At 66.1% G+C, this 113,041-nt stretch carries 108 protein-coding genes (1 of these 108 cut by a window edge); 61 read left to right on the plus strand and 47 right to left on the minus strand.

Going from position 1 to position 113,041, the window contains the following annotated elements:
- The 3 genes from WJU27_RS06255 to ybiB form a co-directional block, all read left to right on the plus strand.
- Window positions 1-17, plus strand: the 3' end of a protein-coding gene (locus WJU27_RS06255) for a protein kinase domain-containing protein (protein ID WP_341421467.1). It extends 1,657 nt beyond the left edge of the window; the window shows 17 of its 1,674 coding nt (coding positions 1,658-1,674); its start codon lies off the left edge, out of view; it ends in the stop codon at window positions 15-17.
- Between the two features lie 157 nt (window positions 18-174).
- Window positions 175-2,904 carry a nitrate reductase gene (locus WJU27_RS06260; protein WP_341421468.1) on the plus strand — a complete coding sequence of 910 codons (2,730 nt, stop codon included), beginning with the start codon at window positions 175-177 and terminating at the stop codon, window positions 2,902-2,904.
- A 33-nt stretch (window positions 2,905-2,937) separates the two neighbouring features.
- On the plus strand, window positions 2,938-3,927 hold the full coding sequence (gene ybiB, locus WJU27_RS06265) for a DNA-binding protein YbiB (RefSeq protein WP_020164446.1): 990 nt from the start codon (window positions 2,938-2,940) through the stop codon (window positions 3,925-3,927).
- Window positions 3,928-3,982: 55 nt separating this feature from the next.
- Here ybiB and WJU27_RS06270 read toward each other — a convergent pair whose 3' ends face one another.
- From WJU27_RS06270 to WJU27_RS06285, 4 genes are all read right to left on the minus strand, one after another.
- Entirely contained in the window at window positions 3,983-4,837 is an 855-nt protein-coding gene (locus WJU27_RS06270; RefSeq protein WP_341421469.1) for a dienelactone hydrolase family protein, read from the minus strand.
- 46 nt (window positions 4,838-4,883) lie between these two features.
- On the minus strand, window positions 4,884-5,471 hold the full coding sequence (locus WJU27_RS06275; protein WP_341421470.1) for a hypothetical protein: 588 nt from the start codon (window positions 5,469-5,471) through the stop codon (window positions 4,884-4,886).
- Window positions 5,472-5,502: 31 nt separating this feature from the next.
- Window positions 5,503-6,276, minus strand: coding sequence for a peroxide stress protein YaaA (gene yaaA / locus WJU27_RS06280; protein WP_341421471.1), 774 nt, complete (start codon window positions 6,274-6,276; stop codon window positions 5,503-5,505).
- 204 nt (window positions 6,277-6,480) lie between these two features.
- A complete protein-coding gene (locus tag WJU27_RS06285; protein WP_019918484.1) occupies window positions 6,481-6,759 on the minus strand; it encodes an HU family DNA-binding protein in 279 nt (92 codons plus the stop codon).
- A 220-nt stretch (window positions 6,760-6,979) separates the two neighbouring features.
- Between WJU27_RS06285 and WJU27_RS06290 the strand changes: the two genes are divergently transcribed.
- The 5 genes from WJU27_RS06290 to WJU27_RS06310 all read left to right on the plus strand — a co-directional run bounded on the left by WJU27_RS06290 (window position 6,980) and on the right by WJU27_RS06310 (window position 9,523).
- On the plus strand, window positions 6,980-7,588 hold the full coding sequence (locus WJU27_RS06290) for a septation protein A (RefSeq protein WP_020164442.1): 609 nt from the start codon (window positions 6,980-6,982) through the stop codon (window positions 7,586-7,588).
- 16 nt (window positions 7,589-7,604) lie between these two features.
- Complete coding sequence (locus WJU27_RS06295) at window positions 7,605-7,907, plus strand: YciI family protein (RefSeq protein WP_029143660.1); 303 nt, start codon at window positions 7,605-7,607, stop codon at window positions 7,905-7,907.
- Window positions 7,904-8,188 (plus strand): BolA family protein, encoded by a 285-nt coding sequence (locus WJU27_RS06300; protein WP_020164440.1) that lies wholly within the window; start codon window positions 7,904-7,906, stop codon window positions 8,186-8,188. Before WJU27_RS06295 ends, WJU27_RS06300 begins: the two co-directional genes overlap by 4 nt.
- Before the next feature lie 51 nt (window positions 8,189-8,239).
- On the plus strand, window positions 8,240-9,064 hold the full coding sequence (locus WJU27_RS06305) for a peptidylprolyl isomerase (RefSeq protein WP_020164439.1): 825 nt from the start codon (window positions 8,240-8,242) through the stop codon (window positions 9,062-9,064).
- 96 nt (window positions 9,065-9,160) lie between these two features.
- On the plus strand, window positions 9,161-9,523 hold the full coding sequence (locus tag WJU27_RS06310; RefSeq protein ID WP_341421472.1) for a hypothetical protein: 363 nt from the start codon (window positions 9,161-9,163) through the stop codon (window positions 9,521-9,523).
- A 39-nt stretch (window positions 9,524-9,562) separates the two neighbouring features.
- Here the strand turns inward: WJU27_RS06310 and WJU27_RS06315 are convergent, their stop codons facing one another.
- A complete protein-coding gene (locus WJU27_RS06315; RefSeq protein ID WP_020164437.1) occupies window positions 9,563-10,132 on the minus strand; it encodes a flavodoxin family protein in 570 nt (189 codons plus the stop codon).
- Window positions 10,129-10,860 (minus strand): pirin family protein, encoded by a 732-nt coding sequence (locus tag WJU27_RS06320; RefSeq protein ID WP_341421473.1) that lies wholly within the window; start codon window positions 10,858-10,860, stop codon window positions 10,129-10,131. The genes WJU27_RS06315 and WJU27_RS06320 overlap by 4 nt, the downstream gene beginning before the upstream one ends.
- A 94-nt stretch (window positions 10,861-10,954) precedes the next feature.
- On the opposite strand from WJU27_RS06320, the gene WJU27_RS06325 reads away from it, so the two are divergent.
- From WJU27_RS06325 to WJU27_RS06365, 9 genes are all read left to right on the plus strand, one after another.
- Window positions 10,955-11,926, plus strand: coding sequence for a LysR family transcriptional regulator (locus tag WJU27_RS06325; protein WP_304009248.1), 972 nt, complete (start codon window positions 10,955-10,957; stop codon window positions 11,924-11,926).
- Entirely contained in the window at window positions 11,923-12,879 is a 957-nt protein-coding gene (locus WJU27_RS06330; protein ID WP_341421474.1) for a CobW family GTP-binding protein, read from the plus strand. The genes WJU27_RS06325 and WJU27_RS06330 overlap by 4 nt, the downstream gene beginning before the upstream one ends.
- Window positions 12,880-12,935: 56 nt before the next feature.
- Entirely contained in the window at window positions 12,936-14,528 is a 1,593-nt protein-coding gene (locus WJU27_RS06335; RefSeq protein WP_341421475.1) for a protein adenylyltransferase SelO, read from the plus strand.
- Window positions 14,525-15,496, plus strand: a complete 972-nt coding sequence (locus tag WJU27_RS06340; RefSeq protein ID WP_341421476.1) for a succinylglutamate desuccinylase/aspartoacylase domain-containing protein — start codon at window positions 14,525-14,527, stop codon at window positions 15,494-15,496. Before WJU27_RS06335 ends, WJU27_RS06340 begins: the two co-directional genes overlap by 4 nt.
- Before the next feature lie 690 nt (window positions 15,497-16,186).
- Window positions 16,187-19,078 carry an adenosylcobalamin-dependent ribonucleoside-diphosphate reductase gene (locus WJU27_RS06345; protein ID WP_341421477.1) on the plus strand — a complete coding sequence of 964 codons (2,892 nt, stop codon included), beginning with the start codon at window positions 16,187-16,189 and terminating at the stop codon, window positions 19,076-19,078.
- 466 nt (window positions 19,079-19,544) lie between these two features.
- The gene (locus tag WJU27_RS06350) at window positions 19,545-21,449 is read left to right on the plus strand and encodes a hypothetical protein (RefSeq protein ID WP_341421478.1); all 1,905 of its coding nucleotides are present in this window, start codon (window positions 19,545-19,547) and stop codon (window positions 21,447-21,449) included.
- A 561-nt stretch (window positions 21,450-22,010) separates the two neighbouring features.
- On the plus strand, window positions 22,011-22,409 hold the full coding sequence (locus tag WJU27_RS06355; protein ID WP_341421479.1) for a hypothetical protein: 399 nt from the start codon (window positions 22,011-22,013) through the stop codon (window positions 22,407-22,409).
- Window positions 22,410-22,472: 63 nt separating this feature from the next.
- Entirely contained in the window at window positions 22,473-23,285 is an 813-nt protein-coding gene (locus tag WJU27_RS06360; RefSeq protein ID WP_341421480.1) for a suppressor of fused domain protein, read from the plus strand.
- Window positions 23,286-23,617: 332 nt separating this feature from the next.
- Window positions 23,618-24,082 carry a hypothetical protein gene (locus tag WJU27_RS06365; protein ID WP_341421481.1) on the plus strand — a complete coding sequence of 155 codons (465 nt, stop codon included), beginning with the start codon at window positions 23,618-23,620 and terminating at the stop codon, window positions 24,080-24,082.
- A 167-nt stretch (window positions 24,083-24,249) separates the two neighbouring features.
- Here the strand turns inward: WJU27_RS06365 and WJU27_RS06370 are convergent, their stop codons facing one another.
- Entirely contained in the window at window positions 24,250-25,068 is an 819-nt protein-coding gene (locus WJU27_RS06370; RefSeq protein ID WP_341421482.1) for a hypothetical protein, read from the minus strand.
- A 176-nt stretch (window positions 25,069-25,244) separates the two neighbouring features.
- Between WJU27_RS06370 and WJU27_RS06375 the strand changes: the two genes are divergently transcribed.
- Entirely contained in the window at window positions 25,245-26,369 is a 1,125-nt protein-coding gene (locus WJU27_RS06375) for a helix-turn-helix transcriptional regulator (RefSeq protein WP_341421483.1), read from the plus strand.
- A gap of 384 nt (window positions 26,370-26,753) precedes the next feature.
- Here WJU27_RS06375 and WJU27_RS06380 read toward each other — a convergent pair whose 3' ends face one another.
- Window positions 26,754-27,554 carry a DUF3014 domain-containing protein gene (locus WJU27_RS06380; protein WP_341421484.1) on the minus strand — a complete coding sequence of 267 codons (801 nt, stop codon included), beginning with the start codon at window positions 27,552-27,554 and terminating at the stop codon, window positions 26,754-26,756.
- 318 nt (window positions 27,555-27,872) lie between these two features.
- Between WJU27_RS06380 and WJU27_RS06385 the strand changes: the two genes are divergently transcribed.
- The gene (locus tag WJU27_RS06385; RefSeq protein WP_341421485.1) at window positions 27,873-29,396 is read left to right on the plus strand and encodes a GGDEF domain-containing protein; all 1,524 of its coding nucleotides are present in this window, start codon (window positions 27,873-27,875) and stop codon (window positions 29,394-29,396) included.
- A gap of 25 nt (window positions 29,397-29,421) precedes the next feature.
- Here the strand turns inward: WJU27_RS06385 and WJU27_RS06390 are convergent, their stop codons facing one another.
- From WJU27_RS06390 to WJU27_RS06420, 7 genes are all read right to left on the minus strand, one after another.
- Window positions 29,422-31,152 carry a GGDEF domain-containing protein gene (locus tag WJU27_RS06390; protein ID WP_020164421.1) on the minus strand — a complete coding sequence of 577 codons (1,731 nt, stop codon included), beginning with the start codon at window positions 31,150-31,152 and terminating at the stop codon, window positions 29,422-29,424.
- Window positions 31,153-31,373: 221 nt separating this feature from the next.
- Complete coding sequence (locus WJU27_RS06395) at window positions 31,374-31,571, minus strand: CsbD family protein (RefSeq protein WP_019918505.1); 198 nt, start codon at window positions 31,569-31,571, stop codon at window positions 31,374-31,376.
- A 72-nt stretch (window positions 31,572-31,643) separates the two neighbouring features.
- Complete coding sequence (locus tag WJU27_RS06400; RefSeq protein WP_020164420.1) at window positions 31,644-32,207, minus strand: ferritin-like domain-containing protein; 564 nt, start codon at window positions 32,205-32,207, stop codon at window positions 31,644-31,646.
- A gap of 32 nt (window positions 32,208-32,239) precedes the next feature.
- A complete protein-coding gene (locus tag WJU27_RS06405; RefSeq protein ID WP_020164419.1) occupies window positions 32,240-32,413 on the minus strand; it encodes a DUF1328 family protein in 174 nt (57 codons plus the stop codon).
- A gap of 177 nt (window positions 32,414-32,590) precedes the next feature.
- Entirely contained in the window at window positions 32,591-32,902 is a 312-nt protein-coding gene (locus tag WJU27_RS06410; RefSeq protein ID WP_296811046.1) for a DUF2149 domain-containing protein, read from the minus strand.
- Window positions 32,899-33,432 carry a MotA/TolQ/ExbB proton channel family protein gene (locus tag WJU27_RS06415; protein WP_341421486.1) on the minus strand — a complete coding sequence of 178 codons (534 nt, stop codon included), beginning with the start codon at window positions 33,430-33,432 and terminating at the stop codon, window positions 32,899-32,901. Before WJU27_RS06415 ends, WJU27_RS06410 begins: the two co-directional genes overlap by 4 nt.
- A gap of 34 nt (window positions 33,433-33,466) precedes the next feature.
- Window positions 33,467-34,444 carry a tetratricopeptide repeat protein gene (locus WJU27_RS06420; RefSeq protein ID WP_341421487.1) on the minus strand — a complete coding sequence of 326 codons (978 nt, stop codon included), beginning with the start codon at window positions 34,442-34,444 and terminating at the stop codon, window positions 33,467-33,469.
- A 174-nt stretch (window positions 34,445-34,618) separates the two neighbouring features.
- On the opposite strand from WJU27_RS06420, the gene WJU27_RS06425 reads away from it, so the two are divergent.
- Both WJU27_RS06425 and rnk read left to right on the plus strand, forming a co-directional pair.
- Window positions 34,619-34,936, plus strand: a complete 318-nt coding sequence (locus WJU27_RS06425; RefSeq protein WP_296811041.1) for a cupin domain-containing protein — start codon at window positions 34,619-34,621, stop codon at window positions 34,934-34,936.
- 367 nt (window positions 34,937-35,303) lie between these two features.
- Window positions 35,304-35,729, plus strand: coding sequence for a nucleoside diphosphate kinase regulator (rnk, locus tag WJU27_RS06430; RefSeq protein WP_020164414.1), 426 nt, complete (start codon window positions 35,304-35,306; stop codon window positions 35,727-35,729).
- Between the two features lie 36 nt (window positions 35,730-35,765).
- On the opposite strand, the gene WJU27_RS06435 is transcribed toward rnk, so the two are convergent.
- From WJU27_RS06435 to WJU27_RS06445, 3 genes are all read right to left on the minus strand, one after another.
- Window positions 35,766-36,797, minus strand: coding sequence for a CobW family GTP-binding protein (locus tag WJU27_RS06435; protein ID WP_341421488.1), 1,032 nt, complete (start codon window positions 36,795-36,797; stop codon window positions 35,766-35,768).
- Between the two features lie 371 nt (window positions 36,798-37,168).
- Window positions 37,169-37,363 carry a YbdD/YjiX family protein gene (locus WJU27_RS06440; RefSeq protein ID WP_008059558.1) on the minus strand — a complete coding sequence of 65 codons (195 nt, stop codon included), beginning with the start codon at window positions 37,361-37,363 and terminating at the stop codon, window positions 37,169-37,171.
- A 218-nt stretch (window positions 37,364-37,581) separates the two neighbouring features.
- Window positions 37,582-39,648, minus strand: coding sequence for a carbon starvation CstA family protein (locus WJU27_RS06445; protein ID WP_341421489.1), 2,067 nt, complete (start codon window positions 39,646-39,648; stop codon window positions 37,582-37,584).
- Between the two features lie 459 nt (window positions 39,649-40,107).
- On the opposite strand from WJU27_RS06445, the gene WJU27_RS06450 reads away from it, so the two are divergent.
- From WJU27_RS06450 to WJU27_RS06460, 3 genes are read left to right on the plus strand one after another with little or no spacing between them, the layout of a single operon-like run.
- The gene (locus WJU27_RS06450; protein WP_341421490.1) at window positions 40,108-41,457 is read left to right on the plus strand and encodes a cache domain-containing protein; all 1,350 of its coding nucleotides are present in this window, start codon (window positions 40,108-40,110) and stop codon (window positions 41,455-41,457) included.
- Between the two features lie 13 nt (window positions 41,458-41,470).
- Window positions 41,471-42,097 (plus strand): response regulator transcription factor, encoded by a 627-nt coding sequence (locus tag WJU27_RS06455; protein WP_341421491.1) that lies wholly within the window; start codon window positions 41,471-41,473, stop codon window positions 42,095-42,097.
- Between the two features lie 26 nt (window positions 42,098-42,123).
- Window positions 42,124-44,199 carry an FUSC family protein gene (locus WJU27_RS06460; RefSeq protein ID WP_341421492.1) on the plus strand — a complete coding sequence of 692 codons (2,076 nt, stop codon included), beginning with the start codon at window positions 42,124-42,126 and terminating at the stop codon, window positions 44,197-44,199.
- A gap of 330 nt (window positions 44,200-44,529) precedes the next feature.
- Here the strand turns inward: WJU27_RS06460 and WJU27_RS06465 are convergent, their stop codons facing one another.
- Both WJU27_RS06465 and WJU27_RS06470 read right to left on the minus strand, forming a co-directional pair.
- Window positions 44,530-45,420, minus strand: a complete 891-nt coding sequence (locus WJU27_RS06465; RefSeq protein WP_341421493.1) for a pyridoxamine 5'-phosphate oxidase family protein — start codon at window positions 45,418-45,420, stop codon at window positions 44,530-44,532.
- A 5-nt stretch (window positions 45,421-45,425) separates the two neighbouring features.
- Window positions 45,426-46,073 (minus strand): glutathione S-transferase family protein, encoded by a 648-nt coding sequence (locus tag WJU27_RS06470; protein WP_341421494.1) that lies wholly within the window; start codon window positions 46,071-46,073, stop codon window positions 45,426-45,428.
- A 126-nt stretch (window positions 46,074-46,199) separates the two neighbouring features.
- On the opposite strand from WJU27_RS06470, the gene WJU27_RS06475 reads away from it, so the two are divergent.
- The 4 genes from WJU27_RS06475 to WJU27_RS06490 all read left to right on the plus strand — a co-directional run bounded on the left by WJU27_RS06475 (window position 46,200) and on the right by WJU27_RS06490 (window position 51,566).
- Entirely contained in the window at window positions 46,200-47,111 is a 912-nt protein-coding gene (locus WJU27_RS06475; RefSeq protein ID WP_341421495.1) for a LysR family transcriptional regulator, read from the plus strand.
- Window positions 47,112-47,280: 169 nt separating this feature from the next.
- Complete coding sequence (gene ovoA / locus WJU27_RS06480; RefSeq protein WP_341421496.1) at window positions 47,281-49,410, plus strand: 5-histidylcysteine sulfoxide synthase; 2,130 nt, start codon at window positions 47,281-47,283, stop codon at window positions 49,408-49,410.
- Entirely contained in the window at window positions 49,392-50,579 is a 1,188-nt protein-coding gene (locus WJU27_RS06485) for a MalY/PatB family protein (protein ID WP_341421497.1), read from the plus strand. Before ovoA ends, WJU27_RS06485 begins: the two co-directional genes overlap by 19 nt.
- A gap of 81 nt (window positions 50,580-50,660) precedes the next feature.
- Window positions 50,661-51,566: a sterol desaturase family protein gene (locus tag WJU27_RS06490; RefSeq protein ID WP_341421498.1), complete on the plus strand. Its 906-nt coding sequence runs from the start codon at window positions 50,661-50,663 to the stop codon at window positions 51,564-51,566.
- 321 nt (window positions 51,567-51,887) lie between these two features.
- Here WJU27_RS06490 and WJU27_RS06495 read toward each other — a convergent pair whose 3' ends face one another.
- The 4 genes from WJU27_RS06495 to WJU27_RS06510 all read right to left on the minus strand — a co-directional run bounded on the left by WJU27_RS06495 (window position 51,888) and on the right by WJU27_RS06510 (window position 57,337).
- Complete coding sequence (locus WJU27_RS06495; protein ID WP_341421499.1) at window positions 51,888-53,015, minus strand: ABC transporter permease; 1,128 nt, start codon at window positions 53,013-53,015, stop codon at window positions 51,888-51,890.
- Window positions 53,015-55,738: a ribosome-associated ATPase/putative transporter RbbA gene (gene rbbA / locus WJU27_RS06500; RefSeq protein WP_341421500.1), complete on the minus strand. Its 2,724-nt coding sequence runs from the start codon at window positions 55,736-55,738 to the stop codon at window positions 53,015-53,017. Before rbbA ends, WJU27_RS06495 begins: the two co-directional genes overlap by 1 nt.
- Window positions 55,735-56,826 carry an HlyD family secretion protein gene (locus tag WJU27_RS06505; RefSeq protein ID WP_341421501.1) on the minus strand — a complete coding sequence of 364 codons (1,092 nt, stop codon included), beginning with the start codon at window positions 56,824-56,826 and terminating at the stop codon, window positions 55,735-55,737. The genes rbbA and WJU27_RS06505 overlap by 4 nt, the downstream gene beginning before the upstream one ends.
- 88 nt (window positions 56,827-56,914) lie before the next feature.
- On the minus strand, window positions 56,915-57,337 hold the full coding sequence (locus WJU27_RS06510) for a hypothetical protein (RefSeq protein WP_341421502.1): 423 nt from the start codon (window positions 57,335-57,337) through the stop codon (window positions 56,915-56,917).
- A 203-nt stretch (window positions 57,338-57,540) separates the two neighbouring features.
- Here WJU27_RS06510 and WJU27_RS06515 point away from each other — a divergent pair, with 203 nt between their 5' ends.
- From WJU27_RS06515 to WJU27_RS06540, 6 genes are all read left to right on the plus strand, one after another.
- Entirely contained in the window at window positions 57,541-57,846 is a 306-nt protein-coding gene (locus tag WJU27_RS06515; protein WP_341421503.1) for a DCL family protein, read from the plus strand.
- A 21-nt stretch (window positions 57,847-57,867) separates the two neighbouring features.
- On the plus strand, window positions 57,868-58,785 hold the full coding sequence (locus WJU27_RS06520) for a HamA C-terminal domain-containing protein (RefSeq protein WP_341421504.1): 918 nt from the start codon (window positions 57,868-57,870) through the stop codon (window positions 58,783-58,785).
- A gap of 3 nt (window positions 58,786-58,788) precedes the next feature.
- The gene (locus tag WJU27_RS06525; protein WP_341421505.1) at window positions 58,789-60,912 is read left to right on the plus strand and encodes a DEAD/DEAH box helicase; all 2,124 of its coding nucleotides are present in this window, start codon (window positions 58,789-58,791) and stop codon (window positions 60,910-60,912) included.
- A 95-nt stretch (window positions 60,913-61,007) separates the two neighbouring features.
- Window positions 61,008-61,316, plus strand: a complete 309-nt coding sequence (locus WJU27_RS06530) for a hypothetical protein (RefSeq protein WP_341421506.1) — start codon at window positions 61,008-61,010, stop codon at window positions 61,314-61,316.
- A gap of 327 nt (window positions 61,317-61,643) precedes the next feature.
- On the plus strand, window positions 61,644-61,967 hold the full coding sequence (locus tag WJU27_RS06535; RefSeq protein WP_341421507.1) for a helix-turn-helix domain-containing protein: 324 nt from the start codon (window positions 61,644-61,646) through the stop codon (window positions 61,965-61,967).
- The gene (locus tag WJU27_RS06540) at window positions 61,967-63,271 is read left to right on the plus strand and encodes a type II toxin-antitoxin system HipA family toxin (protein ID WP_341421508.1); all 1,305 of its coding nucleotides are present in this window, start codon (window positions 61,967-61,969) and stop codon (window positions 63,269-63,271) included. Before WJU27_RS06535 ends, WJU27_RS06540 begins: the two co-directional genes overlap by 1 nt.
- Window positions 63,272-63,453: 182 nt before the next feature.
- Here WJU27_RS06540 and WJU27_RS06545 read toward each other — a convergent pair whose 3' ends face one another.
- A complete protein-coding gene (locus tag WJU27_RS06545) occupies window positions 63,454-63,681 on the minus strand; it encodes a hypothetical protein (protein ID WP_341421509.1) in 228 nt (75 codons plus the stop codon).
- Window positions 63,682-63,713: 32 nt separating this feature from the next.
- On the opposite strand from WJU27_RS06545, the gene WJU27_RS06550 reads away from it, so the two are divergent.
- Both WJU27_RS06550 and WJU27_RS06555 read left to right on the plus strand, forming a co-directional pair.
- Window positions 63,714-63,947, plus strand: a complete 234-nt coding sequence (locus WJU27_RS06550) for a toxin-antitoxin system HicB family antitoxin (protein WP_341421510.1) — start codon at window positions 63,714-63,716, stop codon at window positions 63,945-63,947.
- Window positions 63,948-64,261: 314 nt separating this feature from the next.
- The gene (locus WJU27_RS06555) at window positions 64,262-66,484 is read left to right on the plus strand and encodes a heavy metal translocating P-type ATPase (RefSeq protein WP_341421511.1); all 2,223 of its coding nucleotides are present in this window, start codon (window positions 64,262-64,264) and stop codon (window positions 66,482-66,484) included.
- 11 nt (window positions 66,485-66,495) lie between these two features.
- Here WJU27_RS06555 and WJU27_RS06560 read toward each other — a convergent pair whose 3' ends face one another.
- From WJU27_RS06560 to pqqA (WJU27_RS06590), 7 genes are all read right to left on the minus strand, one after another.
- Window positions 66,496-67,176, minus strand: coding sequence for a response regulator transcription factor (locus WJU27_RS06560; RefSeq protein WP_341421512.1), 681 nt, complete (start codon window positions 67,174-67,176; stop codon window positions 66,496-66,498).
- Entirely contained in the window at window positions 67,173-68,807 is a 1,635-nt protein-coding gene (locus WJU27_RS06565; protein ID WP_341421513.1) for a phosphoethanolamine transferase, read from the minus strand. The genes WJU27_RS06560 and WJU27_RS06565 overlap by 4 nt, the downstream gene beginning before the upstream one ends.
- A 91-nt stretch (window positions 68,808-68,898) precedes the next feature.
- Window positions 68,899-72,045 carry an efflux RND transporter permease subunit gene (locus WJU27_RS06570; protein WP_341421514.1) on the minus strand — a complete coding sequence of 1,049 codons (3,147 nt, stop codon included), beginning with the start codon at window positions 72,043-72,045 and terminating at the stop codon, window positions 68,899-68,901.
- A 50-nt stretch (window positions 72,046-72,095) separates the two neighbouring features.
- Entirely contained in the window at window positions 72,096-73,337 is a 1,242-nt protein-coding gene (locus WJU27_RS06575) for an efflux RND transporter periplasmic adaptor subunit (RefSeq protein ID WP_341421515.1), read from the minus strand.
- Window positions 73,338-73,339: 2 nt separating this feature from the next.
- Window positions 73,340-74,674 (minus strand): TolC family protein, encoded by a 1,335-nt coding sequence (locus WJU27_RS06580; RefSeq protein ID WP_341421516.1) that lies wholly within the window; start codon window positions 74,672-74,674, stop codon window positions 73,340-73,342.
- A 153-nt stretch (window positions 74,675-74,827) separates the two neighbouring features.
- The gene (locus tag WJU27_RS06585) at window positions 74,828-75,202 is read right to left on the minus strand and encodes a hypothetical protein (RefSeq protein WP_341421517.1); all 375 of its coding nucleotides are present in this window, start codon (window positions 75,200-75,202) and stop codon (window positions 74,828-74,830) included.
- Window positions 75,203-75,322: 120 nt separating this feature from the next.
- Complete coding sequence (gene pqqA / locus WJU27_RS06590; protein WP_008060142.1) at window positions 75,323-75,397, minus strand: pyrroloquinoline quinone precursor peptide PqqA; 75 nt, start codon at window positions 75,395-75,397, stop codon at window positions 75,323-75,325.
- A 449-nt stretch (window positions 75,398-75,846) separates the two neighbouring features.
- Here pqqA (WJU27_RS06590) and ybaL point away from each other — a divergent pair, with 449 nt between their 5' ends.
- From ybaL to WJU27_RS06610, 4 genes are read left to right on the plus strand one after another with little or no spacing between them, the layout of a single operon-like run.
- Complete coding sequence (gene ybaL, locus WJU27_RS06595) at window positions 75,847-77,568, plus strand: YbaL family putative K(+) efflux transporter (RefSeq protein WP_020164395.1); 1,722 nt, start codon at window positions 75,847-75,849, stop codon at window positions 77,566-77,568.
- 8 nt (window positions 77,569-77,576) lie between these two features.
- Window positions 77,577-80,288 (plus strand): HAD-IC family P-type ATPase, encoded by a 2,712-nt coding sequence (locus tag WJU27_RS06600; protein WP_341421518.1) that lies wholly within the window; start codon window positions 77,577-77,579, stop codon window positions 80,286-80,288.
- A gap of 30 nt (window positions 80,289-80,318) precedes the next feature.
- Window positions 80,319-81,254, plus strand: a complete 936-nt coding sequence (locus WJU27_RS06605) for a universal stress protein (protein ID WP_341421519.1) — start codon at window positions 80,319-80,321, stop codon at window positions 81,252-81,254.
- Window positions 81,179-82,249: a calcium/sodium antiporter gene (locus WJU27_RS06610; RefSeq protein ID WP_341421520.1), complete on the plus strand. Its 1,071-nt coding sequence runs from the start codon at window positions 81,179-81,181 to the stop codon at window positions 82,247-82,249. Before WJU27_RS06605 ends, WJU27_RS06610 begins: the two co-directional genes overlap by 76 nt.
- A 45-nt stretch (window positions 82,250-82,294) precedes the next feature.
- Here the strand turns inward: WJU27_RS06610 and WJU27_RS06615 are convergent, their stop codons facing one another.
- From WJU27_RS06615 to WJU27_RS06625, 3 genes are all read right to left on the minus strand, one after another.
- The gene (locus WJU27_RS06615) at window positions 82,295-83,050 is read right to left on the minus strand and encodes an alpha/beta fold hydrolase (RefSeq protein WP_341421521.1); all 756 of its coding nucleotides are present in this window, start codon (window positions 83,048-83,050) and stop codon (window positions 82,295-82,297) included.
- 293 nt (window positions 83,051-83,343) lie between these two features.
- Window positions 83,344-83,514, minus strand: a complete 171-nt coding sequence (locus WJU27_RS06620) for a hypothetical protein (RefSeq protein ID WP_341421522.1) — start codon at window positions 83,512-83,514, stop codon at window positions 83,344-83,346.
- A gap of 57 nt (window positions 83,515-83,571) precedes the next feature.
- Entirely contained in the window at window positions 83,572-83,997 is a 426-nt protein-coding gene (locus tag WJU27_RS06625; protein WP_341421523.1) for an organic hydroperoxide resistance protein, read from the minus strand.
- A 123-nt stretch (window positions 83,998-84,120) separates the two neighbouring features.
- Here WJU27_RS06625 and WJU27_RS06630 point away from each other — a divergent pair, with 123 nt between their 5' ends.
- Both WJU27_RS06630 and yddG read left to right on the plus strand, forming a co-directional pair.
- Complete coding sequence (locus WJU27_RS06630) at window positions 84,121-84,942, plus strand: AraC family transcriptional regulator (RefSeq protein WP_341421524.1); 822 nt, start codon at window positions 84,121-84,123, stop codon at window positions 84,940-84,942.
- A 101-nt stretch (window positions 84,943-85,043) separates the two neighbouring features.
- Complete coding sequence (yddG, locus tag WJU27_RS06635) at window positions 85,044-85,940, plus strand: aromatic amino acid DMT transporter YddG (protein WP_341421525.1); 897 nt, start codon at window positions 85,044-85,046, stop codon at window positions 85,938-85,940.
- A 71-nt stretch (window positions 85,941-86,011) separates the two neighbouring features.
- Here the strand turns inward: yddG and pqqA (WJU27_RS06640) are convergent, their stop codons facing one another.
- Window positions 86,012-86,086, minus strand: coding sequence for a pyrroloquinoline quinone precursor peptide PqqA (gene pqqA, locus WJU27_RS06640; RefSeq protein WP_008060153.1), 75 nt, complete (start codon window positions 86,084-86,086; stop codon window positions 86,012-86,014).
- A gap of 107 nt (window positions 86,087-86,193) precedes the next feature.
- The gene (locus WJU27_RS06645; protein ID WP_020164387.1) at window positions 86,194-87,348 is read right to left on the minus strand and encodes an Eco57I restriction-modification methylase domain-containing protein; all 1,155 of its coding nucleotides are present in this window, start codon (window positions 87,346-87,348) and stop codon (window positions 86,194-86,196) included.
- Window positions 87,349-87,462: 114 nt separating this feature from the next.
- On the opposite strand from WJU27_RS06645, the gene pip reads away from it, so the two are divergent.
- The 4 genes from pip to WJU27_RS06665 all read left to right on the plus strand — a co-directional run bounded on the left by pip (window position 87,463) and on the right by WJU27_RS06665 (window position 91,619).
- Window positions 87,463-88,419, plus strand: a complete 957-nt coding sequence (pip, locus tag WJU27_RS06650; protein WP_341421526.1) for a prolyl aminopeptidase — start codon at window positions 87,463-87,465, stop codon at window positions 88,417-88,419.
- Complete coding sequence (locus WJU27_RS06655; protein ID WP_020164385.1) at window positions 88,416-89,762, plus strand: ATP-binding protein; 1,347 nt, start codon at window positions 88,416-88,418, stop codon at window positions 89,760-89,762. Before pip ends, WJU27_RS06655 begins: the two co-directional genes overlap by 4 nt.
- Before the next feature lie 14 nt (window positions 89,763-89,776).
- Window positions 89,777-90,415, plus strand: a complete 639-nt coding sequence (locus WJU27_RS06660; RefSeq protein WP_019918554.1) for a response regulator — start codon at window positions 89,777-89,779, stop codon at window positions 90,413-90,415.
- Window positions 90,416-90,818: 403 nt separating this feature from the next.
- Window positions 90,819-91,619 (plus strand): S1 family peptidase, encoded by an 801-nt coding sequence (locus WJU27_RS06665; RefSeq protein WP_029143649.1) that lies wholly within the window; start codon window positions 90,819-90,821, stop codon window positions 91,617-91,619.
- A 61-nt stretch (window positions 91,620-91,680) separates the two neighbouring features.
- On the opposite strand, the gene WJU27_RS06670 is transcribed toward WJU27_RS06665, so the two are convergent.
- From WJU27_RS06670 to WJU27_RS06705, 8 genes are all read right to left on the minus strand, one after another.
- Entirely contained in the window at window positions 91,681-93,897 is a 2,217-nt protein-coding gene (locus WJU27_RS06670; RefSeq protein WP_341421527.1) for a sodium-translocating pyrophosphatase, read from the minus strand.
- 173 nt (window positions 93,898-94,070) lie between these two features.
- Window positions 94,071-95,327, minus strand: coding sequence for a 6-phosphofructokinase (locus tag WJU27_RS06675; RefSeq protein WP_341421528.1), 1,257 nt, complete (start codon window positions 95,325-95,327; stop codon window positions 94,071-94,073).
- A gap of 5 nt (window positions 95,328-95,332) precedes the next feature.
- Window positions 95,333-95,986, minus strand: a complete 654-nt coding sequence (gene adk / locus WJU27_RS06680; RefSeq protein WP_008060165.1) for an adenylate kinase — start codon at window positions 95,984-95,986, stop codon at window positions 95,333-95,335.
- Window positions 95,987-96,108: 122 nt separating this feature from the next.
- Window positions 96,109-96,873: a 3-deoxy-manno-octulosonate cytidylyltransferase gene (kdsB, locus tag WJU27_RS06685; protein ID WP_341421529.1), complete on the minus strand. Its 765-nt coding sequence runs from the start codon at window positions 96,871-96,873 to the stop codon at window positions 96,109-96,111.
- A gap of 17 nt (window positions 96,874-96,890) precedes the next feature.
- Window positions 96,891-97,100, minus strand: coding sequence for a Trm112 family protein (locus WJU27_RS06690; protein WP_020164379.1), 210 nt, complete (start codon window positions 97,098-97,100; stop codon window positions 96,891-96,893).
- On the minus strand, window positions 97,081-98,088 hold the full coding sequence (gene lpxK / locus WJU27_RS06695; RefSeq protein WP_341421530.1) for a tetraacyldisaccharide 4'-kinase: 1,008 nt from the start codon (window positions 98,086-98,088) through the stop codon (window positions 97,081-97,083). Before lpxK ends, WJU27_RS06690 begins: the two co-directional genes overlap by 20 nt.
- On the minus strand, window positions 98,085-98,513 hold the full coding sequence (locus WJU27_RS06700; RefSeq protein ID WP_020164377.1) for an ExbD/TolR family protein: 429 nt from the start codon (window positions 98,511-98,513) through the stop codon (window positions 98,085-98,087). Before WJU27_RS06700 ends, lpxK begins: the two co-directional genes overlap by 4 nt.
- 9 nt (window positions 98,514-98,522) lie before the next feature.
- Complete coding sequence (locus WJU27_RS06705) at window positions 98,523-99,134, minus strand: MotA/TolQ/ExbB proton channel family protein (protein WP_024300488.1); 612 nt, start codon at window positions 99,132-99,134, stop codon at window positions 98,523-98,525.
- Between the two features lie 240 nt (window positions 99,135-99,374).
- Here WJU27_RS06705 and xseA point away from each other — a divergent pair, with 240 nt between their 5' ends.
- From xseA to WJU27_RS06725, 4 genes are all read left to right on the plus strand, one after another.
- Window positions 99,375-100,733, plus strand: coding sequence for an exodeoxyribonuclease VII large subunit (xseA, locus tag WJU27_RS06710; protein WP_341421531.1), 1,359 nt, complete (start codon window positions 99,375-99,377; stop codon window positions 100,731-100,733).
- A 75-nt stretch (window positions 100,734-100,808) separates the two neighbouring features.
- Window positions 100,809-101,396 (plus strand): superoxide dismutase, encoded by a 588-nt coding sequence (locus WJU27_RS06715; protein WP_341421532.1) that lies wholly within the window; start codon window positions 100,809-100,811, stop codon window positions 101,394-101,396.
- A 147-nt stretch (window positions 101,397-101,543) separates the two neighbouring features.
- Entirely contained in the window at window positions 101,544-101,933 is a 390-nt protein-coding gene (locus tag WJU27_RS06720) for a 4a-hydroxytetrahydrobiopterin dehydratase (RefSeq protein ID WP_341421533.1), read from the plus strand.
- A gap of 8 nt (window positions 101,934-101,941) precedes the next feature.
- The gene (locus WJU27_RS06725; RefSeq protein ID WP_341421534.1) at window positions 101,942-103,096 is read left to right on the plus strand and encodes a GNAT family N-acetyltransferase; all 1,155 of its coding nucleotides are present in this window, start codon (window positions 101,942-101,944) and stop codon (window positions 103,094-103,096) included.
- A gap of 7 nt (window positions 103,097-103,103) precedes the next feature.
- Here WJU27_RS06725 and ppa read toward each other — a convergent pair whose 3' ends face one another.
- The gene (gene ppa, locus WJU27_RS06730; protein WP_304003484.1) at window positions 103,104-103,652 is read right to left on the minus strand and encodes an inorganic diphosphatase; all 549 of its coding nucleotides are present in this window, start codon (window positions 103,650-103,652) and stop codon (window positions 103,104-103,106) included.
- 27 nt (window positions 103,653-103,679) lie between these two features.
- Entirely contained in the window at window positions 103,680-104,690 is a 1,011-nt protein-coding gene (dmeF, locus tag WJU27_RS06735; protein WP_341421535.1) for a CDF family Co(II)/Ni(II) efflux transporter DmeF, read from the minus strand.
- A 130-nt stretch (window positions 104,691-104,820) separates the two neighbouring features.
- Here dmeF and hemP point away from each other — a divergent pair, with 130 nt between their 5' ends.
- The 11 genes from hemP (at window position 104,821) to WJU27_RS06790 (ending at window position 112,709) form a co-directional block, all read left to right on the plus strand.
- On the plus strand, window positions 104,821-105,006 hold the full coding sequence (gene hemP / locus WJU27_RS06740) for a hemin uptake protein HemP (protein ID WP_157256670.1): 186 nt from the start codon (window positions 104,821-104,823) through the stop codon (window positions 105,004-105,006).
- Window positions 105,007-105,010: 4 nt separating this feature from the next.
- On the plus strand, window positions 105,011-105,226 hold the full coding sequence (locus tag WJU27_RS06745) for a (2Fe-2S)-binding protein (RefSeq protein WP_304003487.1): 216 nt from the start codon (window positions 105,011-105,013) through the stop codon (window positions 105,224-105,226).
- A gap of 95 nt (window positions 105,227-105,321) precedes the next feature.
- A complete protein-coding gene (bfr, locus tag WJU27_RS06750; RefSeq protein WP_019918572.1) occupies window positions 105,322-105,801 on the plus strand; it encodes a bacterioferritin in 480 nt (159 codons plus the stop codon).
- Window positions 105,802-105,887: 86 nt separating this feature from the next.
- Window positions 105,888-106,082, plus strand: coding sequence for a hypothetical protein (locus WJU27_RS06755; protein ID WP_341421536.1), 195 nt, complete (start codon window positions 105,888-105,890; stop codon window positions 106,080-106,082).
- Window positions 106,083-106,145: 63 nt separating this feature from the next.
- Window positions 106,146-106,952 (plus strand): energy transducer TonB, encoded by an 807-nt coding sequence (locus tag WJU27_RS06760; RefSeq protein ID WP_341421537.1) that lies wholly within the window; start codon window positions 106,146-106,148, stop codon window positions 106,950-106,952.
- A 76-nt stretch (window positions 106,953-107,028) separates the two neighbouring features.
- Window positions 107,029-107,799 carry a MotA/TolQ/ExbB proton channel family protein gene (locus tag WJU27_RS06765; protein WP_020164367.1) on the plus strand — a complete coding sequence of 257 codons (771 nt, stop codon included), beginning with the start codon at window positions 107,029-107,031 and terminating at the stop codon, window positions 107,797-107,799.
- A gap of 14 nt (window positions 107,800-107,813) precedes the next feature.
- Window positions 107,814-108,233, plus strand: coding sequence for an ExbD/TolR family protein (locus tag WJU27_RS06770; RefSeq protein WP_019918576.1), 420 nt, complete (start codon window positions 107,814-107,816; stop codon window positions 108,231-108,233).
- 247 nt (window positions 108,234-108,480) lie between these two features.
- Complete coding sequence (locus WJU27_RS06775) at window positions 108,481-108,726, plus strand: hypothetical protein (RefSeq protein WP_019918577.1); 246 nt, start codon at window positions 108,481-108,483, stop codon at window positions 108,724-108,726.
- Window positions 108,727-108,747: 21 nt separating this feature from the next.
- On the plus strand, window positions 108,748-109,362 hold the full coding sequence (gene rpsD, locus WJU27_RS06780) for a 30S ribosomal protein S4 (protein ID WP_019918578.1): 615 nt from the start codon (window positions 108,748-108,750) through the stop codon (window positions 109,360-109,362).
- A 200-nt stretch (window positions 109,363-109,562) separates the two neighbouring features.
- On the plus strand, window positions 109,563-110,315 hold the full coding sequence (locus WJU27_RS06785; protein ID WP_341421538.1) for a PEP-CTERM sorting domain-containing protein: 753 nt from the start codon (window positions 109,563-109,565) through the stop codon (window positions 110,313-110,315).
- Between the two features lie 78 nt (window positions 110,316-110,393).
- Complete coding sequence (locus tag WJU27_RS06790; RefSeq protein ID WP_341421539.1) at window positions 110,394-112,709, plus strand: TonB-dependent receptor domain-containing protein; 2,316 nt, start codon at window positions 110,394-110,396, stop codon at window positions 112,707-112,709.
- The last annotated feature ends 332 nt before the right edge of the window (window positions 112,710-113,041 follow it).

Here is a 113,041-nt window from a genome sequence, read left to right on the forward strand (position 1 = left end):
GCGTGCTGCTGCGCTGAGGACACCCGGCACCGGCAGCGCACCAGTCGCATGCATTCACAGGTCATTGCGCCCCGGCGCGGAGCGCCGACAGCCCGAACCGCACCGGTTCGCACGCGAATCGCCCCTCAGTAACGTGGCATACCCCTTGCTAAAAGTCTCGCGGAGACAAAGAACATGACCCAGAGCCAACACGAAACCCGCTCGACCTGCTGCTACTGCGGTGTCGGGTGCGGCGTGATCATCGAACACGACGGCAGCCGCATCACCGGCGTGAAGGGCGACCCCGACCACCCGGCCAACTTCGGCCGTCTGTGCACCAAGGGTTCGACCCTGCATCTGAGCGCCCGCCCGGACACGCGCGCGCTGCACCCGGAGCTGCGCACCGCGCGCGACCTGCCGCGCAGCCGCGTGAGCTGGGACGCCGCGCTGGCGCACGCCGCCGACCGCTTCGCCGCCATCATCGACGAACACGGTCCGGACGCGGTCGCCTTCTACATTTCCGGCCAGCTGCTCACCGAGGACTACTACGTCTTCAACAAGCTCGCCAAAGGGCTGATCGGCACCAATAACGTCGACACCAATTCGCGGCTGTGCATGAGTTCGGCGGTGTCGGCCTACAAGCAGACGCTGGGGGCCGACGCCCCGCCCTGCAGCTACGAGGACATCGACCACACCGACTGCCTGTTGATCGCCGGCGGCAACCCGGCCTACGCTCACCCCATCGTCTATCGCCGCATCGAGGACGCGCGTCGCGCCAACCCGGCGATGAAGATGATCGTGGTCGACCCGCGCCGTACCGACACCGCCTCCGACGCCGACCTGCACCTGCCGCTGCTGCCGGGCACCGACATCTGGCTGTACAACGCGATGCTGCACGTGCTGCTGTGGGAAGGTCACGCCGACGACACGTTCATCGCCGCGCATACCGAAGGCTTCGCCGAGTTGCGCAAGCACGTGCGCGACATCACGCCGGCGGTCGCCGCCGAGGTGTGCGGCCTGCGCGCCGAGGACATCGTCACTGCCGCCAAGTGGTTCGGCGAATCGAAGGCTGCGATGTCGATGTGGTGCCAGGGCCTGAACCAGTCGCATCACGGCACGCACAACGGAACCGCGCTGATCGCGCTGCACCTGGCGACCGGCCAGATCGGTCGCCCGGGCGCCGGCCCGTTCTCACTGACCGGCCAGCCCAATGCGATGGGCGGTCGCGAAGTGGGCGGCATGGCCAATCTGCTGTCGGCCCACCGTGACATGGCCAACGCCGAACACCGGGCCGAAGTCGCCGCGCTGTGGGGGCTGCCGGACGTGCCGGCGCAGCCCGGGCTGACCGCGGTCGAACTGTTCGACGCTGTGCGCGACGGCAAAGTGAAGGCGGTGTGGATCGCCTGTACCAACCCGGCGCACTCGATGCCGGATCAGGCGCGCATCATCGAAGCACTGAAGGCGGCCGAGTTCGTCGTCGTGCAGGACGCCTACCGCGGCACCGAAAGTGCCGCCTTCGCCGACCTGCTGCTGCCGGCCACCACCTGGGGCGAGAAGGAAGGCACGGTCACCAATTCCGAGCGGCGCATCACGCACGTCAATGCCGCGCTGCCTGCCGCCGGCGAGTCGCGCGCCGACTGGGTGATCGCACGCGACTTCGCGCGTGCGCTTGGCACCCGGCTGGGCCGAGACGCCGACGCGCTCTTCCCCTACGAGACGGTCGAGCAGGTATTTGCCGAACACGTCGAAAGCACGCGCGGTCGCGACCTCGACATCACGGGCCTGAGCTACGCGCTGCTCGACCGACTGGGTCCGCAGCAATGGCCCTTCCCGACCGGCGCCGAAAGCGGTACTGCCACCCTTTACACCGATCGCCGCTTCGCGACGGCAAACGGTCGCGCCCGCTTCGTCGTACCGTCGGCCGCGACCACCGCGGAGAAGATCGACGCCCGCTATCCGCTGCATCTGAATACCGGCCGCCTGCGCGACCAGTGGCACTGCATGAGCCGCACCGGCCAGGTGGCGCGCCTGTACAGCCACGTCGACGAACCGCGGGTCGAGGTGCACGCCGACGACCTCGCCCGTCGCGGACTGAAGGATGGCGATCTGGTGCGCATCAAGAGCCGCCGTGGCGAAATCGTGCTGCGTGCGTACGCGAGCAACGCCCAGCGCCCGGGCAGCACCTTCGTCGCCATGCACTGGGGTCGCAACGCGCTGTCGAACAGCGGTGCCAATGCGCTCACCGCCGGCCGCGTCGACCCGTATTCAAAGCAGCCCGAACTGAAGCATGCCGCCGTGCAGATGAGTCGCGCCGACCTGCCCTTCCAGGCGCTGCTGCTGCGCACCGAAACCAGCGACGACGTGGCACAGCAGCTCACGCTGACGCGGATGGAAGCGCTCGCCCCGCTGCTCGCCCGCTTCGCCTATGCCTCGCTGTCGATGGCCGGACGCGACCGCCCGGCGCTGGTGCTGCGCATCGCGCACGACCAGCCCATTCCCGAAGACTGGCTGGCCGAACTCGACCGCCTGTGCGGTCTCGACCACCCGGCCTGTCTGGCCTACCGCGACGCGCGGCGCGACATCACCAAACGCGCGCTGATCGAGGACGGGCTGCTGACCGGCATCCGCCTGACCGGCGAAACGGCGGCCGCCGCCTGGCTGCGCGAGGTGATGGTCGAGCGTCAGCCGACGGCGGAATTGCGCCGCTGGCTGTTCGCACCGCTGGCTACGCCACCGGTCGCCGCGAAGAGCCGTGGCCGCATCGTCTGCAACTGCCTCGATGTTGCGGAACCTGACATCGTCGAAGCGATCGCAGGCGGAGCAGACCTCGACACACTGCAGGCGACGCTGCGTTGCGGCACCTCCTGCGGCTCCTGCGTACCCGAACTGAAACGCATGCTCGACGCCCGACGGCAGGCGGCATGACAAGAAACTGAACTGGATGGAGCGCCGTACGCGATGCTGAGCCCACAGAGCCTGACTGAAATGCTGTCCGCGATCGGACGCGGCGACGATGCGCGCGATCTTGCCGAAACCGAGGCGCACGGTCTGTTCGCCGACATGCTGGACGGCCGCATTCCGGCGCTCGAACTGGGGGCGGTGCTGGCCAGCCTGCGCTGGAAGCACGAGTCGGCGGACGAGCTGGCGGGCTTCGCTCGCGCACTGAACGAGCGTGTCCCGACGCTGGAACTGCCGCCGCATCTGCCGCGCATGGTGGTGATCCCGAGCTACGCCCGGGCCGGCCGCGCGCCCAACCTGATGCCGCTGCTGGCGCTGATGCTGGCGCGGCTGGACGTGCCGGTGCTGGTGCATGGCCTGAGCGGCGGCAACGCGAGGCCGGGCAGTCTCGACGTACTGGAGCGGCTCGGCCACCTGCCGTGCAGCACCGTGGCCGAGGCGCTGAACACGCTGCACGCCGGGCACTGTGCCATCCTGCCGACCGAAGTGCTGAACCCGTCGCTGGACAGCTTGATCCGGCTGCGCGAGCGCATGGGCCACCGCAATACCGCGCACGTCGTCGCCAAGCTGCTCGATCCGGCGCCACTGCACAGCCTGCGTGTCATCTGCGTCGCCGATGCACAGCTGCTGTCACGTCTGCACGACATGTTCCTGCGTACGCCCGAAAGGGCGCTGCTGATGCGCGCGCCCGACGACGACTCCTTCGCCGATCCGCTGCGCCGGCCGCGCATCGAACTGTTCGAACGCGGCAGCGCGCGCATGCTGTTCGAGGCGGAAAGCGGCGCGCTGCCGCTGACCAATCCGCTGCCGCCGGGCGAGGACATCGATGGCACCGCCGACTGCATACGGGACATGCTCGAAGGTCATCGCGCGATTCCGCAGCCCCTGCTGAACCAGCTTGCCGCCTGCCTGTTCGGCAGCGGCGCGGCGCGCGATCTGACGCACGCCAAGGCCACCGTATCGCTCGGCCTCGCACACACCGCGCATTGAGGTCTCATTGAGGTCTGCACGAGCGGAAGCACGCGCCCTGCATGGGCGCGAACGCTTACTGACCGTTGGCCGCCATCCAGGCGAGACAGCGCTTCCAGGCGTCTGCCGCGTCACCGGCCCGATAGCTCGGGCGGTAATCGGCGTGGAAGGCGTGCGGCGCATCCGGGTAGAGCACGATGTCCGACTTGCGCGCTGCCGCTGACGACGACTTCTTCAGCGCCGCGCGCATGGCGTCGACATCGCTGTTCGGAATGCCCTGGTCCTGACCACCGTAGAGCCCGAGCACCGGTGCTTGAATGCTGTCGACCACGTCGAGCGGATGCAGCGGCGTCAGTTCGCTCGGCACCCCGTCGAGGCGACCGTACCAGGCGACGCCGGAGCGCAGCGCCGGCTGATGCGAGGCATAGAGCCAGGTGACGCGACCGCCCCAGCAGAAGCCGGTCGCGTGCAGGCGCTTCACGTCACCGCCCTGCTCGCGCGCCCAGTCGACGCAGGCATCCAGGTCGGCCATCACCTGAGCGTCGGCCACCTTGGACACGACGCGCTCGAGAATTTCCTGCACGCTGCCAAGCGCCGCCGGATCGCCGTGACGGAAGAACATTTCTGGCGCGACGGCCAGATAGCCTTCGTGCGCGAAGCGACGGCAGACATCGCGAATGTGTTCGTGCACACCGAAGATTTCCGACACCACCAGCACCACCGGCGGCTTGCCCGGCGTGTCCGGCCGGGCGCTGAACAGCGGCAGCGTGCGGCCGTCGCTGGCGCGCGTCGAGGACATGCCGGTCACCAGACCGCTGTCCGGCGTCGTGATCACCTGCTGTGCAATGACCGGTTGCACTGCCATGGCAAAGCCGGCTGCGCCAGCTCCAAGCAGGAAATCACGTCGGTGGGGATTGTCGGGCTGGGTCACGTCGGCACTCCTCTTGCGGTTCGGAAAGGGTTCAGCTTTCGCAGGTTCAGCGTTCGATGAAGCGCGGTTCGGGCGCCGGCGCATCGTGTGCGTAGGCGTCGAGCTGGCGCGCCAGTTCGACGCGTCCGGCAGCAGCTGCCTGCGGCACGTAATTGCGGAACAGCTCGGCAACCGCGGCGCGCTCGCCACCCTGGAACTTGTCGGCCATTGGCATCAGTCGCTCGATCGCCTGGATGCCTTCCGGCCACTTGCCCTGCGCGGCCAGCGCGATCGACAGTTCGGCCAGACGGCGCGCCAGCGGCAGGTCCGGCGTACTGCCGGCGCGCTGTTCTTCCAGTGCCAGCGTCTCGCGCAGCAGTTCCTCGGCGCCTTCCCAGTTGCCGAGCATGCGCTTGAGTTGCGCGTAGTTATATATGCGCTGCGAGCGCGCCTCGGACGGCACGTTCTTGAAATCCGGATGGACCAGCGCCTTGTAGCACAGCTCGTCGGCGAGGCCGATATTGTTGTCGGCCCTGGCGGCCAGGCACTCGCGGAACAGGCGGTCCGACTCGTTCTCCTGTGCCTGCGCGCCTCCTGCACAGGCCAGTGCGACGGCCAGCGCAAGCGCGCCACGGACGATGCGGAACTGCTTCATGGCTTGCTTCTCCTCGGTGTAGTTATGTGTCTCAGTCGAGACGTCTTCTGAATATCCACTCGGTGGCCGTCGACGCCGCGGCGTCGAGCGCATAGCCCTCGACCGCGAAATCGCGCAGCGCGTCGGCATCGTCGATCCGCTTCTCCGCCGCGTAACGTGCCATCAGGCCGCGCGCGCGTTTGGCGAAGAAACTGATCACCTTGTAGTTGCCGCCCTTCCAGTCCTGGAACACGGGCTGGATCACCTGCGCCTTCAGTACCTTGCGTCGCACGGACTTGAAGTACTCATCGCTGGCGAGGTTGACCAGCACCGGGTGCGCATCGTTCTCGAACAGCGCATTGAGCGCCTGCGCGGGCAGGTCACCCCAGAATGCATACAGATCCTTGCCGCGCGCGTTCGGCAGCCGGGTGCCCATTTCGAGCCGGTAGGGCAGCATCAGGTCGAGCGGACGCAGCACGCCATACAGGCCGGACAGGATGCGCACATGCTGCTGCAGCCAGTCGAGTGCCGGCGGCGGCAGGGTCGGTGCATCGAGCCCCTCGTAGACGTCGCCGTTGAAGGCGAGCACCGCCTGACGTCCCTGCGGCGCCGAGTAGTCGCGCGTCCAGTTGGCGTAGCGGGCGACGTTGAGCGCCGCCAGCGGGTCGGAGATCGACATCAGCGACGCGATGTCCGCCGGGCTCTTGCGGCGCAGGATGTCTATCAGTTCTGCGGAGTGGTCGAGGAAGTCCGGACGGGTGGACTTTGTCGTGGCGAGCGGCGATTCGTAGTCGAGTGACTTGGCGGGCGACAGGACGATGATCATGGGGCTGACTTGGCGAGCGATGAGACGTGGTGCGCGGATGGTAACGTGAGCCGACGACGCTGCGCAGCAGCGTGCGGACGCACAAAAAGAAAACGGGAGTGTCGTCACTCGACACTCCCGCTTTCCCTGGCCGCCCCGTCGGCGCGAACCGCCGGTACGCCATCCGCAGGCCCGATGAGGATGCCTGCGGAACGAATCCGTTGCTTACTTCTTGTTGATCGACTTCTTCAGCGCTGCGCCTGCAGTGAACTTGGCAGTCTTGGCGGCCGGAATCTTGATCGTTGCGCCGGTGCGCGGGTTGCGGCCGGTACGGGCAGCGCGCTTGCCGGTTGCGAAGGTACCGAAGCCCACGAGCGTGACCTTGCCGCCCTTCTTCAGTTCGGTGGTGACGGACTCGAGGAAACCATCGAGCATGCGGCCGGCGGCGGCCTTGGAAACATCGGCTTTCTTGGCGAGTGCTTCGATCAGTTCTGCTTTGTTCATCTAAGTCTCCTACTTGGTTGTACGCAAGGGCGCGCGGGAAAACCTGACGGGATGATAGTGAGGCCGGGCGCGCTTCACAAGCGGGTATGAGGACTTTCTTCATGAATTCTCGCGCCCTCCCGCAACATTTTCATCGCCAAGCCAGTTCCATGCCGGATTTCGGTGTTACCGGATGTGTGTGTTGGACACTGTTGCGAACGACCGGGCATAATCCGCGACCATGAAATTCCTGTTCGACCTGCTGCCGGTCCTGCTCTTCTTCGCAGCCTACAAGTTCGCTGGTGCGTCGCCCGAGGCCTCGCATGCGCTGGCGACCCAGCTGCTGGGCCAGGGCATCGTCGCCAGCCAGGCCCCAATACTTATCGCCACCGGTGTGGCCATCGTCGCGACCATAGGTCAGGTGCTGTGGCTGATGGCGCGCGGCCGCAAGGTCGATACCATGCTGTGGGTGAGTCTGGCCATCATCGTCGTGTTCGGCGGCGCCACGCTGTTCTTCCACGACGCGACCTTCATCAAGTGGAAGCCGACCGTGCTCTACTGGCTGTTCGCGCTGACGCTGACGGTTTCTGTTCTCTTCCTCAAGCGCAACCTGATCCGCGCACTGATGCAGGAACAGGTGGAACTGCCCGAACCCGTATGGTCGCGGCTCAACGCGTCGTGGATCGCCTTCTTCACCGTGATGGGTGTGCTCAACCTCTACGTGGCCTACAGCTACAGCGAGGAGGCGTGGGTGAACTTCAAGCTGTACGGCGGCATGGGTCTGATGTTCCTGTTCGTGCTCGCGCAGGGTTTCATGCTGTCGCGTCACATCGAAGAAAAGAATTCCTGATCCAATAGAGGACTGCATGTACTACGCATTGATGGGCGAAGACGTCCCCAACAGTCTTGAAAAACGGATGGCCGCCCGACCCGGCCACCTGGCCCGTCTGCAGGCACTGCAGGACGAAGGCCGGCTGCTGATCGCCGGCCCGCTGCCCGCCGTCGACGCCGTCGATCCGGGTGCTGCGGGCTACACCGGCAGCCTCATCGTCGCCGAGTTCGAATCGCTGGAAGCAGCGCAGGAGTGGGCGGAAGAAGACCCCTACACGGTCGAGGGCGTGTTCGCCCGGATGACCGTCAAGCCCTTCCGCAAGGTGTTCCCGGCGTGAGCGACGCCGCTGCACTCGAAGCGACGATACGCGAGCGCCTCGCAACGCTTGCGCCATCGGCGCTCGAACTGATCGACGAGTCGCACCTGCACGCCGGTCACGCCGGCGCACGTTCGGGCGGCCGGCACTATCGTCTGTCCATCGTGTCCGAGCAGTTCGACGGTCGGCGCACGATGGAACGTCACCGCATCATCTACGCTGCACTGGGCGACCTGATGCAGCGCGACATCCACGCCCTGTCCATCGTCGCACGCGCACCCGGCGAAAACGCCGCGCAGTGACGGACAGGCACAACGCAATCCGCAACCGGATTCCACCCGAAAGGTAAATCGATGAAACACACGCTTTCCGTCCTGACCCTCGCCGTGATGACCGCATTCGCCGCACCCGCCATGGCGCAGAAGGCCAAGGAGAAGGCTGCAGCGCCCGCCGCCGCGCCGGCTGAAGGCGTGCTCGCTACGGTCAATGGCAAGGCGATCCCGCAGGGCCGCGCCGACATCATGATCCGCAACCAGGTAGCCCAGGGCCAGCAGGACGGCGACCAGCTGCGCAACGCCGTGCGCGAGGAACTGATCCGCCGCGAAGTGCTGACCCAGGCCGCCGCCGCCAAGGGCATGGACAAGAACGCCGCGCTGATGCACCAGGCCGAACTGGCCAAGCAGGCAGTGCTGATCCAGGCCTATCTGCAGGATTACGTGCGCAGCCACCCGGTCACCGAAGACACGATCAAGGCCGAGTACGAGAAGATCAAGACCGGTCTGGGCAACAAGGAATACAAGGCGCGCCACATCCTGGTGAAGACCGAGGACAAGGCGAAGGAAATCATCGGCAAGCTGCAGGCCGGCGAGAAGTTCGAAGACCTGGCCAAGGATTCCGAAGATCCGGGTTCGAAGGACCGCGGCGGCGACCTCGGCTGGAGCGCGCCGGCGCAGTACGTGAAACCCTTCTCGGAAGCGCTGGTCAAGCTCGAGAAGGGCAAGTTCACGCCGCAACCGGTGCGCAGCGACTTCGGCTACCACATCATCAAGCTGGAAGACGTGCGCGACCTGAAGCTGCCGTCCTATGATGAAGCAAAGCCGCAGATCGCCCAGCGTCTGGAGCAGCAGACCATCGCCGCCCACGTGAACGAACTGCGTCAGAAGGCCGCGATCAAGTAATCACCCGGCGCCGCCCGCCTCACGGCGCGTCGCCTCAACCCCGCGTCCACCCGGCCGTAAATCCGGTCGGATGGACCGAGGAAGGAAGGACGCGACATGGGACAGCACGCACCCGAGCAGGGCCTGGAACCGGCGCACGAGCCGGAGTCGATACTGCGCCTGTGGTGGCGCTACATCTGGCCCTTCCTCTACTTCCGCGATTGCACGCGCGGTTCCTGGATGGAGCGCGTGCAGAGCTACCGTCACAACCGCTCGATGCGGCGCCACCTGCCCGGCTTCATCGTGAAGTGGCTGCTGTTCACCGCCTTCTGGTTCGCCTTCGGCATGATGTTCGACGAGTTTGCCGGCCTGGTGATTCCAGCCGCCTGCTGCTTCGTCACCGGCACCTGGACCGGCATCGTCGCCATCGTTCTCGCCGTGGCGTGGACCTGGCTGGAGCGCTTCCCCGAGCTGTACTGACCCTCGGGGAAACATCCTGCCTTCCCAGGCCCTGCCCGCTCAGCGTGCGGCCAGTCGCGCCGCCTGCTGCGCAACGCGTGCGCCGAACAGTCGCGCGGTCTTCAGATCGCCTTCGACCATTTCATCGACCGACGCATCCGACGGCGTAGCCGCCATCGCACCGGCGAAGGACGCCACGTAGTTGATGTCCTCGCGCGTCGCCGCCTTGCTGTTGCTCGGCATCAGGCCGGTGCCGACCCACAGCATGCTGTGCTGCATCGCCAGCGTCATGAAGTAATGCAACGTCGAGTGCTTGTCGCCGTTCATCGACGCCGAGTTGGTGAAGCCGGCAGCCAGCTTGTCCTTCCACTGCTGCGTGAACCACGGCTTCGAGGTCGCGTCGGCGAATTTCTTGAACTGCCACGACACGGTGCCCATATAGGTCGGGCTGCCGAACACGATGGCGTCTGCCGCCAGCAGCGTCGCCCAGGCCGACTCCGGAACATTGCCCTCGGCGTCGATTTCGATCTGCTGCACCTGCGCACTTTCGGCCGCGCCGTCGGCAACTGCCTGCGCCATGCGGCGGGTGTGGCCGTAGCCGCTGTGATAAACGATGGCAACTTGCGTCATGCTGATCTCCCTTCAGTAGTGGAATGACTGCCCAGATCGAACAGCAGCGCATGTGCAGCACGCCCCTGTTCAAGTACAACTTCGTCCTCGTGCTCGATGCGCAGCGCATCGCCAGTTTCGAGGCGCTGCCCGTTCACCGTCAGTTCGCCGTCGATCAGGTGCACATAGGCCTTGCGGCCGGCGGCGAGAGGGTGGGTGAGCGGCGCGTGACCGCTGTCGAGGCGGCTCGCGTACAGCGCAACGTCGGCGTGGATGGTGAGTGCGCCGTCGCGTCCCTCTGCATTCACCAGCGGCAGCAGACGACCCTGCCGCGCGCTGTCGGCGAAGTGCTGCTGTGCGTAGCCGGGGGCGATGCCGCGCGATTGCGGCAGCAGCCAGATCTGCAGCATGCGTACCGGTGTCGTCGCGGCGTGGTTGAACTCGCTGTGCTTGACGCCAGTGCCCGCGCTCATGCGCTGCACGTCGCCGGCGCGCAGCACGCCGGTATTGCCGAGTGAATCGCGGTGCGTCAGTTCGCCCGCCAGCACCACGGTGACGATTTCCATGTCGCGGTGCGGATGGGTGCCGAAACCGCCTGACGGCTCTATCGTGTCTTCCATCAGCGCGCGCAGCGTGCCGAAACCCATGTGTGCCGGGTCGTAGTAGTCGGCGAAGGAGAAACTGAAATGCGACTGGCCCCAGCCGTGGTCGTCGAAGCCGCGTTCGGAAGATTTGCGCAGACTGATCATTGCTCATCTCCTTGATGTGTTGGTCGATGAGTGCATTGTGGCGACGGGCCGATCGCCGATGTCGGCATGTCGCTGATATCATCATTCAAATTATTTGAACGACCACATCTCAACCACCGTGTCCGAACGCGACCATCCTCTGACACCCGAAGCGATCCGTCTGATCGCCACCATCGACGAAGCCGGCAGCTTCGCCGCCGCAGCGCGCGTGCTCGGCAAGGTGCCGTCGGCGCTGAGCTACAGCGTGCGCCAACTCGAAGATGCGCTCGACGTGCTGCTGTTCGACCGCGCCAGCCGGACTGCCGTGCTGACGCCGGCCGGTCGCGAGCTGCTGGTCGAAGGCCGGCGCCTGCTGCTGGAGATGGACGCCGTCGCCAGCCGCGTCAAGCGCGTCGCCAGCGGCTGGGAAGGCCAGCTGGCCATCGCCGCCAACGCGCTGATGTGCCCGCACACGCTGCTCGATCTGGTCGACGCCTTCTACGCCCAGCGCGACACCGCGCGCCTGCCGCCGCCGACGCGCATCCGTTTGCGTCAGGAGGTGCTGTCCGGCACCTGGGAAGCGCTGCTGTCGGGCGCGGCGGATCTGGCCATCGGCGTCGATGCCGACGACACGCGGGTCAGCGGCGTGCAGGTCGAAGCGCTCGGTGACATCCCCTTCGTATTCGTCGTGGCGCCGCACCACCCGCTGGCGCGCGTCGCCGAACCGCTGGACCCGGCGATGATCCGCATGCACCGCGCGGTCGCCATCGCCGACAGCGCGATGAAGCTGTCGCCGGTGTCGCGCAATCTGCTGCCCGGTCAGGACGTGCTCACGGTGCCGACGCTGGACATGAAGATAGACGCGCAGCTGCGCGGCCTCGGCTGCGGTTTCCTGCCGGAGGCGCGCGTGCGCGCCCACATCGAAGCCGGACGACTGGTGGCGAAAGCGACCGGCGAGGACAAGGTCGCCCGCTTCGCCATCGCCTGGCGCAGCGCCGGCCAGCGCGGCCGCGCACTCGACTGGTGGCTGCAGCAACTGGCCAGCCCGCGCACCCGCCGGGCCCTGCTCGAAGGCGTGCCGGCATGAGCGCGCAACGCCTGCCGGTGGTGCTGCTGACCGGCTTTCTCGGCGCCGGTAAGACCACGCTGCTGAACCGCCTGCTTGCGCGTGCCGACATGGCCGACACGCTGGTCATCGTGAACGAGTTCGGCGAGGCCTCGCTCGATCACCGGCTGGTCACGCACACCGCCGACCAGACCGTGGTCGAAATGGCCAGCGGCTGCGTCTGCTGCACGCTGCGTGGCGACCTCGCGCAGACGCTACGTGACGCGCACTGGCGCTTCGCACGCGCCGGCCGGCGCCAGTTCGAACGCATCGTGATCGAAACCACCGGCCTGGCCGATCCGGCGCCGGTACTGCGCACGCTGGCGGCCGATGCGCGCGTAGTCGAACGCTACCGGCTGAGCTGCACCCTCACCGTCGTCGATGCCACGCACGCGGCGGCGACACTGGCCATGCGCCCGGAAGCGGTGCGCCAGGTCGCCGCGGCCGACCGCCTGCTGATCAGCAAGACCGATCTCGCCGACGCCGACGCGGTCCCCACGCTGCGGCAGACGCTGGCCGCGCTGAACCCGTTCGCGCCGCAGCTCGACCTGCAGACCGCCAGCCTCGGGCCCGCGCTGTTCGACCCGCCCGCCGTCATGCGCTACCGCGCCGCGCCGCCGACCATCGCCGCGCCGCATGCCGTGCGGGCAGACAGCACCCTGATCGAGCAGCCGCTGCAGCGCGCGCAGATCGACGCCTGGCTGGGCGCCTGGCCGGACATCGCCGGCCCCGGCCTGTTGCGCATGAAGGCCCTGTTCGACGTCGCCGACGAGTCGCGCCCGCTGGTCGTGCAGGGCGTACAGCACGCGCTCTACCCGCCGACACTCCTGCCCGCCTGGCCCGACGCCGCTCGCGGCTCGACCGTGGTGTGCATCACCCAGGGCATAGCCGACACCCGTCTGCAGGCCTGGCTGTCCGCGCTTCATCACGATTGAACCCGCGCGCCGTCGCTTCGCTCACAATGCAGTCTTCCGCACGTACCACCGCATCCATGTCAGCCGCACACAAACGACTCGACGAGATCGAGTTCGACAACCTGTTCGTCCGCAGCCTGCCGGCGGATCCATCGGACCTCATCCGCTCCCGCCAGGTGCGCAACGCGTCGTATACCTTCACTCCGCCGACGCCGGTGGCCGCGCCCGAACTGCTGGCCTGGTCCGACGTGCTCGGCGCCCAGCTCGGCCTCGCACGCCCGGCGCGGGTCGACGCGGCGGTCGAGGCGCTGGCCGGCAACCGCGTGCTGCCCGGCATGCAGCCCTACTCCGCGCGCTACGGCGGCCACCAGTTCGGCAACTGGGCCGGCCAGCTCGGCGACGGCCGCGCCATCACGCTGGGCGAAATGTTCGACATCCACGGTCAGCGGCAAGAGCTGCAACTGAAGGGCGCCGGACCGACCCCCTACTCGCGCCGCGCCGATGGCCGCGCAGTACTGCGTTCGTCGGTGCGCGAATTCCTGTGCAGCGAAGCGATGTCCCACCTCGGCATTCCGACCACGCGCGCGCTGAGTCTGGTCGCCACCGGCGACCAGGTGGTGCGCGACATGTTCTACGACGGGCGTCCGGAGTACGAGCCCGGTGCCATCGTCTGCCGCGTCGCACCGAGCTTCGTGCGCTTCGGCCACTTCGAAATCCTGACTTCGGAGCAGGAACTGCCGCTGCTGCGCCAGCTCGCCGACTGGGTGATGACGCATCACTACCCCGGCATCACGTCGTACGCCGAGTGGTTCTCCGAAATCTGCCGCCGCACCGCAACGCTGATGGTCGAGTGGATGCGCGTCGGCTTCGTGCATGGCGTCATGAACACCGACAACATGTCCATCCTCGGCCTGACCATAGACTACGGCCCCTACGGCTGGCTCGAAGGCGTCGACATGATGTGGACGCCGAACACCACCGACGCCCAGGGCCGCCGCTACTGCTATGGCCGCCAGCCGCAGATCGGCTACTGGAACCTCACCCGTCTGGCCGCAGCGCTGGCGCCACTGATCGACGACCGCGACGCCATCGACGCCGCGCTCGAACGCTACGAACAGGCCTTCGCCGACGGCTGGACCGCGATGCTGGCCAACAAGCTCGGCCTGCCGCTGCCCGCGCCCGGCGACGACGCCGACCAGGACATGCGCAGCCGTCTGTTCCAGTTGCTGCAGCACGAAGAGTGCGACTTCACGATCTTCTTCCGCCGCCTGGCCGACGTGCCGCTCGCCGCCGCCGCGGCGGGCGACGCGGCAGCACTCGCGCCGCTGCACGAGGCCTTCTACAGCGGCGACGGACCGTCGCCCGAGCATGGCCGCGAGCTGCTCGGCTGGCTGCAGCAGTGGGCGCAGCGCATCAACGCAGGCGCCGAGCCGGATGCCGCGCGCATCGCCCGCATGAACGCGACCAATCCGAAGTACATCGTCCGCAACTGGCTCGCCCAGCGCGCGATCGACGATGCCACCGCCGGTGACACCGGCATGATCGAGCGCCTGCTGAAGATGATGCAGCGCCCCTACGACGAACAGCCGGAATTCGACGACCTCGCCGGCCGCCGCCCGGAATGGGCGCGCAACAAGCCCGGCTGTTCCGCACTGTCCTGCAGCTCATGAACCTGACCAGCCTGCGCACCCACTGCTTCCACGGCCTCGAAGCCGGCCCGAAACTGATCGTGCTCGGCGCCGTGCACGGCAACGAAACCTGCGGCACCCAGGGCATCGCCCGCGTCCTCGGCGAACTCGACCGCGGCGAACTGCGCATCCTGCGCGGCGCGGTCACCTTCGTGCCGGTCGCCAACCCGCTCGCCTATCTGCGCGGTCAGCGGGCGGGCGACCGCAACCTGAACCGCAATCTCGGCCCGAAGGACGCACCGCAGGACTACGAGGACCGCATCGCCAACGCACTGTGCCCGCTGCTGGCGGCGCACGAGGTGCTGCTCGACCTGCACTCCTTCCACACCGGCGGCGAGCCCTTCGCCATGCTCGGCCCGCAGGACAACACCGGCCCGCTCGAACCCTTCGCCCACGCCGCAGCCGAAGAGGCGATGGCGCTGCGCCTCGGTGCGCGTCGCCTGGTCGAAGGCTGGCTCGACACCTACGCCGCCGGCGTGCGCACCCGGCTCGCGCGCACCGCGCCGACCGAGCGTGCGCAACTGCTCAGCACCGACCCCGACTACGGCGTCGGCACCACCGAATACATGCGCCGCATGGGCGGCTACGCGATCACGCTCGAATGCGGCCAGCACGAAGACCCGGCCGCGCCCGATTTCGCCTGGCGGGCGATCCGCAACACGCTGGCCCACCTCGGCCTGACCGACGAAACACCGCCGCCGGCGCGCTCCGACTGCGAACTGCTGAAGCTGGTCGAAGTGATCGACCGTCTGCATGCCGGTGACACGTTCGCGCGCCCGTGGGCCAGCTTCGACCCGGTGTCCGCCGGCGACCTGATCGGCACGCGCGAGGACGGCAGCGAAGTACGCGCCCGACGCGACGGCTTCATCGTCTTCCCCAATCCCGCCGCCACGCCGGGCAACGAGTGGTTCTATTTCGCCCAGCGCAGCGAGCGCGTGCTGCACGGCTGACGCCGATTTCGTGGGAGCGAGCTTGCTCGCGATAGCAGCCTGAATCGAAGCCCGCGGACAGCAACGGCCGTGTCGCGGCCAAGGCCGCTCCCACAGAGGTCACTCCCACAGGAATCGCGCCCCATCGGCGGTCGGAGCCGGAGTTCTGTGGGAGGGGTCTTCTGACCCCGACAGCGGCTTGCATCGAAGCCTGCGGACAGCAAAGGCGGTATCGCGGCCAAGGCCGCTCCCACAAGGTCGCTCTCACAGGGATCGAGCCCGATCGGCGGTCGGAGCCGATGTTCTGTGGGAGGGGTCTTCTGACCCCGACAGCGGCCCGCATCGCAGCCTGCGGACAGCAGCGGCCGTGTCGCGGCCAAGGCCGCTCCCACAGAGGAGATGCGCCCGACCCAAGGCCTGAGCCGAAGCCAGGGTTCTGTGGGAGGGGTCTTCTGACCCCGACAGCAGCCTGCGCCGAAGCCAACGACCCGCCAAGTCCGCCCGTGGTCGGAGGTGATTACTGCCGGGCCTTTCCCCGCCCCCGCGCCCTCGCATTGTCATGGTGCACCGCAATCGCCCGCCGGGCCGTGGACATCGCAGCCAATGCCAGCAGGGGCGCGGACGACCGCCGGAACACGCCCCTGTCAAGGCTGTCCGACCTCGTATCAGCGGCCTAGAATCGAAAGATTCACGTCAGGGAGGAGCCCACACATGCAACAGATCGATCTTGTCCCACTGACCGAAGAGGAAAAAATCGCCTGCCTGCCGGAGCAGGAAATTTCAGGCGAAGTGCTGATCGAAAAGTACGCCAAGGGCGGCGAAACCACCGTCGCCGAAGTGCGCCGCCGCGTAGCGAAGGCACTGGCCCAGGCCGAGGCGGAAGACCGCCGCGCACACTGGGAAGCGAAATTCCTCGAAGCGCAGGACCGCGGCTTCGTGCCCGCCGGCCGCATCAGTTCGGCTGCCGGCACCAATCTCACCGCGACGCTGATCAACTGCTTCGTGCAGCCGGTCGGCGACTCGATCACCGAAATCGAAGACGAACGCCCCGGCATCTACACCGCGCTGGCACAGGCCGCTGAAACGATGCGCCGCGGTGGCGGCGTCGGCTACGACTTCTCCAGCATCCGTCCGGTCGGCGCCCGCGTGCGCGGCACGCAATCGCGCGCCTCCGGCCCGGTCAGCTACATGCGCGTGTTCGACCGCTCGTGCGAAACGGTGGAATCCGCCGGCAGCCGCCGCGGCGCCCAGATGGGCGTGCTGCGCTGCGATCACCCGGACATCGAACAGTTCATCCACGCCAAGGACGGCGGCGACCTGACCAATTTCAACGTGTCGGTCGGCGTGACCGACGTGTTCATGAAGGCGGTCGAAGCCGACACCACGGTCGACCTGGTGCACAAGGCCGAGCCGGCACCCGACCTGAAGGCAGCCGGCGCCTACCAGCGCGAGGACGGCCTGTGGGTCTATGCGAAGCCGCGCGCCCGTGATCTGTGGGACCAGATCATGCGCTCGACCTACGACCACGCCGAGCCGGGCATCCTCTTCCTCGACCGCATCAACCGCGACAACAACCTCTACTACTGCGAGCGCATCGAGGCGACCAACCCCTGCGCCGAACAGCCGCTGCCGCCCTACGGCTGCTGCGACCTCGGCTCGATCAATCTGGTGCGCTTCGTGAAGCGGCCCTTCTCCGAAGCGGCCGAATTCGACTTCGACGGCTTCCGCGAAGTGGTGGCGGTCGCCATCCGCATGCTGGACAACGTGCTCGACGTGACGCACTGGCCGCTGCAACAGCAGCATGACGAAGCGATGGCCAAGCGCCGCGTCGGCCTCGGCTTCACCGGCCTGGGCGACACCCTCATCATGCTGCGCCAGCGCTATGACTCGCAAGAAGCGCGGCTGATGGCCTCGCGCATTTCCGAAGTGATGCGCGACGCCGCCTACCTCGCCTCGGTCGAGCTGGCCAAGGAGCGCGGCAGCTTCCCGCTGTTCAACGCCGACATGTATCTGTCGGGCGGCAACTTCGCGTCGCGCCTGCCGGCCGAGGTGAAGGAGCAGATCCGCAAGCACGGCCTGCGCAATTCGCACCTGCTGTCGATCGCGCCCACCGGAACCATTTCGCTGGCCTTCGCCGACAACGCCAGCAACGGCATCGAACCGCCCTTCTCCTGGACCTACACGCGCAAGAAGCGCATGGCCGACGGCACGTTCAAGGAATACGCGGTCGAGGACTACGCCTGGCGCCTGTTCAAGCACCTCGGCGGCGACATGGAAAAACTGCCGCCCTGGTTCGTCACCGCGCTGGAAATTTCCGCCGCCGCCCACAAGGACATGGTGGCCGCGGTCGCGCCCTACATCGACACGTCGATTTCGAAGACGGTGAACGTGCCGGCCGACTACCCCTACGCCGACTTCGAGGACCTCTACCTCGCCGCGTGGAAGGCCGGCCTCAAAGGCCTGGCTACCTACCGCCCGAACAGCGTGCTCGGCAGCGTGCTGTCGGTCGACACGCCGAAGACGGAAGAGAAGAAGCAGCCGCACGACGTCGAACTGTCGGCGGTCGGCGCCAACCAGCGCCTGTCCATCGGCGCGCTCCCGGCGCCGGTGCTGTCCAGCCTGCGCTGGCCCGGCCGGCCGGACATGAGCGACGGCAACCCGAGCTGGACCTATATGCTGAAGACGCCGGGCGGCGAGTTCGCGCTGTTCGTCGGCCATACCGAAAACGAAGGTCCGGACGGCCGCATCCAGCCGCTGCCTTTCGAAGTGTGGGTCAATGGCGCCAACCAGCCGCGCGGCCTCGGCGCCGTCGCCAAGACGCTGTCGATGGACATGCGCGCCAACGATCCGGGCTGGCTCAAGCTCAAGCTCGACGTGCTGGCCAAGACCGTCGGCGACGCCAGCTTCGACCTGCCCTTCCCGCCGACCGGCGAACACCGCCGCATGCCGGGCGTGGTCGCCGCCTTCGCCAACGTCATCCGCTATCGCTGCGACAAGCTGGGCGCGCTCGACCGCGAAGCGCCGACACCAGTGCTCGACACGCTGTTCGCCGTGCAGGAGCCGAAGACCGGCACCGACGGCACGCTGAGCTGGACGGTGGACATCAGCAATCCGGCCACCGGTGAAGACTTCGTGCTCGGTCTGAAGGAAATCACCCTGCCCGGCGGCGAAACGCGGCCTTACTCGGTGTGGCTGTCCGGCAACTACCCGCGCGCGCTCGACGGCCTCACCCGCATCCTCGCGCTCGACATGCGCGTGATGGACCCGGCCTGGATAGGCATGAAGCTGCGCAAGCTCATCAGCTACCCGGAACCGCTGGGCGACTTCATGGCCTTCGTGCCCGGCACCCGCCGCCAGCAGAACTGGCCGTCGACCGTCGCCTACGTCGCCCGCCTCATCATCCACCGCTACGCGATGCTGGGCATTCTCGACGAGGACGGCTACCCGACGCGCGAAATGGGCATCCTCGAAGCCCCGCGCGGCGACGACGAACCCAAGCTCATGCAGGGTGCGCTGTGCAACGAATGCGGCAACCAGTCGGTGATACGGAAGGACGGTTGCGATTTCTGCACGGCCTGCGGGGCGGTGGGGAGTTGCGGCTGACGGCTGCGTCCGCGAGGGCAGACCGCTGAAAGGGAAAGGGCCTGTCGAAAGACAGGCCCTTTTTCTTTGCGTGTCGGGCGGCGCTCGAACCCACCTTCGCCGCGCAGGATTCTCGTCATCCCATCGGCCAAAAGTCTGATGCGCGGAAGGACGGAGGCATCGTGAGCTAACTTCCGCGTGATTCCTGTCGAGAGCACGCCGGTTCCGAGTTTTGTTCGTACCGCGAGTAAACGTGAAAGCACACGGAGAGGACTGATATGAAAAAAATCCGGTGACCAGTTTGTGCGTTTATCCGAACAGCGTACATTTTATCGGACGGAAACGTCCTCTACCTCACGCTCCAGCAACTGCAACCGGCGTCCTTCACTAGCACCTCCAAGCAATCTTCCCACCGAAGTTGCTCAACACAAACACGAATTACGACAAAGCCACGAGCGCCTCGCGCGAAGCACGATGGAGACAGAGAATGCGATTTCGAAGCCTGAAGCGCTGGAACATCAAGCCAGAACTCGACGGACTCCTCTTCTTCGCGCAGCGCATGGACGAGTTGCTATGGGACTTCACTCTCGATACGCACAAGCCTATGGCGCTAAATGCACCGTACCTGTGCAAGGAAGCCATCTCTCTTCTTGAAGACATTGAAGCCGAGCTAATCGAACCCGCCAACTTGAAACCTGTGTTGGACGAGTTAGTTTGGAGTGTGCAGCATGACCCGGTCGCGAAGAGCCTTTTGGACTTACCGATTGAGCACTACGTTCTTACGAGCGAAGGCGTAAAGCTGGCGGAGCAAAAGCTTCGACTTGATGTCCTTGGCCAAACACTTCAGCCCTTTAGATATCTGCACCGCGCTTTCGATCAGATAGCGGCCCAAGTCAAGGCAGTTGAGAAGAAGAAACTGGACTCTTCAATACGGACAATGGTTACCACGCTTATCAACATGGGCGTGAGCAAACAGAGTCTCCACAAGCGCTCCAATGACTTCTTCTTCGGCGCAGAAGGTGAACAGATCGACAAACCAGAGCAAATTGACTCTTTCTTGAAGTCGATCTATCCATACAGCCATGAATTCACAGTTTACTTCGTCGTGTCGAAGCTAATTGAAACCGTCAAGGACTCCCTCACTGCATTCAGAATTAGTCTCCTCGAAGAACTGCCAGATGAACTGAAATCGATTGCTGCCAAAAATAAGTTTGCAAAGGGAGAAGATGAGTCTTACGCAGAGGTAGGACCGTTTACAGGCCTCGACGTAGTATCAGCACAAGAGAAAGCCGCCAATCGACTGGACAATCTGAGCGACCTTTTCACGCTCTTCTACCACCAAAGAAAGATCAACTGGAGACCCCAGGCGATCGTGAAACAGTGCTGCTCAGACGGGCCAGTCTTCGTAACACTAACCAAAGGAGCGATGGAAAAACCGTTTGACCTACCTCCGGAAAAGGCTTCCAAAGAGCTAAATAGATTGCTGCGAAATTCTGCCACTCGGGGAACAAGCTTTGATCGTTTTAATCGAGTCGCAGACCTGCACGGAATATGCGTTTCCACAGACATTATCGAGAATCAGTTGGTCACGCTGTGGACATCGCTGGAGACGCTCATCCCATCACATACAGGCGTATCAAAGATCACAAACGTCCTGGAGGCGATGATTCCCTTTCTTATGGTTTCATATATAAAGCGTCTTGTACAAAGATTCAATCACGATCTTATAACTTGGCGTCGCTGGCGAGTGAAGCGGATCCTCAACAAGGTCCCGGATATCGACAGCCCGAATACTCTACACCGGACACTCGCCATGCTCGCAGTATCGACTAACGATGAAATTCGGTCGGAGTTATACGCTGAATTGAAAGACTTCCATCTACTCCGATTCCGAGCGTTTCAACTATCGGAGATCTTGAGCAGCACAGAAAAGCTCACTAATGCGTTGGCGTCTCACGAGAAGAAATTGCGATGGCAGATTCGAAGAATCTATCGAACGCGAAATCTGATTGTGCACTCTGGAAAGCGCCCCAGCTATATTCACAGCCTGATAGAGAATGGCCACGACTACTTAGACCAAATTATCTTTGACGTCATAAAGTTGTCATGTGGAGAGTATCGAACCTCGACACTTGAACAAGCTTTTGAACTCTCCAAAATCCGCCACAAAAAGTTCATGGACCAGCTTGCAAGCGTCACAACTTTTGACGCCCAGAATTGCGCGTTTCTTTGCGAGGAATTTGACACTCTGACCGATTACGTAAACGAGTCCTGGGGCGAGACTCAAGAGGGAGCCCCGAATTCACCGGCACTTCGTCTTGTCACGAGCCAACCTCATGGGTCGGCTCCTCAAGCAGCGAGTCCCGCTGCCATAGACAAAACACCGAACTAGAAAATAATTAGAAAACAAAGGACAGACCCAATGCCATTAAGTTAAGCCCGAGCCGGCGCCAACATGGACTAAGAACCGGGGGGGGGGGGGGGTATCGGGGTGTTGGATGGCTTGCCGATGATCTCTGGTCGCTAACTTAATGGCATTGGGGAGAGACCACGTTTTTAAAAATGTTTTATAGCGGGTCGTGATCTAGCCTCATTTTCCTAAAAATTAGCACGGAGCACCCAGCCTTCTTATTTCGTCGTGAGATCGCATTCCAGCCAGCCAAACGGTAGTTTGGAGACTACTATGAGCTACCTTTCAAATCTGTTAATTCTAATTTCCCTCTGCATATCTGCGTCGGCCCACGGGGCAAATGAACAACTCTCTATTTCAGGCGCAGGAGCAAGCAGTAGATTGAACTCCGAGAAATAGAAATAAATCACATCAACGACATGCTGAAAATAGGGAGCGGACCACATTTTTGGCAATCTGAATCTCTGATGGAGCGACATAATCATATGTCTGCCCCCTATTTCGACTCGCATATATTTCCGGATTTTCAACGTTAGTCCTCTCATGACGAACAGCGCCGAAACCGCCGCTCACTGGACAAAGTTCATTGCGAAATCTCCTGAGTTCGTCGCTGGCGAAGCGCTTCTCGCGCAATTCAACGCCGGGAAGATCACACGCCTTTGTGAGTGTGGTTGTAACAGTTTCAACATGGTGCTTGAGGAGGGAAGGCAAACCGCTCCAATCGTCCCACCTTCCGGGAGAGGTCACGTTGTCTTTCTCGCTGACTTCCCGGTAGAGCAGCCACCCGGTGCATCCCTTGAGTTCATCGTCTATGCGGATGCAAAGGGAAATTTCGATGGGCTCGACGTGCATCTGAACGGAAACACCGAACCCATTCCAGAGAAATTGGTTGTCTCCGAGGCCCCTTACCATGCGTATGGAATTCTGGCCCGAAAGGGCTGACCCTGAAGTCGTGCGGACCTGAGCGAAAAGCAGCGCAGTCCGCCCACTTCCACGCCAGCCATCATGAAATACCTCACCGTAGTGTTCTTGTTTGTGGCGACGCTCGCAGCAGCACCAACTGTCTATTCCGCCGACAGGAAAGGGACGATGTCGCACGACGAAGAGAGATCCGAATCCGGTAGTCCCATCTATCGCCACAAGCCACGCAGCCCGGAATGGACCACTCCACGGCACTCCGGAAAAAATCTGGAAGAGGTGGAAGCTCACGTCGAGAAGTACATCGGGAAGATTGAGTCCGTCTACCACGAAGTGCTGTCCGATCTGGTCCATCTTGATGTGCTGATCGTTCCTGCTACGGCGGAGCGTCCTTATCACGTGCTGGTGACCAGCGGTGTAAGCGACGAACCGATGAATGTTCCTGAGGGGATGCAGAAATTCCGTCGGGTCGAGCTTCTTATCGCTCTGCCGCGTGACTGGCCTCTCGACCAGGAATCGCTCAAGAACGAAGCGAACTACTGGCCGGTAAGGTGGCTGAAGATGATCGGGCGCCTGCCCCATGAGTACAAGACGTGGATCGGGTGGGGGCATTCGATTCCCAATGGCGACCCGCCGGAGCCCATCGCAAATACGGGTTTTGTCGGCGCAATGCTCACGCCACCGTATTCACTGCCCAAAGACTTCTTCCAGTTCCGGACAAAGTCCGGGGACACGATCTCGTTCTACGTGCTGACGCCGCTGTACAAGGAGGAAATGGACCTCAAGCTCAAGAAGGGGGCCGACATGCTAGAAGAGCGGTTTGAGAAGCGGGGAATCGGGTTTGTCCTTGATACGAAGCGGGCAAACGTTGCCAAAGCGAAGGGTTGGTTCGGAAAGTAATGGCAGCACCCCTCCAGCCGACGCCGTGTGGCTGGTCATTCCACATGAGAAGACGTGCCACGTTTTCATTCAAGAACTTTTCGAACACTGACTTAGAAAACCGTGATCTACCCCCGGTTTGGTTTTTCGAGAACGCCCGGCAGCGACGGGGATGGCCCTCAGGGAGCGACTATCAAACGGCGATCGCGGAACTGAAACGATGATGAACAACTTCGTACCGCCGAAGGCCGGCAGCAACCATCCGCCCTGCAACGGGGTATTTCTCGCGCATCGTTAGGCCTCACATGTCCAAAGAAGACGTAGTGCGACGCACGACATACGGTGCCGTGGCTGTGAGCGTGATGCTGTACTTGGCGAGTTTGAGTTTGCCCGCGGCAGTGATGGGGGCGTACCCTTTCGAGGTCAGACGTACGGTCGTATCCGGACTGGAATTCCTCGGGATCGGATGGCTGGGAGTGTATTTTCTGTGCGCGGCCTGGCTGGCAAATTTAGCGATCATCGTTGCGTGGATCTCACTCACGCTGGAGAAGGTAGCTTCTTCGCCGTGGTGGTCAGTTGGCTCACTCATCCTCATGCTAGATACCTTTCGCTTCAACGCTCTCTGTATTCCGGCTAACAAAGAGGGGGGCGGATGTCAGCGCATCTATGAGTACTCGTGGGGTTTCTACCTTTGGGTCGCCAGTGCTGTTGTGTTGACTGTTGCGAGCGTCTGGCGCCGCTTCGTGTCGCTTGAGGAGCGTCGCAGTGCATCGGACGACCAAAAGACTTCGAAGAGGCAGTCTGGTGAGGGTCTCTAACTGCATGTATTGACTCCCCGATAATCAAGACGGAGCGATAGTCTGGTTTCTCCGGATCGTGCTCTTGCAGTCGCATATCCGGCATCGGTAGTGGGTTTTGAGTGACTCCTGCCGACGTGGCATCTGCGCGGGCGCGCCACTCGATACAGCGGCACACACCGCGTCCGTCAGAACTTCGGCGCCGTCCCCTGCCCCTTCAGCTTCCGCACCGCCTCGGCCTTGAGCTGTTCCACCCACTCGGCCGATCTGCGGTTGCTGGCGACCATGCCGCCCTGATCGACCAGCCAGGCTTCGAAGTTCTGCACCGGTTCGCTGTTCCATTCGTAGCGCAGCACGATGCCGCAACGGGCGACGTCCGGCGTGGGGCCGAGGGCGTCGACCAGATGCGGCACGCGCTGGCGCGCGTACTGTTCCAGCACCTTGACCGCACCCGGCTGCAGCAGCGTGCCCATGGCGTTATTCCAAGGGATGCGCTGGCCCTTGCGGTCCTTGTCCACGCTGCACTGGGGTTTGCCGTCCTCGCTCCAGTGCACGACGGCGCGACCGCCGGCAACCGGCGGCGTGCGCGCGGCGTAAGGACCGTAGCGCGCAACCAGCGACGCCATCATCTGTTCGCTGCCCGGCGGCTGCGGCGCCGAACCGCGGCGCATGACGGCGATGACGCGCGGCTCGGCGGGCGGGCTGGCGAACCAGATGCCGATGCCGGAACCGGCCATCGTGACGCCGATCTGGTCGAGGAATTCCGGCGACTCCAGTGAATTCACGCCGTCGAAATAGGGGAAGGTGGCGAGGTTGCGCTTCAGCTTCGCGCTGGCGTCGAAGGCCTGTACGGCTTTGACGGCTTCGGCTTCGGTCATGCCGATGCGCACGCCGGCGATGTCGAGTTTTGCGGCGGGGGTGGTGGCGTTCTGCGCCAGTGCGGGTAAGGCGCCGACGATCAGCGCGCCGGCCAGTGCGAGGCGGGAAAGAACGGTTCCTGTCTGCATGGAAAAGCTCCTGTCATTCATTGTCGGTGGGCGCGTCGCCGCCGGTGCAGTCCCGGCTGCCGCGCGTGGGGCGAGAGGTTTCCCGTCGTATGCCGCCCGTACGCTATGGTAGAAATCCGCACGGGGCGCTTGCGCCCCCCAAACAGGGGAGAAACCCGCTCACGGAGGCGTCACCCATGTCCTCACCGGAACTTGCCGACGCCCGCCTGTCGGCGCTGATCGCGCACTACTACGACGCTGCGCTGGACAGCAGCCTGTGGCCGGGCACGGCAAAGCGTACCGCACAGGCGCTCGATTCGACCAGCACCGTCATCAAGCTGCACGGCGACGGCGCGCGCGTGGATCTGCTCGAATGCACCGACAATCTGGTGGTCGCGGAGCGCGACCGGGCCTGGGCCGAGGACTGGCATCGCCGCGACCTGTGGGTGGAACGCTCGGTCGCCCACGGTCTGTCGCGCGTCATCACCGACGAGGATCTGGTGACGCCCGAGGAACAGGCACGCAGCGGGTTCTACCAGGAATGGCTCCGTCATCTCGACATCCACCACATGCTGGGCGCGGTGTTCCATGCGGCCGATGGGGTCATCGGCGTGCTGGGTATCCATCGCACGCGCGAAGCCGGTGCGTATTCCGAAGTCGAGCGCAGCAAGGTCGCGCTGCTGCTGCCGCACCTGCAACGCGCGCTGCGCCTGGGTCGGCGCCTGTCGGCGCTGTCGCAGGCGCACGCCGCCGCGCTGCAGGCGCTCGACCGCGTCGATACCGGCGTGATGGTGGTCGATGAGCGCTGCCGCGTCGTGCTGTCCAGCGCGATGGCGGACGCGCTGTTGCGCGGGAACACCGAACTGGCCGTGCATGGCGGATGCCTCGTGCTGCAGCAACCGGCGCTGCGCGATGCGCTGTCGGCGCAGGTGCGCGCGGCGGTCAACGTCGCGCAGGGCGAGCCGGGCGATGCCGGGGCCGCGCTGTGCGTGCCGCGTGCAGGACGGCTGCCGCTCGTGCTCGAGATCGCGCCACTGCGGCCGACGACGTCAGCGTTCGGCGACCAGGGGCCGGCGGCGCTGGTGTTCATCCGCGACCCGGAAGCGCCGGCCGATCTGGACAGACTGCGCGCACTGTTCGACCTCACGCGGACCGAAGCCGCAGTCGCCGCCGCGCTGGCACAGGGGCGCTCGCTGGAAGGCATCGCGTCGGGGCTGGGCATCGGCCTGGCGACCGTCCGTTCCCACCTCAAGCGCATCCTGGCCAAGACCGGCACGCACCGTCAGGCCGAAGTCGTCGCCCTGCTCGCCCGCTGCGCCTGACCAGAGACGCTCGACCGCGGATCAGGCGCAACCCCTGTGAGAGCGGCCGTGGCCGCGACTCGGCCGTTGCATGCCGCTGGCGTCGGCACAGGCCGCTGTCGGGGTCAGAAGACCCCTCCCACAGAACCCCAGCCACAGGCTCCAGCCGTGGCTCGGACTCAACCCCTGTGGGAGCGGCCTTGGCCGCGACTCGGCCGACGCATGCCGCTGGCGTCGGCACAGGCCGCTGTCGGGGTCAGAAGACCCCTCCCACAGAACCCCAGCCACAGACTCCAGCCGTGGCCCGGACTCAAGCCCTGTGGGAGCGGCCATGGCCGCGACGGGGCCGTTGCAGACCTCCATCCCGGTCAGAAAACCGCTCCTGCTCGAAACGCATCCGCTCGGCTACCCACCCGGCGCCTGCTTCGTCACCGCCGCCCGTATCTCCCGCAGCTTCGCCTTCACCCGCGCCGCGTTGTCCGGCCCCATGCGCAGCATGATCTTCTGCCCTTCCGACAGCTTTTCCAGCTCCGGGTCGGCGAAGGTGTAGAGCACCTTGGGCTGGGCGAGGCGCAGGGGGCCGGCAAGTTCGGGCGCGGCCAACAGGTGGTCGATCACCTCGACCAGGCGATTGTTGAAGTAGCCGTCCGGGTAGCCCAGTTCGACGTAGCGCTGCTGGAACGCAGGGTAATTGCGCACATAGGCGTCGACGACGGCCGCGGTCGGTACGGTGTCGACCAGATGAATATATGTGCGGTAACGGGCGGCGTTGGATTCGTCCAGCACCAGGGTGTCGCCGCTGCCGGTGACGGTCATCGGGCCCGGAACCGGTTTCACCGGCATCAGGCGGCGCGCCACTTTCTCGCGCGGCAGGTTGTCCACGGTGACGACGATGCGCCGCACGATGTCGGTGCTGTTGAACAGGGTGTCGACCGAGGCGCCGAACAGCGCGCGCAGCGCGGCCAGCAGTTTCGCGTCCGGGTCCACCTCGGCGCCTGCGGCGTCGGCGACCTCCGGCGCGGCGATCGGGTAGTGCGGCGCCGGCTCGGGCGCAGGCGCCTGAGGTTCGGGTGCCGTTACGACGGGCGCCTCGATCGGGGCCGGCGCGTCGGCCGGCTCCGCCCGTTGCTGCAGCCAGTACAGATAGCCGCCCACGCCCGCCACGGCCAGCACCACTGCCGAAACTGCCGCCGTTGATTTCTTCATGTCGGTCTACTCCCCGGTTGCGGTCCAGCAGGATGGACAGGCACGCGGCGATGAATATCCGGCTAAAGCTTTTCGGGATGTGGCAGACCGCCCGCCAGCCGCGCCTTGGCAGGGACCGCAGGCCCTCCTTCGCACCAGCCAATTCACGACAATTCAATGACTTGGCGGCGAAGCCAGAACCGCTCGCTGGTGCTCCCCCCATTCGTCGCCGCCTCGCCCCCCCGCATCCTGACGGTGACTTTTCGTCGCATGTCTCGCCATCAGCCGGGTGTTCGGGCATGCTGGCGCGCCTTGAGCAACCGACGCCCCCGAGACGCTGTGGCCCTCATTGCTCCGCCTTCCGCTGCGGTTTCGTCGCGCCCCGACTGGCGCGTATTCCTGCTGCTGCCGCTGCTGCACTTCGCCAGCGTGAAGCTGACGATGTCGCTCGCGTTGTCGCCGGAGAACGAGGTCGTGGTGTGGCTGCCGAACGCGGTGCTGCTGGCCGCACTGCTGCACTGGCAGGGCGCGCGCGGTGGCTGGATGGCAGCGCTTGTGCTGGCTTCCGACATCTACGCGAACATCCCGGCCTTCCCGCCCTTGCAGGCAACGCTGGTCAGCCTGTGCAATCTGTCCGAGGTGGCCTTCACCTATCTATTGATGCGCCGGCTCGGCGTTTCACCGGGGCTGGAACGCATCCACGATTTCGGCCGCTTCCTGCTGGCCGGGCCGCTGCTCGGCTCGCTCGGCGCCTCGCTGCTGGCCGGTGTCGTGCTGCTGACGCTGGACCGGGTCAGCGCGCCCTACTCGACCCTGACGCTGCTGTGGTGGTTCGGCGACGCGCTCGGGCTGCTCATCTACACACCCTTGCTGCTGGCCTTCCTGCGCCCCGACCCGGAAGGCGCGCGCGGTGGCCTGGCGGGCATCGCGATGGTGGGGCTGACGCTGGCCTTCGCCGCCATGCTGTTCACCCAGCCGGTCAATGCCGGCGCCGCTTTCCACGTCGCGCTGACGCCGCACCTGCTGCTGCTGCCGCTGCTGTGGGTGGCGGTGCGCTGCGGCACGCGCTGCACCGCGCTGACGGTGGCGCTGATCGCGCTCGGGGCCGCATGGTCGGTCACCACCGGACACCAGCCCTTCGGCGCGGCCTCGCCGCACGACACGATACTGCGCGCGCAGGAGTACATCCTGACGCTGAGCATCATCGGCATGGGGCTGTCCATCCTGCTGCGCGAACAGCGCGCGCTGGCGCAGGACCTCGAGGACAAGGTGCGCGAGCGCACGGTCGAGCTCGAAGCGTCGAACCGCCGTCTGGCAGAGTTGAGCGCCACCGACAGCCTGACCGGCATCGCCAACCGCCGCCGCTTCGACGAAACGATGGAAGCCGAGTGGGCACGCGCGCGCCGCAGCGGCGAGCCACTCGCGCTGTGCCTGCTCGACGTCGACCTGTTCAAGCCCTACAACGATCACTACGGCCACCTCGCGGGCGACGACTGCCTGCGCCTGGTGGCCGAGGTGATCAACGCGCACGTGCGCCGCGCCAGCGATCTGGTGGCGCGCTACGGCGGCGAGGAATTCGCCTTCATCATTCCCGGTGTCGATGCCGACGGCGCGCTCGCCACGGCGCACGCCGTCTGCGCCGCGCTGCAGGCACGCGGCCAGCCGCACGTGCGCTCGCCCTTCGGCGTGCTGACGGCCAGCATCGGCGTGGCCGTCATGGTGCCGACCGACGACGACACGCCGGACCAGCTGGTGCGGCTGGCCGATCAGGCGCTGTACGAGGCCAAGCGCGCCGGCCGCAATCGCGTGGTGCAGGTGGCCAGCGAGGACGTCGAAACACTGCGTGCCGTGCACCGCCGCTGACGCGGCAACGAGCGAGCGGTCACGCTCAGGCGGTGGCGCACACCACGCGATTGCGCCCCTGCCGCTTGGCCCGGTACAGGCACTCGTCGGCACCGGCGATCGCGGCGTCGAGCGAATCGTCGTCCGGCCGGCAGGCGGCAACACCGAAACTGGCGGTGATGCGCAGTTCGCCGCCGTCATCGAGCGGAATGCGCAGCGCCTCGATCGCGCTGCGCAGGCGCTCAGCGTGCTGGATGGCGCTGGCGACGTCGGTGTGCGGCATCAGCACGACGAATTCCTCGCCGCCGTAGCGCGCCGCCACGTCGCCGCGCCGGCTCTGTTCGCCGCACAACCGCGCCACCTCGACCAGTACCGCGTCGCCCACGACGTGGCCGTAGCCGTCGTTCACCTGCTTGAAGTGGTCGATGTCGAACAGCGCCACCGCCACCGGGTAGCCATGGCGCTGCTGGTTCGGAATGTGGCGCTCGGCCAGCGTGAAGAAGCCACGCCGGTTCGGCAGCCCGGTCAGGAAGTCGGTGTTGGACTGATCGCGCAGCTGCTCGACCAGACGCTGGCGTTCGTCCTCCAGCGCGACGCGCGCGATGCTGTTGGCGCGCAGCACGCTGATCGCCTGCAGCACGTCGGCCACTTCGTCGCGATAGCGCGGACTGGGCACCGTGCGCTGCAGATTGCCCTGAGCGATCGCCACGAGCAGATCGGCGGTTTCTTCGAGCGGGCGCACCACGCGGTGATGCACCACCCACAGCGTGAGGCCGAGCAGGCCCAGCGTGAGCAGACCGCCGGCGCCGATCCAGACCAGCGCAGTGCGCGCCTCGGCGTGACCGCTGCGCGCCTGGTCGAGCGCTTCGTCCATCAGCACGTCGCGCAGCGCGACGATGGAATCCATGTCCGGCACGTAGCGCGCTGCGAAGCCGGCGGCGTCCATGCCGTACTGCGCGTCGTCCAGACCGTGGGCGGTCAGCGCCTCGACGAAGGGGATGGCAGATTCGAAGTAGCGCAGCTGCATCGTCGCGGTGGCGGTCTGTACCGGCACGCGGTCCGGTGCCGCTTCGGTGCGCTGTACCAGAAGCTTGCGCAGTTGCTCGACCCGGCCACGCAGCCGTTCGATCTCGACATGTTCGGCGTCGCGCAGCGGCTGGCGCGACGTCAACGCGACCGTGAACTGCGAGCCGAGCTGGCCGGCGTACTCGCGCAGGTCGGCAGCGATACGGGCGCCGATCAGCGCATCGGCGGCGCGCGGGTAGGCGGCGACCGCCTCGTTGGTCAGCCGTATCAGGGCCGGCGACAGATCGTCGATCACGGCGAACATCTTGCCGATCGCCTCGCTGATGTCGGCCGGGCTGCGACGCGCTCGCGGCAGCGCGGCGGTGCGGTCTATCGCTTCGCGCGCGTGGGCGAGCTGCAGCGCGGCGCGCGCAATCAGTGCGCGCACCTCGTTGCGCGGCGCCGAAGGCGTACCCACGGTGCGTTCCAGCACGGCGAAGGCGTCGTCGGTACGCGCCCGCGCCTGGGCCAGACGCTCGTGCTTCGCCGGGTCACCCGGCAGATCGTCGCCCAGCACGCCATTGGCCGGACCGCGCTCGCGCGACGCCATCTCGGCCGCGCGCAGCAGATGCCCGAGGTGTTCCATCGCCTCCAGGCCGCTGCGCGCCTGCGCGGCGCGCGACCACTCGACCACGACGATGCGCAGCGACAGGCCGAGGACGGCACCGGCGAGCAGGAGGCTGACCAGCCAGAAAAGACGGTGGAGGCGCATTCGGGAAGGAAAACCCCGCGCACGCAAGGCATGGCGCGGGGTATCGGGTCTGTTCTTGTTGTGCTTGTCGGAAAACGGGGATCGGGTGCCGGGCACCGCTACGGGTACCCGGAAGGGCGCCCAGTGTAGCCCGGTCGGACGCGCCTGCAACGACCTGGATCAAACTGTGTCGGCGCCACCCGAGCCGGCCGGCGTCGCCGAAGCGACGCCGGCCCGATCGGTCAGAGGCGCTTTTCCCACTCGCGAACCTGTCGTTCGGCTTCGTCCTTGGCGATGCCGTAGCGCTCCTGGATCTTTCCGGCGAGCTGTTCGCGGCGGCCGGCGATGACATCAAAGTCGTCGTCGGTGAGCTTGCCCCACTGCTCCTGCACCTTGCCCTTGATCTGCTTCCAGTTGCCTTCGATACGATCGGTATTCATGGCGATTCCTTTCATGGATGGATGGAAGTTCCGGCAGACACGACCTGCGTGCCCGCGGACGGGTTGGGTCGGTCACTGTTCGAGCAGACCGGCCAGTTCATCGGCGTGCTCTTCCTCGTCGAGCAGGATGTCTTCGAGCAGACGCCGGGTCGTCGGGTCCTTGTCGGCCACGAGCGCGATCATCTGGCGGTAGGCCTCTACCGCCACCCGCTCGGCCAGCAGATTGGCGCGCAGCATGGACTTCAGATCGAGCGCCGCGTCGTAGCCTGCGTGGCTGCGGTCGAGCAGCCCCTCGGGGCTGAAATCGGGCTCGCCACCGAGCTGCACGATGCGCGCGGCCAGACGGTCGGCGTGCGCCGCCTCCTCGTTGGCGTGCACCATGAATTCAGCGGCCACCGCCGGCGCGTTGAGACCGGTCGCGGTGAAGTGGTGGCGCTTGTAGCGCAGTACACAGACCAGCTCGGTGGCCAGTGCGCCGTTGAGCAGGCGCACGATGTCGGCCGCCCAGGGACCGATGGCGGGTGTGACCGCGCCATCATCGAGGTGCTGGTGCACACGCTGCAGTGCCGCGTGGTCCAGTTCGAGCGGACCGGCGGTATCCGGCCGGCCGGACGACGGAAGGCTTGCGAGGTTCATGAAGATCTCCTTTCCGGTTCGGTGCGCCGCGCTCAGTCGATGGCCTTCAGGCCGAGCAGACCGAGCACCAGCAGCACGATGAATACCGCGACGAACACGAAGAACAGGATCTTCGCGATGCCAGCCGCGCCGGCGGCGATGCCGGTGAAACCGAACAGGCCGGCGACGATGGATACGATCGCGAAAATGAGTGCCCACTTCAGCATGACGTTCTCCTTGGGTGAGGACAGTCGGTACCGGAGCGGAAGCATTGGCGCCGCCGCGGTATGACTGAATCATGGGCGAGCGGCGCCTGGAAGCGTATAGGTGATTGGGTAGCGCCCTGTAGGCGAATGCCCATGCGCTGTCGGAACGGTCCGACGCGGGCGGGAGATGTGTGGGGACTACTCCGGGACGTAGACGAGCGAGCCGTCTTCCATCCGGTAGGCGGTGCCGGCCTTCACGCCGCGGCCGGCGCCCGCCTCGCCTTCGCCGCGGAAGCGGCTGAGCTGGTCGCCCTTCCTGACGACGATTTCCATGTCCGGCTGGCCGGCGTTGCGGATCACCGTCAGGTCGCCGGCGGCGAACGGATTCAGCGGATGACGCGCCACGGCAATCAGCAGCGCGGCGATGATTACGAGGAACACGTCGATCAGATTGACCACCGACAGGATGGGATCGTCGTCCTCGGTATCGTCGAGCAGGCGCGTCCTCATCGCGCCACCTCCGCCTGCAGCATCGGCACACGGTGCTCGGCCACCGCGTCGCCGGCGCGCTCACGCTCGATGCGCAAAAGGTCGGCGGCATACCAGCGGCGACGCACCTGGGCGACCGCGTAGGTGATGGCCGAAGCGATCAGCGCCAGGATGACCGCCGAGAACGCAACACCGAGCCCGCTCGATACCGACGCCAGATCGCCGTCGCCGAGCGCGGCCAGCGCCGGACCCATCGGAATCATCGTGGCGACGAGGCCCAGCAGCGGCGCCACCCGGGTGGCGATGCGCACGCATTCCAGCCGCTGTGCCGCAATCACCTCGAGTTCGCCGCCGCCGATGCGCGGATCGGCGCGCACCACCTGGCGCAGTTCGAAGCCACCCGGGTGACCGCCGCGCCGCTGCAGCGCCTGCACGACGAAGGCGCCGAGCGCGAAGAAGGCGTACAGGAACAGCGCCGCGATGGCGAGCAGCACCGGCGTCAGAAAGAACTGGCTGACGCCGTAAAGCCCGCTTTCGATCGATGAGGTCATGTCCGCTCCATATATATATATATGCACAAGGGATTCAGGCGGCGCGGCGCAAGGGCTGCGGCCGCAGCTGTGGGACCGCGGCGGGTGCCGGCCGCGGACGCTGCCGCAGTCGGGCGAGCGCACCGGCGAAGAAAGCGGCCAGCAAGGGCAGCAGCCACAGACTGTCCGGCAAGGGTGGCGAAATCGGCTGCGTCGTCACCTCTACCAGTCGGCGACCGGCGGTGGGGGCCGGATCCGGCTGCGCCGGCGCAGAGGCTGCTGCCGCCGGTCCCGGCGCCACGGTATCGGTGCCGCCCAGGCGTCGTGCACGGACCGGCGCCGGCGCGGCTTCATCGACCCGGGCCACGGACAGCTGGAAGTCAGCGGCGGCCAGGTCGGCGCTGGCGTCGGCGGTCATCGGTGGCTCCGGCGCTTCGCCGACGCCGTGCCCGCTGCCGTCGCGCACCGCGGTGTGGTGCCCGGTGCGCAGGAATTCCTGCGCCGATTCGTCGCCCTCGGCCGCCGCCTCGCGGAACCAGCGCATCGCCTCCTCGACATTGCGCTCGACGCCGCGCCCCTGGTACAGCGCGGTGGCGTAATGCATCTTGCCCAGTGGCCCGTAGTAGGGATCGCCGCTGGTCGCCGCACGCAGCAGCATTTCGGTGGCCTTGACCGGGTCCTGCGGCACGCCCTGCCCGTTCTCGTACATCAGCGCTTTCCAGATCAGCGCGCCGGTGTAGCCGGCTGCGATGCACTTGTCGAACACCTTGTTCGCCGTCGCGTGGTCACCGCATTTCGACAGCAGATAGCCGGCCGCGCAGCTGACCGGCCCGGCCGGCTGCGACGCCACGTACTGCAGCGACAGTTCGCCCACCGCGTTGTCGAGGTCATCGGGTGAGGCCGGCTGCGCCGCGCCACCGCAGAAACGGTTGCCCTCGTCGGCACTCAGCGGTGGTACGGCAAGCTGCGCACAGAAAGCGACGAAGACGGGCAGCAGGCGACTGCATCTGCGCTGCCTGGGTGATGCATGCATACAGAGACTCCCGGAACGGACCGGGACAGAATCTAGGCTTCGCGACGCTCGGGGTCGTGCGCAATATCAATCCGGAATGACGGGCAAAGTCCACGGCGACGGTCGGCGCGCCCGGTCGCGCCGACGGCAACGAAACGCGGCACACTTGCGGAACACCTTCCGCGGATATCCGTCATGCTCATCAACAAGGCCGCAACCCGCAGCTGGGCCGCCACCGATTTTCCGGGCATCGAACGCAGCCTGTTCCGCAACACCGAGCACGGCGGCCGGGCTTCCTTCGTGCGGCTGGCGGCCGGCAGCCGCTTTCCGCGGCACACGCATCAGGGTGGCGAGGAGGTGGTGGTGATCGCCGGCCGGGTCGCCATCGGCGGCGTCGATCTGGACGCTGGCGACTACCTGCACACGGACGCCGGCGAGGAGCACGACGTCGTGGCGTTGAGCGACGCCGTCATCTTCGTGTCGTCGCAGAAACCCACGCCGCTGGTCGAGTGAGGTGTGCGGCTTGCAGGCAGCACGCTTCGATGCTACGGTCCGTCCCTTCGCATGATCCCACCCCTCGCCCGCTCCCGTGAACGCATTGCGCACCTCTGTCCAGCCGAATCCGACCGCAGCCCTGCTGCGCGCCGGCACTCGTCTGTCGTGCGCGGCGCTCGCGCACCGACTGCATGAGGTGAGCGCCTGCGAGGCTGACCCGGCGACCGTCTGCACCTGAAGCTGCACCAGACCGTCGCCGCCTGACGGGCGTGCGTGCCCGACTCCGGCCACTTCCGGCCACTTTCCCGAATTTCCGCCGCGCTGCGCACTGATGCGTCACGCGGCTGCTCGTCCTTGCGGCGGGCTTTGCAAGAGGACCGAACACATGAGCAACAAGCAGAACATCAAGCCCAACATCACGCTGACCGAACTGGACGCCGACCGCCTGGACGCGCTGCTGTCCACCCTGCCCGCGCGCAACATGCCCGGACGCGACGCACTGGCCGCCGAACTGCTGCGCGCCGACATCGTGCCCTCGCGTGAAGTGCCGCCGGACGTGGTGACCATGCACTCGACGGTGCGCTTCAGCATCGCGCCGGCCAACGAAACGCAGAGCCTGACGCTGGTGTTTCCGCGCGAAGTGGGCGACGGCAATGGCACGGTGTCGGTGCTGGCACCGGTCGGCAGCGCGCTGCTCGGACTGAGCGAAGGCGACGAGATCGACTGGCCGGGCCCGGCCGGCGGCACGCTGCGCGTGCGCATAGACAAGGTGGTGTACCAGCCCGAACGGGCCGGCGATTTCGCGCGATGAGCCGCACCGGCGCCCGCTTGGCGGGCGCCAGGCGCGTCAGGCCGCTTCGGCCGCCGGTGCGGCGATGGTGGCGAGAAAGCGGGCGCGCAATGCCTCTGCCGGCAGATGGCGGCCAATCAGCACGACGCGGCTCATGCGCGCGTCACCCGCCTCCCACGGCCGGCCGTAGTCGAAGCCGGCAATGCGGTGCACGCCCTGGAAGATGAGACGCCGGTTTTCGCCCGCGATCGACAGGATGCCCTTGTAGCGCAGCAGATCGACCGAGTGCTCGTTGATCAGCGCATCGACGAAGGCGGACACGCGCTCCAGGTCGAGCGGCGCCTCGCATTCGAGCAGCAGCGAGCCGACCGCGTCGTCCCAGGACTTGCGCGCCATGCCGGCGATGCCGGAAATCGCGCGCGGCGACACCGGGTGCCAGCCGCGCACCGGCAGCCCGCGTTCGTCCAGCGAAAAACCCTTGATCGAAAAGAGATCGCGCCAGCTCTCGTCCGCGCTGCCGGCGACGATGAGCGGTGCGCGCGCATTGACGCGCTGCAGCCGCGTACAGAGCTCGTACAGCGCTTCCGGCGTCACCAGATCGGCGTGCGAAATGAGCAGCCGGTCGGCGAAGGCGACCTGCGAGGCGGCGACGCGCTCGCGCCGGAACTGGCCGTCGAAATGCACCGCGTCGACCACGGTGACGACGCCGTCCAGCCGGTAGCGCTCGCGCAGCCGCGCGTCATTGAAAAAGGTCTGCACCACGGGCGCCGGGTCGGCCAGACCGGTGGTTTCGACGATGAGTCGGTCGAACGCCAGCTCGCCGGCGTCACGCTGCGCCAGCAGGCCGGCCAGCGCGTCACCCAGCTCGCCCTGCACGGTGCAGCAGATGCAGCCGTTCGAAAGCTCGACCACCGACACCGCGGCACGGTCGAGCAGCGCGCCGTCGATGCCGGCGGCGCCGAACTCGTTCTCGACCACGGCGATGCGCTGGCCGTGATTGGCGGCCAGCAGACGATTGAGCAGCGTCGTCTTGCCGGCGCCGAGGAAACCGGTCAGCAGGGTGACCGGGATGGATTCATGAGGGGTCATCGAGACTCTCTCCAAAAAAGATGCCGGGGAAGGCTTGCGCCGACCCCGGCCAATAGGAGGAGGGTGGTACATCGGTGAAAGCCGTCGTCGTCATGGACGCCGGCCTAGGGTCTGTTGCCATTGAATCGCGGGCCGCGCGCGATTCCCGATGCGTCCAGATCAAGGCGGGCCGACGCCGGCTGACTGGCCGTCAGGCCAGGAGGCCCAACGCGGAGCTGGGCGCATCGGGACTCGCGCCCTTCGGGTTTGCAGCGTGCGAGGCACGGACCGCGTTGCGCTCCTTGTCGAGACGGCCAGTCTCGACTTCGTCGCACGCCTTGCCCGTGCCTCGCGCGCTGCAAACGCGGTTCGTGATTCAATGGCAACAGACCCTAGCAACATTTACCGGAGGCGCCGCCGAAGCGCGCCTCCTGGCGTTCACGGAAAAATTCCTCATACGTCATGGGCGCCTGGTCCGGGTGCTTCATGCGCATGTGCTGGACATAGGTATCGTAGTCCGGCAACCCGACCATGAGGCGGGCAGCTTGCCCGAGGTATTCGCCCATGCGTGCGAGGTCCTTGAACATGGCGGTGCCCTCAGTGCATGCCCTGCCCGCCGCGCGCCTGCAGGATGGGCAGGTACGCGGCAGACACGACGACCCGCCCTTGTGGGGCAGACCATCGACCGGAGGACATGTTCATACGCATCACGGAAACGGAGCGCCGCGCCGCCCGCAGGGCCGCCCCAAGGGCAGGCGCAGCCCCCTTGGGGGGCAGCGAATGCAGTGAGCGTGGGGGTCTCATTTCAGGCCTTGACGGTCTCACCATGCACGCCGTGATGCGTCTCGCGCACCGTCGGATGCTCGTGGCGCAGCGCCTGCAACACCTTGCGGATGCCGAAGAAGGTGATCGACAGCACCACCAGCACGAACATCGACGCGAGCGCGGCATCGACGTAGTCGTTGAAGATGACCTGCTGCATCTGCTCGATGCTCTTGGCCGGCGCCAGCACTTCGCCGTTCTCGGCGGCGGCGCTGAACTTGGCGGCGTGAGCGAGGAAGCCGATCTTCGGGTTGTCGCTGAACACCTTCTGCCAGCCGGCTGTCAGCGTGCAGGCGAGCAGCCACACGGTCGGCAGCACGGTCACCCACATGTAGCGCTGCTTCTTCATCTTCACCAGCACGACGGTGGCCAGCACCAGCGCCACGGCCGCCAACATCTGGTTGGCGACGCCGAACAGCGGCCACAGCGTGTTGATGCCGCCCAGCGGATCGACCACGCCCTGGTACAGGAAGTAACCCCAGGCGGCGACGCACAGGCCGGTGGCGACCAGGTTGGGAATCAGCGCCTCGGTGCGCTTGAAGGCCGGTACGAAGGTACCCATCAGGTCCTGCAGCATGAAGCGGCCGGCGCGCGTACCCGCGTCAACCGCGGTCAGGATGAACAGCGCTTCGAACAGGATGGCGAAGTGGTACCAGAAGGCCATCATGCCCTGCCCGCCTATCACCTGGTGCAGGATGTGGGCCATGCCGACGGCCAGCGTCGGTGCGCCACCGGCGCGCGAAATGATGGTCGATTCGCCGACGTCGGCCGCGGTCTGCGTCAGCACTTCCGGCGTCACCACGAAGCCCCACTGCGAAATCACGGTGGCCGCTTCCTGCGCGGTCTTGCCGATCAGCGCCGCCGGGCTGTTCATCGCGAAGTAGACACCCGGGTCGATGACCGAAGCGGCGACCAGCGCCATGATGGCGACGAAGGACTCCATCAGCATGCCGCCGTAGCCGATCAGCGGTGCGTCGGTTTCGCGGTCGAGCAGCTTGGGCGTGGTGCCCGACGAGATCAGTGCGTGGAAGCCCGAAACGGCGCCGCAGGCGATGGTGATGAAGAGGAAGGGGAACAGGTTGCCCGACCACACCGGACCGCTGCCGTCGATGAACTTGGTGATCGCCGGCATCTGCAGTTGCGGTGCCACGATGAAGATGCCCAGTGCCAGACCGACGATGGTGCCGATCTTCAGGAAGGTGGACAGGTAGTCGCGCGGCGCCAGCAGCAGCCACACCGGCAGCACCGAGGCGACGAAGCCGTAACCGATCAGCATCCAGGTCAGTTCGGTGCCGTCGAAGGTGAACATCGGACCCCATATCGGATCGGCCGCGACCCAGCCGCCAACCACGATGGCCGCCATCAGCAGCAGGAAGCCGACGATGGAGATCTCGCCGATCCTGCCCGGACGGATGTAGCGCATGTACACGCCCATCAGAATGGCGATCGGGATGGTCGCCGCCACCGTGAAGGTGCCCCACGGCGAATGCGCCAGCGCCTTGACGACGATGAGCGCCAGCACCGCGAGAATGATGACCATGATCATGAAGGCGCCGAACAGCGCGATCACGCCCGGCACCTCGCCCAGTTCCGACTTGATCAGGTCGCCCAGCGAGCGGCCGTCGCGACGGGTCGAGATGAACAGCACGATGAAGTCCTGCACCGCGCCGGCGAACACGACGCCGGCCAGAATCCACAGCATGCCCGGCAGATAGCCCATCTGCGCCGCGAGCACCGGCCCGACCAGCGGTCCGGCGCCGGCGATGGCAGCGAAGTGATGGCCGAACAGGATGTTGCGGTTGGTCGGCACGTAGTCGAGGCCATCGTTCTTGGCCCAGGCCGGAGTGATGCGCTTGCCGTCGACTTCGAGCACGCGGTAGGCGATGAAGCGGGCGTAGAAGCGGTAGGCGATGAAATAGACCGAAATCGCCGCCAGCACGATCCACAGCGCGCTGATCGTTTCACCGCGCGACAGTGCGACCACGCCGAGCGATGCGGCGCCAAGCAGCGAGAAGGCCGCCCAGCCCAGTTTGGGAAGAAGGTTGTTCATGTGTCTCCTCTCGGGTGCGACCGGTGAACCCGGCCTGCCGACCGCCTCTTTGCGGCCTGCCCGGAGTATGGTTTTCATACAAGATCTGCCGCATCGGGGGCACTACGCAGGCGAGGCCCGTGAAAATACGTAGGGGAAATCCCGGGGGTGGGTGCGTTGTGTGAGCGGTTCTGCCGGGGGAGCGCTGTGTTTTGTGGCAGGGGTCTTGGCCCCGACGGCAGCCTGCATCGAAGCCTGCGGATTGCAGCGGCCGCATCGCGGCCAAGGCCGCTCCCACGGAGATCGCGCCCGACCTGCGGCCGGAGCCCGGGCCGGGGTTCTGTGGGAGGGGTCTTGACCCCGACAGCGGCGGTGATCGGTGAGACCGTCGCCCCTCTTCAGCGCCACTGCGGTATGAGCCCCCACATTTCAGGCGCGGCTCAGGCCTTATCATTCCGCTTCCGCCATCCGCCCTGCCCCATGCAACTACGCCTCAAATTCGTGCTGCTGGCCATCGTGCCGCTGCTGCTCGCCATAGCGGCGGTGGCGGCGGTGGTGAAGCTGCAGTCGCAGGCGCTGACCGATGCCGAGCACGCCATCGTCGAACCGGCACTGATGGATTCGCGTCGGCACGAACTGCAGAACTACGTGACGCTGGCGCTGGCCAGCATTGCCCACCTGACGGCGCGCGACGAACCTGCGGCACGCGACGAGGCGCTGCGCGTACTGCGCCAGCTGGAGTTCGGCAACGACGGCTACTTCTTCGTCTATGACCTGTCGGGCCAGGTGCTGATGCATCCGCGCCAGCCCGATCTGGTCGGGCAGAACCTGTGGGAACTGCGCGATCCGCAGGGCCGGCCGACCATACAGAACCTGCTTTCCCGCGCGCGCGACGGCGGCGGCTTCGTCGATTTCATCTGGCAGCGACCATCCACCGGCCGCATCGAGAACAAGCTGGGCTATGTCGCCACCGTGCCACAGTGGGGCTGGATGGTCGGCACCGGTCTTTACACGGACGACATCGTCGCCGCGCGCGAGCGGATCGACCGCCAGGCGCGCGTCGCCATACGCAATACGATGGGCGTGATCGCCGGCATTGCGGTGGTGGCGACGCTGCTGGTCGCACTGGCCGGGCTGGCGCTGAACGTGTCCGACCGCCGTGACGCCGAACTGAAAATGCGCGAACTCGCCCGCCAGGTCGTGCGTTCGCAGGAGAACGAGCGGGCGCGCGTGGCCGGCGAACTGCACGACGGTGTCAGCCAGAGCCTGGTGTCGGTCAAGTTCCTGCTCGAATCGGCGCAGGCACGGCTCGAACAGCCGGCCGCCGACGCGCTCGACTCGGCCCGCCGCACCCTCGCCCGCGGCGTGGCCGGCGTCGAGGAAGTGCTGGGCGATGTCCGGCGCATCTCGCACGGGCTGCGCCCGACCATGCTGGACACGCTCGGACTGGTGCCGGCGATGAAGCAGGTGGTGGACGAATTCGCGCAGCGCAGCGGCGTCGTGGTCGACATGCAGGCCGGCGCCGACATCGTCGCCCCCGGTGACGCCGGCACCGCGCTGTTCCGGCTGCTGCAGGAGGCGCTGAACAATATCGAGCGTCACGCGCGCGCCAGCCGGGTCGAACTGCGGCTCGGCCGCGAACCGGGCGCCATCGCGCTGAGCATCCGCGACGACGGCCGCGGCTTCGACGTCGAGGCGGTGTCGGCATCGCCGCAACGCGGGCTCGGGCTGAGCAGCATGCGCGAACGTGTGGAGGCGCTCGGTGGCCGCTTCGACCTTTCTTCCGGCGGCTCCGGTACCCTGCTGTCGGCCCGCCTGCCCGTAGCCTGACCCGATCCGCACGATGACCGCACCGCTCCGCCTGCTGCTTGTAGACGATCACCCGCTGGTGCGCGACGGCCTGCGCGCGCGGCTGGAAACCGTGGACCGCTTCGCCGTCGTCGCCGAAGCCGGCAACGCGGCCGAAGCGCTCGACGCGGTGCGCCTGCATGCGCCGGACTGCGTGCTGATGGACATTTCGATGCGCGACATCCACGGCATCGAGCTGACGCGCCGGCTGCACCGGAGCGTGCCCGACCTGAAGGTGATCATGCTCACCATGCACGACGAGCCGCAGTACGTGATCGAGGCCTTCCGCGCCGGCGCGCGCGGCTATGTGCTGAAGGACAGCCCGTCGGCCGAGATCATTGCGGCGATCGATGCGGTCTGTGCCGGCCAGCGCTGGTTCAGCGCACGCGTCGCCGACGCGCTGGTCAGCGCCAGCCTGCCGGAGACCGAGCTGACGCCGCGCGAGCGCGAAGTGCTGGACCTGATCGCCGACGGCCTCGGCAACAAGGAAATCGCGACCCGGCTCGATCTGTCCGTCCGCACGATTGAAAGCCACCGTATCAACATCAAGCGCAAGTTCGAACTGGACAGCAGCGCCGCGCTGATGAAGTTCGCGATGGAGCGCCGCCGCGAACGCGGCTGAACGCCGACCACTCTGCCCTCCGACTCATGCTGCGTCGCTTCGCCCACCGCATCACCCGCAACCCGCTGCTGGCGCGCCAGCTGCGCAACCATCACGCACTGAGCGGCTTCGGCTGCTCGCTCGGCGTCGCACTGGTGGCCCTGCTCGCCTGGGCGGTGGCCGACACGCGGACGGCCATTGCCATGGCCGCGGGCGCATTGGTAGTGAGCCTGACCGACATTCCCGCTCCGCGCCGCAACAAGCTGCCGCTGCTGCTCGCCAACCTGATTCAGATGCCGGTGGTCGCGCTGCTGGTGCTGGCCACCCATGACACGCTGCCCGTGTTCGCCGCTGCAATCCTGCTGATCGCCTTCGCCTCGGGCATGGCCACGGCCTGGGGCAAGCCCGGCCTGCCACTGGGCTACGGCATGATGATGACGATGGCTTTCACGATGGCCCAGCCGGATCTGCCGCCACGCGAACAGGCGGCGCATCTGGCGCTGCAGTTCGCCGGCGGCCTGTGCTATCTGCTGTACGCGCTGCTGATGGCGCGCCTGACCGACACCGCGATGCGCCGCCGCGCCGTCGTCGACGCACTGTACGCCTTCGCCGACTACGTCCGCGGCAAGGCGGCACTGTTCAACCCGGCCAACGACCTCGATGCGGTGTATGCCGAACTGGTACGCCGGCAGGCCGCGTTCGCCGAGCGGCTGCAGACCGCGCGCGATTTCGTGTTCGTCGACCGCTGCTCGCCAGAACAGCAGGCGCTGACCAACGGCCTGCTGGCGCTGATCGACGCCCACGAAGCGGTGCTGGCCAGCCAGGGCGACTACGCACCGCTGCGCGATGCCTTCGGCGATCACCGCGTCATGCGCCTGCTGGCGGCGATGACGCACGCGGCGGCCGACGACGTGCTGCGTCTCGCTCATGGTGGCCTGTCGGGCAGCCGTCCGGTGCTCGACGACACGCCCTATCGCAACACGCGCCCTGCGCTGGAGCGGGAGGTCGCCGCGCTGTCGGCCGATCCGGCGCTGGACCACAGCGCCGCCATCGCGGTACTCGAAGCCGGGCGACGCAAGCTGCTCGGCGCCATCGACGGCCTGCGTCGCGTCGATCGCGCGCTGCGCGAGCCGGCGCAGGTCGACGACGAGGACATGAGCCGCTTCCTGTCGCGCTCAAGTTTCACGCCACGTGCGCTGCGCGACGAGTTCAGGCTTGATTCGCCGGTACTGCGCTATGCGCTGCGGCTCACGCTGGCGATGGCCGCCGCCTTCGCGCTGTCGCGCTGGCTGCCCTGGGCCGGCCATGGCTACTGGATACTGCTGACGGTATCGCTGGTCATGCGCGCCAGCTTCAGCCAGACGCGCCAGCGCCAGACCGACCGCATGATAGGCAATGCGCTCGGCTGTCTGTTCGTCGCCGTGATCCTGCATCTGGTGTCGGCACCGGCGGTGCTGCTGGGCATCGTGTTCGTCTGCATCGGCATCGCGCACGCCTTCATCACCGTGCGCTACCGCGTCACCGTCACCGCCGCCTGCGTGATGGCGCTGCTGCAGCTGCACCTGATCGCGCCCGGCAGCTTCCACATTTCCGAACGCTTCTTCGACACCGTCGTCGGCGTCGCCGTCGCCTGGCTGTTCAGCCGCGTGCTGCCAAGCTGGGAGCGCGACAGCGTCACCGCACTGGCCGCCCGCCTGCTCGGCGCGCTGCGCGAATACGTCGAACTGGCGCTGACGCCCGACACGCGCGACATGCACTACCGGCTCGCTCGCCGCCACGTGCAGGAAGCGCTCGGCACGCTGTCGGACGCGGTCGTCCGCATGCGCGACGAACCGGCTTCGCAGCAGCAGCCGCTGGCGACCTTGAACGTACTCACCACGCGCGGCTATCTGCTGCTCGCCCACATCGCCGCGGCGCGCCGGCTGAGCGCGCGGCCGGATGCATCGAACGTCGAAGAGCGGCTCACCGCCGCGCGCCGCGAACTGGGCGCCCTGCTCGGCAGTGACGTGACGAGCGTGCCGTCGACACCGTCATCCGATCCCCTGTCGCGCCGCCTCGACGCTGCGCGCACCGATGCACAGGCAGTCGTGACCGCCGCCCGGACGCTGGGAGCCGCCACCTGACACGACCGGCGTCGTGCCTCCGCCGCCGTCGGGGTCAGAAGACCCCTCCCACAGAACCCGGACTCCGACCCGGATCGGGCACGCCTCCCTTGTGGGAGCGGCCTTGGCCGCGATGCGGCCTCTGCTGTCCGCCGGCTTCGATACCGGCCGCCGTCGGGGTCAGGAGACCTCTACACAGAACCCGGACTCCGACCCGGATCGGGCGCGATCCCTTGTGGGAGCGGCCTTGGCCGCGACGCTGCCTCTGCAGTCCGCCGGCCGCGATCCCGGCCGCCGTCGGGGTCAGAAGACCCCTCCCACAGAACCCGCCCGACCGTGACGGTGCTACGCCTAATCGGCGCTGGCCGACCACTCCAGCGGCAGGCCGCGTGGCACGCGCAGTGCACCACTTACGTTCAGACGGAGCAGCCGCTGCGCGCCCGGGTGGGCGGCGACTTCGTCACCGTCCCACACGATCTCGGCACGGGCGCTCACGTGCAGCAGGTCGCCGCTGTCGAAGTCGATGAACAGAAGACCGGCGCGCGGGTCGAGCAGCAGGTTGCCCAGCGTGTTGAAGAAGAAGTTGCCGGCGTAGTCGGGCAGCGTCAGCACGTCGCTGCGGTCGACCGACACGAAACCCGGCTCACCGCCGCGGTGCGACACATCGACGCCATCGGCATGCGCGCTGGCGATGAACAGCGTGTCGGCGGACGCGATCAGTGCGCGCGCCGCGTCGTCGAGAGCCGCGAGCGGCTGCGGCGCACCGGGCGCGCCCTCTTCGAAGTAGAACGCTTCACGCGTGCGGATGTACTGCGGACAGTTGCCGAAGCTCTGCTCCACCTCGACGTCGAAGCCGGTCTCGCTCATACGAGCGACGCGCCCGTTCATCCGGTTGCGCCGGCGTGTATGGGGCTGGATGCCGAGCAGCCCGAGCGCTGCACCGTCGCGCAGATGCCCCGCCAGCGGACTGCCGGCCGGCGGCCGGGCATCGACGTGCAAGGTGCGCGGATCGGGCGACCGCACGAAACCCGGCGGCCCGTGCAGCACCGACGCCCAGGGCTGGCCATCGGCGTCGACGCTGCCAGCGATCAGGAAGGGCAGCAGCGCGAAGAAGTCGCGGTGCTGCTCCGGCATGTGGTCACGGATGACGCGCGCGCCGATTTCGGCCATGCGCTGCTGCATGCCTGCACGCGCCTGCATCGCGCGCTCGCCATCGTGGAAGGGATCGCGTCCGGTTTCCATGGCGTTCAGGCGCGCAGGCCGACCTTGCTCACCGGCATCGCGACGAAGCCCGGCAGCGCTTCGACACGGGCGAGCCAGGCGCGCACGTTCGGATAGTCGTCGAGCGACACATTGCCTTCCGGCGCGTGTGCCACGTAGGTGTACACCGCGACGTCCGCCAGCGTCGGCGCGCTGCCGACCAGCCAGTCGCGGCCAGCCAGTTCGCCGTCCATCACGGCAAGCAGCCGATGCGCGCGGGCGATCACCTCCTGCGTGTCGAACTGGGCGCGGAACAGCGTCACCAGCCGTGCGGCGGCCGGGCCGAAGGCGACCAGGCCGGCCGCGACGGTGAGCCAGCGCTGCACCTCGGCCTGGCCTGCCGGGTCCTGCGGCAGCCAGCGGCCGGGGGCGTAGCGCTGTGCCAGATAGATCAGGATGGCGTTCGAATCGGCGATGACGGTGGCGCCGTCCTCGATCACCGGCACCTGACCGAAGCAGTTCTTCGCCAGGAAGGCGGGTTTCTTGTGTTCGCCGCCGGCCAGATCGACCTGGCGGAATTCATAGGGCAGGCCGAGCAGTTCGAGGAACAGTTCGACCCGGTGACTGTGGCCGGACAGCTTGAAGCCGTTCAGCACGATGGGGGCATCCGGTTGGTGCGTGGCGATCAGGGACATTGCAGGCTCCTCGGGTTGATTTTGCGGCGCCGGGTGGCGACGGAATGGAGTATCCGAAATCCGAATGGAGCAATAAATGAGCGAAATCGGATAACACTCATCCACTTGGCGCAGTAATATCGCGGCATGGACACACTCAGGGCCATGCGCACCTTCGTCGAAATCGCCGAACAGGGCAGCCTCACTGCGGCCGCACGGACACTCGACAGTTCGCTGCCGGCCGTCGTGCGCACGCTGGCGGCGCTGGAGGCACATCTGGGCGCACGCCTGATGAACCGGACGACGCGGCGGATCGCGCTGACCGACGAAGGCCGCAGCTATCTCGAAAGCTGCCGTCAGGTGCTGTCGGCGGTACAGGACGCCGAGGACGCGCTGAAGGAAGGCGCGTCCGAGCCGTCGGGGCCGATCACGCTGACCGCGCCGGTGCAGTTCGGCCAGATGTATGTCGCGCCGGCGGTCACCCGTTTCGCGCTGCGCCATCCGCGCGTGAAACTGCGCGTGCTGCTGCACGACCGCGTGGTCAATCTGCTTGAGGAAGGCATCGACGTCGGCGTACGCATCGGCGCGCTCGACGACTCCGGCCTGGTGGCCCAGCCGCTGGGTTCGATACGCCGCGTCGTCGTCGCAAGCCCGGCCCTGCTCGCCGAGCGCGGCGAACCGATGCATCCGGACGCGCTGCGTCACGCCCCCTGCGTGCGCTTTACCGGCGCTTCCAGCTTTGCATGGACCTTCAGGACGAACGGCCGCGCGCTGCAGGTGCCGGTCACCGGCAATCTCGAGTTCAACCACATCGCTCCGGCGGTGGACGCCTGCACGGCCGGCGCCGGCTTCGGGCTCTTCCTTTGCTATCAGGTGCGGCCGCAGCTCGAGCGCGGCGAACTGCGCGTCGTGCTGCGCGATTTCGAACCGCCGCCGCGGCCGGTGAACGTCATCTATCCGCACGCCCGCCTGCTGCCTGGCCGCACCCGGCTGCTGGTCGACTGGCTGAAGCGCGAACTGGGCAGTGACAGCGCCGCCTTCGCGCCGGAGCCGGCGTGACACGCGCACGCCGCGCCGGTCGCGGCACAATGTCTGAACTTACCGGCGCCGTACCGCGTCTCACGCGCGACGGCAGCCGGAAACGTCCGTTCACCGGGATGATCGCGCCATGATCCCAAGCCACCGGCCGCCCCTCCAACACCCGCATCCGCCGGAGTACAACAAGAGCATGCAAGCCCACCAGGACGTCCTCTTCCTGCGCACGCCGCGACTCGACGCGACCGATCCCGCCGCCATGCGCAGCACGCTGCGCGACTACTTCCACGCGACCTTCAGCCGCTACGAACAGCTGTTCGAAGTGCTCACCTGCGACGAGGCCTACTACCGCAAGCCGATCGCGCTGCGCCACCCGCTCATCTTCTATCTCGGCCACACCGCGACCTTCTTCGTGAACAAGCTGCTGCTGGCCGGGCTGATCCATGAGCGCATCAATCCGCGCTTCGAATCGATGTTCGCGGTCGGCGTCGATGAAATGAGCTGGGACGACCTCAACGAGGCGAACTACGACTGGCCGAGCGTGCAGGCGGTGCGCGACTACCGCAACGAAGTCCGGCGTCTGGTGGACCGGGTCATCAACGAGGCGCCGCTCACGCTGCCGGTGAATTGGAGCAACCCGTGGTGGAGCATCATCATGGGCATCGAACATGAGCGCATCCACCTCGAAACGTCGTCGGTACTGATCCGCCAGAGCCGGCTCGAATTCGTGCGCACCCATCCGGCCTGGGCGCCCTGTCGCGACAGCGGCGAAGCGCCGGTGAATACGACTGTTCCGGTGACGGCCGGCCTTGCGCGCATGGGCCGGCGCCGCAACGACCCGATCTACGGCTGGGACAACGAATACGAAACGCGCGAAGTCGCGGTGGCGGCGTTCGAAGCGAGCCGGCATATCGTCAGCAACCGCGAATTCCTCGAATTCATCGACGACGGCGGCTACCGCAACGACGCCTGGTGGGACGACGAAGGCAGGGGCTGGCGCGATTTCCGGCTGCAGGCCGGCATCGATCACCCGGAGTTCTGGCGGCGCAAGCCTGAGGGCTGGCAGCTGCGACTGATGCTGGAAGAAGTGCCGATGCCATGGAACTGGCCGGTCGAAACCAATTGCCACGAGGCGCGCGCCTTCTGCAAGTGGAAGGCGGCGAAGACCGGTCGCCCGGTACGGCTGCCGACCGAGGACGAGTGGTACCGCCTGTACGACGTCGCCGGCGTCGCCGAAGTGCCTGTGAATACCAAGGCGCCCGCCAATCTGCACCTCGATCACTGGGCGTCGTCCTGCCCAGTCGATCGTTTCGCCCACGGCGACTTCTTCGACGTGGTCGGCAATGTCTGGCAATGGACGGAGACGCCGATCTACCCCTTCGCCGGCTTCGACGTGCACCCGATCTACGACGATTTCTCGACGCCCACCTTCGACGCGCGCCACACCCTGATGAAGGGCGGCGCGTGGGTTTCCTGTGGCAACGAGGCAACGCGCGAATCGCGCTACGCCTTCCGTCGCCACTTCTTCCAGCATGCGGGGTTCCGATACGTGATCAGCGATGCACCGGCCAGCGCGCCGAACGTCTATTACGAAAGCGACCGGCAGCTGTCCGAGTACGCCGAATTCCACTACGGCGACGAGTACTTCGGCGTGCCCAACTTCCCGAAGGCGCTGGCGACCATCGCCATCGAGGCAATGGGTGATCGGCCTGCGCGGCGCGCGCTCGACCTGGGCTGCGCCACCGGTCGCGCCAGCTTCGAACTGGCCCGTCGCTTCGAACACGTGACCGGCGTCGACTTCTCGGCCCGCTTCATCAACGCCGGCGTGCACCTGGCCGAACAGGGCGAACTGCGCTACACGCTGGTCGATGAGGGCGAGCTGGTGTCTTACAAGACGCGCCGCCTGGCCGACATGGGGCTGGAGTCGGTGCGCGGCCGGGTCGAGTTCATGCAGGGCGACGCCTGCAATCTGAAGAGCGTACTGACCGGCTACGACCTCATCGTCGCTGCCAACCTGATCGACCGGCTGTACGACCCGAAGGCCTTCCTGTCGGCGGTGCACGAGCGGCTGAACATCGGCGGCCTGCTGATGATCACCTCGCCCTACACCTGGCTGGAGGAACACACGAAACGCGAGGACTGGCTGGGCGGCTTCAAGAAGGATGGCGAGAGCTGGACCACGCTGGACGGCCTGAAGGCCGTGCTGGGCGAGCGCTTCCGCATGGTCGGCGCGCCGCGCGACGTGCCCTTCGTCATCCGCGAGACCCGTCGCAAGCACCAGCACACGCTGGCCGAAGTGACGCTGTGGGAGCGCGTACGCTGAGCACTTCCTTCGATTTCGATCAGCCGATCCCGCGCGACGGCACGGCCAGCGTCAAGCACGACGGCCGCGCCGCGGTGTTCGGCACCGAGCAGGTCACCCCGCTGTGGGTGGCCGACATGGACTTCGCCGCGCCACCGGCCGTGGTCGCCGCACTGGCCGAGCGCGCGCGCCACCCGGTGTACGGCTACACGCTGTACCCGGACGGCGCCTTCGAAGCACTCGAACGCTGGCTGGCCGCGCGCCACGGCTGGAACGTCGCGCGCGAGCACATCCATTTCTGCCCGGGCGTCGTGCCGACGCTGTATGCCGCGGTGCAGGCCTTCACCAAGCCTGGCGACAACGTGATCGTGCAGCCGCCGGTCTATCCGCCCTTCTTCTCGGCCATCCGTGACACCGGCCGGCGCGTCGTCGAAAACCCGCTGATCGAGCGCGATGGCCGCTGGACCATGGATTTCGACCAGCTCGAAGGCTGCGCCGCGCGCGCCGGATCGAAACTGCTGCTGCTCTGCTCGCCGCACAACCCGGTCGGCCGCGTGTGGTCACACGAGGAACTGGACACCCTGCTGGCCATCGCGCGCCGGCATGAGCTGGTCGTGCTGTCCGATGAAATCCACGCCGACCTCACCTACCCCGGCGTGCGCCACCTGCCGCTGGCCACGCTGGCGCGCCCCGGCGACCGCGTGCTGACCACGGTGGCGCCGAGCAAGACCTTCAACGTGCCCGGTCTGGGCCTGTCCGCGCTGATCGCCGACGACGCCGAGCGACGCGCGGTCGAACGCGTGTTCGGCACGCTGCACGTCAGTGCGTCCAACCCCTTCAGCGTCGCCGCCTTCGAAGCCGCCTACCGCGACGGTGGGCCGTGGCTGGACGCGCTGATGGACTATCTCGAAACCACGCGCGACGAGGTGATCGACACCGTCACCCACCGCCTGCGCGGCATACACCCGGTCGCACCGGAAGGCACCTACCTGCTGTGGCTGGACTGCCGCGGCCTCGGTCTCGACGACGACGCGCTGCGCGACTTCTTCATCGGCGCCGGCCTCGGCCTGAACCCGGGCAAGACCTTCGGCACCGGCGGCAGCGGCCACATGCGCCTCAACCTCGCCTCGCCGCGCGCCGTCATCCGCGACGCGCTGGCCCGCCTGGAAACGGCGGTCGCACAGCGCTGAACTCGTGGCTGTCGTTGCGGCGACGCATCTTCTCCGTGCTGTCACGCGGGTGTCATCGATGCTTCATAGGCTCGCCTCCCCATGAATACGGCGCCTCGATCTGACCGGGCAAACCTGCTTATCTGGCCCGGCCTGCTCGCGGCTTGCATCGCCATCACCGCCTTCGGTATCGAGCAGGGAACGCGAGCGTCCGGGTTCTGTGCGGCCTACCTGATGCTGATACTGGCGCTGTGGCAGCTGGAGAAGCGGCGTCCGCACGAGGTCGACTGGCTGCGCAACGACGGGCAGATGTGGCCCGACTTCCTGCACACCGCCCTGTCGAAGTCCATCGTGTTCGTTCTGGTGATCGCCGGCGGTACGTTCGGATGGTTCGACGCGCTGCGACCGGCTGGCAGTCTGTGGCCCGCGCACTGGCCCCTGCCTCTGCAGGTCGCGCTGGCACTGGTCATCGCGGAATTCGGGTTCTACTGGGCGCACCGCGTGTCGCACGAGTGGGCGCCAATGTGGCCCTACCACGCGATTCACCACAGCGTGCGCAGGCTCTGGTTCTTCAATACCGGCCGTTTCCATCTGGTCGACACCGCACGCAGCGTGCTGTTTTCGCTGCCCCTGCTGCTGGCGGCCGGCGCGCCGCAGGCCGTGCTGGACTGGGTGAGCGCCCTCACCGCCTTCGTCGGCCTGCTCACCCATTGCAACGTCCGCATGCACACCGGCGTGCTCGACTGGCTGTTCACGACGCCGCACATGCACCGCTGGCACCACGCGCCGAATGCCATGGAGGGCAACACCAACTACGGCGAGAACCTGCTCGTGTGGGATCACGTGTTCGGCACCTGGTACCGTCCGCCGGACCGGGATCCGCCGCGGATCATTGGCATCGCCGACGCCATGCCCGACGACTACCCGGGCCAGGTCCTGGCCCCCTTCCGCTGGCAGGCCATACAGGCCGAGGCGCGCCTGCGTCCGGCAAGGTTAGCGCAGGACTGAGCGCAGCCCCAGCCCTGGGCCTGAACCCGGGCAAGACCTTGGGACCGACCGCAGCGGCATCGGCGGTCAAGCGGAGGACAGCGCGATATCGTCGGCCGAGTCGCGGCCAAGGCCGCTCCCACCGGGATCGCGCCCGATTCGCGGTCGGAGCCGGGGTTCTGTGGGAGGGGTCGTCTGACCCCGACTGCGGCTTGCATCGAAGCCGGCGGATGGCAGAGGCCGCGTCGCGAGCAAGCTCGCTCCCACGAGAGCACTCCCGAACCGTCGCCGGAGCCGCGTTCTTGTGGGAGCGAGCTTGCTCGCGATTGCGGCGCTCGAACCTCAGCCCTGCGCTGCGATGCTGCGCCTGAACATCAGCAGCGAGGCGGTGAAGAAGGCCGACGCGATGGCGGCGATTGCGAGCAGGCTGGGCCAGACCACGTCGAGGCCGGCGCCGCGGTAGAGCACCGCCTGGGCGAGGCTGACGAAGTGGGTGGTCGGCGCGAACTGCATGATGGCCTGCACCGCCTGCGGCATGCTCTCGCGCGGCGTCATGCCGCCGGACAGCAGCTCCAGCGGCAGGATGACGAGGATCATCATCAGCCCGAGCTGCGGCATGTTGCGCGACAGCGTGCCGATGAAGATGCCGAGCGAGGTGGTGGCCAGCAGCTGCACCAGCGTGCCGGCCATGAACAGCGGAATCGAGCCGGCGATCGGCACCGCCAGCGCGCGCTCGACCACGAAGTACAGCGACAGCAGCACCGCCACCCACACCACCAGCGCCATCGACCACACCTTGGCCAGCATGATTTCGAAGGCGCCCAGCGGCATCACCAGCAGGTGTTCCAGCGTGCCGTGCTCGCGCTCGCGGATCAGCGCAGCACCAGTCAGGATGACCGACAGCATGGTGACGTTGTTGATGATTTCCATCACGCTGCCGAACCAGGCGCTGGTCAGGTTGGGATTGAACAGAATGGTGGGCGCGAGCGAGATCGGCGCCACCGTTTCGCTGCGCCGGTGCTGCACGAACTCGACCGCCTCGCCGAGCACGATGTTCTGGATGTAGTTGGCGCCGATGAAAGCCTGGCTCACCCGCATCGCGTCGATGTTCACCTGTATCGACGGTTGCGCGCCGGCCAGCACGTCGCGCTCGAAATCGGGCGGGATGACCATGACGAAGGTGTACAGCCCGGCGTCCAGCCCGGCGTCGCCCTGCCCCTCCGTGATCATTTCCGGCGGCCGGAAGTACGGGCCGTAGAAGGCGCCGGCGATGCGCTCGCTCAATACCGAGCGGTCCTCGTCCACGATGCCGATGGGCGCGTTGTGCAGCTCCTGCGAGGTCGCCGTCGACGCGCTGTAGATGCCGCCGGAGAAGGCCCACACGATCATGATGAGCAGCACCTTGTCGTTCCACAGGCTCATCAGTTCCTTGAGCCCGAGCCGCCAGGCGTTGAGAAAGCGCTTCCTCATCATCGCTCCTGCTTCTTCAGCAGCCACACGCTGAGCACGGTAAGCACGGGCACGAAGGCGGCCAGCGCGAGGAAGTCGGCGTACAGGTCGCGCATGTCAAGCGCCTTGGTGAACAGGCCGCGGCTGATGTTGAGGAAATAGGTCGCCGGGAAAAACGTGCCTATCGTGCGGCCCACGCCTTCGAGCGAGGACACCGGATGCGTGAGCCCGGAGAAGGTGACCGTCGCCAGCATGGTCACCACCGCTGTCGCCGCGAGTGCGGCGATCTGCGTGCGCGCGAACGAGGACATCAGCAGCCCGAGGCCGGTGGTGGCGGTGACGAAAATGAGCGCGCCCAGGCTCAGCGACAGCAGGCTGCCTTTCAGCGGCACCTCGAACACGAATACCGCGAGCAGCACCAGCCCGTAGAAGCTCACCATGCTGACAGCGATGTAGGGCAGCTGCTTGCCGATCAGGAATTCCAGACGGGTGACCGGTGTGGCGTACAGATTGGTGATCGAACCCAGTTCCTTCTCGCGCACCACGCCGACCGCCATCAGGATGGCCGGGATGAAGGTGAGCAGCAGCGGAATAACCGCCGGCACCATCGCGAACACGCTGCGGAAGTCCTGGTTGTACCGGTAGCGCATGTCCAGCTTCGCCGGGTAGGCGGTGGCCGGCAGCCCTTCGCGCACCGCCGCCTGCTGCAGGAAGTCGGCGTGCAGACCCTGCACGTAGCCGAGCGTGGTTTCGGCGCGGAAAGGCATGGCGCCATCGACCCAGACGCCGATCTCGACCGCGTGGCCGCTGCGCAGCCGGCGCCCGAATTCCGGCGGAATTTCCAGCGCCACGCTCAGTTCGCCGGCACGCATGCGGCGGTCCAGTTCGTCGCTGCCGGCCAGCGGCGGCTGTTCGATGAAGTAACGCGAGCCCGCCATGTTTTCGATGTAGGCGCGGCTTTCCGGCGTGTCGTCGCGGTCGAGCACGGCGAATTTCAGGTCCTCGACGTCCATCGAAATGCCATAGCCGAGGATGAGCACCATGATGACCGAGCCGAGCAGCGCGAAGGTGAGCCGCACCGGGTCGCGCAGCACTTCCAGCCACTCGCGCCGCGCATAGGCGAGCAGCCGGCGCCGGCTGAAAGGCGCGGGCGGCGCGGCGGGCTGAGCGGGTGGCGCCGCGACGGGCGCCTCGGTGGCCACTGGCTGCGCGCCGTCGCCAGTCGCCTCTTCGAGGTAGGCGACGAAAGCCTCTTCCAGCGACGCGGCACCTCGCCGCTCGATCAGCGCCGCCGGCGTGTCGCTGGCCAGCACGCGGCCGGCGTGCATCAGCGATATGCGGTCGCAGCGCTCACCCTCGTTCATGAAGTGGGTGGACACGAAGATGGTCACGCCGTCCTGGCGCGACAGCTCGACCAGCAGCCGCCAGAAGCCGTCGCGCGCGACCGGATCGACGCCCGAGGTCGGCTCGTCGAGGATGAGCATGTCCGGCTTGTGGATCACCGCTACCGCCAGCGACAGCCGCTGCCGTATGCCCAGCGGCAGACCGGCGGCCTGCGTATCAAGGTATTCGGCCAGACCAAAACGCTCGACCATCTCGGCGACGCGCGCCGCGATGCCGGCCGCTGGCAGGTGGAAGAGCTGGGCGTGCAGCACCAGGTTCTGCCGCACGCTCAGTTCGCCGTACAGCGAAAAGGCCTGCGTCATGAAGCCGACGCGCTTGCGCGTGTCCATGTCGCCGCCATCGACCACGTGACCGAACAGCAGCGCCCTGCCCTCGCTCGGCGGCAGCAGGCCGGTGAGCATTTTCATGGTCGTCGTCTTGCCGCAGCCGTTCGAGCCGAGGAAGCCGAAGATTTCGCCGCGGCCGATCTCGAAATCGACGTGGTCGACCGCGGTGAAATCGCCAAAGCGCATCGTGAGGCCTTCGGCAACGATGGCCGGACCATCCGCCTGCGCCACGCGCGGCGGCACCACCAGCGCCTCATGCCCCTGGCGTTTGGCCAGCGGCAGCAGCTCGATGAAGGCGGCGTCGAGATCCTTGGCGCCGGTGCGCGCCAGCAATTCAGCCGGCGTACCGGTGGCGAGCACGCGGCCGTCGTCCATCGCCGCCAGCCAGTCGAAACCGGCCGCCTCGCCCATGTAGGCGCTGGACACCAGCACGCTCATGCCGGGCCGGCGCGCGCGGATGCGCTCGATCAACTGCCAGAACTGGCGACGCGACAGCGGATCGACGCCGGTGGTGGGCTCGTCCAGGATCAGCAGGTCGGGGTCGTGGATCAGCGCGCAGCACAGGCCGAGCTTCTGCTTCATGCCGCCCGACAGCTTGCCGGCCGGCCGGTCGCGGAAGGCCGCGAGCCCGGTGCTGTCCAGCAGTTCGGCGATGCGCGCCTCGCGCTCGCGCGTGGCGTGGCCGAACAGTCGGCCGAAGAAGTCGACGTTCTCGAACACCGACAGCGTCATGTACAGATTGCGGCCCAGCCCCTGCGGCATGTAGGCGATGCGCGGGCACACCGCGGCGCGGTGGTGGCGGTCGCGCATGTCGCCGCCCAGCACAGCCACCTCGCCCTGCTGGATCACGCGCACGCCGGCCACCAGCGCCAGCAGGCTGGACTTGCCGACGCCATCCGGCCCAATCAGCCCGGCCATGCAGCCGGCCGGGATGTCGAGCGTGATGTCGTCGAGCGCCACCGTGTCGCCGTAGCGCAGGCCGACACCGGCGAGCCGGGCGACCGTGTCCGTCATGGCGTCGTCGGCGGCTTCGGCGTACCGACCAGCGGCGGCAGCGTCGCCGGCCACGGTGCTTCGGGATCGAGCCGCACCCAGGCGACGCCCGGCAGACCGGTCTTCACCTGTTTGGCGTGCGCCTTCAGCAGCTCGGGCGGAATCTTCACCCGCACGCGGAACATCAGCTTTTCGCGCTCGGTGCGCGTCTCGACCGACTTCGGCGTGAACTGCGCCTGCGGCGACACGAAGCTGACGCTGGCGGGTATCGAAATGTCCGGCCGCACATCGAGCACGATGCGCGCCTCGGTGCCGATGGCGACGCGGCCGGCCTGCGAGGTCGGCAGGAAGATGGTCATATAGACGTCGGTGATGTCGAGCAGCGTGAGCACCTTGCCACCCGCCGCCAGCACCTCGCCCGGTTCGGCCAGCCGGTACAGCACACGGCCGTCGGCCGGCGCGACCAGCTGCGCGTCCTGCAGGTCAACGCGGATGCGCGCGCTGCGCGCCTCGGCCGCCTCGATCGCCGCTTCCGCCTGCTTCACCGCGGCGCGCGCCGCCTCGATCGACGAGCGCGCCCCCTGCAACTGCGCGGACGCCGCCTTCTGCGCATCCAGCGCCGACTGCTTGCTGGTGCGGTCGACGTCCAGCTTCTGCGTCGAAATGAAACCCTTGTCGACCAGCCGCTGCGTGCGCTCGATGTCCTTCTCCGCCAGCGCCAGCTGGCTCTGCCGCTGCGACACCACCGCGCCGGCAGTGGCGACATCGCTCTGCCGCTGCGCCACCGCGGCGACCGCCGCAGCGCGCGTCGCCTTCGCCTGCTCGATCTGCGCGTCGCTGATCTTCAGTTCGGCTTGCTGCGCACGCACGTCCATCAGCGCGACGACCTGGCCGGCGCTCACGTCGTCACCCTCGCGCACCGCCACGCTCTCCAGCCGGCCGCCGGTCTTGCTGGCGACGTCGATCTCGGTCGCCTCGATGCGACCGTTGCCGGACGCGAAAGCCTCGCTCACCGGCGGTGCGGCGTACTGCTTCCAGCCGTAATAGCCGGCCGCTGCGGCGGCGAGCACGAACAGCGCCAGAACGAGGCGGCGACGCGATGCAGTCATGGTTCAGTCCGTTGCAATGCGGGAGTCGCCCCGATTGTGCCCCGGCCCGCGTTTCAGCGCCTTGATGTTTCGCAATGCAGCAAAGGACTCAGCCGGCGATCGCGAGTGCCGCCTGCAGCAGCAGAAGCAGCGCGTGCGGAAAGGCCACCGTCGGCTTCAGCGCACTCGTCGCGTATTCCATCAACAACCCGACCGCGCCCGGCCGCGTCGCCTGCCACTCGGTGTGCAACTGGCAGGCCGCGTACTCCGACGCCCCGTCGGCGATCAGCGTTTCCACCTTCAGCAATCGCTGACCCAAGCGCCCCTGCACCGTACGCAGCATCGCCTCGATCACCCACACGATCACGGTCAGCGGTGCCGCCAGTTCAAAAGGAAAACCGAACAATGCGGCGCCTGCCGTCAACGCCACCGCGGCAATCTTGATCCCGACCGCGCAACGCTCATGGCGCTCGTGGTCGTGCTGCAGCGTGGACCATTCGATGTGGAGGGGTGAGGGGTAGGAGGTATTCATGAGCGCGATGGCGATGCGGGGAAGGTTCGGGAAGGAGAGGAATCTACCCGGTAGCGCGGTTGAATGCCGGGGCTTGCGTCGGGCTTGCGTGACGGAACCGGCTACGCGCTATAGTTGCGCACGCGGATGGCATTCTTCCGGTGATCTGGATGCCATGTGCCATCGGGGTATTTTGGTAATGCGCTAGATCAGTGGAGGAAGAAATGGCAAGAGGAAAACCAGTAGTCCTCGAAACAATTAGCTTCGACACTCAAAGCAAGGCTCGTGTTTTTTTCCAAGAGATATTAAATCGCTACATTCCTGGCGAAACTGTTTCACCCGAGGACTCCACTCATCTCGCGGAACTATTTAAGAGACATCCGAACTATCCGACAAAAATTGGCCCTGGTGTCAATTATTTCGAAGTCATGCCGGAGAAGTTCGGCTCTCAGTGCTTTTGTGCGGTTCTGAAGGACGGAACAAAGGAGGGTTTCTCTTACCAGAAATGCGTGACGCAAAAAGGCGACTGACCTTTTGATTAGATGACATCTATGGACTTCGAAATTCTCATAAATGACGACTACCTAGCTCTTGTTCAGGAGACAGAACTCACTCCCATCGAGAACAAAACCGTTCTGAGCTTAGCCAACGATTTTGAGGATGAGAAGTGGCGACGAAGAAAATTCAACAGTTTCGTCTGGGACAACATCGCTTTGACGGCACTGACGGACCAAGAGCGAGAAAAATTAGCAGGCAAGAGTGACTCAACGTTACGGGAGGCAGCGATGAAATTGCGGCTGACCGACAAAGAGAACGACAAGGGGAAGGGAAGTGAGCTAGCAGAAATCGTGCTCTATGGAATCATGCAGCACCACTACAAGGCTTTACCCGTGGTCCCAAAGATTTTCACTAAGCAAAATGTGCAAGATAACGCAAAAGGGGCAGATAGCGTTCATATCGTCCTCGAAGGAGAGGACGCATTTTCGCTTTGGTTCGGAGAGGCAAAGTTTTTTAACAGTATCGAGAACGCTAGGCTAGGTGACATCGTCGAGTCTGTCGGGAAGTCACTGCAGACTGAGAAGCTGAAGAAAGAAAACAGCATCATCACCAACATGGCAGAGGTAGATCGACTCGTCAAAAACAAGGATCTGGCTACCAAGATAAAGCTCGCATTGTCACCCGACAACTCGATGGATAGTATCAAGCCAATCCTCCATGTTCCCATCCTACTCTTGCATCAGTGCTCAATAACAGCAGGAGCCAAGGAGATGAACAACGAATATAGAACGAGAATCCGAGAGTATCACATTGACCGCGCGAGCGCCTACTTCAAGAAGCAAATTGAAGCGCTCTCGGATAAGGTATCCAAGTATTCCTCTATCAAGTTTCACATCATTCTTTTTCCCGTTCCAGACAGGCAAGAACTAGTTGATCAGTTCACGAATGCCGTAGCATTTTACAAGGGATAACTGGTGACAGACATCTTCGAGGAATGCTCCGCCATTAATGACCTACTTCAAGCGAACGAGAAAATTGAAGCAAGAAATCGTCTTATTTTCCTGCTTGACGTCATTGGAAAAACGGAACAAGCCTACAACACGTTATTGAACCACCTTATCCGAGAGTCAGGGTTGTATCCCTATCTCGACCCCGAGACATCGAGTTGGCAAGACAGGTTCGTCTATGAATCTTTCAAAGTGGACATCGGGCAGAATGAGCCTGTGACGCTACACAGTGAGCAATCGTTAGTTCTAAAACACCTTCTTGATGGCGACAACCTTGCTCTCAGTGCCCCCACGAGCTTCGGAAAAAGCTTGATCATCGACGCCTACATCGCAATCAAAAGGCCTAAAAACGTCCTGATTCTAGTTCCCACAATAGCGTTGACCGATGAAACCAGACGTAGGTTGAGCAAGAAATTTTCTGCCGAGTACAAAATTGTAACCACATCGGAAGTCGCACTCGGAGAGAATAACATCCTCATTTTTCCGCAGGAAAGGGCGATTCACTACTATGACAAGTTCGAACAATTGGACTTGCTGGTCGTTGACGAGTTTTACAAGGCAAGCAGCGCGTTCGACAAGGAGCGGTCACCGGCCCTCCTGAAAGCTATGCTCAAGCTGGGCGAGAAGGCAGCACAGAAGTACTACTTAGCACCTAACATCGCCGACTTGAACGACAACCCATTCACGAAGGGTATGACGTTCCTGCGTATGGATTTCAATACGGTGTTCCTTGAGAAGCATGAGGAGTACAAGGACATCAATAAAGACGTGCAGAAGAAAAACGATGCGCTTATCAGAATCTTGGGCAAGCACAAAACAAAGTCTCTGATTTACGCAGGCTCATACGCCGGCGTTGATAGCGTAACGACATTGCTGATAGACAACACGAACAAGGAGGATAGCCAGCTGCTATCCGATTTTTCCGCCTGGCTTGCGACGAACTATCACCCAAATTGGAAACTGACTAATTTGGTCAAGCGTGGGGTCGGCATCCATACGGGACAACTTCATCGATCATTGAGTCAGATACAGGTTCGACTCTTCGAAGAGGAGAAGGACGGGCTACAAACGCTGGTATCAACCTCATCAATCATAGAAGGGGTAAATACGTCGGCCGAGAACGTCATCGTTTGGAGCAACAAAAAGGCCCATCTGAAACTTGACGATTTCACATATCGCAACATTATCGGGAGAGGTGGAAGAATGTTCAGGCACTTCGTCGGTAAGATTTATATCTTAGAAGAGCCTCCCTCTCCTTCAGACACGCAGCTTGAATTGACATTCCCAGACGAGTTGTTGGCAGACGTCGATGATGAAAAATACAAGCAACAACTCAGTGACAAGCAGTTGGCAAAGCTACTGCAATACAAGGAGGAAATGACGCAGATAATAGGCCAGGAGTCGTTTGAACGATTGCGGAACGAAGGCGCATTAATTTCAAGCGACACGGAGTTTATTAGAACGATAGCTCTTGCGATTAAGAATGACCAAAAATTTGTAAGGGCACTTGCAAACCTTCATGCGCCATCAAGCGAATATTGCGCCTGGACGCTTTCTCAAAAAATCCTGAAATTGGTCCCGGGCGGATGGGATGTAGGTTACGCAAAATTTGCTGAATTCGTAAGAGTATTATCGAGCAATTGGAGCCTTTCCGTTCCTGAACTGCTAGATCAGCTATCAGCACATGACATTACAATAGATGAATTCTTCAAATTAGAGCGCAATGCAACCTTCAAACTGACCGCATTGCTGAACGACATCAATGTCATCCAGAAAGAAATTGCACCTGACCAGAAGATGGACATCTCGTCTTACATTGCGAAGCTATCAAGAGCTTTCTTGCCATCTTGTACAATGGCGCTCGAAGAGTACGGATTGCCACGCATGCTGGCAAAGAAAATCCACGCATCGGGGCTTATAAATTTTGAAGACGAAGATCTGGACCTCCACACGGCTATCGACCGGCTGCACACTCTAAGGCTCGAAATACTTGAAAAAGTGGAAGGCCTTATTGCTTTTGACAGATATGTCCTAGACTACTTCTACGATGGCATCACCCTGCAACAGTCGAGGGCGGTTGGGAAACAATAGGGGACGCACCACGAATAACATCTTAGTTTTCAAAATCGCGGTCTTTCCTCTATTTTTTCACACCGGGTTAAAATATTTATACTGGCTGTGACTCCATGATTTCAAAGTACAAGAAATACTGCATTCTTTCGGCAGCCACTGGCTTTGCCGCGATCATCTCTCTTGGCATTTATACGATCCCAGATCCATCCAGAAAGGAAGATGCCGTCTGGATGTGCCTGTTTACGCTTCAATTTACATCTTTCTTGGCAGCAAGCATATTCTTATTGAAAGCCAAGAACAGGTCTCTTTGGTGGGTCCTGCTATTGCCTGCGCTAAACATATTTGGCCTTCTCGTCTTTCTTTCCCTCAAAGACGAAGCATCAGCCCAACACAACAAGCAAAATTCTGTTGTGGGGGATTAAGATAAACAATGTAATAAATAGGGTCAGACCTGATTTATTTTCCGGCGCCGCAACCGGCAGCCCGAGCGCGCTTCAGCCTTTCGGGACGAACCCTGGCGACGTAACCCCAGCCCCGGCATCGTTCGCGACAGCCGAGCCCCCTCAATGCCAGCCCGGCGGCATGTTCGCTGGCAGCGCCGACGGAGCGTCCTTGCCGGACCGAACCCTCCTCTCTGTGTCGTCAAGACGCCCACAAGAAGCGTAGTTCTTTCGCACTCCGCCGGTCGACTATAATCATCCCGATAGAAACATTAATAAAATATAAGCAACCCTATCGGGACACTTAATATGGAATCCCCAGTGCCTCTGCCAGTCGAGCGGGCGATCCGGAAGCTTGGCGGCGACATTTCCCTTGCCCGCCGTCGGCGGCACATTTCGCAGGCATCGCTCGCCGAGCGCATGGGCGCGTCCCTGTCCACCGTGCGGCGCATGGAGAAAGGCGACCTGCGGGTTCCCATTCACTTCTTCGCCCGCGCGCTTCACGTCTTCGGCGAAATACAGTCGCTGGAAAACCTGCTGGACACGACAAAGGACGACATCGGTCTGACCCTGATGGACGAGAACCTGCCCAAGCGCGTGCGCAGCAAGGCAGGAACGTCGGGAGCGCTCTGATGACGGCAACCCCGTCGGCTCGCCGGCAGATCCAGGTATGCATCGGCAAAGCCGGTCTGCCTGTTGGCTCGCTCGTCCATGTGCGGCAGGGTCGGCGCGAGCACTGCACCTTTGCTTATGACCCACATTGGCTGGATACCCCAGCGCGCTTCAATGTATCGGCCGACCTGCAACTGCTGCCGGGCTACCAGCCGCACAAGGCGCGCTCGCCGCACGACTCCGTATTTCATGGCGCCATCGCCGATACCGCGCCCGACGCCTGGGGGCGGCGCGTCATCGCCCGCGCCCATGCCAAGCGCCGCAAGACCGATCCGCAACTGCCGGCCCTCACCGAACTGGATTACCTGCTGGCGGTGGATGACTTCAGCCGCGTCGGCGCGCTGCGCCTGCGCGATGCGGAGGGAGACTGGCACCAGACGACGCCCGAAGGACGGCGCAGCACCCCGCCCTTGATCGAACTGCAGCGCATCTACCAGGCCAGCCGCGCCGTCGAGCGCGGACAGGAGACGGCCGAGGACTTGCGCTACCTGCAGGGCAAGGGCACCTCGCTCGGCGGCATGCGCCCCAAGTGCACCCTGGTGGACGAAGACGGCCGGCTCGCCATCGGCAAGTTTCCCAGTGTGGGCGATACGCGCAGCGTCACCCGCGGCGAGGTGCTGGCGCTGAAGCTCGCAGCGCGCGCGGGCATCGACACCGCGCCCGCGCGCATCGTTCTGCTGGGCGACGAGGGAAACGAAGTGCCTGTCGCCGTGATCGGCCGCTTCGATCGCGATGGCGCCGACGGCCGCATTCCCTACCAGTCGGCGGCATCGCTGCTGCAGGCGTCGCGCGAGGAGGATCGCAGCTACACCGAGATCGCCGACGCCCTCCGCGCCCACGGCCACGCGCCCACGCAGGACATGCAGCAGCTCTGGCGCCGCATGGCGTTCAATCTGCTGATCACCAACGTGGACGACCACCTGCAGAACCACGGCTTTCTGCACGTGGCCCACGGCCAATGGCGTCTCGCGCCCGCCTTCGACATCAACCCGTTTCCGGACAAGGACCGGGAATCGAAGACCTGGCTGTCGGAGCAGGACGGGCCGATCACCGACGTGCAGATGCTGCTGGCCCGCTCCTCATACTTCGCGTTGAACAGGGAACAGGCCTTGTCGGTGTTGCAAGAGGTCTACGCGGCGGTCTGTCGGTGGAGGCAGGTCGCGCTGAGCCCCGAGGTCGGACTGCAGGAACACGAGCTGGACGATTTCGCGCCGGCCTTCGAGCACGGCCAGATGGAGGCGAGCGCCGAGCTGCTCGGCCGGTAGACATCGGCGCCAGTCGCATGCCAGCGAGCAAACGGCTGTCAGCTATCCCGTTGCGAGGGCGATTGGCCCCGAGCAACGAGCGAAAGCTTCTTCGTACGGCCTTCCGGCACGGACGCGCTCATTACGCCCTCCGGCGGGCAAGGCGTAGTGCCCCGTCGAACGGCCTTGACAAAGAAATGGCATCACCCGCGATACCAACTGAACACGAACATCGCGCTCGATACGAACCGCCTGCTGACAGCGCTGGCGTCTTCGCGCGACACTTCGCCTACCTCTGGCGCCCGGCCCTTTAAGACCCTGACGACGATTTTGTTCTCGAACTTGCAGTCAAAGCCGGCGCCGACATCGTTACCTGGAACGAGGGTGATTTCAAACGCGCCGCCCAGTTCGGCGTCAAAGCCGTCATCCAAAGGAAATTTCTCGTGCAACTGGAGAAGACACCATGAGCACGATCAGCGTCCGCCCCCCCGACTCCCTGCACCGGATGGCCAAGAGCATTGCCGCCGAAGATCACGTTTCGATGAATCAGTTCATCGCCTCCGCAGTCGCCGAGAAGGTTGTTGCCTTGACGACGGAAAGCTATCTCAAGGAACGCGCCGAGCGGGCTTCGGCGGAAAAATTCCAGGCAGCGATGACCGCGGTGCCGGCGATTCCTCCGGAAGAGTTCGATCGCTGAACGCCAGAGTCGCCGAACGAAGACTGGGCGCGCCGGTTCTCAGACCGCCGTTGACGGCAAGTTCTTTCCGGCTCACCTGCATCGACGAAGCCTTCAACGCGGAATGCCGCCAAAACCCAGCCGATTCAGCACGCCCCTGCGCAGTGGCAACCGCGACGCACGACGCGTGGTCCGACTGTTAACGCAGCGATGCCGCACGACCCCTATTCTCTTGTCAAACTGCGACACGCGGCCCGACCTCGCATCGATGATGCGGGGTGCGTCCGGCCTCTTCGGATTACCTCGTTGCGCCTCGGCGCAGGCACCGTTACACCATGAGCGAACACGCCCGTCCGGCGTCGACCGGGCCTGCCAACAAGGCAACTGACACCTGCGGACACTGCGCCTGCAGCGCTTCAGCCACCGCAATCGATCCTCAACCCGCCGCGGCCGACGGCGACATCCGCCTGCACATTCCACGGATGGACTGCGCAGTCGAGGAACAGGAAATCCGCGCCCTGCTGGCGGACATCGAAGGCATCCGCCGCCTCGACTTCCGGCTGGCGGAGCGCACGCTCACGGTCGATGCGAGCGAGGAGACGGTCGGTCGCGTGGCGAGCAGGCTGCGTGATGCAGGCTTTCCCAATGAGCGACTGGACGCGACTCCGGACGCAGCGCCGACGCTCGCCGACAGCCTGCGCAAACCGCTGATGGCGCTCGCGTGTGCGCTCGCGGCGGAACTGGTTCACCTGCTGCTGCCGGACACGCGGGTGTTCAGCCTGCTCGGCATGGGGCTGGCGGCATTGGCCATCGCGCTTGCCGGGCTGGGCACCTATCGCAACGGGCTGAGAGCCTTGCGTGCCGGCAAGCTGAACATGAATGCGCTGATGGGCATTGCGGTGACCGGCGCATTCCTGATCGGACAGTGGCCGGAAGCGGCCATGGTGATGGCGCTGTATGCGCTGGCCGAACTGATCGAAGCGCGCTCAGTGGACCGCGCGCGCGACGCGGTGCGCACACTGCTCGACCTCGCGCCGGTGCAGGCAGCGGTCGAGCAGCCGGACGGCAGCTGGCTGGACACACCGGTGGCCGCGGTGCCGCCGGGCGCCCGGGTGAGGGTGCGCCCCGGATCGCGTATTCCCGTGGACGGCGTGGTCGAAGCCGGGCAAAGCGCGGTGAACCAGTCGCCGGTCACCGGCGAAAGCCTGCCGGTCGACAAGACGGCGGGTGACACCGTGTTTGCGGGCACCATCAATGAGACCGGCCTGCTGGATATCCGCGTCACGCGCGCGGCGCGCGACACCACGCTGGCCCGCATCATTCATGCCGTGGAACAGGCGCAGGCCACGAAGGCGCCGACCCAGCGCTTCGTCGACCGCTTTGCGGCGGTCTACACGCCGCTGGTATTCGCCGGCGCACTCGCTGTGGCGCTGCTCGCACCCCTCGTGCTCGGCATGGCCTGGATGGAGGCGATCTATACCGCGTTGGTGCTGCTGGTGATCGCCTGCCCGTGCGCGCTGGTGCTTTCGACGCCGGTCACCATCGTCAGCGGTCTGGCGTCCGCGGCGCGCAAGGGCGTGCTCATCAAGGGCGGCAGCCACCTCGAAGCCGCCGCCGGGCTGCGTGCCGTGGCCCTGGACAAGACCGGTACGCTGACCGAAGGTCGCCCGCAGCTGGTGACTCACGAAATCATGCCGGGCGCGAGTGCCGACGACGCGCTGCGCCGGGCCGCCCTGTTGGCCGGGCATTCCGATCACCCGGTGTCGCAGGCCATCGCTGCCGGCCTACCGGCGACCGCAACCGCAGCAGCGGACGCCGCGGCCGAACGCTACACCGCCCTGCCCGGCCGCGGCGTTGCGGCCACCATCGACGGACGCGAATGGGTGCTGGGCAATCACCGCCTGATCGAAGAACGCGGGCTGTGCAGCCCGGCGCTCGAACAACGCCTGCGCGTGCACGAGGCACAAGGCCGCACGCTGACCCTGCTGGCCGATACGGAACGCGTGCATGCGCTGTTCGCGGTCGCCGACCGCATGCGTGCGCGCAGCGCCGAAGCGGTCGCCGCGCTGAAGTCGGAGGGTGTCGTTCCCGTCGTGCTCAGTGGCGACAACGCCGACACCGTGCGCAGCATCGCCGCTGAAGCCGGCATCGAGGACGCCCGCGGCGATCTGCTACCGGAAGACAAGCTCGCCGCCATCGACGCGCTGCGCAGCCGCTACGGCGCGTGCGCGATGGCGGGCGACGGCATCAACGACGCACCGGCGCTGGCGCGCGCCGATATCGGCATCGCCATGGGCGGCGCCGGCACCGACACGGCGATGGAAGCGGCAGACATCGTCATCATGAACGACGACCTGCTGCGCATTCCCGACGTGATCCGGCTGTCGCGCCGCACGCGCGCGGTGCTGTGGCAGAACATCGCGCTGGCCATCGGCATCAAGGCGGTGTTCATGGTGCTCGCACTGCGCGGCGACGCATCGATGTGGATGGCCGTGTTCGCCGACATGGGAGCCAGCCTCATCGTGGTGGCCAACGGTCTGCGGCTGAGCCGGTACTGAGGGGCTACCGGTCAACGCGGCGTGCGCACCAGCGCACCGCGCCGACCGTGCATCATGAATCCGACGCCGCGCACCGTCACGATCACGCCGGCAGGCAGCTTGCGCCGCAGGTTGTGGATATGCACGTGCAGCGCGTTGCTCACAACGTCCTCGCTCCAGCCATAGACGTGATCGTGCAGGGACCGGGCCGATACAGGACGTCCCGCGTGGGTGATCAGGTATTTCAGTATCTGGAACTCCCGTCGCTTCAGTGGAATGCGGCGATCACCGACGAGGGCGCAACACGCCGCCAGATCGACGGCCACCACATCGGTCGCCAGCAGACTGTCGGTACTACCGATGCGGCGGCGGTCAAATGCGCGCAGCCGTGCCAGCAGTTCGTCGATGTCGGGCGGCACGGTCATCGCATCGTCGGCGCCAGCATCCAGCGCTTCGCCGAGGCCAGCGCGTTCGTCCAGCAAGGCAACCACCGGCACACCTTGCAGCCGTGACTTGAGCGCGGCGAGCAGCGTGCATACGGCCTGCCCGTCGAACGACGGTCCGACCAGCAGGCCGCCCCATTCGTACTCGGTCAGCGCAAGATTGAGTTCGGACCGCGTAAGAACCCTGTCCGCGCAGTACCAGTGCCGATCCAGTTCTTCGCTCAAACTGCGGCGCAGTGCGTCGTCGTCGGTTGCGAGCAACAGTCTCATGACCGCCCTCCTTCCCGGCAGGGCGCAAATGCGTCCAGCGAAGCGCGGTAGGCCGCGGTGCGCACGTCGAGCACACCGAGCACCGAATGGAAAAGGTTGTCGTGACTGAACGGCGCGCGGGCCCGCGCGTCGAGGCAGGCGGCCTTCAACCCGCTCAGCGACATGAAGGCCGGCGACGCCCAGAAGATCATCGGAATCTGGTACTGCACCGCTGGCGCGACGGCGCGCGGCGCACCGTGAAGATAGATTCCTTTTTCGCCGAGCGACTCACCGTGATCGCTGACGTAGAGCATGGCCGCCGCACCGACGCCGGTCGCCTGCTGCAGCGCGCCGATAATCTCCGACAGCACGTGGTCGGTGTAGAGAATCGTGTTGTCGTACGTGTTGTGCAGTGATTCGAGCGTGCAGTCGTCCAGGTTGACCGTGCGGCAAACCGGCGTGAAGCGCTCGAATTCAGGCGGATAGCGCCGCCAGTAGGCCGGTCCGTGGCTGCCCTTCTGGTGCAGCACGACCACCGTGTCTCGCCGCAACGTTCCCAGATGACGGCGCAGACTGCCGACCAGCACTTCGTCATGGCATTCGCCGTCGCGACAATGTCGGGGATGATCGCTCGCAGAGGGTTGTTCCGAGCGCACGCGGGCGCACAGTCCCTTGCACCCTGAGTTGTTGTCCACCCACAGCACGTCCAGTCCGGCGCGCGCCAGCACATCGAGCAGGTTCTCCCGCCCACGCATCGCCGTCTCGCTGAAGCCGTCCCGTCCGAGATCGGAAAACATGCAGGGCAAGGACACGGCGGTCGACGTACCGCACGCGGTCACCCTATCGAAATAGAACACGTCGGCGGCCTGCAGGCGGGGATTGGTCACGCGCTCGTGCGCACCGAGCGAGAAGTCTTCCGCACGCGCGGTTTCGCCGACGACGAGCACGAAAACAACAGGGTCGCGCGCCTCGACGGCAGCCGTCCGCTGCGCGTCCCGCCCCACCGGAACGACTTCCGCCGCTGCGCGATGCGGCTGCGCATAACGCCAAGTCGAGTACAGCGCGTTCAGCGGATTGAACCGGTAGCGCAGCGCCCTGTCGTTGCGGATCTCCGATGCGAAGCCGGCGCTGAACAGCGCCAGCAGCGCCGAAGCCGCAAGCCCATTCGCGAACACAAAGGCCGCGCGCTGTGCAAAGGCTCCGCGAGCGGCCGATGGTCGCAGACGTGCGCGGATCACCCACATCGCCGGCAGTACTCCGGCGAACAGCAGCCATGCAAGCAGGCCGGCATCCAGCAGTTCCGACGACTCGACTACGTCGGTCTCGAACACGTTCTGCACCATGCTGCGATCGATTGCGATGCCATAGCGGTCGCCGAAGCCGCTGCATGCGGCTGCCAGCAGTAGCAAGGCGACCAGCACCGGCTTCAGCAGCCTGCCGACCGCCAGCACGCCGCCCAGCATGTTCAGCAGCATCAGCAGCACCAGCGCCGCGGCCGCCATGAACAGTAGTTCGTCCGGACGTGTCATGTCGCGCCCGTCCATGAGTCGGGCCCAGAAGGCCCGGTTGCAGACCAGCAGCATCCATAGCGATGCCGCGGTGATGACCGAAAGGCGCGACCAGCCCTCCGTTCTTGCGGAAATCAGTTTCATCGAAAGGCTCCCGGGCGGTTGGATCGTTTCCATCTACGGTCCCCGCCGCGCAGCTTTATGGCGCAGCGGGGCATATGCAGTCGTGGCGCGATCAACCGGAAGACGGCGCGGCAGCGTCCTTTCGCAGCGTCCGGCCGCCATACAGCAGCGGCAGCACCAGCAGCGTGAGCGCGGTCGAGGACAGGATGCCGCCGATCACCACGGTGGCCAGCGGGCGCTGCACTTCGGCGCCAGTGCCGGTGGCGATGGCCATCGGCACGAAGCCGAGCGAGGCGACCAGCGCGGTCATCAGCACCGGGCGCAGGCGCTGCAGCGCGCCTTCGCGTATCGCCTCCATCAGCGGCCGGCCTTCGTCGATCAGGCCGCGTATGCAGGCGATCATGACCAGACCGTTCAGCACGGCCACGCCGGACAGCGCGATGAAGCCCACCGCAGCCGAGATGGACAGCGGAATTTCGCGCAGCCACAGGGCCAGCACGCCACCCGTCAGCGCGAACGGAATGCCGGTGAAGACCACCAGGCCATCGCGCGCGTTGCCGAACATCATGAACAGCAGCAGGAACACCAGCCCGAGCGCCACTGGCACGACGACGCGCAGGCGGTCGGACGCCGACTGCAGGTTCTCGAACTGGCCGCCCCAGGTGATCCAGTAGCCGGGCGGCAGCTCCAGCTCCGCGGCGATGCGCTGCTGTGCTTCGGCGACGAAGGAGCCGAGGTCGCGGTCGCGCACGTTGGCGGTCACCACGATGCGGCGCTTGCCGTTCTCGCGACTCACCTGGTTGGGGCCGGGCTGCAGGTCCAGCGACGCCAGTTCGGACAGCGGCACGAAACGCGCGCCTGTCGCGCCCGTAGATGGCAGCGCGATCGGCAGACGCGCGACGGCCTCGAGGTCGGTGCGCACCGCGTCGGCGAAGCGCACCACGATGTCGAAACGGCGGTCGCCCTCGAACACCGTGCCGGCGCCGCGCCCGCCCATCGCGATGGCGACGGCGTCCTGGATGTCGCCGATATTGACGCCGTAACGCGCCGCACGCGCGCGGTCTATGCGCACGGTCAGCACCGGCAGGCCGGTGGTCTGCTCGACTTTCGCCGCGGCCGCACCGGGCACCGACTGCAGGAGGGCGAGGATACGTCCGGCGCTGCGCTCCAGTTCGTCCATGTCGTCGCCGAACACCTTCACCGCCACGTCGCTGCGCACGCCGGAAATGAGTTCGTTGAAACGCAGCTGGATCGGTTGCGAGAACTCGAAGGCCTGTCCGGGCAGCGATTCCACCGTTTCGCGCACCGCGGCGATCAGTTCGTCGCGGCTGCGCCGCGGCTGCGGCCACTCGTCGATCGGCTTCAGCATCACGTAGGCGTCGGAAATGTTCGGCGGCATCGGATCGGACGCCACCTCGGCCGTGCCGGTGCGCGCAAACACGCGTTCGATTTCGGGGAAGCGTGCTTTCAGCACCGTCTCGATCTGCTGCTGCATGGCGACCGACTGGCTCAGGCTGGTGCCGGGGATGCGCAACGCCTGCATAGCGAAGTCACCCTCGTTCAGGCTGGGCACGAATTCGCTGCCCAGACGCGAAGCCAGCACGCCTGCACCGGCCACGGCGAGCACGGCGGCCAGCAGCACGGCCGCGCGATGATCGAAAGTCCAGGCGAGCAGACGGGCGTAGCCGCGCCGCGCCCCGTTCATCAGGCGGCTGTCGCGTTCGGTCACCGAGCGGCCCATGAACAGCGCGACGGCGGCCGGCACGAAGGTGATCGACAGCAGCATCGCGCCGAACAGCGCGATCACCACGGTGAAAGCCATCGGGTGGAACATCCGCCCCTCGACGCCGGACAGCGCGAACAGCGGCAGATACACGACCATGATGATGAGCTGGCCGAACAGCAGCGGACGGCGCGTCTCGCGCGCCGCCGCGAACACTTCGTCCAGCCGCTCGCGCAGTTCGAGCGCACGACCGGCGACGCTCTGCCGGTGCGCCAGCCGGCGCACACAGTTCTCGACGATCACCACCGCGCCATCGACGATGATGCCGAAATCGAGCGCGCCCAGGCTCATCAGATTGGCGCTCACCTTCTGTTGCACCATGCCGGTGAAGGTGAACAGCATCGACAGCGGAATGACTAGCGCCGTGATTAGCGCGGCGCGGATGTTGCCGAGAAAGACGAAGAGCACGACGATCACCAGCACCGCGCCTTCGAGCAGGTTCTTCTTCACGGTGGCGATGGCCTTGTCGACCAGCGTGGTGCGGTCATAGACGGTGATCGCACGCACCCCGGGCGGCAGGCTGCGATTGATGTCCTCCATCCGCTTCGCCACCGCCTGCGCGACGCTGCGGCTGTTTTCGCCGATCAGCATGAACACAGTGCCGAGCACGACTTCGCGCCCGTTGTCGGTGGCCGCACCGGTACGCAGTTCGCGGCCGAACTTCACATCGGCCACGTCGCGGATGCGCACCGGCACGCCGTCGACGCTGGTCAGCACGATGTCGCCCAGTTCGTCCAGCGAACCGATCTGGCCGGGCGCGCGGACGAGGTACTGTTCGCCATTGCGCTCGATGTAGCCGGCGCCGACATTGGCGTTGTTGCGCTCCAGCGCGTCGATCACCGCGTCGAGCGTGAGCCCGTGCGCTCGCAGGCGGTCGGGGTCCGGCGCCACCTGGTACTCGCGCGCGTAGCCACCGATGGTGTTGATTTCGGTCACGCCGGGCACGGTGCGCAGTTGCGGCTTGATGATCCAGTCCTGGATTTCGCGCAGATCCATCGCCGTCCACTCGCTGCCATCGGGCTTGCGCGCGCCGTGCTCGGCCTCCACCGTCCACAGGAAGATTTCGCCCAGCCCGGTGGAGATCGGCCCCATCTGCGGCGCGATACCGGCGGGCAGTCGGTCGCGCGCGTCCTGCAGCCGCTCGAGCACGCGCTGACGCGCGAAATAGATGTCGGTGCCATCGTTGAACACCACCGTCACCTGCGACAGGCCGTAGCGCGACAGCGAGCGGGTCTGATCGAGCCCGGGCAGACCCGCCATCACGGTCTCGATCGGCCAACTCACGCGCTGTTCGACCTCCAATGGCGAATAGCCCGCCGCCTGCGTGTTGATCTGCACCTGCACATTGGTGATGTCCGGCACCGCATCGATGGACAGGCGCTGGAAGCTGAACGCGCCGAGCACTGCCATGGTGAGCACGGCCAGCAGCACCAGCACGCGCTGTTCGATGCTGAAGCGGATGAGGCGCTCAAACATGATGGCCACCTCCGTCGCGAGTGGGGCCGGAAGGGCACTTCAGGCGAGGATCAGTGCACATGCTCGGCCGCCTCCTTGCCCAGTTCCGCCTTCAGCACGAAGCTGTTGCGCACCGCCACCTGTTCGCCCGCCGCGACGCCCTCGAGTATCTCGACCTGTTCGCCGTCGCGCCGGCCAAGCCGGACCGGTCGCAGCACGAATCCGTCCGCGCTGCGGACGAACACTGCGTCGCGACCGTCCACGGTCTGTACCGCCGCCAGCCCGACCGCCAGCGGCACCTCGATGCGGTCGACGTCGAGCGACACGGTGACGAACAACCCCGGGCGCCAGGCCAGATCCGGATTGCGCAGCACCACGCGCGCCAGTGCCAACCGCGTCTGCTCGCCGAGCAGCGCGCCGACGTGCAGCACGGTGCCGCGAACCGTCAGGCCGGACGCGGTGGAGCGCACCGTGACCGTGCTGCCGGCGCGCACGCGGTCGAGATCGCGCGCGGGCACGCTGATTTCGGCCCATACAGAACCGAGGTCGGACACGGTGAATACCTGACTGTCCTCGCGCACCGCCTCGCCGATCGACAGGTGTTTCTCGATCACCACGCCGTCGAAGGGGGCGCGCAGCGCGTAGCGGTTCAGCGCGTCGGTGCCCGACGGCTCGGCGCCCAGCGCGGCGAGCTTCTCGCGTGCGCTCGCGACCACGATCTCGGCCTCGCGCATCGCCTGCTTCGCCTGCAGGAAATCAAGTTCGGGCGACACCTTCTGTTCCCACAGCAGCTTTTCGCGCTGGTGCGTGATGCGCGCCAGATCGAGCCGCTTCTGCGCCGACAGCAGTTCGCTGCGCTGTTCGGCGAGCACGGTACTGGCGAGCACCGCCAGCACCTGGCCCTTGCGCACCGGCGTACCGAGATCGGCGCTCACCTGTTCGACCACGCCGGCGACGCGTGGCACGACGTGGGCAGTGCGGTCGCCGTTGAGGCGGATTTCGCCCGGCAGTTCGAGCGCGCGGTGCAGCACGGCCGGGGCCGCGGCCGCGGTTTCGATGCCGGCGCGGGCGATCTGCGCGGCGTCGAGGCGCACCCCTCCCGGCTGCTCGCCGGCGTGGTCGGCGGTCGCGGCGCGCCGTGCGCCGTCTGTCGCGCCGTGCGCATGACCTGTGTGGTCACCGGACGCGACGTCGTCGTGAAGGGCATCGCGCCACAGCATGACGGCCAGCGCGAGCAGCGCGCTGGCGAGTGCCGCGACGGCAACCGACGTGAGCGGGCGGCGGCGGATCAGCGAAGTGATGGAAGCAGTCATGGTCATTGTCCGTTCGCGCCATCGCCGACCACGCTGCGCAGGTCGGCGATGGCGTCGTGCATGTCAGTGAGCGCCCGCACGTACTGGGTGCGGGCCTGGAAAAGCGTGCGCTGGGCGTCGAGCACTTCGAGAAAGGTGAACTTGCCCAGTTCGAAGCCGGTGGTGGCCGCGCGGAATGCGCTGTCGGCGCCGGGCAGGATGTCCCGCTCCAGCGCCTGCACCAGTTCGCGCGCGGTCGATGCGCGCTCGTGCGCACGGGCCAGGCGTGCCGACAGCTCCATGCGCAGCGCGGACAATTCGTCCTGCGACTGATCGGCCCGACGCAGCGCTTCAAGCAGAGCGCCCTGATTGCGGTCGTTCATGGCGAGCGGAATCGACACGCCGAACACCATCTGGTCGACACCCAGCTCCTCGTTACGGCGGACACCGGCGCTAATCGTCACGTCCTGCACCCCGCGACTGCGCTCGAGTTCGACCACCGCGCGGCGGCGCGTCGTTTCGGCGCGGGCACGCTCGACCAGCGGCGCGGTGTCGAGGGCGCCAAACAACGCTTCCAGCGACGGCAGGCCGATGTCGCCGCCGAGCGCGCCATCGGCACGATCGAAGCGCGGCTGCGGATTGCCCCACAGCGCCGACAGCCGGGTGCGGGCGACGCGCAGTGCGCCGGCCGCGGCACCCAGTTCGGCGCGGGTGCTTGCCTCGGCCAGACGGGCGCGCGTTTCCTCGACCGGCGACACCTTGCCGGCCTTCACCCGCTTGGCGGCAACCGCGCTGACCTGTTCCGCCAGTTCGAGCGATCCGCGCGCGATGCGCAGGTTTTCCTGCGCACCCAGCACGCCGTGAAAGGCGGCTTCGACCTCGGCGCGCAACGCGCGCTGGCGCGCCGCGAAATCGCGCACGGCCACGCCCTGCCCGGCTTCGGCCACGGCCATGCGCGCCTCCCGCTTGCCACCACGCTCGATGCGCTGCGACAGCGCCAGCGTGGTGTTGCGGTTGCGGTCGCGCAGGTCCTCGACCTGCAGACCCAGCTCGGGATTGGGTCGCAGGCTGCCCTGCAGGCGCGCGCCGTCGAACGCGCGCACCTCGCGTGCGGCCGCGGCAAGAGCGGCATTGGCCGCCAGCGCGTAATCGACCGCCTGCGCCAGCGTGAGCGGCGCGGCGGTCTCGATGAAGGCGGCTGTCGCACCGCCGGACAGGGTGTCCGGCGCGATGGCCGGTGCCCCTTCAAGGCGCAGTCCGGCCGACGACACCGCAGCGCCGTCGGCGGACGGATGCTGCGCGCCGGCCGACGCCGCCCACAGGCAGGCGAGCGCCCACGCAAAAAATCGCTTGAACATGAATACATCCCGGTTTGATCGGATCGTGGCCGGCGACCGACGAGGTCACCGGCGCCCGGGCCTGTCCGGACGATTCACGCACGCACGGCGCAAACGGCGTGACCTTGCGGTCGACGCGCTCGCTTCATGCACGCATCGGGGAAGAACAGGCCCTCAGACGCCGGCCTGTGTGGGTGGGCGATCGAGGCCGGGGGGGATGAAGGAATGGAAGCCGGCGCCGGGAGGAAGGACGCCGCGCTGGCTGGAAAGATCGGGCTGCCAGGCCAGCAAAGCACTGACTTGGACCGGCGTGTGAGAGAACTGATGACCGGCGCAACCATGGTGGTGATGCGCCTCCGGGTCGGCGGTGTCATCGTCGCAGCCGTGGAAAACACTGTCACCCGTACCGTCGGCAACCGCGTACTGCCCTCCCGCCACGCCGCCGACCACCGCCTCCCAGCCGAAATGCGGGCTGACCAGCGTGAGCAGCAGGACGCCCGCCAGCAGCGACGCGACGAGCGAACGGAAGGAAAGGACGGAACGGCACATGCGGCGGCTTATATCACGAAAGGATGTCCGGCCACGTGAACAGCCGGCCGGCCACGCGCCCTGCGCGGACGAAAAAAACGGCGGGCACAAGGCCCGCCGTTTTCCTTGCCACCGCAGAACTTAGCGGTTGGCGACGTACATGGTGATTTCGAAGCCGAAACGCAGGTCGGTGGCCTTCGGGGTTTCCCAGCTCATGTCTATCTCCTCAGTTTTGATGGATGGCTCTTCCGCAGGCCCTGCATCCCGGTGATCGTGTTGCCTGACCTGCACTGCCAGTATCGTCAGCGGCGCACCTGGGCGCCTCGCAGCTGATCTGAACCGAGTCTAAAGAATTTCATTAAGGGCTGTTTCATCGACAGAATTTGAGAGGCCAGCTTCCCGGCACCTCGCGGCGGAACGGCCCGGTGCAGCGCGTCGCACACTGTGCCGTCGCCATCGCCGCGGCATGCGCAGTCACGGCCGATGCGAAAAAGTTTGATCTAATACGAAGCACACTAAGAAAGCGATGGCCACACTGCCGGTGGCCGAACAGACGCCCGGGACGCAGGTCTTCAGCTTTACGCAACCCGCGCCGCCGGGGGACGATCGTGCGCGCGCACAATGCGTGGTGCATGCATACGCCCCAACGATAACCAGAACGCGCCATGCCACACGACATCACCCTCATCGCCACCATCGCGGCCGGTTTCGGCCTCGCCATGATCTTCGGCCTGATCGCGGTACGCCTGCGCATGCCGCCGCTGGTCGGCTACCTGATGGCGGGCATCGTGATCAGTCCGACCACGCCGGGCTTCGTCGCCGACATCGGACTGGCCAGCCAGCTGGCCGAGATCGGCGTGATGCTGCTGATGTTCGGCGTCGGCCTGCATTTCTCGCTTGACGACCTGATGGCGGTCAAGCGCATCGCGGTGCCGGGCGCCGTGGTGCAGATCGCGGTCGCAACGCTGCTCGGCATGGCGGTCTCCACGATGTGGGGCTGGGACATCGGTGCGGCCATCGTGTTCGGCCTGTGCCTGTCGGTGGCCAGCACCGTGGTGCTGCTGCGCGCGCTCGAAGCCAAGGGACTGCTGAAGTCGATCAACGGCCAGATCGCGGTCGGCTGGCTGGTGGTCGAGGATCTGGTGATGGTGCTGGTGCTGGTACTGCTGCCGGCGCTGGCCGGCGTGCTGTCGGGCAATGACGCCGCCGCATCGGGCCGCGACCTTGGCCTGGCAATGGCGATCACGCTGGCCAAGGTGATCGCCTTCATCGTGCTCATGCTGGTGGTCGGCCGCCGCGTGCTGCCGCGCCTGCTGTGGTGGGTGGCGCGCAGCGGATCGCAGGAACTGTTCACGCTGTCTGTGGTGGCCATCGCCGTCGGCGTGGCCTTCGGAGCGGCGGCGCTGTTCGACGTGTCCTTCGCGCTGGGCGCCTTCTTCGCCGGCATGATGATGCGCGAGTCGGAGTTCAGCCACCGCGCCGCCGACGAGTCGCTGCCACTGCGCGACGCCTTCGCCGTGCTGTTCTTCGTGTCGGTCGGCATGCTGTTCGACCCGGCCGTGATCTGGACGCAGCCGCTGAAGCTGCTGCTGGTGGTGGCCATCATCATGGTGGGCAAGACCATCGCCGCGGTGCTGCTGGTGCTCGCCTTCCGCTACCCGCTGAATACCGCGCTGACGGTGGGCGCCAGCCTGGCGCAGATCGGCGAGTTCTCGTTCATCCTCGCCGGGCTGGGCGTGAACCTCGGGCTGATGCCGGCCGAGGGGCAAAGTCTGGTGCTGGCCGGCGCGCTGATCTCGATCGCCGCCAACGCGGCACTGTTCTCCGCCATCGAACCCTTCCGCGCCTGGGCCATCGCGCGCTCGTCGCTGGCCCGCCGGCTGGAACAGCGCGACGACCCGCTGGCGGCGCTGCCGATGACCACCGACGCGCGCCTGCTGAACGAACAGGTGGTGCTGGTCGGCTACGGCCGCGTCGGCCGGCGCATCGCCGACGCGCTGCGCGAACAGCACATTCCCTGCGTGGTCGCCGAACAGAACCGTGAGCGCGTCGACCAGCTGCGGCGCGAAGGCGTGCCGGCGGTGTTCGGCGACGCACAGACGCCGGAGGTGCTGATCCAGGCGCACATCGCCAAGGCCGCGATGCTGGTGATCGCGATTCCGGAAACGGTGAATGTGCGCAAGATGGTCGAGATCGCACGCACGCTGAACCCTGAGATCGCCGTGGTGCTGCGCACCCACAACGAGGAAGAAGCCGAACTGCTCGAGCGCGAGAGCCTCGGCACGGTGTTCCTTGGCGAAAACGAACTTGCGCGCGGCATGGCGGAACACGTCGTGCGGCATTTCGGGCGCGGCGCGCCCGGCGGCGCCAGCTGGCCGCATCACTGACGTCCCCGATGACTACTCCACACACCGACCCCACCGCCGGCGCCGAGGCCTGGCACGCATTGCCCGCAGACGACCTGCCGGCGCTGTTCGATGTGCAGGCGCAGTCGGGCCTGAGCCGCGCCGAAGCGGCAGCGCGCCTGGTGAAGCATGGCCCGAACCGCCTGCCTGACGCACCGAAGCGCCCGCCCTGGCTGCGTTTCCTGCAGCAGTTCCACAACCCGCTGATCTATGTGCTGCTGGTAGCCGGGGCGGTGACGCTGGCGCTGGGCGGCCACGTCGATTCGGCCGTCATCTTCGGCGTGGTGCTGATCAACGCGCTGATCGGCCACATCCAGGAAGGCAAGGCCGAGCGCGCGCTCGACGCTGTGCGCGGCATGCTCGCCGCCCGCGCCACCGTGCTGCGCGACGGCGAACGCCATCAGGTCGACGCTGCCGACCTGGTGCCGGGCGACATCGTGCTGCTGGAATCCGGCGACAAGGTGCCGGCCGACCTGCGCCTGCTGCGCACGAAGAACCTGCGTGTGACCGAAGCCGCGCTGACCGGCGAATCGGCGCCGGTCGACAAGGACAGCGCCGCCGTGGCGGAAGCGGCGGCCATCGGCGACCGCCGTTCGATGTGCTACTGCGGCACGCTGGTCGCGCTCGGCCAGGCACGCGGCATCGTCGTGGCGACCGGCGTCGGCACCGAAATCGGCCGCATCGGCACGCTGGTCGGCGAAGTGGCGACGCTGGCCACGCCGCTGACCCGCCGGCTCGACCAGTTCGCCCGTCAGATCACCGGCTTCATCCTGATCGTCGCCACGCTGACCGTGCTGTACGGCCACTTCGTCGCGCAGATGCCGATGTTCGACCTCTTCCTCGCGGTGGTCGGCCTCGCCGTCGCGGCCATCCCCGAGGGCATGCCGGCGGTGGTCACCATCGTGCTGGCCATCGGCACGCGCACGATGGCGCGCAAAAAGGCCATCGTGCGGCGGCTGCCGGCGGTCGAGACGCTGGGTTCGGTCACCGTCATCTGCACAGACAAGACCGGCACGCTGACCCGTAACGAAATGACCGTGGTGCGACTGCTGCTGGCCGACCGCGAGATCGCGGTCAGCGGCAGCGGCTACGCGCCGGAAGGCGGCTTCCACGGCGACGGTCAGCCGGTCACTCCCGGCGACGTGCCCGGACTGGCTGCCGCGGCCCGCTGCGCGCTGCTGTGCAACGACGCGCAGATCCGCCACGACGGCGACGCCGGCTGGACGCTGATCGGCGATCCGACCGAAGGCGCGCTGGTCGCCTTCGCCCGCAAGGCCGGCCTCGACCCGCAGGACGAGGCGAAGAATTTCCCGCGTGTCGACGCCATTCCGTTCGAGTCGGAACGCCAGTTCATGTGCACGCTGCACCGCGACCACACGGGCCACGCCTTCCTGCTGCTGAAGGGCGCGCCGGAGCGGGTGCTGGCGCTGTGCGCCACCCAGTACGGCGGTGCGCCGCTCGACCATGCGTACTGGACGGCGGCGATCGCGCGCGCCGGTGGTGCAGGCGAACGCGTGCTGGCCCTGGCGCAGGCGCCCTTCCCCGGCTCGCGCAACGCGGTCGAGCTGCAGGACATGGACGCCCGCTTCGAACTGATCGGTCTGGTCGGCATCATCGACCCGCCGCGCGAAGAAGCGATCGCCGCGGTGGCGCAGTGCCGCGAAGCGGGCATACGGGTCAAGATGATCACCGGCGACCACGCGGTCACCGCTGCGGCGATCGGCCGCCAGCTGGGTCTGGAGGCCGAACGTACGCTGAACGGCGACGTCATCGGCACGCTGGACGCCGCCGCACTGCGTGAGCGCGCACTCGACACCGACGTGATCGCGCGCGCCAGCCCGGAACATAAGCTGCGGCTGATCGAGGCACTGCAGGCCGAAGGCCATCTGGTGGCAATGACCGGCGACGGCGTGAACGACGCGCCGGCGCTGAAGTCGGCCGACATTGGCGTGGCGATGGGCGGCAAGGGCACGGACGCGGCGCGCGAAGCGTCGGACCTGGTGCTCACCGACGACAACTTCGCCACCATCGCGCGCGCGGTGCGCGAAGGCCGCGTCGTGTTCGACAACATCAAGAAATCGCTGATGCACATGCTGCCGACCAATGGCGGCGAGGCCGGCGTCATCCTGCTGGCCATCTTCGCCGGCCTGCCACTGCCGGTGACCGCCGGCCAGATCCTGTGGGTGAATACGGTCACCTCGGTCACGCTGGCGCTGTCGCTCGCCTTCGAGCCGGCCGAACAGAACGTGATGTCGCACGCGCCGCGCCCGCCACAGGAGCCCATCGTCACCCGCGCGCTGGGCCTGCGCATCCTGTTCGTCATTGCGCTGATGGTGGCGACCACCTTCACCGTGTTCAACTGGGAGCTGGCGCGCGGCAGCAGCATCGAACTGGCGCGCACCGCCGCGGTGAACATGATCGTCGTGTGCGAACTGTTCTACCTGTTCAACGTGCGCCACTTCACCCGCCACGCCTTCAGCCTGGAAACACTGACCGGCAACCGCGTGGTGCTGCTGGTCAGCGCCATCCTGATCGTGCTGCAACTGCTGTTCACCTATGCCGCACCGATGCAGCAGCTGTTCAGGAGCGCCGCGCTCGACCTGTCTTCATGGACGGTGATTCTCGGCCTCGGCGCCGCCGTGTTTCTGGCGGTCGAAATCGAGAAGGCGGTCCTTCGCCACTTCCGCGTGGCCCGGCTGTAAGCCGGCACGCATTTTTCGGGGAGACCCAGCATGCCTCAGCTTCAACGCATCATCGCCGCGACCGATCTGTCGCCCTTGTCGCTCGACGCCGTCGACCGCGGCTTCGAACTGGCCAGCCGCAGCGGCGCGCACTACACGCTGGTGCATGCGCTAGGCCTCGACGCACTCGGTCCGCTGCGCAACCTGCTCGGCGATCAGGCTGAAATCGTTTCCGAGAAGGCCGTGCAGCACCAGTACGACGCGCTCGCCGCGATCGCCGGCGATGCCACGCACAATCGCGGCGTGGTCGCGGAACTGAAGATCGAAGCCGGGCTGGCGACCCAGTTCCTGCCGGCCTATGCGGCATCGGTTCAGGCCGATCTGGTTCTTGTCGGCGCGCGGGGCGAAAGCGTGCTGAGCCGGCTGCTGGTCGGTTCGACCGCGTCGCGCCTGCTGCGCAAGAGCAGCAGTCCGGTGCTGGTGGTGAAGAAGCCTTGCCCTGGGCCTTACCGGCGCGTGCTGGTGCCGGTCGACTTCTCGCCGGGTTCACTGGAGGCCATCCGCATGGCACGCCGCGTCGCGCCCGAGGCCGATCTGCTGCTGCTGCACAGTTTCGACGTGCCGTTCGAAGGCATGTTGCAGTACGCCGGCATTTCGCAGGACCTGATCAACGGCTACCGGGCGGAAGCACGCGAGCGCTCGCTGCGCCTGCTGCACGATCTGGCCGAGCGCGCCGGGCTGGAGCGCAGCCTGTACACGGTGATGGTCGAGCACGGCAACGCGTCGCGCCACATCCTGGACTGCCAGGCGCAGCGCAACTGCGACCTGATCGCGATGGGCAAGCACGGCACGCACGTGACCGAAGAACTGCTGCTGGGCAGCGTGACCAAGCACGTGCTGTCGGAGGCCGATTGCGACGTGCTGGTGGTGATCGACCGCCGCGGGCCGACCGAGATTCCGGCGATGCCGGGCGAGGACTTCGTCTGACCGCCGGCCTGACGCTGCACCCGGCCCTCGTTTTCATTGCCGGGCTGGTGATCGTGCTGGCCGGTGCCGAAATGGTGCTGCGCGGCGCCTCGCGCGTGGCGGCGCGGCTGCGCGTACCGCCAATACTGATCGGGCTCACCGTGGTGTCGGTCGGCACCAGCGTGCCCGAACTGGCAGTCGGCATCACCGCGGTCGCCGAAGACAAGGGGCCGCTGGCGGTCGGCAATATCGCCGGCACCAACATCCTGAACATCCTGTTCATCCTCGGCCTGAGCGCGCTGATGCGACCGCTGCCGACGCGCATGCTCAGCGTGCGGCTCGACGTGCCGGTGATGATCGCCGCCGCGCTGGCGCTGATCGCGATGGCGTGGGACGGGCGGCTAGACCGCAGCGAGGGCGTGCTGCTGCTGATCGGCGCCGTGCTGTACACGGTGGCGCTGGTGCGCCTCAGCCGCGAGGAGAGCGCGGCGATGCAACGCGAGTTCGCGCGCGAGGTGGCCGACGTGATGCCCGCCACGCTGCGTTCGGCGCGGCTGTTCATGGCGTGGAATTCGGCACTGCTGCTGGCCGGCATGGCGCTCACGCTGTTCGGAGCCGACCTGCTGGTGAATGGCGCATCGAGCATCGCGCGCGCCTATGGCGTGTCGGACGCCTTCATCGGGCTCACCATCGTCGCCATCGGCACCTCGGCGCCGGAGCTGGCCACCACCGTGCTGTCGACGCTGAAGAACGACCGCGACGTGGCGATCGGCAACCTGATCGGCAGCAGCATCTACAACATCCTGGTCATCCTCGGCCTGACCATGACCATCGCGCCGCATGGCATCGAGGTCGGCAGCGACGTGCTGCGCATCGACCTGCCGCTGGCCGCACTGGTGGCCATCGTGTGCCTGCCGGTGTTCCGCAGCGAGCGCCGGGTGTCGCGCACTGAAGGCGGACTTTTCGTCAGCGCCTACCTTCTCTATCTGTCACTGCTGCTGTTCGTCCGTCACTGAAGGACAAAACCCGGCCCGCTTTGCGGGACCGGGTTTCGTGCTGCCTTACTTGCGCAGGAAGTCCAGCAGATCCTGATTGAGCCTGTCCTTGTGCGTGTCGGTGATGCCGTGCGGCGCACCGGGATAGACGATCAATTCGGCGTTGCGGACCAGCGCGGCCGAGGCCTTGCCGGACAGGTCGAGCGGCACGATCTGGTCGTCGTCGCCGTGGATCACCAGCGTCGGCACGTCGAACTTCTTCAGGTCGGCGCGGAAGTCGGTGGCCGAGAACGCCGCGATCGAGTCGTAGGTGTTCTTGTGCCCCGCCTGCATGCCCTGCGCCCAGAAGGACTGGATCAGCCCCTGCGACGGCTTGGCACCGGGACGGTTGTAGCCGTAGAACGGACCGGAGGCGATGTCGAGATACAGCTGCGAACGGTTGTCGATCGACGCCTTGCGGATGCCGTCGAACACCTCGATCGGCAGGCCACCCGGATTGTCGGCAGTCTGCAGCATCAGCGGCGGCACCGCACTCACGAGCACCGCCTTCTTCACCCGGCTGGTGCCGTGACGGCCGATGTAGCGCGCTACTTCGCCGCCGCCGGTCGAGAAGCCGACCAGCGTCGCACCCTTCAGGTCGAGCGCCTGGATCACCGCGGCGAGGTCGTCGGCATAGTGGTCCATGTCGTTGCCGTCCCACGGCTGCGACGAGCGGCCGTGGCCGCGCCGGTCGTGCGCCACCACACGGTAGCCCTGCGACGCGAGGAAGAGCATCTGCGCTTCCCAGCTGTCGGAACTGAGCGGCCAGCCGTGGCTGAACACGACGACCTGGCCGTTCTTCGGGCCAAAGGACGTGCTCGCAGCAGGTTTTGCCGTCGCGCCGGCACTTGAGGGCGTTCAGGGCAAGGCGCGGCGAAGCAGGCTGACTGGCTGTCAGTCAAGTCGCCGCAACGCGGCCATGAGCGCCCTCAAGTACCGGCCCGGAGGGTTGGCGCAAAGACGGTTGCGCACTGCGTTGCACTCCTTGTGCAGACGGCCAGTCTGCACAGCGTCGCACGCCTTGTTCGCAACCGTCTTTGCACCAACGCGACGGCAAAACCTGCTGCGAGCACGTCCTATTCCTTGTAGTAGATCTGCACGCCGTCACGCGTGGTGACGTAGTTTTCGGTCTTCTTGACCGCGACGGATGTGCGCGCGGCGGGCTTGGCTGCTTCGGCGGCGAAGGTCGGTACGACAAGCGCGGCGGCAAGTACGGACAGGGCGAGGGTGCGGCGGACTGCATTCATGATGGATTCCTTTCAGGTAACGGGTTGGGGACGGTGGCTATCCGTCAGGCCGATGACTCAGGCGATGACCAGGGTGACGTCGATGTTTCCGCGGGTGGCGTTCGAGTACGGGCACACGATGTGCGCCTTCTCGACCAGCGACTCGACCTGTTCGCGCGGCAGGCCCGGGACGGCGATGGTCAGTTCGACCTCGATGCCGAAGCCGGTCGGGATGGCGCCGATGCCGACGCGGCCGGTGATCTGCGTGTCGGCGGGCAGCGCGACCTTGTTCTGGCCGGCGACGAACTTCAGCGCGCCGAGGAAGCAGGCCGAGTAGCCGGCGGCGAACAGCTGTTCGGGATTGGTGCCGGGGCCGCCGGCGCCGCCCAGTTCCTTCGGCGTCGACAGCTGAATATCGAGCACGCCGTCGGACGACGCGGCGCGGCCTTCGCGGCCACCGGTTGCAGTGGCCTGGGCGGTGTAGAGAACCTTTTCGATCGACATGATGAACTCCTGTGCAGTGAGAGGGGTTTGCGGCAGTGCCTGTTGGCAGGACGAACTTTGCGCCGATCGGAGAGACCATACGCAACGTATAATCCGAAAAACTTACCTTTGAGTATCCGGATCATGGTCGACCGCCTCGAAGCCCTGCTGCAGCACTTCTCGGTCAGCGCCCGCGTGTTCAACACCGGCGCGCTGTGCGGCATCACCGAACTGGACGCGGGCGACAGCGGCCGCATGCACCTGGTGCGCGCCGGCGAGGTGAACATCCATCACCCCGCCGGCATCGAGCACGTGACCCGGCCCAGCCTGCTGCTGTTTCCGCGACCGACGCCCTACCGCTTCGTCACCGACCCGGAGCGTGGCGCCGACTTCGCCTGCGCGCGGCTGCACTTCTCCGGCGGCGCGGCCAATCCGATCGCGTCGGCGCTGCCCGACTTCAGCTGTCTGGCGCTGGACGACATCCTCGGCGCGAAGCCGGTGCTCGACCTGCTGTTCGACGAGGCCTCACACGCCTACTGCGGCCGGCAGGCGGTGCTCGACCGCCTGTTCGAGGTGGTGCTGGTGCAGGTGCTGCGTCACCTGATGGAAGGCGGCCAGACCGGCGCCGGCATGCTGGCGGGGCTGTCGCACCCGCGGCTGCGTCTGGCACTGGTGGCCATGCACGAGAACCCGGCGCAGGAATGGACGCTGGACACGCTGGCCGAGCGCGCCGGCATGTCGCGCAGCGTGTTCGCCAACGTGTTCCGCGACACCGTGGGCTGCACGCCCGGCGCCTACCTGCAGCGCTGGCGCATCGGCATCGCGCAGCGTGCGCTGCGCCAGGGCCGCGCGCTGAAGCTGATTGCCGACGACGTCGGTTACGGCGGCGAGGCGGCGCTGTCGCGCGCGTTCAAGGCGCAGACGGGGCTGTCGCCGCGGCAGTGGCGTAACGCTCAGGGCGGCTGACGGCTCAGGAGAGCAGCCGGTCAGGTGCACGCCAAAGTTTCGGCAGAAGAAACTTTGTTTCCTCTGCTAGCATTCGGCCGCATCGTCCTGTCGTCGCCGCCATGTCCGTCCGTCCCGTCTCTCCTGTGGCCACGCTCTGCGGTCTTGCCGCCATCCTGCTGTGGAGCACGATGATCGGCATGGTGCGCGGCATCAGCAGCGCGCTCGGACCGGTGGTCGGCGCAGCAGCGATCTATACGGCCGGTGCGATCTTCCTCTGGCTGCTGTTCCGCCCTGCCTCACCGCGCGGCGCGCGCCCGGTCTATCTGCTGCTGGGCGGCGCCCTGTTCGTCGCCTACGAACTGTGCCTGTCGCTGTCGCTCGGTCTGGCACTCGACGACGCACAGGCGATGGAGCTGGGCATCGTCAATTATCTGTGGCCCTGCTTCACCATCCTGCTCGCGGTCGCGATGAACGGGCAGCGCCTGCGCCCGTGGATCGCGCCGGGACTGGCGCTGTGCCTGGGCGGAGTCATCCGGGTGGTGGGCGGGGGGAGCGAGTGGTCGCTGTCCTCGCTGTCGACTGGCGTGGCGTCGAATCCGGCGGTCTATGCGCTGGCCTTCGCTGGCGCGCTGCTGTGGGCGCTCTACTGCAATGTGACCCGTCGGCTGGCGGATGGCTATAACGGCGTCACCGTATTCTTCTCGGCAACAGCGGCCGCGCTGTGGGGACTGGCGGTGCTGGGCGGAGAGCCGCTGGCGGTGCCGTCGGCGCAGACCTGGTTTGAGGTGGCCGCTGCCGGGGCGGCCCTGGGCGCGGGTTACGCGCTGTGGAATGTCGGCATGCTGGACGGCGACATGCCGCTGCTCACGACCGCGTCCTACGCAGGGCCGCTGCTGTCGACCGCATTTGCCGCCGCGTGGCTGGGAGCGCCGCTCACGCCACCGTTCTGGCAGGGCGCGGCGCTGGTGACGGCCGGATCGTTGCTGTGCTGGCGGGCCACACGCCCTGCCGGATGAATTCGATTTCCGGCGCCACCAAACAAAAAAGCGGGCAATGCCCGCTTTTTTGTTTGCTCAAGCGCTGAGGATTAGCGGTTGGCGACGTACATGGTGATTTCGAAGCCGAAACGCAGGTCGGTGGCCTTCGGGGTTTCCCAGTTCATGGCAGTCTCCTGATGGTGGTTCGTTGGCTCACTGCGACGTGCAGTGCATGGATCGAATACTGCGCCGGTCCGGCACCGCCCACCTCGTGCCACTCTGGAAAGACGACTCAGGATTTTCTTGAGCGCAGCGTTTCGAATACGTCGGGCAGCATGCAGGTCTGCAGGCTGCGCTGCGAGAACAGGAAGCGGCCGTCGCAGACGAAACCCAGTTCCTGCCAGTCGACCGCGTCGTTGAGCAGCTCGGCGGCGCGTGCCAGATCGGCCACTTCGGGGCGGGCGAACAGCGCCAGCACCGAGCCGTCGTAGTGCGTGCAGTCGTGCAGGAAGAACGGTCGCGGCTTGCGTGTCTTGCCATTCACGTAGATGCGCGGGCCGCCGGAACGGTGGTGCAGGCGCCCCCACTGCCACCAGTTGTGCTCGCCGAACTCGCGCACCCGGCGCGCCAGCAGGCGTGGCTTGTGCTGTTCCAGCCAGTCGTTGCGCACATCGAAGAAGGCGCGCCGCGTGCGACCGGTATCTACCGTGCTGGAACAGACGAACTCCACATTGCCCTGCGGGTGCACGAAGATGTCGTCTGCCCCGGACACGGCACCGACGCGCACATCGAACAGCGACGCGAGCGGCACGCCGTAGTCGCCGCGCAGGAACATGAGCTGGCCGCGTTCGCAGTGGAAGCGCCGGCCGTCGCTCATGCGCCGGTCCATGCGCCCCTTCTCGAAACGGAATACCGCGCAGTTCGGCACATAGGGGCCGAACACCCGACTGTCGCCGGTTTCGATGAAGTCGGTGATGCTGCCCTGGGCGAACAGCCAGTCGTTCAGCCGGCGCGCGGCGGTCAGCTTGATGAAGTCGCGCGGCACGATGAAAATGAGCTCGCCACCCGGTTTCAGATGACGCACGCACTTCTCGATGAAGAAGAGGTAGAGATTGCTGCGGCGGTCGAACAGATCGCTGCGCAGCTGCGCCCGCGTGTCCGCCTGGATGTCCTGGTGCCGCACATAGGGCGGATTGCCGATCACGGTATCGAACTGCTCGTCGACCGGATAGGCGAAGAAATCCATCACCTGCGCGCCGGCCGGCGCGACCGTCGGGTCGATCTCGATGGCCACGCAGCCCGGAATGCGCGACGCGAAGGCGCCGTCGCCGGCAGACGGTTCAAGCGTGCGGCCGTGGTTGCGGCGCAGCGCCAGCATGCGTTCGACGACATCGTCGCGGGTGAAGACCTGTCCCAGGATCTCGACCCGGTGGTTCCTTTCGTTCATGGCGCCATTGTCCCATGGCTCCCATGTGCCGGCGCAGCATGTCTGCCGCCCACGCATGGGCTACCATCAGCGCCCCGCCCCCACACCCTGCCCCACCCCATGCTGCATGCACCGATGGAACCCTTCGATCACGGCTGGCTCGACGTCGGCCAGGGCCATCGCGTCTATTACGAACAGTGCGGCAATCCGCAGGGAAAGCCTGCGCTGTATCTGCACGGCGGCCCCGGCTCGGGCTGCTCGCCACGCCAGCGCCGCTTCTTCGATCCGACCGTGTGGCGCGCCGTGCTTTTCGACCAGCGCGGCTGCGGCCGCAGCACGCCACTGGGCGATACCGCGCACAACCACAGCGATGCGCTGATCGCCGACATCGAGGCGCTGCGCCGCCACCTGGGCATCGAGCGCTGGCTGGTGTTCGGCGGCTCCTGGGGTGCGACACTGGCCGCGACCTATGCCGCGCGCTACCGCGACGCGTGCAGCGGCGTGCTGCTGCGCGGCCTCTTTCTCGGCGGGCGCACGGACATCGACGGGTTCTTCCACGGCGCTGCCGCGCTGGCACCGGAAGCGCACGAGGCCTTCATGCAGGCGATCCCGGCGCGTTGGCGCAACCGTGTCGTCGTCTGGCTCGACCGCGTGTTCTCGTCCGGCGACAGCGCGCGCATCGACCGCGCAGTACTGGCCTGGCGCGCCTGGGAACACGCGCTCGGCGCGTGGCCGGAACGGACCGTGCCGGCCGATCCGACGCCTGACGAATGGCCGCTGCTGCGCGCCCGCTATCGCGTGCAGTCGCACTATCTGGCCCACCGCTGCTTCATCGGCGAAGCGAAGGTGATGGACGCGATCGCCCGCCTGCACGGGCTGCCGGTCGCCTTCGTGCACGGCACCAACGACCTGATCTGCCGGCCGCAGAACGCCTGGCGCGCGCACCGCACGCTGGCGGGCAGCCGGCTGGCCTGGGCACAGGGAGCCGGCCACGACCCCTTCCATCCGGCCAGTCTCAAGCTGCTCGGGTCGGCGCTGGCCGCGCACGCGCGTGACGGACATTTCGACGCCTGGCCGGGAGAACCGTCGTGAGCCTCAGACTGAAACTGAACCTGCTGATCGCCGCCGTCATCCTGACCTTCACCAGCACCATGCTGACGATGGAACTGATGGGCACACGGCGCGCCGTCGGCGAGGAAATCGAGGCAGCGAACCGGGTGGCCACCCAGCTGCTGTCTCGCGTGGCGCTGGTCTACGCCAACATGGGTTCACCGGCGCTGGTCGATTTCCTGTACCGGCTCGGTCGCGTGCGCGCCACCGAAATCCATCTGGTCGACAGCAACGGCGTGAAGCTCTACACCTCGCCGCCCTCGCCTTACAAAGCCGGCCGCGACGCGCCCGAGTGGTATTCGAACGCGATACTGCCGAAGCGGCCGCGTCAGGAGATCACGCTGAACGACGGCGCACGGCTGGTGGTCGAGGCCGACGCTTCGCGCGCCATACTCGACGGCTGGGACGAGGCGGTGCAACTGCTGATCGCCGGTTCGATCGCGCTGCTGCTCGGCAACGGCATCGTGTTCTGGCTGGTCGGCCGAGAAACCCGGCCGTTCAACACCATCGTGCGCGGGCTCGAACACATGCGTGCCGGCGACTATCACACGCGGCTGCCACCCCTGCCCGGCAAGGAAGCCCGATCGATGGCCCTGGCCTTCAACCGGATGGCGCAGGCGATCGAGGACAACATGAACGCCCGGCAGGAAGCGCTGGAGGCGCGCAGCAACCTGGAAGAGAACCGCGAACTGACACAGTTCATCCAGAGTCGCATCGAGGAGGAGCGGCGCGACATCGCGCGCGAGCTGCACGACGAAATGGGCCAGGCGGTCACCGCGATCAAGAGCATGGGCCTGTCGATCGCGCGGCGTGACGCGCAGTCCGATCCGCGCAGTGCCGAGGCCGCCAATCTGATTGTCGAGACGGCCAATCACCTGTACGACGTGATGCACAGCATCATCCCGAAGCTGCGACCGCTGGCGCTGGACAATCTCGGGCTGGAAGATGCGCTCGAAGATCTGGTGTCGGAGTGGCGGCGCCACCATCCGGACATGCAGTTCGAACTGCAGATGCACGACCTGCCGGAGGCGCCCGGTGACTCCTTCAAGCTGGCGGCCTACCGCATCGTGCAGGAGGCGGTGACCAATGCACTCAAGCACGCGCACGCCCGGAAAATCATGATTTCACTGCACGGGTCGGAACGGTCGCTGGAGCTGTCGGTCGAGGACGATGGCGCCGGTCTCGAACAGGGCTGGGCACAGAAGCGTGGACACCACGGCGTACGCGGCATGCGCGAACGCGCACAGGCGCTCGGCGGCGAACTTGAACTGCAGTCGCGCGACGGTGGGGGTACCCGGGTGTTCGCGCGACTGCCGATGGATTGAGGGGGAGAACAACAATGGGACCGATCAAGGTCATGCTGGTGGACGACCACGCGGTCGTCCGCATGGGATTCAAGCTGCTGCTCGCCGCCTGCGAGGACATCGAGGTGATCGGCGAGGCCGACAGCGGCGAGGTGGCTTACCAGCGCTACACGGAACTGAAGCCGGACGTGATCGTGATGGACCTGTCGATGCCCGGCATGGGCGGTATCGAGGCGGTGCGGCGACTGACCGCGCGCGACAAGGGCGTGCGCATCCTGGCACTGTCGGCGCACGAGGACACGGCGCATCCGAAGCGGGTGCTGAAGGCGGGCGCCACCGGTTACCTGTCGAAGCGCGGCGCGCCGGAGGCGCTGATCGACGCGGTGCGCACGGTGGCCGCCGGCCGCATGTATCTGGACGCCGAAATCGCGCAGAAGCTGGCGATGCAGGACGTGACCGGCACGCAGAATCCGGTCGAGGCGCTGTCGGAGCGCGAATTCGAAGTGTTCATCCACCTCGCCCGCGGGCAGTCGGTGAACCAGATCGCCGAAACCCTGCATCTGTCGACCTCCACCGTCGGTACCCATCTTTACAACGTGAAGCAGAAACTCGGCGCATCCAACCAGGCCGAACTGACGCTGATTGCACTTCGCAACGGCCTGATCGAGGCCTGATCACGATCTGCAACAGATGCATCGCACCACTCCAGTGCGATGCATGTCGCAGCGGTGCTTCATTTTCGGTCACGCCCTTCCACATTCCGGCCATACGGACGTCGCGTCGTCGTACGCCCGACCCGCGACGATCACCCGCATAGGGGCCACAGTCTTTTGTTGCATCGCAGCATCGGGAAGCTTTCCCGATGCGGGTTTGCGCCCCGTCCTGCCCGCAGCATGACCGTCACCTGCTCGCCTGGCGACGCATGAAACGTCGTTCCGCCGAGTGACTGGCACGCTTCTCGCTGGTACCGCTCGTCAGCTGACACACCTACAACCACTCAGATACACAGCCATGTTCCGTTAGTCACTCATCGCCACCGGGCCCTGCCAAGGCCCGTAAGCCGGCAAGGAGATTGTCATGCGTGCCCTTGGATTGCTGCTCTTGCTCACCGTCGCTCAGGCTTCACACGCCAGTGCCGAGCGATACATCCAGTTGTCGATGCACGTGGTTAAGGTACTTGCCGCGAACGCCGACGGACGCATCAACACCGGCACCGGCGTGCAGATCGACGACACGCACGTGATCACCAACTGTCACGTGGTCGGCATCGCGACCAACGTGATCGTGGCCCGCGGCAGCAGCGGCGTACCGGCGCAGGCCAGTTCGGTCGACCCGCGCCACGACCTGTGCGTGATGACCACGCCGCACGCAATGGGCCGGCCGGTGGACATGGCCACCTCGCGCACGCTGAAGGTCGGCGACACGGTGCATGCGGTCGGCTTCTCCGGCGGCAAGGCGCTGTCGATGAGCGACGGCCAGGTAACCGCGCTGCACGAGATGGATGGCGCGCTGGTGATCGAAACCGACGCCTCCTTCCAGCAGGGCGCATCCGGCGGCGCGCTGTTCGACACCGATGGTCGTCTGGTCGGCGTGCTCACCTTCTTCATTCCGGGCATGAAGCGTCACTTCGCGGTGCCGGTGGAATGGGTGCACAGCGGCAGCACGGTGGCCGAACTGCCGATCCGTGACGCCACGCCGCCCTTCTGGGCCGCCGCGGACGAGGACAAGCCCTACTTCCTGCGCGCCATCCAGCACGAGAACGACGGTGACTGGGGTCGCCTGCAGGCGGTGGCGAAGGAATGGGTGGAAGCCGAACCGAACAACAGCGCCGCGATCAAGGCCGCGGTGCGCGCCAGCCAGCTGCCGCCGCTGCGCTGAACGATCGGCACAAAAAAGCCGGCCCCGCGGGGCCGGCTTTTTTTCGTCCAGACACTGCCGCTTATCTGGTCTGCGTCAGTTGTTGCAACTGAGCTTGCGACTGAGCTTGTGACTGAGACAGCTGCACCACCTGCTCCACCTGTATCGCCTGAGCGGTCGGTTGTACCGGCGCGGCGGCGTGCGTCGCGCCGGTGGCCGACGGCAGCAGCGGCACGATGAGCAAGGCCACGATGTTGATGATCTTGATCAGCGGGTTCACCGCCGGGCCGGCCGTGTCCTTGTACGGATCGCCCACGGTGTCGCCGGTGACCGCCGCCTTGTGCGCCTCGGAGCCCTTGCCGCCGAAATGACCGTCCTCGATGTACTTCTTCGCGTTGTCCCAGGCGCCGCCGCCGGTGGTCATCGAAATGGCGACGAAGAGGCCGGTCACGATGGTACCCATCAGCACACCGCCCAAGGCCTGCACGCCGGCTTCGGGGCCCATCAGGAAGGCGATGCCGAAGGCGACCACAACCGGCACCAGCACCGGCAGCAGCGAAGGCACCATCATTTCCTTGATCGCCGCGACGGTCAGCATGTCGACCGCGCGCGAGTAATCAGGCTTGGCCGTGCCCTCCATGATGCCGGCGATCTCCTTGAACTGGCGACGCACCTCGACCACGACCGCGCCGGCCGAACGGCCGACTGCCTCCATCGCCATCGCGCCGAACAGGTAGGGAATCAGGCCGCCGATGAACAGGCCGATGATGACCGCCGGGTTCGCCAGATCGAAGGCCACGCTGTGGCCGACCGCTTCCAGTGCGTGCGTGTAGTCGGCAAACAGCACCAGTGCCGCCAGACCCGCCGAACCGATGGCGTAACCCTTGGTCACCGCCTTGGTGGTGTTGCCCACCGCGTCCAGCGGGTCGGTTACCGCGCGCACCGAATCCGGCAGTTCCGCCATTTCGGCGATGCCGCCGGCGTTGTCGGTGATCGGGCCGTAGGCGTCGAGTGCGACGATGATGCCGGACATGCTGAGCATCGAGGTGGCCGCAATCGCGATGCCGTACAGGCCGCCCAGCGTGTAGGCCGCCCAGATCGCGGCGCATACGGCCAGCACCGGCCAGGCGCACGACTTCATCGACACGCCAAGGCCAGCGATGATGTTGGTGCCGTGACCGGTGGTCGAGGCCTCCGCGATGTGCTTCACCGGCTTGAAATCGGTGCCGGTGTAGTACTCGGTGATCACCACCATCAGGCCGGTCAGCACGAGACCGACCACCGCCGCGCCATAGAGCCGCATCTGTGCGCCGTCGTAGATGCCCATCGAGGCGTTCAGCGCGTCGTCCGGCATCAGCATCGTAGTCAGCGGGTAGAAGGCAATCAGCGCCAGCACGCCAGCGACGATGAGGCCGCGGTAGAGGCCGTTCATGATCTTCTGGCCCGGCTTGGTCTTGACGAACATGCAGCCGATGATGGACGCGATGATGGAGAAGCCGCCAAGCGCCAGCGGGTAGATCACTGCCGCCTCGGCATTCGACTTCAGCATCAGCGCGCCGAGCAGCATGGTCGCCACCGTCGTCACCGCGTAGGTTTCGAACAGGTCGGCTGCCATGCCGGCGCAGTCGCCAACGTTGTCACCGACGTTGTCGGCGATCACCGCCGGATTGCGCGGGTCGTCTTCCGGAATGCCGGCTTCGACCTTGCCCACCAGGTCGGCGCCGACGTCGGCCCCCTTGGTGAAGATGCCGCCGCCGAGACGCGCGAAGATCGAAATGAGCGAGGAGCCGAAACCGAGACCGATCAGCGGATGGATGATCTGGTCGATCGCCGCGTCATGCGCCGCCGAGCCTTTCAGGATCGCGTAGTAGCCTGCCACCCCCAGCAGGCCCAGACCGACCACCAGCATGCCGGTGATGGCACCGCCGCGGAAGGCGACGTCGAACGCTTCCGAAATGCCCTTGCGCGCGGCTTCCGCCGTGCGCACGTTGGCGCGGACCGACACGTTCATGCCGATATAGCCGGCTGCACCGGACAGCACCGCACCGATGACGAAACCGGCGGCGGTCGACATGCCAAGCGTGACGGCGAGGAGGATGGTCAGGATGACACCGACGATCGCGATCGTGCGGTACTGACGGTTGAGATAGGCCTTTGCCCCTTCCTGCACGGCGTCGGCAATTTCCCGCATTCGGGGGTTGCCGGAAGGTTGGGCAAGGATCCACTTGCTGGATACGGCGCCATAAACGATGGCCACCACTGCGCACACGAGTGCGAACCACAGACCGAACGACGACATCACCCCTCCTCTTGTTTTGACTGCGTGCAACGAAAGGGCGGCGCCGTGACCCCGCCCCGGAAGCAGCGAGCAACCTTGTGGGTTGCCGGACAGGCGCCCCTGCGGCGCATGTCCTGGTATGTCATCCGCACGCCGGGGAGCGTGCGGCTACAAGCGGTGCGTCTTCGACCCGGTCAGCCGGCGAACGGCGGCAGCGTGCGCGGCACGCTCTCGTTCTTCAGACTGACATAGGCCGGCAGTCCATTCACGTAGGGCGGATAGTCCTCGCCTTCGATCAGGGGCTGCAGGTACTTCCGGCAGGCGTCGGTGATGCCGAAGCCGTCGTCGGAAATGAAATGCCTGGGCATCATCTTCTCGCGGTTCGCAACGTCCTGCAGTTGCGCCACGTCAATCTTCCATGCATAGGGCGCGTCGGACACGCGCGCGATGGCGGGCATGACCGCATTGCGGCCCTCGATCGCCAGTTCGACCGCGCGACGGCCGAGCGCGTAGGCCTGCTGCGCGTCGGTGCCGGAGGCGATGTGGCGACCGCTGCGCTGCAGGTAGTCCGGCAGCGCCCAGTGATACTTGTGGCCGAGCTTCGCCTTGATCAACTCAGCGACCTGCTGGCCGACCCCGCCCAGCTGGGCGTGGCCGAAGGCGTCGCGCGTGCCGGACTCGGCCAGCAGCTTGCCGTCGGCGCCACGCAGGCCCTCGGACACTGCGATGGCGCAGAAGTCGTGCTCGCGCACGCAGGCGTCGACGCGCGCCAGGAAGGCCGCCTCGTCGAACGGAATTTCGGGGAACAGCAGGATGTGCGGCGCCTCGGCCGGCGTGCGCGCGGCCAGACCCGCAGCGGCAGTGATCCAGCCGGCATGGCGGCCCATCACTTCCATCACGAAAATCTTTGTGGACGTGCGTGCCATAGAGGCGACGTCCAGACCGGCTTCCATCATCGACACCGCGACATACTTCGCCACCGAACCGAAGCCCGGGCAGTTGTCGGTCTCGACCAGATCGTTGTCCACCGTCTTCGGAATGCCGACGCAGGTGAGCGGGTAGTTCAGCTTCCCGGCGATCTGCGACACCTTCCACGCGGTGTCCATCGAGTCGTTGCCGCCGTTGTAGAGGAAGTAACGGATGTCATGCGCGCGGAATACCTCGATCAGCCGCTCGTACTGCGCGCGGCTCTCGTCGAGGCCCTTCAGCTTGTAGCGGCAGGAACCGAAGGCGCCGCCCGGCGTGTGGCGCAGGGCGGCGATGGCTGCGTCGCTTTCCAGCGAAGTGTCGATCAGGTCTTCGTGCAGCGCACCGAGGATGCCGTTGCGCCCGGCGAACACCTTGCCGATCACGTCGCCATGCTCACGCGCCGCCTGGATGACGCCGCAGGCAGTCGTGTTGATGACCGCCGTGACGCCACCGGACTGCGCGTAGAACAGGTTTGCAGCCATGCAGATCAGGCCAGCGCGTCGAAAGCGCGCTGTTTCACTTCGTCGACCGGACCGACGCCGGAGATGGCGCGGTACTTCGGTGCGCCCGGCTCGCCGCGCTGCGCCCAGCCGGAGTAGTACTCGACCAGCGGACGGGTCTGCGAGTGGTACACGTCGAGGCGCTTGCGCACCACTTCCTCGCGGTCATCGTCACGCTGCACCAGCGGTTCGCCGGTCACGTCGTCCACGCCCTCGACCTTGGGCGGGTTGAACACCACGTGATAGGTGCGGCCCGACGCGATGTGGGCACGGCGGCCGCTCATGCGGGTGATGATGTCCTGGTCCGGCACCTGGATTTCGAGTACGAAGTCGATCGGCACGCCGGCCGCCTTCATCGCGTCGGCCTGCGGAATCGTGCGCGGGAAGCCGTCGAACATGTAGCCGGCCTTGCAGTCGTCTTCCTTCAGACGGTCCTTGACCAGATTGATGATGAGGTCGTCCGACACGAGGCCGCCGGCGTCCATCACCTTCTTCGCCTCGATGCCCAGCGGCGTGCCGGCCTTGACGGCGGCGCGCAGCATGTCACCGGTGGAAATCTGCGGGATATTGAAGCGTTCCTTGATGAAGGTCGCCTGAGTGCCCTTGCCTGCGCCCGGCGGGCCCAGAAGTATGAGACGCATGTCCTCTCCTGATGTGAGTCTGTTTTTTGGATTCTGGTGGAACAGTGCGCGCGCCGCGGCAAACGCAATGCCAGCGGGCGCGACGTTACCGCCAACGGGAAGCGCGGTCAAACGGCAATGCGTCAGACCGTGCCGGTGGCAAACAGCGCGCGCACGCGCTCCAGATCGTCCGGCGTGTCGACGCCGGCATGCGGCATCGGTACGTCGGCGACCACGCGGATGCGGTAGCCGTGCCACAGCGCGCGCAGTTGTTCGAGTGCTTCGACCTGCTCCATCGGCGCCGGATCGAGGCGCGCGTTGCGCTGCAGGAAGCGCACGCGGTAGGCGTAGATGCCGATGTGGCGCTGCGCACCGAGTGCGGCCGGCAACGTGTCGCGCGAGGTGGCGAAGTCGTCGCGCGCCCATGGAATCGGCGCGCGCGAGAAGTACATCGCGCGGCCGTGGATGTCGCAGATCACCTTGACCACCGCCGGATTGAAGAAGTCGGCCGCCCCGGTGATGGCGCTGCTCGCGGTGGCGATCGACGACTCCGGATCCTGGTCGAGCGCGAGCGCAACCTTGCGGATCAGGTCGGGATCGATCAGCGGCTCGTCGCCCTGCACGTTCACCACGACCGTCGCCGGCGACCAACCGAGCTTTTCCGCCACTTCGGCGATGCGGTCGGTACCGGTGGCGTGATCGCTGCGCGTCATCACCGCCTCGTAGCCGTGCGCGCGCACCGCATCGGCGATGCCTTCGTGGTCGGTGGCGATCACCAGCGCCTCGGCACCGCTCTGCGCGGCGCGCTGCGCCACGCGCACCACCATCGGCAGACCGCCGATGTCGAGCAGCGGCTTGCCCGGCAGCCGGGTCGATGCGTGGCGGGCGGGAATGACGACCTTGAACATGATGACCTCCCCGTCGCTCAGCCGTTGCGGCCAGCCGGCTCACGCAGCGCGGCGACTTCTTCCTCGCTCATTTCGCGGGCTTCGTCCTCCAGCATGACCGGAATGCCGTCGCGGATCGGATACGCGAGGCGGCTGGCCTTGCACTGCAGCTCGTTGCGTGCCCGGTCGAGCACCAGCGGCGCCTTGGTGACCGGGCAGACGAGAATTTCAAGAAGACGTGGATCCATGCTTCAACTCCGCTAGACGGGTCGCGATGTAACCCGCCAGATCAGGGTCGAGGTGTGCCTCGACCGGCAATACCCACATCGGGGTGTCCGACAATCCGTGACATTTTACCGCGTCCTTCTCCGTCAGCAGCAGTGCGTCGCAGTCCGCGAAAACAAGGTCCTGCGCGGTGTAGGCGTGGTGATCGGGAAAAGGATGCGCGACGAACTCGAGTCCGAGCGCGCGCAGGTGATCGAAGAAGCGCGCCGGCTCACCGATGCCGGCGACCGCATGCAGGCGCAGGCCGCGCAGATCGGCCGCCACCGCCTTCCGTTCGGGCGCATCGAGCTGATGGAAACGTTCACCGAGCAGGCGCATCCGGAAGGTTGCGCGCACGTCGCCCGGCGCCGCCGGCAGGCCGTTGAGCACCACGGCGTCGACCGTGCGCAGTCGTGCGATCGGTTCGCGCAAGGGCCCTGCCGGCAGGTGGAAACCATTCATGACACCGCGCCGGTCGAGCACCGCGACTTCGATGTCTCGCGCCAGCGCGTAGTGCTGCATACCGTCGTCACACAGTACGAGGTCGCACTCCGGGTGCGCCGTCAGCGCGGCGCGCGCGGCGTCGGCACGACGGCGACCGACCCACACCGGCAGACCGCTGCATCGCGCCAGCAGCACAGGCTCATCGCCCGACTCGGCGAAATCTGCCTGGGTGCCGACCTCATGCACGGCATCGGCGCGACCGCCGTAGCCGCGCGTAACGATGAGCGGGCGCCAGCCGCGCTCGGCCAGCGCGCGCGCCAGATACAGCGTGAGCGGCGTCTTGCCGGCGCCGCCGGCGATGATGTTGCCGACGACGATCACCGGCACCGGCAGACGGTCGGCGCGCAGCAGTCCCGCACGGAAAGCGGCGCGACGCAGCGCCGACACGAGACGGAACAGCAGCGACAGCGGCCACAGCAGCCAGGCCGCGACGCCGCGGCTGCGCCACAGCGCGGGCGCGGTGCTCATCGGCCGCCGGACGCGTCGGACTGGGTGGCGAAGGAAATGCCGGCGATGCCGGCGCGCTGCGCCGCCTGCATCACGTCGATCGACGACTGCAGCCGCGCGTCCTTGTCGGACGAGATAATGACCACCGGCTCCTGCTTGCCCGACGCCGCCTTCGCCAGCGCCTCGGCCAGCGCGTCGGCGTTGCCGGCCGCGACCTGCAGGCGGTTGATCAGGATGTCGCCGCGCGCGGTGATGAGCACATTGATCTCGCGGTCGCTCTGCTCCGCCTCGGGCGCCTCGGCACTTGGCAGCGTGATTTCGAGGCCGGCCGTTTTCGAGTAGGTCGTCGTCACCATCAGGAAGATGAGGATGACCAGCAGCACGTCGATCAGCGGGATCAGATTGATTTCGAGCTCTTCACGCCCGCGGCCGCGTCGGAAATTCATCAGGCGTCCTTACTTCGCGGCGCGCTCGCCGTGCACCACCTCGACCAGCTTGATCGCCTGTTGCTCCATATCGACGATGAAGTCGTCGACGCGACCGCGGAAGTAGCGGTGGAAAATCAGCGCCGGAATCGCCACCAGCAGACCGAAGCCGGTGTTGTACAGCGCGATGGAGATGCCGCTGGCAAGCTGCTGAGGATTGCTGCCGGTGGCGGTCTGCGAACCGAAGATTTCGATCATGCCGACCACTGTGCCGAACAGGCCCATCAGCGGCGCCGCCGCAGCGATCGTGCCGAGCGTCGTCAGATAACGCTCGAGGTCATGGGTGACCGCGCGCCCCTCCTCTTCGATCGCCTCCTTCATCACCTCGCGCGAGCTGCGCACATTGCGCAGGCCGGCGGCGAGCACGCGGCCCAGCGGCGAGTGAGCGGCAACGCGGCGTATCATGTCGGCGTTCGGCTGACCGCCCTTCAGGTCGGTGGCGATGGATTCGAGCAGGCCCGGCGGCACGACCTTGCTTCGACGCAGGCTGGCCAGACGTTCGATGATCAGCGCGACGGCGATGACGGAGGCGGCTATCAGCGGCCAGATCGGCCAGCCGGCCGCGCGGATGATCTCAAACACGTAGAGCCCCTTCGTGAACAAGCGGCGAACTGTAGCTTGCAGGACGTGGGGCGGCAACCCTGCGACATCGCTGGCGATGCTGCCGACGAGGTTATCCACAGAAATTGTGGATAACTGTGTGGGTTTTGTCTGAGCGGCTTTGCTAACTCGCCTCGCGGTAAGCGTTTTCCTTACGCCGATCAAAAATTAAGCTTCCATGACAGCCGCGTCGGTGTCGCCGACCGTCGCGAAAATCGATTCATGAATACAGTCAATGAAGACAGCAACGGCTCTGCCGCCATCGCCGTGTCGGAGCTCGCGCGACGTGCGCGTCTCGCGCTGGAACGCCAGTTTCCGGTGCTCTGGGTCAGCGGCGAGCTATCCGGTGTGACACGGGCCGCGTCAGGCCATCTTTACTTCTCGCTGAAGGACGAGGCGGCGCAGGTGCGTTGCGTCATGTTCCGCAGCCGCAGTCAGCTGCTGCCTTTCGAACCGAAGGCCGGACTGCGGGTCGAGGTGCGCGCCCAGGTCTCCCTGTACGAGGCGCGCGGCGACTTCCAGCTGACCGTCGATGCGATGCGTCGCGCCGGTGTCGGCGATCTGTACGAAGCTTTCCTTCGGCTGAAGGCGCAGCTCGCGGCCGAAGGCCTGTTCGACGCGGCGCGCAAGCGGCCGCTGCCTGCCCTGCCCGCCCGGCTGGCCATCGTCACCTCACCAGGGGCGGCGGCACTGCGCGACGTGCTGGCGGCGCTGGCACGGCGTGCTCCGCATCTCGAAATCGTATTGCTGCCCTGTCTGGTGCAGGGCGTCGACGCACCGCGGCAGATCGCCACCGCGATCGCACAGGCACGCGCGGTCGAAGCGGAGGTCGTGCTGCTGGTGCGCGGCGGCGGCTCCGCCGAAGATCTGGCCGCCTTCAACGACGAGCGTGTGGCGCGCGCCATCGCCGCCTGTCCGGTACCGGTGGTCAGCGGCGTCGGCCACGAGACCGACTTCTCGATTGCCGACTTCGTCGCCGACGTGCGCGCAGCGACGCCGACTGCAGCCGCCGAACTGGTCAGCGCCGGCCACGTCGAGGCGGCGGTCCGTCTGCGCACGCTGAGTGCCCGCCTTGCCCGGGCGCTGCGCAGCCGGCTCGACGCGCACGGGCAGAAGCTCGACGACCTCGCCGGCCGACTGCGGCCGCCTGCAAGGCAGATGGACATCGCACACGACAGGCTGCGTGGCCTCCACGACAGGTTGCGTCGCGCCCACGCGACACAGCTGACCCAGGCGCAGCGGCGGGCCGAGGCACTGGCGATGCGCCTGCGGCTCGCACGTCCGGCGCAGGCGATGCGGCAGGCAACCCTGTCGCGGCTGGCAGAGCAACTGCGCCACGCCATGCACGCCCGCCTGGATCACGCCCGCCAGCGCGCGCACCTCGGCGCGACGCAACTGGCTCAGCTCGACCCGACCGCAGTGCTGGCGCGCGGTTTTTCCATCGTGCGCGACACCGAGGGCCGCATCGTGCGCGACGCCGCCGCGCTGATGCACAGGCAGCCACTGCGCATAGACTTCGCTCGCGGCCACGCGGACGTCGAAGTCAGCCATTCATACCCGGATTCCGACGCCGCCGACTGACTCGCCTTGTGCTGACCGATGGCCGGCCATACACTCATGGACTTGGCTTTGAACCGACCGACTGGGAGAAAAAACATGGAACACACCCTGCCTCCGCTGCCCTACGCGCTCGACGCACTGGCACCGCACATTTCGCGTGAAACGCTGGAGTTTCACTACGGCAAGCACCATCAGGCCTACGCCACCAACCTGAACAACCTCATCAAGGGCACCGAGTTCGAGAACCTCGACCTCGAAGCCATCGTCAAGAAGGCCCCGGCCGGCGGCGTATTCAACAACTCGGCCCAGGTGTGGAACCACACCTTCTTCTGGAACAGCATGAAGCCCGCCGGCGGCGGCGCACCGAGTGGCGCACTGGCGGCTGCCATCGACGCCAAATGGGGCAGCTTCGAAGAGTTCAAGAAGGCCTTCAAGACCTCGGCCGTCGGTAACTTCGGTTCCGGCTGGACCTGGCTGGTGAAGAAGACCGACGGTACGCTGGACATCGTCAACACCAGCGGCGCCGGCACCCCGCTGACCTCCGACGCCAAGCCGCTTCTGACCATCGACGTCTGGGAACACGCCTACTACATCGACTACCGCAACCGTCGCCCGGACTTCGTCGACACCTTCCTCGCCAGCCTGGCGAACTGGGACTTCGCCGCCGCGAACTTCGCGTCCTGAGCGACCGGCCGGGCTCTCGGGTCCGGCCGAATCCCGCGCGCGCTGCACGGCCCGGCTCGTCTGGTGCATGCAGCGCGTTTTTCATTCCGGTCTGCGCAACGCATACAACTTGCAGTGGTCGGAGTGGCGTTACTCAAGGAGACAGATATGTCGCAGTGGAGAAAGTCAGGCCCGAATGAAGCCTTCACGCCGGAGGAAATCGATGCCCGCCTGAAGGCAGAACTGCCGAAGTGGTACTACGAGGACGGCTGGATCCGTCGCAAGTACAAGACCAGCGGCTGGAAGGGCACGCTGATGGTGGTGAACACCGTCGGTCACCTGGCCGAGGCGGCCTTCCATCACCCGGACCTCGCCGTGTCCTACGCCTTCGTGATCGTCAAGCTGATGAACCACGAAGCCAAGGGCGTGACCGAGCGCGACTTCCAGCTGGCGAAGAAGATCGAGGACGTGATCATGTGGCAACCGGGCGCGGAAGAAGGCAGCGCGCTGGCCGGCACCCCGGACGATCCGCGCTTCAAGTACATCAAGTACGACTGATCGCCGGCATGAAGCGCGACAGTCTGCGCGTCGAGCGGCACGCGTCGATGGCGGCCATCGACGCGGCGCAGTGGGACGCGCTCACCGGCGGTCACGCCTCGCTTTCGCACGCACTGCTCGACGCTTTCGAGACGTCCGGCTGCGTGTCGCCCGATACCGGCTGGCAGCCGGATCACCTCGCGCTGTACGACGGCGAACGCCTGGTCGCCGCCCTGCCCGGCTACCTGAAGTCGCACAGCTACGGCGAATACGTGTTCGACTGGGCCTGGGCCGAGGCGCTGGAGCGCAGCGGACGCGAGTACTACCCCAAGCTGCTGTGCGCCGTGCCCTTCACGCCGGTTCCCGGACCGCGGCTGCTGGCGCAGGACGACGCCGCGCGCGCCGTGCTGCTCGACGCCTGGCTCGCACACGCACGTGCGCTCGGCGTGTCGTCCGCCCACCTGCTGTTTCCGGATTCCGCCGCGCTGGCGGTGATCGATACGTCGGCGCTGCTGCTGCGCGAATCGGTGCAGTTCCACTGGCACAACGCGAATTACCGCAATCACGAGGCATTCCTCTCCACGCTGAGTGCCGACAAGCGCAAGAAGATCCGCCAGGAGCGTCGACGCGTGCGCGACGCCGGCGTCACGCTGCGGCGTATCGACGGCGCCGACATCAGCGACGCGGAACTGGCCCTGTTCGTCGCCTGCTATCGCAACACCTACCGCGTGCGCGGCCAGCGCCCCTATCTGAATGCCCGCTTCTTCGAACTGCTGCGCGAACGCACGCCGCAATCACTGATGCTGGTGATCGCTTCGCGTGACGGACAGGACATTGCCTGCGCGCTGAACCTGCGCGACGACCAGCGGCTGTACGGACGCTACTGGGGGGAAATGGAATACGTACCGTGCCTGCATTTCGAAGCCTGCTACCACCAGGGCATCGAATACGCGATCGAACGCGGCCTGCAGGCTTTCGAGGGGGGAGCCCAGGGCGAGCACAAGATGGCGCGCGGCTTCACGCCGGTACGCACCTGGTCGGCGCACTGGCTGCGCGACGAGGACTTTTCCGATGCGGTGGCGCGCTACCTCGAACGGGAGCGCGCCGGCATCGCACTGCACATCAACGAACTGGAGGAGCGCACGCCCTACCGCACGCGCGGCGGGGCGACGGACTCGCCGTAGTTCGAACTCAGTAGTTCGGCTTCTCTTCGGCCTGCTGGTAGCGGTCGACGCCGGCCATGATTTCCTTCTTGGCTTCCTCGATGTCGGCCCAGCCCTGCACCTTGACGAACTTGCCCGGCTCGAGATCCTTGTAGTGCTCGAAGAAGTGCGAGATCTGGTCCAGCAGAATCTGCGGCAGGTCGCGCGGGCTCTGCACAGAGCGGTACATCGGGGTCAGCTTGTCCACCGGCACGGCCAGCAGCTTCGCATCCTCACCGGCCTCGTCGACCATCTTCAGCATGCCGATCGGACGGCAACGCACGACCACGCCCGGCGGCAGCGCGAACTGCGACATCACCAGCACATCGACCGGGTCGCCGTCGCCGGCGATGGTGTGCGGGATGTAGCCGTAGTTGCACGGATAGTGCATGGCGGTCGACATGAAGCGATCGACGAAGACGGCGCCCGACTCCTTGTCCACTTCGTACTTGACCGGGTCCGAATGCATCGGGATTTCGATCACAACGTTGAAATCGTTGGGCAGATCCTTGCCCGACGGAACTCGTTCCAGACCCATGTCTCGCTCCTTGTGAAAAGCCCGCGATTATAGCGATTGTTGCGCCGCACCAGAAGCGTCGTCGATCACCCTGAGGTCAAGCGTCACGTGCGCCAGCGTCTTCTCGCCGGCAAGACGAGCGCGCAGCGCCTCGGGGTCGAGCAGCGGCGAGGCGGCCACGGTCAGCGCCAGCGCATGGCGCCCGGGCGCCAGCAGCCACAGGTGAACGTCCAGCGGCCGGCCGCCCCAGTCATCGATATGAGCGAGTACGGCGTCGAACACGCTGCCCTCGACCTGGCGGTCCAGCAGCACGGTGGCGCTGTCCCGCGCCAGATGCCAGGCCCAGCGCAGGATGAGCAGTCCACCCAGCGCTGCAACCAGCGGATCGAGCCAGTCCAGGCCGGCCCACTTGCCGGCCACCAGCGCGGCGATCGCCGCGATGGAGGTGAGCGCATCGGCCAGCACGTGCAGGTAGGCGGCGCGCAGATTGTGGTCGTCGTGCTCGCCGTGATGATGGGCGTGATCGTCGTGATCATCGTGGTGGTCGTGACCGTGGGCATGGCCGTGGTGCGCATGCCCGCCCTTGTCGTGCAGCAGCCAGGCGCTGATCAGGTTGACCGCGAGACCGACCAGCGCCACCAGCAGCGCTTCGTCGTAGTGGATCGCGTGCGGCGCGCGCAGTCGCGCAGCCGACTCGACGATCATGAACAGCGCCGCACCGGCCAGCAGCAGGCTGGACGAGTAGCCGGCGAGGTAGGACACCTTGCCCGGGCCGAAGCTGTACAGGGCGCTGCCGCGGTGAGCGCGCATATAGGTGTAGGCGAATGCACTGATCGCCATCGCGGCCACATGGGTTCCCATATGCCAGCCGTCGGCCAGCAGAGCCATCGAGCCCGACAGATAGCCGGTGACGATCTCGGCAACCATGGCCAGCGCACTGAGCCACAGCACACGGCCGACCGCCCGTTCGGCCAGTTCCGGGTGCGGGATGAAGTCGTGGCTATGAACCGGGCAAAACGGCGCGTCGGCCGGCATGTGATCAGGGGCGTTTCTGTCCATTCCGCGATTGTAGGTGCGGGTGTCACCGATCGTTGCACTTCGACGTGCAGAAAGCGCGCATGCCGCGCTTGACACCGCCCCTCGCTTCTGTACTAATACGAACCATTCTCATTTCTATGCCCATTGGCGAATGACTCAATCAGCTCCTCCGTCGCAGGCACCGCAACCGGCACCGCAGAGCGCCGCGGCTCCGACGCCGCCTGCGCTCGATTCGAGCCAGTTGCTGGGCGGGCGCAAACAGGTCGCGATCAACCACGGCGGCGAGCTGTACTCGCTGCGGCTGACGCGCAACGGAAAACTCATCCTGACCAAATAGAGCCATGTACATCTGCTTGTGCGAACCGGTGACCGACCGGGACATCAAGGCCGCAGTGCATACCGGATGCCGCACCGTGCGCGACGTCGCCGGCCAGCTCGGCTGCTGCCGCGACTGCGGCCGTTGCGTGCGTGCCGCCAAGGAAGTGATTGACGCCGCCCGCGCCGAACTGCAGCCGATCCGCCTTCACCGGGCGCACGCAGAAGCCGCCGCGGCCTGATACCTCGCATAAACAGGTCGCCGCACTCGCCTTGCGACGGCCTAGAATTCGGTCAGGCGTCACCGTTGTGGCACCGCCTGACCAGGAGAAGTCTCATGAAAGGCGACAAGAAGGTTCTGCAGTACCTGAACAAGCAGCTGGTCAATGAACTGACCGCAATCAACCAGTACTTCCTGCATGCGCGCATGTACCGGAACTGGGGCCTGACCAAGCTCGGCGACCACGAGTATCACGAGTCGATCGAGGAAATGAAGCATGCGGACATGCTGATCGAACGCATCCTGCTGCTGGAAGGCCTGCCCAATCTGCAGGACCTGCACAAGTTGCTGATCGGCGAGAACGTGCCGGAAATGCTCGGCGCCGATCTGAAGATCGAACAGCAGTCGCACGCGACGCTGAAGGACGCGATCTCCTGTAGCGAGAGCGCGGGCGATTACGTTTCGCGCGACCTGTTCCGCAAGATCCTCGCCGACACCGAGGAACACATCGACTGGCTGGAAACCCAGCTGGACCTGATAGACAAGATGGGGCTGCAGAACTACACGCAGTCCGCAATGGGAGAACTCGGCAGCTGACGCACGCGGCGGTTTCCCGACGGAACTGCCATGCCGGCCCGTCCGCGACGGGTCGGTTCCGCCCCGGCGCAGTCCGTACAACCGCCATGAACAGCCGCCACGCCGAACCCACAACGCCGCGCACACCACTGCTGCGCAGCGCACTGTCGGCACTGCTCAGTGTCGCCGCGCTGTGGCTGCTGACCGCCTTCCCGGCGACCCGTCTGTTCGACCAGCTCACGGCCGCCCCCGCAGCATCCGCCCCGCCTGCGCCCGCGCAGGCGGGCACACCGCATTCCTGAACTCACAGAACGCCGACGATCGATGCACGACTTCACGCCCCAACTCTCCGTCGGAGCGGCCCGATGAACAGCGCCGCATTCGTTCCATCCGAAGCTTCCTTCGTGCAGTCCCAGAGTGCCGGTCTGGCGCGCCCCGCCAGCCGCGTACTGCGCCGCGAGACGGTCTCAGGCACGCCGTCGGCGGGTCTTCCGCTGCGTGGCATGTCGCTCGCCGGCGCGGTGCTGCTGCACGCCGCCGCCCTGCTGTGGATCGTGCACAACCCGACGGCGCTGGAGGCGCCGCCGATGATCATGCAGGCCACGCTGATCGCGCCGGAACCGCTGCCGATGGCACCACCGGAACCTCCGCAGGAGGTGAAGCGGGTCGAGCCTGAACAACCGAAGCCGGTAGTGAAACCGGTCAAACCGGTACGCAAGGAACAGCCGCTGCCACAGATAGCGGCCGCCGCCGACGCACCGACCACCGCCACCGTTGCACCGCAACCGCCAGCACCGCCGGAACCGGTCGCGATCGACGCGCCGCCGGTCAGCGAGCCGTCACCGGCGCCGGTCACAGCGGCTCCGGTAGTCGCGCCGCCGCCGGTCACGCCGCCGAAGTTCAACGTTGCCTATCTGCAGAACCCGCGCCCGGCCTATCCGGCGATGTCCAAGCGCCTCGGTGAAGCCGGCCGTGTGATGCTGCGCGTGACGGTCGATGCGAATGGTTTGCCGACCAGTGTCGAAATCTCCAAGTCCAGTGGGTTTTCGCGGCTGGATGACGCCGCACTCGAAGCCGTGCGCAAATGGAAATTCGTTCCGGCTCGCCGTGGTGACGAGGCGATCAGCGGCGGCCAGGCATTTGTACCGATCGACTTCGGTCTCAACTCGTGATTTGTTCCCGTCCGCGTCAGGCGTACACTGCGCGGCGGCCAACTTTTGCATCAGGCTTCCATCAGGAGAAATTTGAATGAATGAGTCCCTCGGCTTTGCGCACTTTCTGTCGAATGCAGACGGTGTCGCAACCACCATCCTCGTGCTGATGGTGCTGGCCTCCATCGGTACCTGGTTCCTCATCGTGCTCAAGGGCATCGTGGCCTTCCGCCAGCGCCGCGCCAGCGGCACCTTCCTCGACCGCTTCTGGAACGCCTCGTCGCTGGAAGACGTGGCGCGCGACATGCGTTCGCATGGCGTGACCGACCCGTTCTCGCACCTGGTGCACGAGGGTTTCAGCGCGGTCGAAACCCTGCGCAGCGGCAACGCCGGCACGCGCGGCCTGATCGCCACCGGCAGCGCCGACGAGTTCCTGACCCGCGCGCTGAAACGCTCGATCGAACGCGATCGCAGCCGCATGGAATACGGCCAGACCTTCCTCGCCTCGGTTGCCTCCAGCGCGCCGTTCATCGGTCTGCTCGGCACCGTCTGGGGCATCTACCACGCACTGCTGGCCATCGGCATGTCGGGTCAGGGCACGCTGGACAAGGTGGCGGGCCCGGTCGGCGAGGCGCTGATCATGACCGCCATCGGTCTGGCAACCGCCATCCCGGCAGCACTTGCGTTCAACTTCTTTGCCCGTTCGACGCGCAACGTGATGGCCGAGCTGAACAGCTTCGCGCACGACGTGTTCGTGATGCTGTCGACCGGCGTCAAGGACAGCGGGTCGAACGACCCGAAGGCCACCGGTGACCGCGTGCTGTCGCTGGTCGAACGCGGCCGCGAAGCCGCGCGCAACGCGCACTGATCGGGAGCCCGGACATGGCATTTGCAAGTTTCGAGCAGGACGACGACGGGCCGATGGCGGAAATCAACATGATTCCGCTGATCGACGTCATGCTGGTGCTGCTCATCATCTTCATGGTGACGGCCCCGCTGCTGACGCATGCGGTCAAGGTCGACCTGCCCAAGGAATCGACCAGCGCCAACACGCTGCCGCCGGAAAACATCCAGATCGCCATCGGCCCCGACGAACAGCTGTACTGGGCCGGCGAGAAGATCGACACCGATACGCTGAAAGCCAAGCTGCAGGAGGCAGCAGCGAAGGACAAGAACGCCGAGATCCAGCTGCGCGCCGACCAGAACGTGCCCTACCGTTCGGTGGCGCACGTGATGAGCGAGGCCGCCCGCCTCGGCCTCACCCGCATCGGTTTCGTCACCGATCCGTCGGCGGCGAAGTAGATCGGCGGCGTCCGCACGACGAAACGGCCACCCTGCGGGGTGGCCGTTTTTCTTTGCATCTGTCCGTGGACGATGCTTGACAGCCTTCCGCGCCGATGATGTAATGCGAATCGTTCTCATCCAAAAAGAGAACGCGCGCCAGCCACCGTCTGCACAGCAGGTCCCCGCAGACACCGCCAGCTTCCCCGACAGCACCCGCGGCACCCGCGCCAAGCAGCCCAGGCGCCGCCCAGACGGAGGATGCAACATGACCCCGGAACACCAGCACGCCGGCGAAGCCAGCCCGAGCACGCTCGCCGCCGCCACGCTGTTCGTGATGACCCGCTTCGCCGAACGGCCCTGCCCGGAAGTGGCGCAGATGGTGATCCGCCATCTCGAAGTGGTGGCCGACGACGAACGTGCCGACCCGCTGATGCGCGAGGTCTGCGGCGCCCTGATCAACCGCTGGACGCTGCACACGGTCGGTGATCTGGCCGTGCGTGCCGCGCACTGAAACCCCTGCCCCGGAGCATCCATGTCCCGCTACACCGGCCCCCGCCTGCGCGTGCTGCGCGCACTCGGCACCGACCTCCCCGGCCTCACCCGCAAGACGGCCGAGAACCGCACTGCGCCTCCGGGCCAGCACGGCAACCGCCCGAACCGCCGCAAGTCGGAATTCGGCGCCCAGCTGATGGAAAAGCAGAAGCTGCGCTACAACTATGGCCTGACCGAAACCCAGTTGCGCGCCGTATTCAAGGAAGCCGAGCGCTCCAAGCTGCCGACCGGCGAGAAGTTGGTCGAACTGCTGGAACGCCGGCTCGACAACATCGTGTTCCGCGGCGGTCTGGCGCCAACCATTCCGGCGGCGCGCCAGCTGGTCCGCCACCGTCACGTGCTGCTCAACGGCCGGCGCGTGAACATCCCGTCGATCCGTGTGCGCGTCGGCGACACCATCACGCTGACCGACAAGGGTCGCAAGGTGCAGAGCGTGGTCGATGCGCTGCAGACGCCGGCGCTGGAACGTGCCGAATGGATCGCCTTCGACGAATCGGCGCTGAGCCTGCGTCTGGCCCACCTGCCTCCGGGTGACGCCACGCCTTTCGCGTTCGAAGCACAGAAGGTGGTCGAGTTCTACGCCCTGCGCGTCTGACGCGCGGATTCCCTGCCGGCCTTCGGGCCGGCACAACTGCCAGCCAGCCGGCGGTCGCGGCCAGCCAGTCATGCAACGCACGGAGCATTCATGACCTGCCCGCATATCCCCCGGCGCCCCTCTCGCGATGTGGCGTCCTGTACGCGAGGCCTGTTTTCAGGCCGCGCACCCCATCGTCCGTTCATCGAGAGAGGTCACCCATGATCCATCACCGCCTGCGTCCGTTCGCGACGCCGCTCCTCGCGGCCGCCTGCTTCGCACTCGCCGGTTCCGCCTACGCCAGCACGACCCACAGCGCCTTCGACGACATCGAGGATTCGGTCGCTACCGACGGCTTCAATAACCTGACCGCAGCCCGCATCACCGCCACGCAGCTGGCCGCCGGCATCGCGTCGAACAGCGAGACAGAAGGCGGCGCCATCCTCCGGCGCACCTCCGGCGGTGCCTATCCGGCCTCCTCCGGCCTGTACCAGTTCGCCGGCAACGGCTCGACCTTCGAAATGGTGGTCAGCGATGCGGTCGACGGCCTGACCAGCATCGTGTTCCAGACCTATATCAACGTGAGCACTGGCAGCAACGGCATCTACGGCGTGCTGGCGGCGAACAACCTGCCGCGCCTCAGCTTCAACGGCGGCGAGCAGTTCCTGCTCTCCAGCTCGCAGGCGAGCGAGAACCTGGGCTACACCGACTTCTTCACCGGTGAATTCGTCGCCTCCGACCCGAACAATCCGAACCACCTCACCTTCACCTGGAACCTGGCCAGCCTCGGCGTCACGGTGCCGGTAGACAGCTTCCGCATCACCTTCGCCACCGACAACCACGCGCAGTCGCTCGCCTTCCAGGTCGACCAGCTGGTGGCCGCACCGGTGCCGGAACCGCAGACCGCCGCATTGCTGCTCGGCGGCATGGCCGTGATCACGCTGGTCGCCCGCCGGCGTACGCGTCAGCACTGAGTCCGTTTCGCCGCATGCGGGCGGTGCCCTCGGGGGTGCCGCCCGCTTGCGTTCGCCCATCCAGACTGTCACGACATCTTGAAACACCGAATTCCCCTGCGTCCGCAGCTGCTGCTGGCGCTGATGTGGCCGCTCGCGTGCACGGCGCAGGACGATGCGCTGTCCGAGGAGGACGTCGTTACGCTGCCGGAAATCGAGGTGCGCGACTCACGCGAGGACATCCGTCCGCCCGCCGTCGAACTGAGCCCCGACCGGCCGGTCACGACGATAGGCCCGGAAGCGATCGAACGCCGCCAGGCCGGCACGATATTCGACCTGCTGAAGGACGTACCGGGTGTCGCCGTTGACGGCGGTCCGCGCGCCAGCGGCATGAAATTCAATCTGCGCGGCTTCTCCGACAACGAGGACGTGCTGTTCAAGATCGACGGCGCGGTGAAAGGCTTCGAGAAGTACCGCTTCGGCAGCGGCGTATTCATCGAACCCGAACTGCTGAAGGCCATCGAGATCGAGCGCGGGCCGTCGCTGAAATCCGGCTCCGGTGCGCTCGGCGGCACCATCTCGGCCACCACCAAATCCGCCGCCGACTACCTGCGGCCAGGAGAGCGCTTCGGCGGCCAGATCAAGTACGGCTACAACGCGAACAGCAACGAGCGGCTGCGCATGGTGACGGTATATGGTCGGCCGAACGGCTATCTCGATCTGGTCGTCTCGATCGCCCGGCGCGACTCCGACGACATCCGCCTTCCCGACCGCAGCCGGCTCGACCTGACCGCGGTCCACTCCGAAAGCCGTTTCGCCAAGGCCACCTTCTATGCCAGCGACGCCCTGACGCTGGAATTGAGTCAGACCCACTACACCGGCGGCCCCGAGCGCGCACCCTATGACGCGACTGCCGGCAGCGCGGGCCAGTTCGGCGTGGTCGAACGCAGCATCGAGGACACCACCACCAATCTGCGCGTGAACTACACGCCGGCCGATTCGTGGATCGCACTGCGCGGCACCCTCGCCTACGAAACGACCGACCTGGACGACGTGCATCGCATCGGCCAGAGCCGCATCTGCGTATCGCCATCGACCGCCTTTCCGGCGGCTTTCCGCATCGACCGCTGCGACGACGCCTGGCGCTATGCGATCTGGACCGCCGAAGTGTTCAATGACACGCGTTACGCCATCGGCGAACTGCAGGGCGTGCTCAGCGTTGGCTACCAGGGCATACGCAACAGCCGCGACATTTCGCGCGTCACCTCGCGTGCGCTGACCAACCAGCAGGTGTATCCCAACGGCTTCAACGAGGCACAACCACCAGGCGACAAGGTGTCGGACGCCATCATCGTCGAGAACGCCTTCACGCTCGGCGCCTTCACCTTCACGCCGGGTGCCCGGCTCGACCGCTACCACGTCAGCGCCGAGGGTCAGACGCGCACCAACATGATCGCCGCCGGACAGTCGCCGGACATCCGCTTCGTCAAGCTGTCGCCGGCGGCGGCGCTCACCTGGCGCATCCCGCACAGCGACTGGTCGGCCACCGTGCGTTACCACGAAGCTTTCCGCCCGCCGCTGGTCGATGAGTACTTCGCCCGCGGCAGTTTCGCCAGCCGCTGCGCGAAAAGCGCTGGCTGGTCCTTGCCCGGCAACCCCGTGCTCTACCCCGAACCGCTGTACGACCCCTCAGGCTACGGTCAGACCTACGATCCCGCACTCGACCTCGCCCCCGACAACGAAATCTGCGGTGCGCTCTACCGGCCGCAGGAATCGTCGAACCACGAACTGACGCTGGCCTGGATGCCGCAGCCGGCCTCACCGCGCGACGGCCGCTGGCAGGCACGGGTCACCTACTACGACATCCACACCCGTCACTTGCTGACGTCCTTGAGCAATATCGGAGGCGAAGTCGGCCAGCCGGGCAAGGAGCGGCGCAAGGGCACCGAACTCGAAATCAGTTACGACGGACTGCACGCCTTCTCGTCGCTGTCGTGGTCACAGATCGACGGCCGCATCACCAATGCGGTGGCCGGCACCGACTACGCGCTCTATGGCGTGCCCGGCGACACGCTGAGCATCAGTGCCGGCGTACGCGGGTTCGACGGGCGGGTCGAAGCCGGCGCGCGGATACGCGACATCGCTGACCGCCGGGCGGCTGCCGGCACCGTCGCCACCGTGTGTTCGCGTCCCGGCACGCTGGTCGTGCCCGGCGTCGGCACCATCGGTACCCAGTACGGCGTGCGCCTGTACGACCTGTTCGCCAGCTGGCAGATGACGCGTGACACACAACTGCGCTTCAGTCTCGACAACCTGACCAACGAAACCTACTGCCTGCAGGATGGCTTCGCCGGTGCGGTCGGCATACAGGCGCCGGGTCGGACGGCGAAGCTTTCGGTGACGATGAGGTTCTGAACAACATTTCATATGTCGGGAAGGGTGCAGTACTGCAAGAATGCGCTCCTGTGCTGGTTTTCCGCGCCCAATCAATGACATGCAAATGAAACACGCGTTGCACGCATGAACACCGTGATGCACCGTAACTGGACACATCACCGCGTTTGAATGCGCTCGCTGCGGGAAAAACCATTCCTAATCATGGTTCAGCACCAATCACCGCACATGGCTCGGCTTTTGCTGGGACGGCCTGATTCCGCGACAACCCTGCGAAGGGCGCCGCGTCCATCCTGTCTTTCCGCACAGGAGTCACGCCCGATGTCTGCCAGCATGGCCGTTCTACAGCTGTC

It is taken from the genome of Methyloversatilis sp. NSM2 (assembly GCF_038066675.1).
Lineage (GTDB): Bacteria > Pseudomonadota > Gammaproteobacteria > Burkholderiales > Rhodocyclaceae > Methyloversatilis > Methyloversatilis discipulorum_A.

Excerpts from the sequence above, each read along its gene's own strand:
- WJU27_RS06375 (WP_341421483.1), top strand. The coding sequence starts at position 25,245 with ATGTCCTCACCGGAACTTGCCGACGCCCGCCTGTCGGCGCTGATCGCG.
- hemP (WP_157256670.1), top strand. The coding sequence starts at position 104,821 with ATGACTCAATCAGCTCCTCCGTCGCAGGCACCGCAACCGGCACCGCAG.
- WJU27_RS06570 (WP_341421514.1), bottom strand. The coding sequence starts at position 72,045 with ATGTTTGAGCGCCTCATCCGCTTCAGCATCGAACAGCGCGTGCTGGTG.
- adk (WP_008060165.1), bottom strand. The coding sequence starts at position 95,986 with ATGCGTCTCATACTTCTGGGCCCGCCGGGCGCAGGCAAGGGCACTCAG.
- WJU27_RS06260 (WP_341421468.1), top strand. The coding sequence starts at position 175 with ATGACCCAGAGCCAACACGAAACCCGCTCGACCTGCTGCTACTGCGGT.
- WJU27_RS06625 (WP_341421523.1), bottom strand. The coding sequence starts at position 83,997 with ATGTCGATCGAAAAGGTTCTCTACACCGCCCAGGCCACTGCAACCGGT.
- WJU27_RS06295 (WP_029143660.1), top strand. The coding sequence starts at position 7,605 with ATGTACTACGCATTGATGGGCGAAGACGTCCCCAACAGTCTTGAAAAA.
- WJU27_RS06410 (WP_296811046.1), bottom strand. The coding sequence starts at position 32,902 with ATGAGGACGCGCCTGCTCGACGATACCGAGGACGACGATCCCATCCTG.
- WJU27_RS06470 (WP_341421494.1), bottom strand. The coding sequence starts at position 46,073 with ATGTCCCTGATCGCCACGCACCAACCGGATGCCCCCATCGTGCTGAAC.
- WJU27_RS06605 (WP_341421519.1), top strand. The coding sequence starts at position 80,319 with ATGCCTCAGCTTCAACGCATCATCGCCGCGACCGATCTGTCGCCCTTG.
- ybaL (WP_020164395.1), top strand. The coding sequence starts at position 75,847 with ATGCCACACGACATCACCCTCATCGCCACCATCGCGGCCGGTTTCGGC.
- rbbA (WP_341421500.1), bottom strand. The coding sequence starts at position 55,738 with ATGACGGACACGGTCGCCCGGCTCGCCGGTGTCGGCCTGCGCTACGGC.
- WJU27_RS06630 (WP_341421524.1), top strand. The coding sequence starts at position 84,121 with ATGGTCGACCGCCTCGAAGCCCTGCTGCAGCACTTCTCGGTCAGCGCC.
- ppa (WP_304003484.1), bottom strand. The coding sequence starts at position 103,652 with ATGGGTCTGGAACGAGTTCCGTCGGGCAAGGATCTGCCCAACGATTTC.
- WJU27_RS06600 (WP_341421518.1), top strand. The coding sequence starts at position 77,577 with ATGACTACTCCACACACCGACCCCACCGCCGGCGCCGAGGCCTGGCAC.
- WJU27_RS06535 (WP_341421507.1), top strand. The coding sequence starts at position 61,644 with ATGGAATCCCCAGTGCCTCTGCCAGTCGAGCGGGCGATCCGGAAGCTT.
- WJU27_RS06440 (WP_008059558.1), bottom strand. The coding sequence starts at position 37,363 with ATGTTCAAGGACCTCGCACGCATGGGCGAATACCTCGGGCAAGCTGCC.
- WJU27_RS06580 (WP_341421516.1), bottom strand. The coding sequence starts at position 74,674 with ATGTTCAAGCGATTTTTTGCGTGGGCGCTCGCCTGCCTGTGGGCGGCG.
- WJU27_RS06330 (WP_341421474.1), top strand. The coding sequence starts at position 11,923 with ATGAGCGCGCAACGCCTGCCGGTGGTGCTGCTGACCGGCTTTCTCGGC.
- WJU27_RS06490 (WP_341421498.1), top strand. The coding sequence starts at position 50,661 with ATGAATACGGCGCCTCGATCTGACCGGGCAAACCTGCTTATCTGGCCC.
- xseA (WP_341421531.1), top strand. The coding sequence starts at position 99,375 with ATGAATACAGTCAATGAAGACAGCAACGGCTCTGCCGCCATCGCCGTG.
- WJU27_RS06465 (WP_341421493.1), bottom strand. The coding sequence starts at position 45,420 with ATGGAAACCGGACGCGATCCCTTCCACGATGGCGAGCGCGCGATGCAG.
- WJU27_RS06505 (WP_341421501.1), bottom strand. The coding sequence starts at position 56,826 with ATGACTGCATCGCGTCGCCGCCTCGTTCTGGCGCTGTTCGTGCTCGCC.
- WJU27_RS06340 (WP_341421476.1), top strand. The coding sequence starts at position 14,525 with ATGAACCTGACCAGCCTGCGCACCCACTGCTTCCACGGCCTCGAAGCC.
- WJU27_RS06360 (WP_341421480.1), top strand. The coding sequence starts at position 22,473 with ATGAAATACCTCACCGTAGTGTTCTTGTTTGTGGCGACGCTCGCAGCA.
- rnk (WP_020164414.1), top strand. The coding sequence starts at position 35,304 with ATGAGCAACAAGCAGAACATCAAGCCCAACATCACGCTGACCGAACTG.
- WJU27_RS06460 (WP_341421492.1), top strand. The coding sequence starts at position 42,124 with ATGCTGCGTCGCTTCGCCCACCGCATCACCCGCAACCCGCTGCTGGCG.
- ovoA (WP_341421496.1), top strand. The coding sequence starts at position 47,281 with ATGCAAGCCCACCAGGACGTCCTCTTCCTGCGCACGCCGCGACTCGAC.
- WJU27_RS06380 (WP_341421484.1), bottom strand. The coding sequence starts at position 27,554 with ATGAAGAAATCAACGGCGGCAGTTTCGGCAGTGGTGCTGGCCGTGGCG.
- WJU27_RS06560 (WP_341421512.1), bottom strand. The coding sequence starts at position 67,176 with ATGAGACTGTTGCTCGCAACCGACGACGACGCACTGCGCCGCAGTTTG.
- ybiB (WP_020164446.1), top strand. The coding sequence starts at position 2,938 with ATGCTGAGCCCACAGAGCCTGACTGAAATGCTGTCCGCGATCGGACGC.
- WJU27_RS06565 (WP_341421513.1), bottom strand. The coding sequence starts at position 68,807 with ATGAAACTGATTTCCGCAAGAACGGAGGGCTGGTCGCGCCTTTCGGTC.
- WJU27_RS06700 (WP_020164377.1), bottom strand. The coding sequence starts at position 98,513 with ATGAATTTCCGACGCGGCCGCGGGCGTGAAGAGCTCGAAATCAATCTG.
- WJU27_RS06290 (WP_020164442.1), top strand. The coding sequence starts at position 6,980 with ATGAAATTCCTGTTCGACCTGCTGCCGGTCCTGCTCTTCTTCGCAGCC.
- WJU27_RS06335 (WP_341421475.1), top strand. The coding sequence starts at position 12,936 with ATGTCAGCCGCACACAAACGACTCGACGAGATCGAGTTCGACAACCTG.
- WJU27_RS06675 (WP_341421528.1), bottom strand. The coding sequence starts at position 95,327 with ATGGCTGCAAACCTGTTCTACGCGCAGTCCGGTGGCGTCACGGCGGTC.
- WJU27_RS06305 (WP_020164439.1), top strand. The coding sequence starts at position 8,240 with ATGAAACACACGCTTTCCGTCCTGACCCTCGCCGTGATGACCGCATTC.
- WJU27_RS06665 (WP_029143649.1), top strand. The coding sequence starts at position 90,819 with ATGCGTGCCCTTGGATTGCTGCTCTTGCTCACCGTCGCTCAGGCTTCA.
- WJU27_RS06370 (WP_341421482.1), bottom strand. The coding sequence starts at position 25,068 with ATGCAGACAGGAACCGTTCTTTCCCGCCTCGCACTGGCCGGCGCGCTG.
- WJU27_RS06315 (WP_020164437.1), bottom strand. The coding sequence starts at position 10,132 with ATGACGCAAGTTGCCATCGTTTATCACAGCGGCTACGGCCACACCCGC.
- WJU27_RS06585 (WP_341421517.1), bottom strand. The coding sequence starts at position 75,202 with ATGTGCCGTTCCGTCCTTTCCTTCCGTTCGCTCGTCGCGTCGCTGCTG.
- WJU27_RS06645 (WP_020164387.1), bottom strand. The coding sequence starts at position 87,348 with ATGAACGAAAGGAACCACCGGGTCGAGATCCTGGGACAGGTCTTCACC.
- WJU27_RS06445 (WP_341421489.1), bottom strand. The coding sequence starts at position 39,648 with ATGAACAACCTTCTTCCCAAACTGGGCTGGGCGGCCTTCTCGCTGCTT.
- WJU27_RS06285 (WP_019918484.1), bottom strand. The coding sequence starts at position 6,759 with ATGAACAAAGCAGAACTGATCGAAGCACTCGCCAAGAAAGCCGATGTT.
- WJU27_RS06420 (WP_341421487.1), bottom strand. The coding sequence starts at position 34,444 with ATGCATGCATCACCCAGGCAGCGCAGATGCAGTCGCCTGCTGCCCGTC.
- WJU27_RS06575 (WP_341421515.1), bottom strand. The coding sequence starts at position 73,337 with ATGACTGCTTCCATCACTTCGCTGATCCGCCGCCGCCCGCTCACGTCG.
- WJU27_RS06690 (WP_020164379.1), bottom strand. The coding sequence starts at position 97,100 with ATGGATCCACGTCTTCTTGAAATTCTCGTCTGCCCGGTCACCAAGGCG.
- pip (WP_341421526.1), top strand. The coding sequence starts at position 87,463 with ATGGAACCCTTCGATCACGGCTGGCTCGACGTCGGCCAGGGCCATCGC.
- WJU27_RS06725 (WP_341421534.1), top strand. The coding sequence starts at position 101,942 with ATGAAGCGCGACAGTCTGCGCGTCGAGCGGCACGCGTCGATGGCGGCC.
- WJU27_RS06520 (WP_341421504.1), top strand. The coding sequence starts at position 57,868 with ATGGACTTCGAAATTCTCATAAATGACGACTACCTAGCTCTTGTTCAG.
- yddG (WP_341421525.1), top strand. The coding sequence starts at position 85,044 with ATGTCCGTCCGTCCCGTCTCTCCTGTGGCCACGCTCTGCGGTCTTGCC.
- WJU27_RS06530 (WP_341421506.1), top strand. The coding sequence starts at position 61,008 with ATGATTTCAAAGTACAAGAAATACTGCATTCTTTCGGCAGCCACTGGC.
- WJU27_RS06775 (WP_019918577.1), top strand. The coding sequence starts at position 108,481 with ATGACCCCGGAACACCAGCACGCCGGCGAAGCCAGCCCGAGCACGCTC.
- WJU27_RS06435 (WP_341421488.1), bottom strand. The coding sequence starts at position 36,797 with ATGACCCCTCATGAATCCATCCCGGTCACCCTGCTGACCGGTTTCCTC.
- WJU27_RS06495 (WP_341421499.1), bottom strand. The coding sequence starts at position 53,015 with ATGAGGAAGCGCTTTCTCAACGCCTGGCGGCTCGGGCTCAAGGAACTG.
- WJU27_RS06400 (WP_020164420.1), bottom strand. The coding sequence starts at position 32,207 with ATGAACCTCGCAAGCCTTCCGTCGTCCGGCCGGCCGGATACCGCCGGT.
- WJU27_RS06415 (WP_341421486.1), bottom strand. The coding sequence starts at position 33,432 with ATGACCTCATCGATCGAAAGCGGGCTTTACGGCGTCAGCCAGTTCTTT.
- WJU27_RS06715 (WP_341421532.1), top strand. The coding sequence starts at position 100,809 with ATGGAACACACCCTGCCTCCGCTGCCCTACGCGCTCGACGCACTGGCA.
- WJU27_RS06510 (WP_341421502.1), bottom strand. The coding sequence starts at position 57,337 with ATGAATACCTCCTACCCCTCACCCCTCCACATCGAATGGTCCACGCTG.
- WJU27_RS06620 (WP_341421522.1), bottom strand. The coding sequence starts at position 83,514 with ATGAATGCAGTCCGCCGCACCCTCGCCCTGTCCGTACTTGCCGCCGCG.
- WJU27_RS06555 (WP_341421511.1), top strand. The coding sequence starts at position 64,262 with ATGAGCGAACACGCCCGTCCGGCGTCGACCGGGCCTGCCAACAAGGCA.
- WJU27_RS06390 (WP_020164421.1), bottom strand. The coding sequence starts at position 31,152 with ATGCGCCTCCACCGTCTTTTCTGGCTGGTCAGCCTCCTGCTCGCCGGT.
- WJU27_RS06425 (WP_296811041.1), top strand. The coding sequence starts at position 34,619 with ATGCTCATCAACAAGGCCGCAACCCGCAGCTGGGCCGCCACCGATTTT.
- WJU27_RS06275 (WP_341421470.1), bottom strand. The coding sequence starts at position 5,471 with ATGAAGCAGTTCCGCATCGTCCGTGGCGCGCTTGCGCTGGCCGTCGCA.
- WJU27_RS06350 (WP_341421478.1), top strand. The coding sequence starts at position 19,545 with ATGCGATTTCGAAGCCTGAAGCGCTGGAACATCAAGCCAGAACTCGAC.
- WJU27_RS06355 (WP_341421479.1), top strand. The coding sequence starts at position 22,011 with ATGACGAACAGCGCCGAAACCGCCGCTCACTGGACAAAGTTCATTGCG.
- WJU27_RS06760 (WP_341421537.1), top strand. The coding sequence starts at position 106,146 with ATGAACAGCGCCGCATTCGTTCCATCCGAAGCTTCCTTCGTGCAGTCC.
- WJU27_RS06550 (WP_341421510.1), top strand. The coding sequence starts at position 63,714 with ATGAGCACGATCAGCGTCCGCCCCCCCGACTCCCTGCACCGGATGGCC.
- WJU27_RS06720 (WP_341421533.1), top strand. The coding sequence starts at position 101,544 with ATGTCGCAGTGGAGAAAGTCAGGCCCGAATGAAGCCTTCACGCCGGAG.
- WJU27_RS06405 (WP_020164419.1), bottom strand. The coding sequence starts at position 32,413 with ATGCTGAAGTGGGCACTCATTTTCGCGATCGTATCCATCGTCGCCGGC.
- WJU27_RS06475 (WP_341421495.1), top strand. The coding sequence starts at position 46,200 with ATGGACACACTCAGGGCCATGCGCACCTTCGTCGAAATCGCCGAACAG.
- WJU27_RS06745 (WP_304003487.1), top strand. The coding sequence starts at position 105,011 with ATGTACATCTGCTTGTGCGAACCGGTGACCGACCGGGACATCAAGGCC.
- WJU27_RS06770 (WP_019918576.1), top strand. The coding sequence starts at position 107,814 with ATGGCATTTGCAAGTTTCGAGCAGGACGACGACGGGCCGATGGCGGAA.
- WJU27_RS06450 (WP_341421490.1), top strand. The coding sequence starts at position 40,108 with ATGCAACTACGCCTCAAATTCGTGCTGCTGGCCATCGTGCCGCTGCTG.
- WJU27_RS06540 (WP_341421508.1), top strand. The coding sequence starts at position 61,967 with ATGACGGCAACCCCGTCGGCTCGCCGGCAGATCCAGGTATGCATCGGC.
- WJU27_RS06310 (WP_341421472.1), top strand. The coding sequence starts at position 9,161 with ATGGGACAGCACGCACCCGAGCAGGGCCTGGAACCGGCGCACGAGCCG.
- WJU27_RS06515 (WP_341421503.1), top strand. The coding sequence starts at position 57,541 with ATGGCAAGAGGAAAACCAGTAGTCCTCGAAACAATTAGCTTCGACACT.
- bfr (WP_019918572.1), top strand. The coding sequence starts at position 105,322 with ATGAAAGGCGACAAGAAGGTTCTGCAGTACCTGAACAAGCAGCTGGTC.
- WJU27_RS06395 (WP_019918505.1), bottom strand. The coding sequence starts at position 31,571 with ATGAATACCGATCGTATCGAAGGCAACTGGAAGCAGATCAAGGGCAAG.
- yaaA (WP_341421471.1), bottom strand. The coding sequence starts at position 6,276 with ATGATCATCGTCCTGTCGCCCGCCAAGTCACTCGACTACGAATCGCCG.
- lpxK (WP_341421530.1), bottom strand. The coding sequence starts at position 98,088 with ATGAGCACCGCGCCCGCGCTGTGGCGCAGCCGCGGCGTCGCGGCCTGG.
- WJU27_RS06755 (WP_341421536.1), top strand. The coding sequence starts at position 105,888 with ATGAACAGCCGCCACGCCGAACCCACAACGCCGCGCACACCACTGCTG.
- WJU27_RS06660 (WP_019918554.1), top strand. The coding sequence starts at position 89,777 with ATGGGACCGATCAAGGTCATGCTGGTGGACGACCACGCGGTCGTCCGC.
- dmeF (WP_341421535.1), bottom strand. The coding sequence starts at position 104,690 with ATGGACAGAAACGCCCCTGATCACATGCCGGCCGACGCGCCGTTTTGC.
- rpsD (WP_019918578.1), top strand. The coding sequence starts at position 108,748 with ATGTCCCGCTACACCGGCCCCCGCCTGCGCGTGCTGCGCGCACTCGGC.
- WJU27_RS06785 (WP_341421538.1), top strand. The coding sequence starts at position 109,563 with ATGATCCATCACCGCCTGCGTCCGTTCGCGACGCCGCTCCTCGCGGCC.
- WJU27_RS06670 (WP_341421527.1), bottom strand. The coding sequence starts at position 93,897 with ATGTCGTCGTTCGGTCTGTGGTTCGCACTCGTGTGCGCAGTGGTGGCC.
- kdsB (WP_341421529.1), bottom strand. The coding sequence starts at position 96,873 with ATGTTCAAGGTCGTCATTCCCGCCCGCCACGCATCGACCCGGCTGCCG.
- WJU27_RS06765 (WP_020164367.1), top strand. The coding sequence starts at position 107,029 with ATGAATGAGTCCCTCGGCTTTGCGCACTTTCTGTCGAATGCAGACGGT.
- WJU27_RS06320 (WP_341421473.1), bottom strand. The coding sequence starts at position 10,860 with ATGATCAGTCTGCGCAAATCTTCCGAACGCGGCTTCGACGACCACGGC.
- WJU27_RS06455 (WP_341421491.1), top strand. The coding sequence starts at position 41,471 with ATGACCGCACCGCTCCGCCTGCTGCTTGTAGACGATCACCCGCTGGTG.
- WJU27_RS06345 (WP_341421477.1), top strand. The coding sequence starts at position 16,187 with ATGCAACAGATCGATCTTGTCCCACTGACCGAAGAGGAAAAAATCGCC.